97 protein-coding genes and 1 pseudogene (1 of these 98 running past the window's edge) are annotated in these 109,971 nt (G+C 60.3%); 43 read left to right on the forward strand and 55 right to left on the reverse strand.

Translation table 11 applies throughout. The features are described from left to right. The 4 genes from ACTJJ7_RS12950 to ACTJJ7_RS12965 all read right to left on the reverse strand — a co-directional run. Window positions 1-324, reverse strand: the 5' end (the start) of a protein-coding gene (locus tag ACTJJ7_RS12950; protein ID WP_105733464.1) for a branched-chain amino acid ABC transporter permease. Its footprint begins 564 nt before the window's first position; only the first 324 of its 888 coding nucleotides appear in the window; its start codon is at window positions 322-324; its stop codon lies off the left edge, out of view. A 3-nt stretch (window positions 325-327) separates the two neighbouring features. Beyond that, window positions 328-1,038 carry an ABC transporter ATP-binding protein gene (locus ACTJJ7_RS12955; protein ID WP_440967330.1) on the reverse strand — a complete coding sequence of 237 codons (711 nt, stop codon included), beginning with the start codon at window positions 1,036-1,038 and terminating at the stop codon, window positions 328-330. Then, window positions 1,031-1,774, reverse strand: a complete 744-nt coding sequence (locus ACTJJ7_RS12960; protein ID WP_223614942.1) for an ABC transporter ATP-binding protein — start codon at window positions 1,772-1,774, stop codon at window positions 1,031-1,033. Before ACTJJ7_RS12960 ends, ACTJJ7_RS12955 begins: the two co-directional genes overlap by 8 nt. 83 nt (window positions 1,775-1,857) lie before the next feature. Next, complete coding sequence (locus tag ACTJJ7_RS12965) at window positions 1,858-3,063, reverse strand: ABC transporter substrate-binding protein (protein ID WP_105733467.1); 1,206 nt, start codon at window positions 3,061-3,063, stop codon at window positions 1,858-1,860. Window positions 3,064-3,366: 303 nt separating this feature from the next. Here ACTJJ7_RS12965 and ACTJJ7_RS12970 point away from each other — a divergent pair, with 303 nt between their 5' ends. Then, window positions 3,367-4,278, forward strand: a complete 912-nt coding sequence (locus tag ACTJJ7_RS12970) for a LysR family transcriptional regulator (protein ID WP_130271738.1) — start codon at window positions 3,367-3,369, stop codon at window positions 4,276-4,278. Here ACTJJ7_RS12970 and ACTJJ7_RS12975 read toward each other — a convergent pair. The 10 genes from ACTJJ7_RS12975 to speB form a co-directional block, all read right to left on the reverse strand. Further along, complete coding sequence (locus tag ACTJJ7_RS12975) at window positions 4,260-5,384, reverse strand: NAD(P)/FAD-dependent oxidoreductase (protein WP_440967333.1); 1,125 nt, start codon at window positions 5,382-5,384, stop codon at window positions 4,260-4,262. The genes ACTJJ7_RS12970 and ACTJJ7_RS12975 overlap by 19 nt on opposite strands. Beyond that, on the reverse strand, window positions 5,381-6,160 hold the full coding sequence (locus ACTJJ7_RS12980) for a carbon-nitrogen hydrolase family protein (RefSeq protein WP_440967334.1): 780 nt from the start codon (window positions 6,158-6,160) through the stop codon (window positions 5,381-5,383). Before ACTJJ7_RS12980 ends, ACTJJ7_RS12975 begins: the two co-directional genes overlap by 4 nt. After that, window positions 6,157-6,957 carry an ABC transporter permease gene (locus tag ACTJJ7_RS12985; protein WP_440967335.1) on the reverse strand — a complete coding sequence of 267 codons (801 nt, stop codon included), beginning with the start codon at window positions 6,955-6,957 and terminating at the stop codon, window positions 6,157-6,159. The genes ACTJJ7_RS12980 and ACTJJ7_RS12985 overlap by 4 nt, the downstream gene beginning before the upstream one ends. After that, window positions 6,954-7,808, reverse strand: a complete 855-nt coding sequence (locus tag ACTJJ7_RS12990; RefSeq protein WP_440967337.1) for an ABC transporter permease — start codon at window positions 7,806-7,808, stop codon at window positions 6,954-6,956. Before ACTJJ7_RS12990 ends, ACTJJ7_RS12985 begins: the two co-directional genes overlap by 4 nt. After that, entirely contained in the window at window positions 7,805-8,842 is a 1,038-nt protein-coding gene (locus ACTJJ7_RS12995; protein WP_440967338.1) for an ABC transporter ATP-binding protein, read from the reverse strand. Before ACTJJ7_RS12995 ends, ACTJJ7_RS12990 begins: the two co-directional genes overlap by 4 nt. 90 nt (window positions 8,843-8,932) lie before the next feature. Beyond that, window positions 8,933-10,012, reverse strand: coding sequence for an ABC transporter substrate-binding protein (locus tag ACTJJ7_RS13000; RefSeq protein WP_130272112.1), 1,080 nt, complete (start codon window positions 10,010-10,012; stop codon window positions 8,933-8,935). A gap of 78 nt (window positions 10,013-10,090) precedes the next feature. Continuing rightward, window positions 10,091-10,738 (reverse strand): amino acid ABC transporter permease, encoded by a 648-nt coding sequence (locus ACTJJ7_RS13005; RefSeq protein WP_130271726.1) that lies wholly within the window; start codon window positions 10,736-10,738, stop codon window positions 10,091-10,093. Next, a complete protein-coding gene (locus ACTJJ7_RS13010; RefSeq protein ID WP_440967339.1) occupies window positions 10,735-11,403 on the reverse strand; it encodes an amino acid ABC transporter permease in 669 nt (222 codons plus the stop codon). Before ACTJJ7_RS13010 ends, ACTJJ7_RS13005 begins: the two co-directional genes overlap by 4 nt. A 3-nt stretch (window positions 11,404-11,406) precedes the next feature. Continuing rightward, window positions 11,407-12,216: a transporter substrate-binding domain-containing protein gene (locus ACTJJ7_RS13015; RefSeq protein WP_105733474.1), complete on the reverse strand. Its 810-nt coding sequence runs from the start codon at window positions 12,214-12,216 to the stop codon at window positions 11,407-11,409. A gap of 80 nt (window positions 12,217-12,296) precedes the next feature. Further along, window positions 12,297-13,361 (reverse strand): agmatinase, encoded by a 1,065-nt coding sequence (speB, locus tag ACTJJ7_RS13020; protein WP_440967341.1) that lies wholly within the window; start codon window positions 13,359-13,361, stop codon window positions 12,297-12,299. A 223-nt stretch (window positions 13,362-13,584) separates the two neighbouring features. On the opposite strand from speB, the gene ACTJJ7_RS13025 reads away from it, so the two are divergent. Together ACTJJ7_RS13025 and ACTJJ7_RS13030 are read left to right on the forward strand one after the other, a co-directional pair. Continuing rightward, the gene (locus ACTJJ7_RS13025) at window positions 13,585-14,631 is read left to right on the forward strand and encodes a LysR substrate-binding domain-containing protein (RefSeq protein ID WP_105733476.1); all 1,047 of its coding nucleotides are present in this window, start codon (window positions 13,585-13,587) and stop codon (window positions 14,629-14,631) included. 11 nt (window positions 14,632-14,642) lie between these two features. Continuing rightward, a complete protein-coding gene (locus ACTJJ7_RS13030; protein ID WP_440967343.1) occupies window positions 14,643-15,818 on the forward strand; it encodes an aminotransferase in 1,176 nt (391 codons plus the stop codon). 39 nt (window positions 15,819-15,857) lie between these two features. Here ACTJJ7_RS13030 and ggt read toward each other — a convergent pair whose 3' ends face one another. Beyond that, window positions 15,858-17,603, reverse strand: a complete 1,746-nt coding sequence (gene ggt / locus ACTJJ7_RS13035) for a gamma-glutamyltransferase (RefSeq protein WP_130271716.1) — start codon at window positions 17,601-17,603, stop codon at window positions 15,858-15,860. 149 nt (window positions 17,604-17,752) lie between these two features. Here ggt and soxR point away from each other — a divergent pair, with 149 nt between their 5' ends. Then, window positions 17,753-18,223: a redox-sensitive transcriptional activator SoxR gene (gene soxR, locus ACTJJ7_RS13040; protein ID WP_130271714.1), complete on the forward strand. Its 471-nt coding sequence runs from the start codon at window positions 17,753-17,755 to the stop codon at window positions 18,221-18,223. A 58-nt stretch (window positions 18,224-18,281) separates the two neighbouring features. Here soxR and ACTJJ7_RS13045 read toward each other — a convergent pair whose 3' ends face one another. The 6 genes from ACTJJ7_RS13045 to ACTJJ7_RS13070 all read right to left on the reverse strand — a co-directional run bounded on the left by ACTJJ7_RS13045 (window position 18,282) and on the right by ACTJJ7_RS13070 (window position 24,419). Continuing rightward, complete coding sequence (locus ACTJJ7_RS13045; RefSeq protein WP_440967346.1) at window positions 18,282-19,421, reverse strand: Gfo/Idh/MocA family protein; 1,140 nt, start codon at window positions 19,419-19,421, stop codon at window positions 18,282-18,284. Between the two features lie 14 nt (window positions 19,422-19,435). Then, window positions 19,436-20,182 carry a sugar phosphate isomerase/epimerase family protein gene (locus ACTJJ7_RS13050; protein WP_440967347.1) on the reverse strand — a complete coding sequence of 249 codons (747 nt, stop codon included), beginning with the start codon at window positions 20,180-20,182 and terminating at the stop codon, window positions 19,436-19,438. A gap of 21 nt (window positions 20,183-20,203) precedes the next feature. Further along, window positions 20,204-21,301, reverse strand: coding sequence for an ABC transporter ATP-binding protein (locus ACTJJ7_RS13055; protein WP_105733482.1), 1,098 nt, complete (start codon window positions 21,299-21,301; stop codon window positions 20,204-20,206). Window positions 21,302-21,307: 6 nt separating this feature from the next. After that, window positions 21,308-22,204 carry a carbohydrate ABC transporter permease gene (locus ACTJJ7_RS13060; RefSeq protein ID WP_105733869.1) on the reverse strand — a complete coding sequence of 299 codons (897 nt, stop codon included), beginning with the start codon at window positions 22,202-22,204 and terminating at the stop codon, window positions 21,308-21,310. 2 nt (window positions 22,205-22,206) lie between these two features. Then, window positions 22,207-23,100, reverse strand: a complete 894-nt coding sequence (locus ACTJJ7_RS13065) for a carbohydrate ABC transporter permease (protein ID WP_105733483.1) — start codon at window positions 23,098-23,100, stop codon at window positions 22,207-22,209. Between the two features lie 74 nt (window positions 23,101-23,174). Further along, window positions 23,175-24,419, reverse strand: a complete 1,245-nt coding sequence (locus ACTJJ7_RS13070) for an ABC transporter substrate-binding protein (protein ID WP_130271704.1) — start codon at window positions 24,417-24,419, stop codon at window positions 23,175-23,177. 350 nt (window positions 24,420-24,769) lie between these two features. Here ACTJJ7_RS13070 and ACTJJ7_RS13075 point away from each other — a divergent pair, with 350 nt between their 5' ends. Further along, on the forward strand, window positions 24,770-25,816 hold the full coding sequence (locus ACTJJ7_RS13075) for a LacI family transcriptional regulator (protein ID WP_105733485.1): 1,047 nt from the start codon (window positions 24,770-24,772) through the stop codon (window positions 25,814-25,816). Between the two features lie 12 nt (window positions 25,817-25,828). On the opposite strand, the gene ACTJJ7_RS13080 is transcribed toward ACTJJ7_RS13075, so the two are convergent. From ACTJJ7_RS13080 to ACTJJ7_RS13100, 5 genes are read right to left on the reverse strand one after another with little or no spacing between them, the layout of a single operon-like run. After that, window positions 25,829-26,596 carry an SDR family NAD(P)-dependent oxidoreductase gene (locus ACTJJ7_RS13080; protein WP_105733486.1) on the reverse strand — a complete coding sequence of 256 codons (768 nt, stop codon included), beginning with the start codon at window positions 26,594-26,596 and terminating at the stop codon, window positions 25,829-25,831. 35 nt (window positions 26,597-26,631) lie between these two features. Continuing rightward, window positions 26,632-27,474, reverse strand: coding sequence for a PCC domain-containing protein (locus ACTJJ7_RS13085; protein ID WP_440967351.1), 843 nt, complete (start codon window positions 27,472-27,474; stop codon window positions 26,632-26,634). A gap of 7 nt (window positions 27,475-27,481) precedes the next feature. Beyond that, complete coding sequence (locus ACTJJ7_RS13090) at window positions 27,482-28,285, reverse strand: SDR family NAD(P)-dependent oxidoreductase (RefSeq protein WP_440967353.1); 804 nt, start codon at window positions 28,283-28,285, stop codon at window positions 27,482-27,484. Further along, window positions 28,285-30,186 (reverse strand): TRAP transporter large permease, encoded by a 1,902-nt coding sequence (locus ACTJJ7_RS13095; RefSeq protein WP_440967355.1) that lies wholly within the window; start codon window positions 30,184-30,186, stop codon window positions 28,285-28,287. Before ACTJJ7_RS13095 ends, ACTJJ7_RS13090 begins: the two co-directional genes overlap by 1 nt. Before the next feature lie 11 nt (window positions 30,187-30,197). Beyond that, window positions 30,198-31,214 (reverse strand): TRAP transporter substrate-binding protein, encoded by a 1,017-nt coding sequence (locus tag ACTJJ7_RS13100; RefSeq protein WP_440967357.1) that lies wholly within the window; start codon window positions 31,212-31,214, stop codon window positions 30,198-30,200. 235 nt (window positions 31,215-31,449) lie between these two features. Here ACTJJ7_RS13100 and ACTJJ7_RS13105 point away from each other — a divergent pair, with 235 nt between their 5' ends. Beyond that, a complete protein-coding gene (locus tag ACTJJ7_RS13105; protein WP_165401888.1) occupies window positions 31,450-32,307 on the forward strand; it encodes an IclR family transcriptional regulator in 858 nt (285 codons plus the stop codon). Further along, complete coding sequence (locus ACTJJ7_RS13110) at window positions 32,304-33,911, forward strand: acyl-CoA synthetase (protein ID WP_440967358.1); 1,608 nt, start codon at window positions 32,304-32,306, stop codon at window positions 33,909-33,911. The genes ACTJJ7_RS13105 and ACTJJ7_RS13110 overlap by 4 nt, the downstream gene beginning before the upstream one ends. A 2-nt stretch (window positions 33,912-33,913) precedes the next feature. Here ACTJJ7_RS13110 and ACTJJ7_RS13115 read toward each other — a convergent pair whose 3' ends face one another. Together ACTJJ7_RS13115 and ACTJJ7_RS13120 are read right to left on the reverse strand one after the other, a co-directional pair. Next, entirely contained in the window at window positions 33,914-34,534 is a 621-nt protein-coding gene (locus tag ACTJJ7_RS13115; protein WP_440967446.1) for a class GN sortase, read from the reverse strand. Then, the gene (locus ACTJJ7_RS13120) at window positions 34,534-36,756 is read right to left on the reverse strand and encodes a marine proteobacterial sortase target protein (RefSeq protein WP_440967448.1); all 2,223 of its coding nucleotides are present in this window, start codon (window positions 36,754-36,756) and stop codon (window positions 34,534-34,536) included. Before ACTJJ7_RS13120 ends, ACTJJ7_RS13115 begins: the two co-directional genes overlap by 1 nt. Before the next feature lie 220 nt (window positions 36,757-36,976). Here ACTJJ7_RS13120 and ACTJJ7_RS13125 point away from each other — a divergent pair, with 220 nt between their 5' ends. Then, on the forward strand, window positions 36,977-37,756 hold the full coding sequence (locus ACTJJ7_RS13125; RefSeq protein WP_440967360.1) for a helix-turn-helix domain-containing protein: 780 nt from the start codon (window positions 36,977-36,979) through the stop codon (window positions 37,754-37,756). On the opposite strand, the gene ACTJJ7_RS13130 is transcribed toward ACTJJ7_RS13125, so the two are convergent. From ACTJJ7_RS13130 to ACTJJ7_RS13145, 4 genes are all read right to left on the reverse strand, one after another. Further along, window positions 37,753-38,721, reverse strand: a complete 969-nt coding sequence (locus tag ACTJJ7_RS13130; RefSeq protein WP_105733495.1) for an ABC transporter permease — start codon at window positions 38,719-38,721, stop codon at window positions 37,753-37,755. The two genes, ACTJJ7_RS13125 and ACTJJ7_RS13130, sit on opposite strands and share 4 nt — an antisense overlap. Continuing rightward, a complete protein-coding gene (locus tag ACTJJ7_RS13135) occupies window positions 38,718-40,232 on the reverse strand; it encodes a sugar ABC transporter ATP-binding protein (RefSeq protein ID WP_440967363.1) in 1,515 nt (504 codons plus the stop codon). The genes ACTJJ7_RS13130 and ACTJJ7_RS13135 overlap by 4 nt, the downstream gene beginning before the upstream one ends. 92 nt (window positions 40,233-40,324) lie before the next feature. Further along, a complete protein-coding gene (locus ACTJJ7_RS13140) occupies window positions 40,325-41,224 on the reverse strand; it encodes a substrate-binding domain-containing protein (RefSeq protein ID WP_130271686.1) in 900 nt (299 codons plus the stop codon). Between the two features lie 227 nt (window positions 41,225-41,451). Continuing rightward, window positions 41,452-42,612 (reverse strand): FUSC family protein, encoded by a 1,161-nt coding sequence (locus tag ACTJJ7_RS13145; protein WP_440967365.1) that lies wholly within the window; start codon window positions 42,610-42,612, stop codon window positions 41,452-41,454. A 120-nt stretch (window positions 42,613-42,732) separates the two neighbouring features. On the opposite strand from ACTJJ7_RS13145, the gene ACTJJ7_RS13150 reads away from it, so the two are divergent. Beyond that, the gene (locus tag ACTJJ7_RS13150) at window positions 42,733-44,118 is read left to right on the forward strand and encodes an FAD-containing oxidoreductase (protein WP_440967367.1); all 1,386 of its coding nucleotides are present in this window, start codon (window positions 42,733-42,735) and stop codon (window positions 44,116-44,118) included. A gap of 166 nt (window positions 44,119-44,284) precedes the next feature. Further along, window positions 44,285-44,674 (forward strand): nuclear transport factor 2 family protein, encoded by a 390-nt coding sequence (locus tag ACTJJ7_RS13155; protein ID WP_105733499.1) that lies wholly within the window; start codon window positions 44,285-44,287, stop codon window positions 44,672-44,674. A gap of 31 nt (window positions 44,675-44,705) precedes the next feature. On the opposite strand, the gene ACTJJ7_RS13160 is transcribed toward ACTJJ7_RS13155, so the two are convergent. Next, entirely contained in the window at window positions 44,706-45,746 is a 1,041-nt protein-coding gene (locus ACTJJ7_RS13160) for a dipeptidase (protein ID WP_440967370.1), read from the reverse strand. Between ACTJJ7_RS13160 and ACTJJ7_RS13165 the strand changes: the two genes are divergently transcribed. From ACTJJ7_RS13165 to ACTJJ7_RS13200, 8 genes are all read left to right on the forward strand, one after another. Continuing rightward, window positions 45,745-45,972, forward strand: a complete 228-nt coding sequence (locus tag ACTJJ7_RS13165) for a hypothetical protein (RefSeq protein WP_440967372.1) — start codon at window positions 45,745-45,747, stop codon at window positions 45,970-45,972. The genes ACTJJ7_RS13160 and ACTJJ7_RS13165 overlap by 2 nt on opposite strands. A 94-nt stretch (window positions 45,973-46,066) precedes the next feature. Continuing rightward, window positions 46,067-47,665: an ABC transporter substrate-binding protein gene (locus tag ACTJJ7_RS13170; RefSeq protein WP_105733872.1), complete on the forward strand. Its 1,599-nt coding sequence runs from the start codon at window positions 46,067-46,069 to the stop codon at window positions 47,663-47,665. After that, complete coding sequence (locus ACTJJ7_RS13175; protein ID WP_105733501.1) at window positions 47,662-48,675, forward strand: ABC transporter permease; 1,014 nt, start codon at window positions 47,662-47,664, stop codon at window positions 48,673-48,675. Before ACTJJ7_RS13170 ends, ACTJJ7_RS13175 begins: the two co-directional genes overlap by 4 nt. Then, on the forward strand, window positions 48,672-49,574 hold the full coding sequence (locus ACTJJ7_RS13180; protein ID WP_130271678.1) for an ABC transporter permease: 903 nt from the start codon (window positions 48,672-48,674) through the stop codon (window positions 49,572-49,574). The genes ACTJJ7_RS13175 and ACTJJ7_RS13180 overlap by 4 nt, the downstream gene beginning before the upstream one ends. 8 nt (window positions 49,575-49,582) lie before the next feature. Then, a complete protein-coding gene (locus tag ACTJJ7_RS13185) occupies window positions 49,583-50,413 on the forward strand; it encodes an ABC transporter ATP-binding protein (RefSeq protein WP_440967375.1) in 831 nt (276 codons plus the stop codon). Next, window positions 50,410-51,150, forward strand: coding sequence for an ABC transporter ATP-binding protein (locus ACTJJ7_RS13190; RefSeq protein ID WP_130271674.1), 741 nt, complete (start codon window positions 50,410-50,412; stop codon window positions 51,148-51,150). Before ACTJJ7_RS13185 ends, ACTJJ7_RS13190 begins: the two co-directional genes overlap by 4 nt. 11 nt (window positions 51,151-51,161) lie before the next feature. Further along, window positions 51,162-52,676 (forward strand): serine hydrolase domain-containing protein, encoded by a 1,515-nt coding sequence (locus tag ACTJJ7_RS13195; RefSeq protein ID WP_440967377.1) that lies wholly within the window; start codon window positions 51,162-51,164, stop codon window positions 52,674-52,676. A 92-nt stretch (window positions 52,677-52,768) separates the two neighbouring features. After that, window positions 52,769-53,677: a LysR family transcriptional regulator gene (locus ACTJJ7_RS13200; RefSeq protein WP_130271670.1), complete on the forward strand. Its 909-nt coding sequence runs from the start codon at window positions 52,769-52,771 to the stop codon at window positions 53,675-53,677. A 51-nt stretch (window positions 53,678-53,728) separates the two neighbouring features. On the opposite strand, the gene ACTJJ7_RS13205 is transcribed toward ACTJJ7_RS13200, so the two are convergent. The 3 genes from ACTJJ7_RS13205 to ACTJJ7_RS13215 form a co-directional block, all read right to left on the reverse strand. Further along, window positions 53,729-54,598 carry a D-amino-acid transaminase gene (locus ACTJJ7_RS13205; RefSeq protein WP_440967379.1) on the reverse strand — a complete coding sequence of 290 codons (870 nt, stop codon included), beginning with the start codon at window positions 54,596-54,598 and terminating at the stop codon, window positions 53,729-53,731. Between the two features lie 40 nt (window positions 54,599-54,638). Further along, the gene (locus ACTJJ7_RS13210; RefSeq protein WP_440967380.1) at window positions 54,639-55,709 is read right to left on the reverse strand and encodes a DmpA family aminopeptidase; all 1,071 of its coding nucleotides are present in this window, start codon (window positions 55,707-55,709) and stop codon (window positions 54,639-54,641) included. A gap of 116 nt (window positions 55,710-55,825) precedes the next feature. Continuing rightward, window positions 55,826-57,061 carry an MFS transporter gene (locus ACTJJ7_RS13215; protein WP_440967382.1) on the reverse strand — a complete coding sequence of 412 codons (1,236 nt, stop codon included), beginning with the start codon at window positions 57,059-57,061 and terminating at the stop codon, window positions 55,826-55,828. 103 nt (window positions 57,062-57,164) lie between these two features. Here ACTJJ7_RS13215 and ACTJJ7_RS13220 point away from each other — a divergent pair, with 103 nt between their 5' ends. Continuing rightward, the gene (locus ACTJJ7_RS13220; protein WP_440967384.1) at window positions 57,165-58,058 is read left to right on the forward strand and encodes a LysR family transcriptional regulator; all 894 of its coding nucleotides are present in this window, start codon (window positions 57,165-57,167) and stop codon (window positions 58,056-58,058) included. 112 nt (window positions 58,059-58,170) lie between these two features. Here ACTJJ7_RS13220 and ACTJJ7_RS13225 read toward each other — a convergent pair whose 3' ends face one another. The 4 genes from ACTJJ7_RS13225 to ACTJJ7_RS13240 form a co-directional block, all read right to left on the reverse strand. Then, on the reverse strand, window positions 58,171-58,428 hold the full coding sequence (locus ACTJJ7_RS13225; RefSeq protein WP_105733511.1) for a DUF982 domain-containing protein: 258 nt from the start codon (window positions 58,426-58,428) through the stop codon (window positions 58,171-58,173). 104 nt (window positions 58,429-58,532) lie between these two features. Continuing rightward, complete coding sequence (locus tag ACTJJ7_RS13230) at window positions 58,533-59,189, reverse strand: hypothetical protein (protein ID WP_440967386.1); 657 nt, start codon at window positions 59,187-59,189, stop codon at window positions 58,533-58,535. 331 nt (window positions 59,190-59,520) lie between these two features. Continuing rightward, entirely contained in the window at window positions 59,521-60,846 is a 1,326-nt protein-coding gene (locus tag ACTJJ7_RS13235; protein WP_440967388.1) for a diguanylate cyclase, read from the reverse strand. A gap of 46 nt (window positions 60,847-60,892) precedes the next feature. After that, complete coding sequence (locus ACTJJ7_RS13240; RefSeq protein ID WP_440967390.1) at window positions 60,893-61,651, reverse strand: transporter substrate-binding domain-containing protein; 759 nt, start codon at window positions 61,649-61,651, stop codon at window positions 60,893-60,895. A 273-nt stretch (window positions 61,652-61,924) separates the two neighbouring features. Here ACTJJ7_RS13240 and ACTJJ7_RS13245 point away from each other — a divergent pair, with 273 nt between their 5' ends. The 4 genes from ACTJJ7_RS13245 to ACTJJ7_RS13260 all read left to right on the forward strand — a co-directional run bounded on the left by ACTJJ7_RS13245 (window position 61,925) and on the right by ACTJJ7_RS13260 (window position 67,011). Next, complete coding sequence (locus ACTJJ7_RS13245; protein WP_440967392.1) at window positions 61,925-63,970, forward strand: putative bifunctional diguanylate cyclase/phosphodiesterase; 2,046 nt, start codon at window positions 61,925-61,927, stop codon at window positions 63,968-63,970. A 206-nt stretch (window positions 63,971-64,176) separates the two neighbouring features. After that, window positions 64,177-65,193 (forward strand): ABC transporter substrate-binding protein, encoded by a 1,017-nt coding sequence (locus ACTJJ7_RS13250; protein WP_105733517.1) that lies wholly within the window; start codon window positions 64,177-64,179, stop codon window positions 65,191-65,193. A 103-nt stretch (window positions 65,194-65,296) separates the two neighbouring features. After that, window positions 65,297-66,115 (forward strand): ABC transporter ATP-binding protein, encoded by an 819-nt coding sequence (locus tag ACTJJ7_RS13255; RefSeq protein WP_105733518.1) that lies wholly within the window; start codon window positions 65,297-65,299, stop codon window positions 66,113-66,115. A 17-nt stretch (window positions 66,116-66,132) separates the two neighbouring features. Further along, window positions 66,133-67,011 (forward strand): ABC transporter permease, encoded by an 879-nt coding sequence (locus ACTJJ7_RS13260; protein ID WP_440967394.1) that lies wholly within the window; start codon window positions 66,133-66,135, stop codon window positions 67,009-67,011. Window positions 67,012-67,027: 16 nt separating this feature from the next. Here ACTJJ7_RS13260 and ACTJJ7_RS13265 read toward each other — a convergent pair whose 3' ends face one another. Continuing rightward, entirely contained in the window at window positions 67,028-68,470 is a 1,443-nt protein-coding gene (locus tag ACTJJ7_RS13265; protein WP_440967396.1) for a sensor histidine kinase, read from the reverse strand. Next, entirely contained in the window at window positions 68,460-69,128 is a 669-nt protein-coding gene (locus ACTJJ7_RS13270) for a response regulator (protein ID WP_105733521.1), read from the reverse strand. The genes ACTJJ7_RS13265 and ACTJJ7_RS13270 overlap by 11 nt, the downstream gene beginning before the upstream one ends. 236 nt (window positions 69,129-69,364) lie before the next feature. On the opposite strand from ACTJJ7_RS13270, the gene ACTJJ7_RS13275 reads away from it, so the two are divergent. Next, window positions 69,365-70,351: a DUF1402 family protein gene (locus tag ACTJJ7_RS13275; RefSeq protein ID WP_440967398.1), complete on the forward strand. Its 987-nt coding sequence runs from the start codon at window positions 69,365-69,367 to the stop codon at window positions 70,349-70,351. 10 nt (window positions 70,352-70,361) lie between these two features. On the opposite strand, the gene ACTJJ7_RS13280 is transcribed toward ACTJJ7_RS13275, so the two are convergent. After that, window positions 70,362-71,075, reverse strand: coding sequence for a transglutaminase-like cysteine peptidase (locus ACTJJ7_RS13280; protein WP_440967399.1), 714 nt, complete (start codon window positions 71,073-71,075; stop codon window positions 70,362-70,364). 258 nt (window positions 71,076-71,333) lie between these two features. Between ACTJJ7_RS13280 and ACTJJ7_RS13285 the strand changes: the two genes are divergently transcribed. The 4 genes from ACTJJ7_RS13285 (at window position 71,334) to ACTJJ7_RS13300 (ending at window position 76,261) form a co-directional block, all read left to right on the forward strand. After that, the gene (locus ACTJJ7_RS13285; protein WP_105733524.1) at window positions 71,334-71,900 is read left to right on the forward strand and encodes a DUF4337 family protein; all 567 of its coding nucleotides are present in this window, start codon (window positions 71,334-71,336) and stop codon (window positions 71,898-71,900) included. 92 nt (window positions 71,901-71,992) lie between these two features. Further along, on the forward strand, window positions 71,993-72,271 hold the full coding sequence (locus ACTJJ7_RS13290) for a metal/formaldehyde-sensitive transcriptional repressor (RefSeq protein ID WP_440967401.1): 279 nt from the start codon (window positions 71,993-71,995) through the stop codon (window positions 72,269-72,271). Beyond that, window positions 72,268-73,206, forward strand: coding sequence for a CDF family Co(II)/Ni(II) efflux transporter DmeF (dmeF, locus tag ACTJJ7_RS13295; protein ID WP_440967403.1), 939 nt, complete (start codon window positions 72,268-72,270; stop codon window positions 73,204-73,206). Before ACTJJ7_RS13290 ends, dmeF begins: the two co-directional genes overlap by 4 nt. Window positions 73,207-73,474: 268 nt before the next feature. Continuing rightward, complete coding sequence (locus ACTJJ7_RS13300; RefSeq protein WP_440967404.1) at window positions 73,475-76,261, forward strand: autotransporter family protein; 2,787 nt, start codon at window positions 73,475-73,477, stop codon at window positions 76,259-76,261. Window positions 76,262-76,327: 66 nt separating this feature from the next. Here ACTJJ7_RS13300 and cfa read toward each other — a convergent pair whose 3' ends face one another. The 12 genes from cfa to ACTJJ7_RS13360 form a co-directional block, all read right to left on the reverse strand. Continuing rightward, window positions 76,328-77,518, reverse strand: a complete 1,191-nt coding sequence (gene cfa / locus ACTJJ7_RS13305; RefSeq protein ID WP_440967406.1) for a cyclopropane fatty acyl phospholipid synthase — start codon at window positions 77,516-77,518, stop codon at window positions 76,328-76,330. A gap of 123 nt (window positions 77,519-77,641) precedes the next feature. Beyond that, on the reverse strand, window positions 77,642-79,102 hold the full coding sequence (locus ACTJJ7_RS13310; RefSeq protein WP_440967407.1) for a M81 family metallopeptidase: 1,461 nt from the start codon (window positions 79,100-79,102) through the stop codon (window positions 77,642-77,644). A 22-nt stretch (window positions 79,103-79,124) separates the two neighbouring features. Next, complete coding sequence (locus tag ACTJJ7_RS13315; protein ID WP_440967409.1) at window positions 79,125-80,057, reverse strand: CobW family GTP-binding protein; 933 nt, start codon at window positions 80,055-80,057, stop codon at window positions 79,125-79,127. Continuing rightward, entirely contained in the window at window positions 80,054-81,547 is a 1,494-nt protein-coding gene (locus ACTJJ7_RS13320) for an amidohydrolase family protein (protein ID WP_440967410.1), read from the reverse strand. Before ACTJJ7_RS13320 ends, ACTJJ7_RS13315 begins: the two co-directional genes overlap by 4 nt. Then, the gene (locus ACTJJ7_RS13325; protein ID WP_440967412.1) at window positions 81,540-82,361 is read right to left on the reverse strand and encodes an ATP-binding cassette domain-containing protein; all 822 of its coding nucleotides are present in this window, start codon (window positions 82,359-82,361) and stop codon (window positions 81,540-81,542) included. Before ACTJJ7_RS13325 ends, ACTJJ7_RS13320 begins: the two co-directional genes overlap by 8 nt. Next, entirely contained in the window at window positions 82,354-83,187 is an 834-nt protein-coding gene (locus tag ACTJJ7_RS13330; protein ID WP_245421051.1) for an ABC transporter ATP-binding protein, read from the reverse strand. Before ACTJJ7_RS13330 ends, ACTJJ7_RS13325 begins: the two co-directional genes overlap by 8 nt. Then, complete coding sequence (locus tag ACTJJ7_RS13335) at window positions 83,187-84,098, reverse strand: ABC transporter permease (RefSeq protein ID WP_130271642.1); 912 nt, start codon at window positions 84,096-84,098, stop codon at window positions 83,187-83,189. The genes ACTJJ7_RS13330 and ACTJJ7_RS13335 overlap by 1 nt, the downstream gene beginning before the upstream one ends. Further along, window positions 84,091-85,080: an ABC transporter permease gene (locus ACTJJ7_RS13340; protein ID WP_440967415.1), complete on the reverse strand. Its 990-nt coding sequence runs from the start codon at window positions 85,078-85,080 to the stop codon at window positions 84,091-84,093. Before ACTJJ7_RS13340 ends, ACTJJ7_RS13335 begins: the two co-directional genes overlap by 8 nt. Window positions 85,081-85,093: 13 nt before the next feature. Beyond that, window positions 85,094-86,701, reverse strand: coding sequence for an ABC transporter substrate-binding protein (locus ACTJJ7_RS13345; RefSeq protein WP_440967416.1), 1,608 nt, complete (start codon window positions 86,699-86,701; stop codon window positions 85,094-85,096). Window positions 86,702-86,721: 20 nt separating this feature from the next. Beyond that, window positions 86,722-88,278 carry a serine hydrolase domain-containing protein gene (locus ACTJJ7_RS13350; RefSeq protein WP_440967418.1) on the reverse strand — a complete coding sequence of 519 codons (1,557 nt, stop codon included), beginning with the start codon at window positions 88,276-88,278 and terminating at the stop codon, window positions 86,722-86,724. Window positions 88,279-88,674: 396 nt separating this feature from the next. Then, the gene (locus ACTJJ7_RS13355) at window positions 88,675-89,760 is read right to left on the reverse strand and encodes a diguanylate cyclase (protein WP_440967420.1); all 1,086 of its coding nucleotides are present in this window, start codon (window positions 89,758-89,760) and stop codon (window positions 88,675-88,677) included. 173 nt (window positions 89,761-89,933) lie between these two features. Further along, window positions 89,934-91,136, reverse strand: a complete 1,203-nt coding sequence (locus ACTJJ7_RS13360) for a DUF418 domain-containing protein (protein ID WP_440967422.1) — start codon at window positions 91,134-91,136, stop codon at window positions 89,934-89,936. Window positions 91,137-91,473: 337 nt separating this feature from the next. On the opposite strand from ACTJJ7_RS13360, the gene ACTJJ7_RS13365 reads away from it, so the two are divergent. The 15 genes and pseudogenes from ACTJJ7_RS13365 to ACTJJ7_RS13435 all read left to right on the forward strand — a co-directional run bounded on the left by ACTJJ7_RS13365 (window position 91,474) and on the right by ACTJJ7_RS13435 (window position 109,759). After that, a complete protein-coding gene (locus ACTJJ7_RS13365; RefSeq protein WP_105733539.1) occupies window positions 91,474-92,502 on the forward strand; it encodes a substrate-binding domain-containing protein in 1,029 nt (342 codons plus the stop codon). Between the two features lie 69 nt (window positions 92,503-92,571). Further along, window positions 92,572-94,107: a sugar ABC transporter ATP-binding protein gene (locus ACTJJ7_RS13370; RefSeq protein ID WP_440967424.1), complete on the forward strand. Its 1,536-nt coding sequence runs from the start codon at window positions 92,572-92,574 to the stop codon at window positions 94,105-94,107. A gap of 22 nt (window positions 94,108-94,129) precedes the next feature. Further along, the gene (locus tag ACTJJ7_RS13375) at window positions 94,130-95,119 is read left to right on the forward strand and encodes an ABC transporter permease (protein ID WP_440967426.1); all 990 of its coding nucleotides are present in this window, start codon (window positions 94,130-94,132) and stop codon (window positions 95,117-95,119) included. A gap of 2 nt (window positions 95,120-95,121) precedes the next feature. After that, window positions 95,122-96,126 carry a sugar-binding transcriptional regulator gene (locus tag ACTJJ7_RS13380; protein ID WP_105733542.1) on the forward strand — a complete coding sequence of 335 codons (1,005 nt, stop codon included), beginning with the start codon at window positions 95,122-95,124 and terminating at the stop codon, window positions 96,124-96,126. Continuing rightward, window positions 96,123-97,115 (forward strand): aldo/keto reductase, encoded by a 993-nt coding sequence (locus ACTJJ7_RS13385; protein WP_440967428.1) that lies wholly within the window; start codon window positions 96,123-96,125, stop codon window positions 97,113-97,115. Before ACTJJ7_RS13380 ends, ACTJJ7_RS13385 begins: the two co-directional genes overlap by 4 nt. 11 nt (window positions 97,116-97,126) lie before the next feature. Beyond that, window positions 97,127-98,871 (forward strand): annotated as a pseudogene (locus ACTJJ7_RS13390) (glycerol-3-phosphate dehydrogenase/oxidase). Next, window positions 98,844-99,686, forward strand: a complete 843-nt coding sequence (locus tag ACTJJ7_RS13395; RefSeq protein WP_105733545.1) for a class I fructose-bisphosphate aldolase — start codon at window positions 98,844-98,846, stop codon at window positions 99,684-99,686. Before ACTJJ7_RS13390 ends, ACTJJ7_RS13395 begins: the two are co-directional and overlap by 28 nt. 33 nt (window positions 99,687-99,719) lie before the next feature. Beyond that, window positions 99,720-101,249 carry an FGGY-family carbohydrate kinase gene (locus ACTJJ7_RS13400; protein WP_440967430.1) on the forward strand — a complete coding sequence of 510 codons (1,530 nt, stop codon included), beginning with the start codon at window positions 99,720-99,722 and terminating at the stop codon, window positions 101,247-101,249. Continuing rightward, on the forward strand, window positions 101,246-102,874 hold the full coding sequence (locus tag ACTJJ7_RS13405; protein ID WP_440967432.1) for a GMC family oxidoreductase: 1,629 nt from the start codon (window positions 101,246-101,248) through the stop codon (window positions 102,872-102,874). The genes ACTJJ7_RS13400 and ACTJJ7_RS13405 overlap by 4 nt, the downstream gene beginning before the upstream one ends. A gap of 232 nt (window positions 102,875-103,106) precedes the next feature. Further along, window positions 103,107-103,991 (forward strand): AraC family transcriptional regulator, encoded by an 885-nt coding sequence (locus ACTJJ7_RS13410; RefSeq protein WP_105733548.1) that lies wholly within the window; start codon window positions 103,107-103,109, stop codon window positions 103,989-103,991. Window positions 103,992-104,145: 154 nt separating this feature from the next. Further along, window positions 104,146-105,213: an ABC transporter substrate-binding protein gene (locus tag ACTJJ7_RS13415; protein ID WP_440967434.1), complete on the forward strand. Its 1,068-nt coding sequence runs from the start codon at window positions 104,146-104,148 to the stop codon at window positions 105,211-105,213. Window positions 105,214-105,299: 86 nt separating this feature from the next. Continuing rightward, complete coding sequence (locus ACTJJ7_RS13420; RefSeq protein ID WP_105733874.1) at window positions 105,300-106,121, forward strand: ATP-binding cassette domain-containing protein; 822 nt, start codon at window positions 105,300-105,302, stop codon at window positions 106,119-106,121. Next, window positions 106,118-107,368 carry a sugar ABC transporter permease gene (locus ACTJJ7_RS13425; protein ID WP_440967436.1) on the forward strand — a complete coding sequence of 417 codons (1,251 nt, stop codon included), beginning with the start codon at window positions 106,118-106,120 and terminating at the stop codon, window positions 107,366-107,368. Before ACTJJ7_RS13420 ends, ACTJJ7_RS13425 begins: the two co-directional genes overlap by 4 nt. A 25-nt stretch (window positions 107,369-107,393) precedes the next feature. Continuing rightward, window positions 107,394-108,122 carry an SDR family oxidoreductase gene (locus tag ACTJJ7_RS13430; RefSeq protein ID WP_440967438.1) on the forward strand — a complete coding sequence of 243 codons (729 nt, stop codon included), beginning with the start codon at window positions 107,394-107,396 and terminating at the stop codon, window positions 108,120-108,122. A 2-nt stretch (window positions 108,123-108,124) separates the two neighbouring features. Then, on the forward strand, window positions 108,125-109,759 hold the full coding sequence (locus ACTJJ7_RS13435; protein ID WP_440967440.1) for an FGGY-family carbohydrate kinase: 1,635 nt from the start codon (window positions 108,125-108,127) through the stop codon (window positions 109,757-109,759). The last annotated feature ends 212 nt before the right edge of the window (window positions 109,760-109,971 follow it).

The raw sequence follows: 109,971 nt of genomic DNA on the forward strand, positions 1-109,971 counted from the left end.
GAAGGTGAAGAGCAGGCCATAGAGATGATCGAGATTGTAAAGGCGCGAGAGTGCGACGCGTTCGACAATCGCACCGGCGACGCCGACGATGACGGGCGCAAGAATCAAGGCGGGCCAATAGCCGATGCCGAGCTGGGCAAGCAGGAGATAGCCGATAAAGGCACCCAGCATATATTGCGCCCCGTGGGCGAAATTGATCACGCGCAGCAGGCCGAAAATGATGGCCAGGCCAAGGCTGAGCATGGCGTAAAAGGAACCGTTGATGAGGCCGATCAGCAATTGTCCGAGGAAGGCCTGCAGGGGAACGCCGAAAATCATGGTCATGGGTCAGACTCCCAGCGCTTCGTTGAGCATGGACATGCGCTCCGGCAGGTCCCGGACGTGGAAATTGTCGATGATCTTGCCGTGATCCACCACATAGAAGCGGTCGGCGACCTTGCTGGCGAAACGGAAATTCTGCTCGACCAGCAGAATGGTCATGCCGCGCTGCTTCAGCGTCACCAGAACTTCGCCGATGCGCTGGACGATGACCGGGGCAAGCCCTTCGGTCGGCTCGTCAAGCAGCAGCAGTTTGACCCCGGTGCGCAGGATGCGGGCAATGGCCAGCATCTGCTGCTCGCCGCCGGAAAGTTTGGTTCCGGGGCTGTTGCGCCGCTCCTTCAGATTGGGAAAGAGATCGTAAATCTCCGCTATCGACATGCCGCCCCCGGCAACGATGGGTGGCAGGTTGAGATTTTCATCGACGGAGAGTGTCGCGAAGATGCCGCGCTCTTCCGGCACGAAACCGATGCCGGCATGGGCCGTGCGGTGGAGCGGCACGCGCATCATGTCCCTGCCGTCAAAGACGATGCTGCCGGTGCGCTTGCGGATGATACCCATGATGGAGCGCAGGGTCGTGGTCTTGCCAACGCCGTTGCGGCCAAGAAGCGTGACGGTTTCACCCTCATGAATATCGAGATTGACGCCATGCAGCGCGTGGCCTTCGCCGTACCAGGCATGAAGATCGCGCACGGCGAGCAGGGGTTTTGCGTCACTCATGTTCGGTCCCCATATAGGCAACGCGCACCCGTTCATCCTGGCTGACCGTCTGGTAATCGCCGGAGATGAGAATTTCGCCGCGCTGCAGGACGGTAACCTGGTCGCAAAGGTCGGCAACGACCTTCAGATTGTGTTCGACCATCAGGATTGCCCGGTCGCGGGCCACCTCGCGAATGATCTCGGCAACGATATGCACGTCTTCGTGGCCCATGCCCGCCATGGGTTCATCCAGAAGCAGGACCTTGGGATCGAGCGCCAGCGTCGTGGCAATCTCCAGCACGCGCTTGCGGCCATAGGAGAGATCAGCGGCCAGTTTGTTGTGGGCGTCATGCAATCCAACGGCGGTAATCAGTTCCATGGCCCGGTCATTCAGCCGGTTGAGCGCGCTGGTCGGCAGCCAGAATTGCGTCGACAGCCCGGCGGGGCGTTGCAGGGCCACGCGCACATTGTCGAGAACGGTCAGATGCGGAAAAACCGCGGAAATCTGGAACGAGCGAACCAGCCCCATACGGGCGACTTTCGCCGGATCGGTTCTGGTGATGTCCTGATCGAGCAGGGTGATCGTGCCGCTCGATGGCTGAAGAAACTTGGTCAGGAGATTGAAAACCGTGGTTTTTCCCGCGCCGTTGGGGCCGATCAATGCGTGGACTTTGGCGTGATGGATATCCAGATCCACATTATTGACGGCGATGAAGCCGCCAAAATCCCGGCGCAGACCGCGGGCGGAGAGAACCACCCGGGATTCGGCGTTGCCGGCACTGCCGGGGGAGGCATGACCTCCCCCGAATGCCGTACTGCTCAAGGAAGCTGTCATCCGGACTACTTGGCCAGATCGCAGCCGCTTTCGGCTGGCTTCATATAGGCTTCATCGCCCGGAACGGTGGCCAGAACCTTGTAATAGTCCCATGGTTCCTTGCTTTCCGATGGCTTCTTGACTTCCATCAGATAGACATCGCTGATCAGGCGGCCATTGGCACCGACCTTGGCGCCGCGCCCGAAGACGTCATCGACGGGCATTTCATGCATGGCAGCGGCAACTTTTTCGGTATCGTCGGTGCCAGCCTTCTGAATGGCTTTCAGATACTGCAGCACACCGGAATAGGTCGCGGCCTGGATCATGTTGGGCATGCGGCCGGTGCGCTTGAAGAATTTGCGGCCGAATTCGCGGGACTGGTCGTCGCGATCCCAGTAGAAGCTTTCCGTCAGGGTCAGGCCCTGGGCGGCTTCAAGGCCGAGGCCGTGCACTTCCGCCAGGGTGAAGAGCAGGGCCGCCAGACGCTGGCCGCCCGATACGATGCCAAATTCTGCCGCCTGCTTGATGGCATTGGCCGTGTCGAGGCCGGCATTGGCCAGGCCGATCACCTTGGCGCCGGACGACTGCGCCTGCAAGAGGAAGGAGGAATAGTCGGCTGTTGCCAGCGGATGCCGCACGGAGCCGACCACTTTACCGCCCTTCGACGTTACATATTTGGTTGTCTGTTCTTCCAGGGAGTAGCCGAAGGCATAGTCGGCGGTCAGGAAGAACCACGTGTCGCCGCCCTGCTTGACCAGCGCGCCGCCGGTGCCGACGGCGAGAGCGTGGGTGTCATAGGCCCAATGGAAGCCGTAGGGCGAGCATTGTTTGCCGGTCAGTTCGGCCGTGGCCGCGCCGGTGACGAGATCGATCTTCTTCTTTTCCTTGGAGATACCCTGCACGGCAAGCGCGACGGACGACGTGGTCAATTCCATGATCGCATCGACCTGCTCCGTATCATACCACTGGCGGGCGATATTGGAGGCAATGTCCGGCTTGTTCTGATGGTCGGCGGTGATGACCTCGATGGGTGCATCGAGAACCTTGCCGCCAAAATCTTCGGCGGCCATCTTCGCCGCTTCGAACGACCACTTTCCGCCGAAATCCGCATAGACACCCGATTGATCGTTCAGGATGCCGATCTTGACCTTGCCGTCGGAAATGCCTGCGCTTGCGGCAGGCATAACGGTTGCAGCCATGAGGGCAGCGGTTGCAATTGCCAGTAATTTCATTCTGTTCTCCTCCCAAAGAAATGCCGCTCACAGGATCATCGCATGATGGACCGTCGCGGACTTGATCGTCTCGGCTGAAAATGACCCAAAGCCATGACGCAGAGATGTCTGCGCCCAATCGGTTCGGTTTCCTCCTCAATCCGGTCAGCCATTCCTCTCTGCCGGATAATTCTTGCCCCTATGATTGTCCCGTTTCTTGTTGCAGGCAACCACTCGTTGAAAAAACTGTAGCATTGACAAATAAGTACACAAACACCTATTTTCGCACATAATAAGTACAAATATGTACATATGGGGTGCGCCTTGCGGCAATATACGTGGGATGATCTGCAATATTTCCTGGCGGTGGCACGCACCGGCCAGCTGACCACGGCGGCCCGCCGTCTGCGCACCAATCATGTCACGGTCTCCCGGCGGATCGACCGGCTGGAAGAGGCGCTTTCGGCGCGTCTTTTCGAGCGCAATCCGCGCGGATACATCCTGACCGCACTCGGCGAGAAACTGATTGAATCGGCTGAAATCATGGAACGCGAAGCCGAGCGCTTTCAGAATGAAGCTTCCGGCGGAACAGTCTCGCTCAGCGGTGTCGTGCGCCTCAGCATCCTGGAGGGGATAGCCAATTTCTTTCTGGCAAACCGCCTGCCTGTCATGGCGCAGTCCTATCCCAGCCTTTCCGTGGAAATGGTAACGATCCAGCAGATTGTCTCGCTGTCGCGCCGCGAGGCGGATTTGTCGATCACGCTGAATCCGACGCGTACGGGCCCCTATCATCAGGAAAAACTGATGCCCTACCGCTTGTTCATCTACGGGGCGAAAGACTATCTCGCCCGGCATCCGGCGATCCGGCAGCGTTCCGATCTCTCCGGTCACCGGTTCATCGGCTATATCGAGGATATGATTTTCACGCCGGGGCTCGATTATATGCGCGAGATTCTTCCCGGTCTGCGGCCCGCCTATCAAAGCTCAAGCATTTTTGCCCAGTTGAGCGCTGCCCGCTCGGGTTTCGGGCTTTGCATCCTGCCCTATTTCATTGCCTGCAATTATCCGGAGCTGATGCCGGTGCTGCCAAAGGAAATGCACCTCAATCGCGATTACTGGCTGATCTGCCATGAGGATATCGTCAACACGCCGCGCATCCGCGTGCTCAGCGATTTCATCCGCTCGGAGGTTGGCAGCCAGACGGCGATTTTCGGCGGCTATCCCCTGCTCGACTGAAAGCGGGCGGCCGAGAGGCGCGGGGCGATATTTGCCAAAGCATCCGGCAGAGATTGCTGGCGGATGAGCATGGCGGCAAACTGCGATAGCGCTGGAGCGGTCTGAATACCGTATCCCCCCTGTCCGGCCAGCCAGAAGAAGCCGTCGAGTTCCGCATCAAATCCGGCAACGGGCGTGCGGTCGGGCGCAAAAGTCCGCAGACCCGCCCAGCTGCGTTCGACGCGGTTGACTGGCGTAGTCACAGCCTGTTCATAGCGGTAGAGACCTTCGGCGAGGATCATGTCATCCACATAGGCGTCGTGCGGTTCCACCGGGATTTCGTCGCATGGGGAAACAAACAGGCGCCCGCCGTCCGGCTTGAGATACCATGTCTCATTGGCATCATCGAGCACCGGCCAGCTGCGGATGTCGTATCCCTCCGGCGCAGGCAGAACGGCGACCGAGCGGCGCATGGGCGTGAACCCAAGCGGCCTGCCGCCGAAAAGGCCGGTGATGACATCGGCCCAGGCGCCGGAAGCGTTGACGACTGTGGGGGCACGGAATGTCTGGCCGGCTGTCTCGACGAGCCAAAAGCCGTTCACCCGTGTCGCGCCGGTAACCTCGCACGACGTGCGAAGGTCCGCACCAAGGCCTGTCGCCTTGCGCAGCCAGCCCTGATGCAGGGCATTGACGTCGATGTCCTGTGCCTCGGCCTGATAGCAGGCGGCCTTCATATGATCGCGGTTGAGGATCGGTATCATCTTCACGGCCTGGTCGGCGCTGATCTCTTCGACATTGACGCCATTCCGGATCAGATCTTCGCAGTGTGCGACGCCAGTCTCGTCGGCAATGGTGAGGGCGCCACGGGGTGTCAGCAGCGGTTCGGGAAACAGCTTTGTATCGCGCTGCATGAACATGGGCGCGCTGAAATGATTGAGCGCGCGAATGACGTCATTGCCGTAGTTGGGGAGGAATATGGCAACCGAGCGTCCCGTCGAATGGTAGGCTGGCTGGCTCTCCCGTTCGAGTATGATCACCTTGTGTGTATCGGCAAGTTCGGCGGCAAGTCCGACACCGGCAATGCCGGCGCCGATGATGAGAATGTCGGTATCGGTGATGTCGGTCATATCCGCGTGAGGTCTTTCAGATAGGGATTGCCGTCAATGGACGCTGCAAAGGCGTGCCGGTCGATGTCGGCAAAAAACAGCTGTTCATTGGCGTCCGTGCAGGCGGCGATCAGGCTGCCATCCGGCGCGGCTATACGGGACAGGCCCGCAAAGGTAAAGCGCTCATCGCGGCCCGCGTGATTAACATAGGCAACGAATAGCTGGTTTTCGAAAGCCCGTACCTGAATCATGTGCGCGGCGATGAATTCTCCCGACGGACCTGCGGGAAGCGCCGTCGGCACAAGGATCATCTGCGCCCCGGCCTGTGCCAGGCGGCGGACGTTCTCAGGGAACTCGACATCGTAGCAGATCAGCATGCCCAGCTTCAGCCCGGCAAGCTGGACGATACAGCTGGCCGGTTTTGCCGGCGTGAACAACGCCCGCTCATAGTCGCCATAGAGATGCGATTTCCTGTAAATGGCAGGCGGGGTATCACCGCAGACGAGGGCCGCACTGTTGTAGACATGATCGCCGTCGCGTTCGGCAAAACCCGCGACGATGGCTATGGCATTGGCTTTGGATATGGCCCGCAGCTGGTCGATCTGGCTGCCATTGGCCGGCTCCGCCAGGGCTGTGATCGCCTCTCCGGCACCATAACCGGTCAGGGCGAGTTCCGGCGCGACCAATAGGTCAGCACCGGCTTCGGCAGCAGCCTTTGCGGCGTGCCCGATGCGTGCCAGATTGGCATCTGCATCGCCGCAAACGGGCTGCATTTGAAACGCTGCCATCCGCATCATTTGTCATCCGTGGCCATGGCGCCGAGCAGTTTTGGCAGATCGCCGAATTTTGCAACCAGCGAGAAGATTACGGCGGCGGTGGCGACGAAGAGAATGGTCACCGACGCCATGGTCGGCGTATAGCCGTAGCGCAGCGCATTGAAAATCTTGATGGGGAGCGTTTCCAGCGTAAAGCCGACGGTCATGTAGGCAACGATATATTCGTTGAGCGACAAGACGAAAGCGAAGGCGTAGCCGGAAACCAGATAGGGCAGGATCAGCGGCAGGATGACCGTGCGGAAAATGGTGCGGTCACTCGCGCCCATGGTGGCCGCCGCTTCGACGAAGGAGCGGTCGATGGATGAAAACCCGAGCGACAGCGTCACCAGCGGCAGGGTGACGAAGAAGATGGCATGACCGATCACCGCGGTCCACGGCTGGCCATAGAAACCGGTGGTGGCCCAGAATGTCAGCAAGCCGAGCGCGGTGATGACCGGCGGCAGCGTGAAGGGCGCAATGCCGAGAACCTGAAAGATGTTGGCCCAGGGAGCAATGCGCCGCCACAGGAACCATGCAAGCGGCAGCGCAATCAGCACTGCCAATGCCGCCGACGTGGTGGCGAGGATGACCGAGGCAATAAGGGCACTGCGCCATTCCGGGTTGAGGAAGATTTCACCGTACCAGCCCAGCGAAAAACCCTGCGGCGGGAAGGCAAGGGTCTGCTTGGCGTTGACCGACACGCCGGCAACGACGATGAGCGGAAGCGCCAGGAACAGGCCGATGGCAAAGAAGTAGAAGCGTCTGAGGGCGGTGATCATGCCTTTTCTCCCTTGCGCCCGATCAGCAATGTCAGGGCCACCAGACCCAGTGTCACAAGCACCAGGAACACGGCCATCGCCGCCGCAAACGGCATGTTGGACTGGTAGATCGCCTGATCGGTGATGAGAACGGAGAGCGTCCAGTGCTGCGGCCTGCCGAGAATCTGCGGCAGGAGGTAGGAGCCCAGCGCAAAGATGAACACCATGATCAGCGTCGCCATGATCGTGTTGCGCAGCGCCGGCACAAGCACGTTGAAGAAGGCGCGCACCGGCGACGAGCCCAGCGTCCGCGCCGCTTCCATCAGTGTCGGATCAAGCCGGACAAGGGCGGGATAGAGAACCAGCACCGTATAGGGAAGCGCCTGATAGACCATGCCCGTCAGCACCGCGCCGAAGCTCGGTGACAGGGCGACGGCCTGTTTCATCAGGCCGAGCTGGACGAGGATGTTGGTGATCCCGGCCGTGCGGGAAAACAGGGTGGACCAGGCAAAGCCGATGATGACTTCCGACAATGACAAGACGGAGAGCAGGGCCACGAGCCAGATCACCTGCAACCGGCGCGGCAGCTTGGACAGGAGATAGGTGAAAGGCAGAGCAAGGACGACGCAGCAGACGGCAACGGTGACCGCCAGCATCAGCGAGAAGCCGAGAACGCCGCCGAAGAAGACGCTGAGAAAGCGCTCATAGTTGGAGAAGACGAAGGCAGGCGTATAGAAGCCGCCCTGCTGGCGCTGGAAAAAGCTTACGACAATCATGGTGCCGAACGGCACCACGAAAAACACGAGCAGCATGCCCGCGGGGAAAAACAGCGGCCCGTAATCGGCGATGGATTGGGGAGCTTCGCGCTTCATTGCTTCAGCACCACGCAGACATCCGGGGCAAGCACGATGCCGACCTGTTGTCCGGCCGTCACTTCAGGCCGGGCGCGCGGCGTCGAGACAGCGACGATCTGCTTGCCGCCTGCTTCAATGAAAGTCTCTATCGTGCCGCCGAGATCACGCACGAAGGTCACGGTGCCGTTGATGGCGCCATTGCCCGGCGCCGTCAGATGCACATCTTCCGGCCGTACCGAAATCGTTGCTTTCTGCAGGCCTGCAGGCAGGACGAGACCAGGCACGTGGTGCCCGAAGACGGTGGCGGCGCCCGAACTGTCGGCCGTCGTCTCGATGAGATTTGTCGAGCCGATGAAGTCGGCGACAAACGTATCGGCGGGCTTGCGGTAGATTTCGATGGGCGAGGCGGCCTGGCGGATATGGCCGCCATTCATGACCACCACCGTATCGGCCATGGTCATGGCTTCGCGCTGGTCGTGCGTCACCACGATGGTGGTAATGCCAAGCTTCTGCTGCAGCTGCCGCAGTTCCACCTGCATCGCCTCGCGCAGCTTGGCATCGAGCGCCGAGAGCGGCTCGTCCAGCAGGAACAGTTTGGGTGAAAGCGCCAAAGCGCGGGCGATGGCCACGCGCTGGCGCTGGCCGCCCGACAGTTTCGAAACCGGCCGGTCGCCATAGCCGGGCAGATGGATCAGGGCCAGCAGCTCATCAACGCGCTTTTTCTGGTCTTCGCGGCCTTTGCCGCGAATGCGCAGGGGATAGGCGATATTCTCACCCACGCTCAAATGCGGGAACAGGGCCAGTGACTGGAACACCATGCCCAGATTGCGCTTGTGGGTCGGAACCTTGGTGATGTCTTCGCCGTCAAGCAGGATGGTACCGCCGGTTGGATCGTCGAGCCCGGCAATCATCCGCAGGAGCGTGGTCTTACCGCAGCCGGACGGTCCGAGCATGCATACAAACGTGCCGTGCGGCACGGAAAGCTGCACATTCTCCACAGCGGTGAATGTACCAAATTGCTTGGTTACACCGTTCAATACCAGTCCGGACATCGAGCCCTCGTTTCGTTTATCGTCGTTAAAAAGAAACCCGGTTCGCAATAGGCCGGGTTTCACATTCATACAATCCGGCAGCAGACCCTATCAGCCAACGATCAATTCGGTCCACTTCTGGTTGAGGAAGTCGGCTTTACTCGTCAAAAGATCATAGCGCGGCAGGATCGGTTCGATATCCGATGACACGGCGGCGAATTCCTTTTCATTCAGATCGAGCAGCTCGCGCTTGACCGTCGGCGCCGTCCCCACTTTGCGGGACAAGGTCGCCTGGATGGCTGGCTGGCACATGTAATTGATGAATATATGCGCTTCCTCTGCCTTTTTCGACGCCCGTGACAAAGCCCAGCAGCCGGAATCCTGGATGCCGCCTTCCTTCGGGAAGGTGGACCGGACCGGATGGCCTTCGGATGCTGCCAGACCGGTAACATCGTGATAATACTGGCCCATCGGGATTTCGCCGGATTTCAGCGCCTGCTCGAACTGGGCTTCGTCGCGGTACCACAGCCGGACATTCGGCTTCACCTCGGCGAGCTTGTCGAAGACTTTCAGGATACCTTCCTCCGTGTCGAGGGCGTTGGTGCCGCCGAAGAAGGTCTTTGCCGTCACTTCCAGAAGGAACGAGTTGGAAACGAGGGCGAGCAGGCCGAGTTTGTCGGCGTTTGCCGGATCCCAGAACGCCTGCCAGGACGTCGGTGCTTCCTTGTAGACATCGGTGTTGGTCACGAGCGTGATGTACCACGCCACCGCGCCGATGCCGGCAATGCGCCCGTCGGGGTATTTGTTGATGAAGCGGTCGAGCAGGTTCTTCGCGTTCGGCAGCTTTGCTGTGTCAAGCGGCGTCCAGAGTTCCGTCGACTGGCCCTTGATCATGGCGACCTGCGACATCATCGAGATATCGGCGGGAGCAGCACCGGCCTTGGCGGCCTGTTCAAGCTGGACCAGCCAGGCTTCGCCCGTCGGTTCTGCCACGGATTCCACTGCAATGCCGGTTGCCTTGGTGAACTCAGGAAAAATGTTCTTGTCGAACGAATTCTTGAAATAGCCGCCATAGACGCCGATTTTCAGGGACTTGTCCTGCGCGCGCAGCACGGTCGGCATGGCAAGCATTGCGGTACCCAAAGCTCCGGCCGCCAGCACGGTGCGCCGGGTGACGGCTGTTTTGATCATTGTATCCATAGTCCGATCTCCTTCTTGTTGGCCAGTTTCTGGCTGATTCCCACTCTTTTTACCAATACCGCACGCGCCCTAGCGCTGTGCGGTACGCAATTCCAGTTTCTTAGTGTACCGCGTCAGCGGGTAGCACAGAACAAAATAGATCAGTGCCACCAGCCCATAGACCGTGAAAGGTTCGAATGTCGCATTGTTGATCGCATTCGAGGTTCTGACCAGTTCCTCAAACCCGATGATCGAGGTCAGCGCGGTGCTCTTGATCAGCTGCACGAGAAAACCGACCGTCGGTGCCCGGGTTATGGCAAAGGCCTGCGGCAGGATGATCAGCCGCAACTGCGCGATATAATGCAGGCCAAGGCTGCTGCCGGCGTCCCATTGTCCGTTGGGCAGCGATTGCACGCCGCCCCGCCAGATTTCGGCGAGAAAGGCGCTCGCGCAAAGTGTCAGCCCCAGCACCGCGGCCGTCCAGGCTTCGATGCGGAAGCCGAGCAGCGGCAGGCCGAAGAACAGCAGAAACAGCTGCATCAGCAGCGGGGTTCCCTGAAACAGGCCGATATAATATTGCGCGCTGCGCCGCAGCCAGGTCCGTTTCGAGATGCGTGCGAGCAGGATGGCCACACCAACGATGGCACCACCGGCAAACGCGACGATGGAAAGCAATACGGTCCAGCGGGCTGCCAGCAGCAGATTGCGCGCTATGTCCCAGAAGGTGAATTCGATCATGCCATGCCTCCGGCAATCGACCGGCGCCCTGCCGCATAGAGCAGCCTGCGCAGGGCGATACTGAGCCCGAGATAGACCAGCGTGACGACAAAATAGGTTTCGAAAGCACGGAAGGTGCGCGCCTGAAGCATGTCCGCCTCGTAGGTCAGTTCGCGCACGGCGATCTGCGAAACCACGGCGGATTCCAGCATCATGATAACGATCTGGCTGGTCAGGGCAGGGAAGATGATTTTCAACGCCTGAGGCAGCACGATCTTGATAAAGATGATCCTCGGGCGAAGGCCGAGCGCCTTTGCCGCTTCGGTCTGTCCTTTGTGAACGGCGTCCAGCCCGGCACCGACAATCTCCGTGCTGTAGGCAGCCATGTTCAGGGTCATGGCGAGGATCGCTGCCGCGACGGGATCAAGGCGGATGCCGAGGCGCGGCAGCCCGAAAAAGATGAAGAACAGCTGCACCAGAAACGGCGTATTGCGGATGATTTCGACGTATCCGGCAACCAGCTTGCGCAGGATCGCATGGCGACTGCGGCGCCCGATGGCGCCGAAGATGCTGAGCAATGTGCCGGCGACTGAGGTCACGACGATCAGAAAGACCGTCATGGCCGCACCGCTGGCAATCATGCCGAGCGCATCGTTCAACCAGCCGAAATCGAGCGCATAGCCCACAGGTCAATCCTTGAGATTGGCAGGATTGAGCGGTGTCTTCAGCCAGGCCTCGGAACTCTTGTTGAGCGAGCCGTCCGCCAGCATCTTCGCGACGGCATCGTTGACGGCCTGCTTGAGACGGTCCTCTTTCTTGTTCAGGGCGATATGCGAGGGAGACGTCAGAAGCTGGAATTTCTGTTCCGGCGCAAGGGCTTCCTGCCGCGCGAGCACCTGCGCGCCCACATCGTTGCCCACAACCATGAGCTGCGTCTGGCCGGAGATGAAGGCCTGGATGACGGCGTTGTAGTTGTCGAAGCGCTTCACGTCGGCCGAAGCCGGTGCCGCCGCGGTCAGGGATGTGTCTTCCAGCGTGCCGCGATTGACGGCAATGCTCTTTCCGGCGAGATCGTCCTTGTTCTTGATATCAAGCGCCTTCGGCCCGATCACCGCGATATAATAGGGCGCGTAAGGAGCGGCGAAATCGAGGACCTGTTCGCGCTCCTTGCTGTAGCCCACGCTCATCAGCAGATCGACGCGATGTTCCGTGAGGTAGGGGATACGGTTCTGGCCGGTGACGCTGACGGTCTTGAGCTTGACCTTCAATGCGTCGGCAAGAGCCTGGGCTACGTCGATGTCATAACCCTTCAGGGTCATGTCGGCGCTCGCCGATGAAAAGGGCGGAAAGTCGGCGAAGACACCGACATTGAGAACGCCGGCTTTCGTGATGTCGTCGATGGCATCGGCGCGTGCGGCCGTTGCGGTCATGGCGATGGTTGCGCCACCCAAAAGCAGAAGCGCGGCAAAGGATGATTTGAGCGTGGTCTTGAATGTCATGGCAGTCCCCTTCTTGTTCTTATGTGACGGTGCGGAATGCTGTCGCCGCACCGTTTGTCAGGCCGATTTATTGATGTGTGTCAGGCGCGATTTCCTGCAACGAATGGACTGAACACCATCAGGCTCAGGATTTCGAACAACACCTGTGCCCCGGCATGGGCGGTGTTGGTGGTCGCGTCATATTGCGGCGCCACTTCCACCACGTCGCCGCCCACCAGGTTGATGCCCTTGAGACCGCGGATCAGCTCCAGCACTTCGCGGGTGGTCAGGCCGCCCACCTCGGGGGTGCCGGTGCCCGGCGCAAAGCTCGGATCGACGCTGTCGATGTCGAACGACAGATAGGTCGGGCCGTCGCCGACGATCTTGCGCGCCTTCTCGATGATGGCTGGTATGCCAAGGCCGGTGACCTCTTCCGCGTGGATGACGGTCATGCCGGATTCGTAGGAGAACTCCCACAGATATTCCGCCGAGCCGCGAATGCCGATCTGAACCGTGCGGGTTGGATCAAGCACCCCGTCAAGCACGGCATTGCGGAACGGCCCGCCGTGATGGAACTTCGTCTGGTCAAAGGCGCCGCCGGTATCGCAATGGGCGTCGATGTGGATCATGCCGACCGGACGCTTCTTGCCGACGGCCTTGAGAATAGGATGGGTGATCGAATGGTCGCCGCCGACGGCAAGCGGCACCACGCCGGCCTCGACGATCTGGTTGAACCGGCGCTCGATATCGTCATGGCTCTGCTCCAGCCGGTAGCGGCTGGCGAAGGGCACGTCGCCGATATCGGCAACGCGCAGGTCAAAGACAGGCGCACAACCGAGCACATGGTTGTATGGCCCGATGCGTTCGATGGTGCGCACGGCGCGCGGACCGAAGCGCGACCCGGGACGGTTGGTGACGCCAAGGTCCATCGGAACGCCGACAATGGCCACCTGCAGATTGCCGAAATCCGGCGCCGTTGCATCGACCGGCATATAGGGCGCGGTGAGGAACGTTGGAATGCCCGCATAGGGTGCAAGCCGCGTGCCGCTCTTGGAGAAAATCTTGTCCGCAACCTTGCGGAAGGTCGGGTCGAACAGCTCGCCGCCATGGCTTTCGCCATATTTGGCCCGCAGATCGCTCAGCTTCTTCTCATCCCATGATGTCATGACACTATCCCGTTCTCTGAAAGCTCAGGGGAAACGCGGGAGGGATTGCCCATGCGAGGGTTGTCCGATGTGATCCGCTTCTGTCAGTTCCCCTGGGCTTTTCGCCTTTGTTCCCGGCATTATCGATGCAAAGGCGATGGAAAAGCAATTGACATTGTTGTAGGGATTAGTGTGAGAAAATCTCACATGACAAACCTGAATTTGGTGTCTATTGGAGTCTCCCATGACGCTTGGCCGGTTGCCTCCATTGAATCCCCTGCGCGCCTTCGAAGCGACGGCGCGGCATGGTTCCGTGACCGCAGCTGCCCGGGAACTCAATGTGACCCACGGCGCCATCAGCCACCAGATCAAGGCATTGGAAGCAACGCTCGATGTCCGCCTGTTCGAGCGCGGTGCGCAGCGGCTGAAACTGACGGCGCAGGGGGCACTGCTGCTGCCGACCATTTCCAAGGCATTCGAGGATATTGCCACGGCAACTGCCCTGATGAAACGCCCCACGACCAAGGGCGAATTGACGGTGACGTGCGTGCCGGCGCTTCTGTCGCTCTGGCTCATTCCCCGCATGAATCAGTTCACCGAACAATATCCCGATATCCGGCTGACACTCATTGCCACCAATGAGGCGCATCATCTCCAGTCGCCTGATGTGGATGTCTGCGTGCTCTACGGCGATGGCAAATGGTCGGACTGCTGGTCGCGTTTGTGGAGCACACTGAAGCTTTTTCCGGTGGCCAGCCCGACGCTGCTCAACAGCCGCCCGCTGCGCTCGGTCCGCGACCTGCGCAACCATGTTCTCCTGCATGGCGATGACGGACGCGAATGGAATACATGGCTGGCCGCAGCCGACGCCACCGATCTTGCGCGCGGTGCCCAGCATTTCATGAGCGATGCGCGGCTTTCAACGGAGGCTGCGCTTTACGGGCAGGGCGTTTCGCTTGGCGATACAATCACGGCGAGCAACTTGATCGCCAAGGGCGAACTCATCGTTCCCTTCGATCTGACCGTGCCTGCCAATGATGCATTCCACGTGGCCTGCCGCAACGAAGTGCGCAATGCGCCCATCGTCAAGGTTTTCATCGACTGGTTCTTTGCATCGCTGGAAACCGACACCATCACGGAACCGCAGACCTCGGCCCGCAGGATCATCCGGCGGCGCAACGGCAAGATCAGTGCGCCCGAGCGTGTGGCGGCACCACCATCCATTCCCACAACACGAGCCAAAAGGCCGGACCGCACGCAGAAGCGGCGTGCCAAGGCCGATATCCGATAGGACGATCATCCATGACTGCTGCAGTGCTGAACCCGCTTGTCACCCGCCTGTCTCCCCCGCCCATTCCGGCCGTGCAGGCCTGGGGCAGGGCCTATGCGGGCGGGCATGGCCCGTTGATCGATCTGTCGCAGGCCGTTCCCGGCTATCCGCCGCATCCGGACATGCTGCGGTGGCTGGGCGAAGCGGCGTCTTCGGTTGCCTATGCCAATTACGGGCCGATCGAGGGCGAGACGGTGCTGCGCGATGCCTATGGCGCGCATGTGTCGGCGCTTTATGGCGCCGGCATCAGCGGCCGGAACGTCCACATCACATCCGGCTGCAACCAGGCCTTCATCTGCGCGGCCATGGTCGTGGCCGCCGCGGGCGAAACGGTGCTTGTCACCGATCCCTTCTATTTCAACCATGAAACCACGCTGTCGATGCTTGGCATCAGGGCAGGCTTTGTCGCCTGCGGTGCCGAAGATGGTTTTGTGCCGACTGTGCAGGCGGTGGAAGAGGCGCTGGTGCCGGGCGTGCGTGCGCTGGCGCTGGTCACCCCGAACAATCCAACCGGCGCGGTCTATTCACCCGACCGGCTCCGCGCAATTTTCGAGGTTTGCAGGAAGCATGACATCTGGCTCATTCTCGATGAGACCTATCGCGACTTTCTCGCCGATGGCGCGGGCGCACCGCATGGTCTTTTCAATGAAAGCGGCTGGGAAGACAACCTCACCCAGCTCTACAGCTTTTCCAAATCCTTCTGCATTCCGGGCCACCGGCTGGGGGCGGTAACGGCGGGTGAAACCGTTGTCGCGGAAATTGCCAAGATCATGGATAACCTTCAGATCTGCGCACCGCGTGCACCGCAGATTGCCGTAGCGCATGCGCTCCCGGCCTTGAGTGACTGGCGCGCCGCCAACCGGCTGGAAATCGAAACCCGTGCCCAGGCGCTGCGCGAGACCATGGCCGGTCTTGGCGGCTGGAAGCTCGAGGCCATCGGCGCTTACTTCGCGTTTGTCCGCCATCCCTTTCCAAACAAAACCTCGGTCGAAGTGGCCGAGCAATTGGCCAGACAGGCGGGCATACTGGCCATTCCCGGTGAATATTTCGGCGCCGGACACACGCAGTTCCTGCGCTTTGCCTTTGCCAATGCCGATGCGGCGACAATCCGTCAGCTGCGCGGCCGCATGATCGATTTCAGCATCTGACAACAGGGGCTGGCAACAGCGTTGCCAGCCCCTGGCGTTTCAGTAGCCTTTTGCTTCGCCTGAGCTGGCACGGCTGTCGATGGCGCCGTTGTACCGCGCGCCGCCACCCTTTTCGATATCCGAAAGACTGGCGCCGCCGACGAGAATGCCTGCGGCCTGGCCCCAGATCGACCAGTCCTTGTCGATCTGGACCGTGTGGCCCATGTCGCTCAACACTTTGCGCGTATCAGCCGAGAGGGCATAGGGCTCCATGTAGACCTTGTCCGGCAGCCACTGATGGTGGATGCGCGGCGCGTCAATGGCTTCCTGGATGTTCATGCCGTGATCGATGACGTTGAGGATCGCTTCCAGCGTGATGGTGATGATGCGCGAACCGCCGGGGCTGCCGATGACCATGAACGGCTTGCCGTCCTTTGAAATGATCGTCGGGCTCATCGAGGAGAGCGGCGTCTTCTTCGGCGCGATGGCGTTGGCTTCGCCCTGCACCAGCCCGTACAGATTGGGAACGCCGGGCTTGGAGGTGAAGTCATCCATCTCGTTGTTGAGAAGCACGCCGGTTCCGGGTGCAACGACACCAGCACCGAAAGAGCCGTTCAACGTATAGGTGACGGCAACGGCATTGCCTTCATCATCGATGATGGAATAGTGGGTGGTTTCGTGGCTTTCGCCGAGGCCTTTCGGCATCAGTTCTTTCGATACACCGGCCTTGAATGGGCTGATCTTCTCGCGAATTTCCTTGGCATAGGCCTTGTCGAGCAATTTCGACACTGGATTGTCAACGAAATCCGGGTCGCCAAGTGCTGAGTTACGGTCGACATAGGCGTAGCGCATGGCCTCGACCATCGCATGTACGGTTTCGGCGGAGCCGTAGCCGAGATAGGACAGCGGATAACCTTCGAGCACATTGAGGATTTCGCAGATGATCACGCCGCCGGAGCTGGGTGGCGGTGACGACACGATGTCATAGCCACGGTAATTGCATTTCACCGGCTCCAGTTCGCGTACTTTGTATTGTTCGAAATCCTGCTTGGCGAGAATGCCGCCCTTGTCCTGGCTTGCCTTGACGATCGCATCAGCGGTCGCGCCTTTGTAGAATGAGTCCGTGCCTTTGTCAGAAATGCCGGAAAGTGTTGCGGCAAGATCGGTCTGAACAAGCGTCTCGCCAACCGCATAGGGTTTGCCGTCAGGTTTCAGAAAGATGGCTGCAGCAGCCGGATCCTTGGCAAGCCGCTTGTTGCCGGCCTTGAACGAATTGATATCGCCCTGAACCAGCTCGAAACCATCCCGCGCAAGACGGATCGCCGGTCCCAGCAATTCCTCGCGTTTTTTGGTGCCATACTTCTCACGCGCCAGTTCGAATCCTGCAACGCTTCCCGGCACGCCAACCGCCAGATATCCGTCGAGGCTTAGACCTTTGACGATATTGCTCTTGTCATCGAGATACATGGTTTTGGTAGATGCCAGCGGAGCGCGCTCGCGAAAATCGAGAAAGGTCGTCTTACCGTCCTTGAGGCGAATGGTCATGAACCCGCCGCCGCCCACATTGCCGGCCGTGGGATAGACAACGGCGAGGGCGTAACCAACGGCCACGGCGGCATCCACAGCATTGCCGCCATTCTTCAAGACGTCGACGCCGACCTGCGACGCCAGATGCTGGGCTGATACGACCATGCCATGTTCGGCTTTTGCCGGTTCAGGCGATGCTGCAAAGGCTGTGGTGATGGGGATTGTGCTCAAAGCGAGCGAAACGGTGAAAGACACCACCGTTGTGAAACGGGTCTGCATACTCTTCCTCCTGCTGGCAATCATGGAATGGCTAGAGGAGCCTCTCTCGCGCGCCATGTCCAGCTGGAAAAGCAACTTACCCAACAAATTTACAACGCCGGACTGGTTCGCTATAAACCTGAAGTAATATTGAGGTTGAGGTGTGAGTCATGACGATCAAACCGGGTGAGCGGCACAGGCAATTGACCGTGGGCGAAGTGGCGGCGCGCAGCGGCGTGGCGGTCTCGACGCTGCATTTCTACGAAAGCAAGGGCCTTATCCACAGCGAGCGCAACCGCGGCAACCAGCGCCGCTACTCGCGCGAGGTCCTGCGGCGCGTTGCCATCATCAAGGTGGCGCAGCGGACGGGCATACCACTGGCATCGATTGCCGAAGCCCTGTCGACCCTGCCGCAGGAACGGGCACCGACCTCCGCGGACTGGCGGCGATTGTCGGCGGGCTGGAAAGCGGATCTTGATGATCGGATCAACAAACTGATCGGCTTGCGCGATCAGCTGAACTGCTGCATCGGCTGCGGCTGCCTGTCGATGCAGGAATGCCCCTTGCGCAATCCCTGGGATGAACTGTCGGAGCAGGGGCCGGGGCCGCGATTGCTCGATCCATCACCGGCGATCGACTGAATTCCGGGCCAGGCCCCTCTGCCGCACCGGGCAGAGGGGGTGAACAGCCTTGGGAGGCTTATTTCTTCTTCAAAAGGGATTTGGCTTCCTTGATCCCAAGTGCTTCGGGGCGTGTGCAACTGGTCTTGATGTCGATGAATTTCTTTTCCTCGCCGGAGCGCAGGATTGAAACCATGACATCGACGCCGTGCAGCGCGCGGTCGATGGAGCAGCGAATGTCGCGTCCTTCGAGAATCGCTGCGGCCATGTCGGCCAGTCCGGCCGTACGGTAATTGGCCATCATGCCGACGGAATGCTTCTGGTTGGGAATGCCGAAGGGATGCGCCCAGCTCTTCAGCGATTTCGCCTTCTTGCCGGGTTTGGCCAATTTGACATCGCCGCCGAAGAAATTCGGATCGGGCAGGAACAGCGAACCATCGGTGCCGTAAAGCTCCATGTTCGGATGATGGTGCGCCCAGACATCCCAGCTTGCCGACAGGGTGATGGACGCGCCGCTGGCAAATTCAAGCAGAGCCTGAATGGTCGTCGGTGTCGTCACCTCGATGGTTTCGCCCCGGCGCGGTTCGCTGGTAATGGTGCGCGTGGGGGTCGCCATCGAGGTCAGGGCGGCTACCCGCTTCACGGGTCCGATGAGATTGACCAGATTGGCGATGTAGTAGGGGCCGAGGTCGAGGATCGGGCCGCCGCCCGGACGGAAGAAGAAGTCCGGGTTGGGATGCCAGTGTTCCATGCCGTGGCTCATCACGTGCGCGGTTCCCGATGTGATCGTGCCGATCTGGCCGTCATCCACCGCTTTGCGTGCGAGCTGGTGTGCGCCGCCCAGATAGGTGTCCGGCGCACAGCCTGCTTTCAACCCCTTCTTGCTGGCAAGTTTCTGCAACTCAAGGCCGTCCTTGAGCGACAGGGTGAGCGGCTTCTCCGAATAGAGATGTTTGCCAGCCGAAAGAATTTGCTGCGAGACCGTGAAGTGCGCGTCCGGCACGGTCAGGTTGACGACGAGGTCGATGTCATCGCTTGCAAGCAGCTTGTCGATGCTGCGTGCCTCGATGCCGAATTCCTTGGCCCGCGCTTCCGCCGCCTTCTTGTTGAGGTCCGCTACGGCACGGATTTCGATGCCCTTGAACAGGGGTCCCAGTTTCAAATAGGTGGCGGAAATATTGCCGGCGCCGATGATGCCAATACCAAGTGTTTTTGCCATGATGCTGTCTTTCTTCAGAAGGCCTTGACCGTCGCGATGGAGCGGCGGGCAAACCGCTTGTCATCCGACGGGTTGTCGTGTTCCATAACGAAATACCGCACCGGCGTGGCCTTCAGCGCTGAGAAGAGCGCTTTCCAGTCGACCGTGCCGTAACCGACATCGGCCCAGCCGTCTTCATTGGTGTTTTCGCCAGCCGGTGCGATGTCCTTGACGTGAACGGCGCTGATACGGGAGCCGTAATCCCGGATCCACTGGAACGGGTCCGCTCCGCCGCGGATGATCCAGGCGATATCCGCTTCCCAGGAAATGCTTGGAGCCGCATCGAGGATGTGTTTCTGCGGGATCGAGCCATCAGCCAGTGCCTTGAACTCGAAATCATGGTTGTGCCAGCCGAAAATATATCCGGCCTTGCTGTAGGTCGCATGCGCCGCTTCGAGCCGCTTGCCGAAATCGGACCAGCCGGACGCGTCCGACGGGCGCTGCTCGACGGCCAGATGCGGGCAATAGATGGCTTGCATGCCCAGTGTCCCGGCAATATCCAGCACCTTGTTTGGCTCGTTTTCCAGAAGGTCGATGCTGAAATGGCCCGATGTCATGGCAAGGCCATGGGCATCGAGCGCGGCCCGGGTTGCCGCTGCATCCGTATAGACGCCGCCATAGCCTTCCACCTGCGCATAACCATTCTTCTGCAGGATCGGAAGAATTCTGTCGAGCGGCGGAAAGTTGCGGGAACTGTAAAGCTGGTAGGAAAAGTCGATCACGGTCAGTACTCCATAGGTTTGTCAGATGCGGTCTTCAGTCTGGGAGTCAAAAAGCGAGGCGAGGGCTGGATCGAAGGTGAGGTGTACGGTTTCACCATTCTGGTAGCGGCGGCCGGAATCGACGCGCACGGACACGGCTTTGCCGGCGACTTTCAGCCAGACAAGGCTGTCGGCGCCCATGGGCTCGTCGAGATCGACAGTCGCCTTGCAGGAGCGTCCGGCCGGGCCGGGCTGGTCGCTGAGTGCAATGTGTTCGGGGCGCAGGCCGAAAATGACCGGGCGTCCGGCCTGCAGGGGCTCCTGCGCCGCATAGCTTTCCAGGGAGATGTCGAGGTCGGCAATGCGGAAGACAGGTTTGCCATCCTTCTCAGCAATCTCGCCTTTGAGGAAATTCATCGAGGGTGAGCCGATGAAACTGGCGACGAACAGGTTGCGGGGCCGGTTGTAGATGGTGAGCGGCTCGTCCAGCTGCTGGATCAAGCCGCCCTTCATGACGGCGATGCGGTCCGCAAGGGTCAGGGCCTCGATCTGGTCGTGGGTGACGTAGATCATCGTATTGGCGAGCTTCTGGTGCAGGCGCTTGATCTCGACCCGCAGCTCCGAACGCAGCTTGGCATCCAGATTGGACAAAGGCTCGTCGAACAGGAACACATCGACGTCGCGCACCAGGGCACGGCCGATGGCGACACGCTGGCGCTGGCCGCCGGAAAGCGCACCGGGCTTGCGTTGCAGAAGCGGCCCGATCTGCAGAATATCAGCCGCATTGGCGATCCGCTTGTCGATCTCCGCCTTGGGCAGGCCCGCCACGCGCAGGCCGAAGGAAAGGTTTTTCTCGACCGTCATCTGCGGATAGAGCGCGTAGGACTGGAACACCATGCCGATGCCGCGATCTTTCGGCTCCTTCCACGTGACGTTCTTGTCCTTGATGAAAATCTGCCCGTCCGAGATCTCAAGCAAGCCAGCGATGCAATTGAGCAAGGTCGATTTTCCACAGCCAGACGGTCCGAGCAGCACGAGAAACTCGCCATCGGCGACGTCGATGTTGAGGTCCTTGAGCACGCTCACCGAACCGTAGTTGAGTGAGAGATCCTTGATCGAAACGCTGGGGCTTTGCTGCATCGGCGGTCATCCTTTGACGGCGCCAGCGGCAATGCCCCTGACGAAATATTTGCCTGAGAAAAAGTAGACGAGCAGCGGCACCAGACCGGTGAGAATGGTGGCTGCCATGTTGACGTTGTATTCCTTGACGCCCTGCGTCGAGTTGACGATGTTGTTGAGCTGCACCGTCATCGGCACGTTTTTCGTGCCGGCGAAGACGACGCCGAAGAGGAAGTCATTCCAGATGCCGGTAACCTGCAGGATGATTGCCACGACGAAGATCGGCGCGGACATCGGCACCATGATCTGGAAGAAGATGCGCCAGAATCCCGCCCCGTCGACGCGTGCCGCCTTGAAGAGTTCCGGCGGCAGCGAGGCGAAGTAGTTGCGGAACAGCAGGGTCAGGATCGGCATGCCGAAGATGGTATGGATCACGATGACGCCGGTCAGCGTTCCAAAAATGCCGAGGTTGCGGGTGATGATGACAAGCGGATACAGCATCACCTGATAGGGAATGAAGGCGCCGAACAGGAGAATGCTGAAAAACACCTCCGAACCCTTGAAGCGCCAGTTGGCAAGCGCATAGCCGTTTATCGAGGCGATGAGGATCGAAGCAATGACGCTCGGTATGGTGATTTTCACCGAATTCATGAACCCGACCTTCAGGCCTTCGCAGTAGAGGCCGGTACAGGCGCTGTCCCAGGCGGTGCTCCATGACTGGAAGGTGATTTCCACGGGCGGCGAGAAGATATTGCCGAGGCGGATTTCCGGCATGCCTTTCAGCGAGGTAACCATCATCACGTAGAGCGGCAGCAGATAGTAGATCGCCGCCACCAGCAGGACGCCGTAGATCATGATCGTCGATGGTGCGAAGGTCGTCGTCGGACGTTTGCCGCGTGGTTCGGCTGTGGTTTGGCTTGCCATGGTCATTTGCGTTTGCCCTCGCGGAATTCCATCAAGGCCCAGGGAATGAGGACGATGAGAACGGTGGTCAGCATGATGGTGGAGGCGGCAAGGCCCTGTCCGAGGTTGGCGCGCCGGAACATGAATTCGTAGACATATTTGGCCGGGACTTCGCTGGCATTGCCGGGGCCGCCGTCAGTCAGCGCGACGACGAGGTCATAGACACGCACGATACCGGCGGCGATCAGGACAATGGTGGTGATGAAGACCGGGCGCATCATCGGAATGATGATGAAAAGATAGGTCTTCCAGATCGGGATGCCATCGACCCGCGCGGCCTTCCAGATTTCCTCGTCGATGTTGCGCAGGCCCGCCAGCATCAGCGCCATGACAAGGCCGGTGCCGTGCCAGAGGCCGGCAATGACGATGGCGTAGATGGCATAGCGCTGGTCGTTGAGGATCGAGAAGGTGAAGTTTTCAAAGCCGAGGTCCCGCACCACCCGCTGGATGCCATAGGTGGGCGTGAGTATCCATTGCCAGACCAGGCCCGTGACGATGAACGACAGGGCATAGGGATAGAGAAAGATGGTGCGGAAGGTGTTCTCGAAGCGGATTTTCTGGTCCATCAGCGCCGCGAGAATGAAGCCGATGACCGATGAAAAGAACAGGAGGAACACGCCGAAGATCGCAAGGTTGATGGCGGAGATGTTCCAGCGCGGCGTATTGAACAGGCGGGTATACTGGTCGAACCCGACGAATGTCAGCTCCGGCAATGCCCGCGATGCCGTGAAGGAATAAACGACGGTCCATAGCGTGCAACCGATGAAGACCACAAGAACGGTTGCGATCATCGGCAGAGCCGCAACCTTGGCATTCAGGTTCTTGAACAATGTATTTGGACGCGCGGTGGAACTCATGGCGTTCTCCGTCAACTCTTCGCACGGCCGCCCGCCGCTTGCGCGACTGGCGGAAGCGAGGAGGATGGTCGGTTCTACTGGGCTTGCTTGATGATATCGACGAAGCGGGCCTGCGCATCATCGACGGACATGTGGGCGTCGGCGAAGAACTCCTTGGTCAGGTCCTCGATCTGCCCCTTGGTATCGGCCGTCAGATTCTGGTTCAGCGACGGCAGGATATTCTCCGGCTTTTTCAGGATCTCGATGCCTTTTTTCATGCAGGCATTGGCGGCATCCAGATCGACATCGCCGCGCACCGGCAATGATCCCTTGGCGAGATTGAAGGCAACCTGCGTTTCCTTCGAAAGCAGAAGGCTCGCCAGCTTGAGCTGCGCCTTGGTCACTTCGGGATTCTGGTTCTTGGGGAAATAGAAGGCATCCCCGCCCGTATCGAGAATGGCGTTGCCGCCCAGACCCGGCAGGCAGTCATAATCGGTTCCGGCAACCTTTTTCGCCACGCCGAACTCGCCCTGGGCCCAATCGCCCATGACCTGCGCCCCGGCCTTGCCGGTGATGACGAGCGTGGTCGCCTCGTTCCAGGAGCGGCCGACATAGCCGGGATCGACCAGGCCGCGGGCCTGCGCAAATGCTTCCCACACAGCCTTCATTTCCGGGCTGGCGGCGGCCTCGGCATTCTTGTCCTGATAGACCTTCAGGAACAGGTCCTTGCCGCCGAGTGAAGGAAGCATGACGTTGAAAATGCCGTTGACCTGCCAGGCATCGCCGGTGGCAAGCGGGATGATGCCCTTTTCCTTCAGCTTGGGTGCTGCGGCGACAAATTCCTGCCAGTTTGCCGGAACTGGCAGACCCGCATCCTTGAAGGTATTGGGATTGATCCACATCCATTGCCATGAGTGGATGTTGACCGGCACGCAGTAAATCTTCCCATCATATTTACAGGCGTCGAGCAGCTTTGCCGGGCGGATGAAATCGGCCCAGCCTTCTTTGGCGGCAAGATCCGAAAGGTCGGTCATCATTCCGGCCTTGACCAGGTCTTCCGCATCGCGGCCGGTGTTGAGCTGGGTCGCGCCCATCGGGTTACCGCCAAGAATGCGGCTGACGATGATCGGGGTCGCGGTCGAGCCGCTGCCGGCAATCGCGCCATCAACCCATTTGTCACCGCCCTGTTTGTCGAAGGATTCGGCAAGCACCTTGGCCGCAGCTGCCTCGCCGCCCGATGTCCACCAATGGGTGACCTCCAGATCCACGGCGCCGGCAATGCCGGTTGTCCATAACAATGTGGATGCAGCCAATATGGCCAGAGATGTTCGATAACGCATCGTATCCTCCCAAATCTGAAACGTTACAGGTACGGTAATTGAAAATTTTGAATGAGGCAATCATGCGTCTCTGATTTTTTTCGATCATCAATATAATCCACAGGACTCTCCTTCGTGTGCAATAAAAACAATTAGTTACGAGGTTAATGTCAAGAATTCCCGTCTACAGCCTATCGACTTTTATGCAAAGCAGGGCGAGGACCGGTCCGGCGGTTGAGCCCGCGGTGCATTGCAACAACTTGGAAATATGAAAAACCTGAAACGATACAGAAACTGGAGGAAGGTATCTTGAAGAACGCTCTTGGCGGGTCCATACAGGGAGAATAATTCTGTTAACCGGTTGAAATGGCATGAACGACAAGCAGCATCACCCTGACGACGGGGAAAAAGTGGCGGCGCTTGCGGACGGCGAGAGGCCGACGCTGAAAACCATTGCGTTCATGGCAGGGCTCGGGGTGACGACTGTTTCGCGCGCGCTCAAAGATGCGCCGGAGATCGGTCAGGCGACCAAGAACCGCGTGCAGTTGATCGCCAGACAAATCGGCTACCGGCCGAACCGCGCGGGTGTACGCCTGCGGACGGGCAAGACCAACGTCATCAGCCTGGTGCTCAATGCGCAGAGCGAGATCATGGGGCTGACCTCCAATCTCGTCTATGGCATTTCCGAAGTCCTGGCAGAAACACCCTACCATCTCATCGTGACGCCGTACTCACCAGAGAACGATCCAATGCAGCCCATCCGCTACATCATTGAAACGGGATCGGCTGACGGGATCATCATGTCCCAGACCCAGCCGACCGATCCGCGCGTGCGCTACCTGACGGATCATCGTTTTCCCTTTGCCACGCACGGGCGGACGCGAATGGGTATCGAGCATCCGTTCCACGACTTCGACAACGAAGCCTATGCCTATGCGGCGGTGAAAAGCCTGGTTGAACGCGGCCGCCGCCGGATTGCCATGGTTGCCGGGCCTGGCCCCGCTCATACCTATTACTGGCATCTCGATGACGGGTTCAGGCGGGGCCTGCAGGAAAGCGGGGCGGCGCCCGTTATGCTCGACCATTGGAACGGCAGCATTTCGTTGGACGATGTACGCAACCGGACGGAAATGTTCATGCGCCAGCCCAATCCTCCGGATGGCATCATCTGCTGTACCGGCGGTCTCACTGTCGCTGTTGTCGCGGGTATCGAGGCAACGGGCATGAAACTTGGCCGGGACATCGATCTGGTATCGAAGCAGACGACACAGTTCCTGCGATGGTTCCGCCCGGAAATCATTGTGTTCAACGAAGACGTGCGGCATGCCGGGCGCGAGCTTGCCCGGGCGGTGCTGCGGCGCATCGAAGGGACGGACCCGACGCAGTTGCAGAGCCTGAGCTACCCGGAGGCCGAGTAGGCGGGTGGTTTGCTAGCCGATAAGGCCACCGGCGGTGAAGCCGCCGTCTACCGCCAGCGTCTGGCCCGTCACATAGCTTGAACGGTTTTCGTCGAGGAGGAAAGCGATCGTGCTGGCGATTTCCTCTGGCTGGCCGTAGCGCCGCTGCGGCACCGTTCTGCTCCAGCCCTCGCGTATTTCAGGCGTATGCAGGGCGGCGGCCATGGGCGTCTCGACCGGGCCGGGCGCAATGGCATTGACGCGGATGTTGTAGGGTGCAAGTTCGACCGCCATCACCTTGGTCAGGTTGATGATCGCCCCCTTTGATGCGCCGTAGGCCGACCGTCCGATATTGCCGCGCATGCCCGAGATCGAGGCGAGATTGACAATGGCACCGCCGCCGCTTGCCGCCATGATGCGCGCACCGGCCTGTGTGACCAGAAATGTGCCGATGACGTTGATCTCGTAGATTTGCCGGAACATGTCCGCCGTGGTGTCGAAAAACGGCGTATCGCGGCCGATTCCGGCCGAGCAGACAATTCCCCTGATCGAACCGAACTCCGCTTCGGTCCCGGCCATCAATGCTTCAACGGCATGCTCGTCGGTCACGTCAAGCTGCGCAAACCGGATACGGCCGGGATAGGCCTTGCCGAGCTCTGCCTTCACCGTTTCCTTCACGTCGCGATCTGCCACGACGATCTTCCAGCCATCGCTGGCCAGGGCATGGACCGTCGCAAGACCGATCCCCGATGCGCCGCCGGTGACAAGAGCGGTGCGCTCGTCTGTGCCGGATGTCGTCATGATAATGGTCCTCTCTGTTGCGGAAGAAGAGGTCGTCAGGCCTCTTCCAGACACAGTTCAAAGGTGATGCAGACGGGATTGTCGCCGCGCTCAAGATCGCCGCGGGTGATGCCGCCTTTGGTATCGACCATGGTGATCTCTATGCGGGTCCTGCGGGCATCTGCCGAAACAAACCCGCCGGTGATGAAGACTTCCGTTGCAATGTCGTCGACGCGGGTTCCATCGGCATATCGGGCACCGATGAGGCTGCCGACGCCGCCACGCAGATGCGCCCCGGCAAAGCCATGCTTGCGGCAGATTGCTTCCAGCGCACCGGTGATGTCTTCGTTCGGGCGGACACGGGCGATGACTGTTCGCGGGCCGGTGTCTTCGGCCGCAGGTTCGCTGACCGGCACGGGATGGAAAATGGTGAATGCTGTTTCGGTGTCCGGCTCCGACACCATGCGGATGGTCTCGACACCCCAGACCGTGGCGCGGACCGGCCGGCTGACGATTGTCTCATGCGGCAGGATATGACCGGCGCAGCGCCTGCCATCCGGTTCGATCCAGGTGGCGTGGCAATGGATGAACGCTGCGCCATCCCGCTCGCCAAAGGTGACATTGCCCCGCTCCATCAGAGTTTCGCCCGCCGGTGAGAAGATGTCGCTGTACCATGCCGCATGAAGACCATCGGTCGAGAGTGCCGGCATGAGATAGTGGAACGGAGCAAAAGCGCCGCCTTCGATGACAAGCGATGCGGCGCGCAGATTGGCAGCGGCCAGCTGGATGGCAATGGCGTCATTGAGGCTGAGACCCGGCTGGAGCTCAAAGTTGAATCTACGCCCGGTCCCGGCGAAACTCTCGAACCGCTCCGCCGCCGCCGGGCCGGGTTGTTGCAACCGGCGCTCAGGCACCGACCACCGCCGAACAGCTCTGTCCGCCATCGACAGGCAGGCAGACGCCCGTGATGAATTTTGCCTCGTCGGATGCAAGAAAGACGGCGGCATTGGCCACGTCGAACGCGCTGCCCATCTGCCCCAGCGGAACAAGGCGGTTGCGCGCGGCGACCATCTCTTCATTCGAGGCATAGTTGCCGGAAATCTGCTTGTAGATCAGCGGCGTATCGATCATGCCGGGCATGATGCAATTGGCGCGGATGCCGTGCGGCGCGTATTGCAGGGCAAGCGCCACCGTTGCCTGATTGACCGCGCCCTTGGCCGCGTAATAGGCGAAATAGGGATAGCCGGTCCAGCGAATGGCGGCCAGCGATGAAATATTGACGATCGCACCGGATCTGCGCGCCTTCATATGCGGCAGGACGGCCTTGGCGGTGCGGAAAACCGAGCCGACATTGATATCGAGCGACATCCGGAATTTTTCGTCATCGAGGTCTTCCGGTCCGCCCGCTGTGGCGACGCCGACATTGTTGTGCAGGATGTCGATCCGGCCATAGCGCTCGATCGCGGCGTCCACGGCCGCTGTGACGGACGCGGTGCTGGTGACATCCGAGGTAACAGCCATGGCGGAAAGGCCCTCCGCCGCGATAAGTGCTGCCGTTTCCTCGGCGGCTTGCCCCTGCAGGTCGATGCAAATGACAGTGGCGCCTTCGCGGGCATAGGCGGCGGCGGCAGCCTTGCCGTTGCTCCATCCGGGACCGGACGAGCCCGCGCCGAAAACCATGGCGATTTTATCTTTCAGTCGTTCAGTCATCAGAGGAAGCCAATCGAAATCCACGGGACGGCAGCCACAAGAATGATGCCGAGAATAAGGGCGGCGAGATAGCCCCAGATGGGCCGCATGCCCTCGTCGGGATTGACCCGGCCAATGGCGCAGGCGGCGTAATAGCCGACGCCGAAGGGCGGGGCGAAAAGGCCGATACCCATGGAAAGGATCACGACCATGGCGTAGTGCACCTCATGCACGCCGACCTGCCGGGCGATCGGAAACAGCAGCGGGCCAAAAAGCACGATGGCGGGTATGCCCTCGAGCACGCTGCCGAGAATGATGAAGGCGACAATCGAAACGGCAAGGAATGTGATGGGGCCGCCGGGCAGGCCCGTCATGGCGGCGGCGAGTTCGCGCGAGAAACCGGACTGCGTCAATGCCCAGGCCATGCCGGTCGCCGCGCCGATGATCAGCAGGATGGCGCCGGAGAGCGAGGCGGTGTCCACCAGCATGGGTTTCAGCCGTGCCCAGTCGAATTGCCTGTAGATGAAAAGCCCCGCCACGATGGAGTAGACAATGCCGATGGTCGATACTTCCGTTGCCGTCGCCACACCCTCAACGACGGAAGCACGGATGATGAAGGGAAGCGCCAGGGCGGGCAGGGCGATGACAAAAGCCCGACCGATCTGCCGCCCGGTAGCGCGCGTGACATGCGACAGGTCCTCATGGCGGTAGCGGCGCCAGACGACGAAACACAGCATGACGGCCAGGACAACGCCGGGTAAGAGGCCGCCGGTGAACAGGGCGGCGATGGACACGCCGGTGACCGAGCCGATGGTGATGAGCACGAGGCTGGGCGGAATGGTTTCCGTCTGCGCGCCGGTGGCCGAGAGCAGGGCGACCAGATCGCCCGGCTTGGCGCCGCGTGCCTTCATTTCCGGGAACAGCACCGGCGCGACCGCGGCCATGTCGGCGGCCTTGGCGCCCGATATGCCGGAGACCAGGTACATCGCGCCGATCAGCACATAGGACAGGCCGCCGCGCACATGCCCGAGCAGGCTTGCCAGAAACTGCACCATGGCACGCGCCATGCCGGTCATTTCGATGAGCACGCCGAGAAACACGAAGAGCGGCACGGCGAGGAGAATGAGGTGCGACATGCCTTCGTCCATGCGGCCGATGACCACGATCATCGGCACATTCGTCGTCAAAGCGAGATAGCCGAAGGTGGCAAGACCGAAGGAAAAGGCGATGGGAACGCCGCTGAGAACGAGGGCCGCAACGACGCCGACAAAGAAGATCAGCAGATTGATGTTGCCCAGCGGCTTCAAGGAAGGCCCAAGCAGCCACAATACAAGAGAGAGCGCGCCGATGAGGGCAACAGCCATCACGACATGGCGAAGGTTCGATACCTGAAACAGTTTGATGAGCGCCGAGACGATCATCAATCCCGCGCCAACAGGCAATGCCGCCGCGCGCCATGCATTGGTTATCTCCAAGGCCGGCGTGGTGATGTAGGTTTCCTCATGGGCGTAGTCATAGGCGGGATAGACGATGAGCAGGAGAAATGCCATCGCCCCGACAATGGCGATAACGTCGAAAAACGCCCGGCGCTGCGGGTTCATCATGCCGACCAGTGCCGTCATGCGCATGTGCTCGCCGCGCCGGAATGCCACCACCGCACCCAGCATGGCGAGCCACAGGAACAGGATCGATGCCAGTTCATCCGACCAGATCAGCGGCTGATGCACGACATAGCGGGCGATGATGCCCGCAAACAGGATGACCACCTCGGCAACAACGAGGACTGCCACGGGAAACTCGACGAGATGGCCAAGCAGCCGGTCGAGTTTCGATGCGATGGAATGGTCATTGCGGGGCGGGGGAGAAAGAATGCTTTCGCCCTCCGCCGCCACGGCGCCTTCGGTCAGTCTGAGCCCTGCCATCGGGTTCGCCCCTATGCCAGCTGGCCGACGACTTTTTCCAGAAGACCCCAGGCCTCCTCGCCATACTTGCCCTTCCATTCGGAATAGAAGCCTGCCTTGCGCAGGGCATCGCGGAAGGGCACCGGGTCCGGCGTGTTGAATTCAAGGCCCTTGGTTTTCAGATCGGCCTGCAGGGTTTCGGTGAGCTTGGCCACATCGTCGCGTTCGGCAAGACCGGCGGCATTGATGTGCTTGGCAACGACGGTCCTGATATCGTCGGGCAAAGCTTCCCAAGCGCGGCGGTTCGACAGGAACCAGAAGCCGTCCCACATATGGCTGGTCAGCGAACAGTATTTCTGCACTTCATAGAGCTTGGCCGTCGAAATGATGGCGAGCGGGTTTTCCTGCCCCTCGACAACTTTGGTCTGCAGCGAGGAGTATACCTCGTTGAAGTTGATGCTGGCGGGCGATGACTGGAAAGCGGTGAACATGGAGGTCCACAACGGGCTGACGGGAACACGGATCTTGAAGTTCTTCAGATCATCCGGGGCGACGATCGGCTTGGTGCTCGACGTGATGTGGCGGAAGCCGTTGTCCCAGATCTTTTCCATGGCGACCAGATTGGATTTCTCGATCTGCTTGCGCACATGGGCGCCGAGATCGCCATCCATCGCCTTCCAGACGGTGGCGCTGTCAGGGAAGGCAAAGCCGATACCATTGATGGACGCGGCCGGAACGAGGGTCGACAGGATCAGGCCGGAAAGCGTGAAGAACTCCACCGCGCCGGAGCGGAGCTGGCTGAGCGTATCCGTATCGGAGCCAAGCTGGCTCGACGGGAAGATCGACAGCTCGAAGCGTCCGCCGGTCTCCGCCTTGATCTTGTCGGCGGCTTCCTGCGCCCGGATGTTCATCGGGTGGGACACCGGCAGGTTGTTGGCGTACTTATAGGAAAATTCCGCCGCATGCGCCGGACGGCGCATGATGAAGGGGCTGGCAACAAGGGTTACCGCGGTGCCGGCCAGGACCTGGCGGCGTGACAGATTGTTCATGTGATTCCTCCCGAACAGCGTGGCGCATCCCACGGACCTCATTGAACGGATGCAACCTCCATTGCGCCGATTCAAATCACAGGTCCATATTGTAGAATGCATTTCCTCCTTGAATTGGATAAAACCATAAACAAATACTGGCATCTTGCAATAATTTTTATGCCATAGTTCAATAGATCAATAAAATGATCCACAATATGGATCAAAATGCGTGTGGGAGAGCATGGAAGAAAAGATGACGGCACCCGCCAGTCTCAATGGATCGCAAAGTGTCGACAGGGCACTCGGACTTCTCAGTCTTGTCAGCTATTTCGGCGATCAGGGCGGGTCGCTCAGCGAGATCGTCGAGCAGGGCGGCCTCAACAAGCCGACAACACGGCGGCTGCTGCTCGCGCTCATCCGCTCGGGGCTGGTCGAACAGGATGCGCAGACCCGGCGTTATTATCTCGGACAGGAAGCCTATGTGCTGGGAACGCTCGCCACCCGCCGATATGGCCTGTTGCAGATCACGCGCGATAGCCTCAGCATCCTCTCCGCCAAGACGCAGGATACCAGTTTTCTCTCCATCCAGCGCGAGACCTACGCCGTGTGCCTGCACCGGGAAGAGGGCACCTATCCCATCCGCACCCATGCGCTGCAGGCGGGCTACCGGCATCCTCTCGGCGTCGGCGGCGGTTCCCTGGCCATCCTCGCAACGATGCCGGATGACGAGATCGAAATCATCCTGGCCGCCAACGAGGCGGTGCTGCTTGCCGACTACCCCAATCTTCCGCCATGGCAGATCAGGGAGGATATCGCGGCAACGCGGGAACAGGGCTTTGCCCTTAATCCGGGACGTATTCTGGCCAATTCCTGGGGCATCGGCGTTGCGATCCATTTTCCCGATGGAAGGGCGGCCGGGGCGTTGAGCATCGCGGCGATCGACAGCCGCATGCAACCGGCGCGCCAGCAGGAACTGGCGGAACTGATGCGCATCGAGGCGAAAAAGATTGAGGCGCGGCTGGCCCATCTGCAGCCGCTCAACGATCGGCCGAAACGGGCACCGGCGGCTGGCGGGAAATCCAGAGCAAGACCCGAACGGATGAAAGCATGAGCAGCAAGGATGCGGCCGGGATGACAGCCATGTCGAAACGCGTGATGAACCTGTCGAGTTTCCTGGCGCAGACCGCGCGCCGCCTGCCTGAGGAAACGGGTTTCGTCTGGGGTGAGAAAAGCTGGAGCTGGAGCGCGCTGCAGCGGCGTGTCGATGCCATGGCTGCGGCACTCCACAGCGAATTCGGTGTCGTCAAGGGTGACCGCATTCTGATCCAGTCGCAGAACTGCAATCAGATGTTCGAATCCATGTTCGCCTGTTTCCAGCTGGGCGCCGTCTGGGTGCCCGCGAATTTCCGCCAGACGCCGGATGAGGTCGCCTACCTCGCCAAGACGAGCGGAGCCAAGGGCATGATCTGCGGTCACCTCTTTCCCGATCACGCCGCGGCAAGCCGGGACATGAACCCCGATCTTGCTTTCGTCATTGCCATCGGCAAGGCGGATTTCGGCGACGATTATGATGATATCGTCGCCCGCTTTGACGGTGCCAAGGTTGCCACCGCCTCCGTCGATCATGACGATCCCTGCTGGTTCTTCTTTACATCGGGCACGACGGGGCGGCCCAAGGCGGCTGTCCTCACCCATGGCCAGATGGCGTTCGTCATCACCAATCATTTGTGCGATCTGATGCCCGGCACCACGGAAAAAGATGCTTCGCTGGTGGTTGCGCCGCTGTCGCATGGTGCGGGTATTCACCAGCTGACCCAGGTGGCGCGGGGGTCGAAGACAATCCTGCTGCCGACGGAGAAGTTTGACGTTGCCGAGGCGTGGCGGCTGGTCGAGACATGGCGCGTGACCAACATGTTCACGGTGCCGACGATCCTGAAAATGCTGACAGAACACCCGTCCATGCATGAGCGTGACCATTCATCCCTGCGCTATGTGATCTATGCGGGCGCGCCCATGTACCGGAGCGACCAGATCCACGCGCTGAAGACGCTCGGGTCGGTGCTCGTGCAGTATTTCGGCCTTGGCGAGGTAACTGGCAATATCACGGTGCTGCCGCCTGCCTATCATGCGACGCAGGATGGTCCCGATGCACGAATCGGCACCTGCGGTTTTGCGCGGACCGGCATGCAGGTCGCCGTTCAGGACGATTCCGGCCAGGAGGTCAAACCGGGCGAAACCGGCGAGATCTGCGTCATCGGGCCAGCGGTGTTTGCGGGCTATTACGACAACCCCGACGCCAATGCCAAGGCCTTTCGCGATGGCTGGTTCCGGACCGGCGATCTCGGCCACATGGACGAGGCGGGTTTCGTCTATATCACTGGGCGGGCGTCCGACATGTACATCTCCGGCGGTTCCAACGTCTATCCGCGCGAGATCGAGGAAAAGATACTCACCCATCCCGATATCAGCGAAGCGGCGGTGCTGGGCATTCCCGATCCGGTCTGGGGCGAGGTCGGACTGGCGGTCTGTGTTGCCCGCTCCGGCAGCGCGCCGGATGGCGAGGCTGTCATGGCGTGGCTGAACGGCAAGATGGCGCGCTATAAACTGCCCAAGCGTATCATCTTCTGGCCGGACATGCCCAAATCCGCCTATGGCAAGATTGCCAAGAAGCTCATCAGGGAAGAACTGATCAGGCGGGGTGAACTGGACAGCTGAGCTTATTCCAGCATCCGCGCCTTCACCAGATAGCGCATCGGCCCCGGCGTCGCGGCATTGAATGGCCAGCAGGTGGCAAGAACCAGATTCTTGCCGCCTGCATTGGTATCGATGCCGGATTGATCCCAGCGAACGACAGAGGTTTCCGTGACCTGATAGGTGAAAACCTTACCGTCCCGCCGGGTAATGCGGACCGCATCGCCGATCTGCACATCCTTCAGAAAGGCAAAATGCGTGTCGCGGTGTGCGGCGTAGACGGCCGTGCCGTTTTCGCCGGCTTCGGCGCTGCGATTGACATGGCCGGGACCGAAGGCCAGAGCCTGTCCGCTTGCCCCGTGCAGGGCGATGGAGGTTTCGCCAATGCGCGGAAACTCAAGCCGCGCAACCGGCCAGGTATCCGCCCATGACCAGGGCTTCACAGACTGACCGGTTTCGATGCTCCGGGTGAAGGCGCGGTCGAGAAGCACCTGCGCCACCATGGCTTTTGCGTGAATCCACAGGCCTTGGCTGAGCAGTATCAGGCCAACCAGAGCCATCATAGCCATCCCTGCCCGGAGGGCAGGGCGGAAAACCGCCCTGCCTTTCCACTCGGAGATGCCGTGCCGTGTGTTGATCGCGCGCATCATGCGTTCCCCCTTGTCTTGCGCGTGATGAAGAACAGCCCGGCGCTGGCGAGGAGCAGCATCAAACCGGCGATCATGCGCAGTTCCGCGTCGGTCGCCGTCTGCGGCAGGGGCAGTTCATCGGCTGGAGCCTGCTGAATAACCGGCTTCTTGCCTGCCGCCAGCTTTGCCAGCTGGATGTCCGAGCCGTTGTCGAGGCCGGCCTTGCGCGATGCCTGTTCACCGAACACCTTGTCGAAATCCCAGCCTGCCGGGAGATTGAGCGAGACGTCGGCGCGGGTCAGCGGCTTGTCCTGCGCCCGTGACGGGGTCTTGTCGACGGCAACCAGACTGGTCAGGCGTGAGACGAGACTGTTTTCAAGGGCGAGTTTCAGGATGCGCTTGTCGGCTTCGTCACGGCTGATCTTGCCAAGGGTGCTTTCGACTTCCGCATCGGAAATCTTGCGGCGGGCCCAGAGCTTTGACAGGCCTTCGCCTTCCGCGGCCTTGGCAACCGGCAGTGTAACCTCCCATGGCTGCGTGCCGATCATGCCCTTGATTGTCAGGGTGCCGGAGAGCGAACCGAGCCTGGCGGCAATGACGAGCGGCTCGCCGCGATAGAGATCAGGCAGGATGGCGGGTGTCACATCGGCATTGCCGGCCGAGAAGGTGGCGCTGAGGTTGGTAATGACAGGGCTTTCAAGCTTGGCAAAGAGCGAGCGCATCCGCTCATCCACCTGATCGGTCGAGCCGATGGAAGTGAAGGTGCCACGGCCAAGTTCAGCGGCGCGGTTCATCAGATAGTTGTTGGGAGCCGAGCCGATGCCGACCATGAAGACTCGTGACCGACCAAGCCTGGCGGCAATGGTATCGAGCAATTGCTGTTCGTTGCCGATGGCACCATCGGTCAGGAACACGACCTGGCGGACAAAGGACTGATCATTGGGGCGCCGGTCGTTAAGGGCTGCTTCCAGCGGTGCAAGCATTTCCGTGCCGCCGGATGCTTCGAGATCGCCAACAAACTCGCGGGCGGTGGATAGGTTTTCGCGGTCGGCGGCAACAGTGTCCTGGAACAGTGCGGTCATGGTGTCGTCAAAGCGGATGACGTTGAACCGGTCGGCGGGCTTGAGACGGCTCAAGGCATAGTCAAGGCTGGCCTTGGCCTGATTCATCGAGGTGCCGCCCATCGAACCGGAATTGTCGATGACAAAGACGATTTCGCGCGGGCGCTGTTCCTGCTTCTGTTGGGCAACCGGCGGCGTGACATAGGCGAGCGCATAGTCATGCTTGCCGACCGTTTCGCGGAACAGGCCGACAGCGGGTGCCTTGGCATTTTGCGGCTTCCACGTCAGTTCAAAGTCACGGTCGGCGTGGTTGTCGCCTGCCAGCGCGATGACCTGCGTCTGGGCATCGATGGTTTCGGTGTTGACGGCATGGTGATGGCTCTTCACCTCGCCCAGGGCAAATCCAGCCTGCAGGCGGACCTTGATGCTGACCGGGTTGACCGGAGCATTGACGCGCGGATCAAGCACGGGCGGTGTGATCTTGCTGCGATCGGCAACCGGATCAGCCGTAGTGCCCCAGCCGGATCCATCGGCCGCAAGGTCTGCGGTCTGCGTGATCGGTGCGGGATTGTAGCGCGGAGCGACAACCAGCGGTACGCGCAGGGAGAATTCGTCGCCGGACAGGCGCACAGGCTCCTGGTAATCGATCTGGACAACAACCTGCTCGTGCGGGCCGATATTGGCGACGGAATTGGTGAAAAGGTTCGGCCGCTGCTGCTCGATCAGGCTGGCTTTCCGGCCGGATGCCTTCGCTGTTTCATAGATGGCCTTGGCTTCCTTCTTTTCCTTGATATCACCGACGATGACGCGCTTGCCGACAACCATTTTCAGCGCATGCACTGCACTGTCTTCCGGCAGCGGATAGGCATAGACCGCCTCGACCCAGCCATTGGACGGGTTGGTGAATATCTGGGTGATGCGGGCGCGTGCCGTCGGGCCACTGACGACGATGTCGACATCCGTGGCGACGCGCGGCGCTTCGACGTAGTGGCCGGCTTCCGCGCTTTTCAGCAGAAGCGTGCCGGATTTGACGTCATCAAGGGTGACAAGCGGCGATTGGGCAGTTTCGGCATGCGCCGTTACCAGGCTGAAAAAGAATATCGCGAGCGCAATAAATGGCAGACCAACGATGTTGATCAACCAGAGTGCCTGGCAGGTACGGCGCAGCCAATGGGGCATGGCTTGGGGAGATTGCTGGGTATGGAAGGTTGCGGTTTTCATCGGGAAAGCTCCTGTTGGTGCTCCCATCGGGAAGCTTTCCCCATTTCATACATGGGCCTTTTTGCCGCCAGCGTAAGCTTCGGGAATGTTCCGCACGCGCCCGTCGCAACATGTCTTGCTCCCGACGGCCTTGTGTGGATATGTGAAGGAATGTACGTGATTTGACGGGAGCGGGGATATGGCCGGGGACATCGACAGTCAGTTATCGGAGCGGCAGAACCAGGCCGTCGCCACGAAGATCCGTGAGGAAATGGCGCGGCGGCGGGTTTCGCGGCAGTATCTGGCCGACCAGGCGAAGATCAGCCTGTCCACCCTGGAAAAGGCGCTTTCCGGCCACCGGCCGTTCACACTGGCAACCACGATCCGGCTTGAAGAGGCGCTAGGCATGCGCCTGCGCGCCGCTGATCTGCATGATAGCCCGGTTGCGGCAAACAATGGACATGCCAGTGAGGAATTCGGCGCCTATTCCCGTGCGGCCGTGGGATGGATCGAGGGGAGGTACCTGACGTTGCGGCCGTCCTTTGGCGATCCGAAGGCGATCTTTGCCTATTGCACCGAGATCGGCTGGAACGATGCCGCGTCCAATCTGCGGTTCATCGAAAAGGAACGGCTCGATGCGGCCTTTACCCAGCAGGGGACGGTAGCGATCCCGAATCTTTCCGGGCACATCTACCTTGCCACGAACACGTCGGGCCAGCATCGCCTTGTCATCGTGTCCCGCCCGTCCATTACGGGTGAAATGTACGGCATCCTGACCACGCTGCAGGCCGGGCGCGGCGCGCAATTGACACCCGTTGCGGCGCCCATAGTGCTGATACCGATGGCATCCATGCCGGGCGCGCAGTTCGGGCGCATTGCGCCCGATCACGACAGCTACGCGTCTTATCTCGCCTATCTCAAACGCACGGTGGAGGAGCCGTTCGCCGTGTTCCTCCCCGGGCCTGCCGTCTCCGCTTAGGTCCGCATCGACTTGCTGCGCACGTCGAGCCAGACGGCGAAGAGAATGACGATGCCCTTGAAAATGAGCTGGTAGAAATAGGGCACGGCCAGCATATTCATGCCATTGTTGATGACGCCGATGATGAGCGCACCGAGAATGGTGCCGACCATGGTGCCGACGCCGCCGGCAAGGCTGGTGCCGCCAAGTACGACCGCGGCAATCGCGTCGAGTTCATAGCCCATGCCGGCATTGGTCTGGGCCGAGGAAAGGCGCGAGGACAGGAGGATGCCGCTGATGGCTGCCATGACGCCTGAGATCATGAAGATGATGATCTTCAGCCGGTCGACGCGGATGCCCGAATAGATCGCCGCCTCGCGATTGCCGCCGGCCAGATAGGCGCGGCGGCCGAAGATCGTGCGGGAGAGAACGATGTGGTTGATGGCAAAAAGCGCGATGACGATCCAGATGATGATGGGAAGGCCAAGCCAGCTTTCGCTGCCGATGGCCAGCCATGTCTCATTCTCGATGGAGGCGGGGGCGCCGTTGGTCGGCAGGCTGACAGCACCGCGATAGATGCCCATGGTCGCAACCGTGACGATGAAGGACGGCAGCATGAGTTTTGCCGACAGGACGCCGTTGAGCCCGCCCATGATGGCGCCCGCCGCCAGCGTGATCAGCACGGTCGGCGCAAAGCCAAAACCCATGGAGAAAGCCTGCGCGGCAACCATGCCTGCCACAGCGATGATCGAGCCGACGGAAAGATCAATGTCGCCGAGCAGGATCACGTAGGTCATGCCATAGGCGGCCACTGCAATCACCGCCACTTGCTGCATGATGTTCATAAAATTGTTGAAGGCGAGAAACCGCGGGCTGATCGAAGAGAAGACCAGGCACAGGATGATCAGCGAGATGACGATGCCACCATATTGCCGGATGAGGGGGGAAGCCAGAAGCGCCTGCTTCGTCTCGGTCGAATTGGTCATTGGTGTATTCCTGCTGCATAGGTCATAACGGTTTCGGGGCTGAGGCCCTGCGCATCCAGCGTTTTTGCCACGCGTTTGTCGTGCATGATGACGAGCCGGTCGCTGAGGCCAAGCACTTCGGGCAACTCCGACGATACCATCAGGATCGCGGTCCCGGCGGCGGCAAGCTCGCGGATGATGCGGTAGATCTCGAATTTCGCACCGACATCGACGCCGCGTGTCGGTTCATCAAGAATAAGTATCTTGGGCTGCGTCTGCAGCCATTTGGCAATGACGATCTTTTGCTGGTTGCCGCCGCTGAGCGAACCGGCAGGCGTTTCGATCGACGCGGTCTTGATGGCAAGGCGCAGGACTTCCGTCTTGGCTGCCGCCCGTTCGCGGGCCGGGCGGGTAAAGCCGAACTGTCCGGCCAGCTGGCCCAGCGCGACCATGTTGATGTTGCGCTCGACGCTGTGCTGCAGCACCAGCCCTTCTTCCTTGCGGTTTTCCGTCACGAACGCAATGCCGTGACGGATCGCGTCGGCCGGGGAGCGCAGATGCACGGGATTGCCGTTGAGGCGGATCGTCCCAACCGGTTGCCCGAAACCGAACAAAGCCTTCATCACATCGGAACGTCCGGAGCCGATCAGGCCGAAGAGACCGACGACTTCGCCCGGCCGCACGTCCAGCGAGACTTTTTCAAATTTCCCGGTTTCCGAGAGGTTTTCAACCGCAAGCACGGGAGAGACGGCTGATGAGGGACGCTCGACAAGACGTGGCGGGTAAATGTCCTTCATCTCCCGCCCGACCATCAGGGCAATCAGGCCTTCGATGCTCGTGTTCTGCTTCTCCGTCGTGGCGACAAAGGAACCATCGCGGATCACCGTGATATCATCGGAAATCCGCATGATTTCCTCCATGCGGTGCGAGATATAGATGATGGCCGTTCCCTTGGCCTTCAGGCGTTCGATGATGGTGAAGAGAATTTCGGCTTCGCTGTCGGACAGTGAGGATGTCGGCTCGTCCAGGATAACAACGTCGGCGGGACGGCTGAGCCCCTTGGCAATTTCCACCAGCTGGCGCTGGGCGATGGACAGATCGCCAACCTTGGTGCGCACATTGACGGGCAGGCCGAGGTCCTCAACGATCCGCGCCGCCTGTGCGTTGAGATCGCGCTCCTTGATGAAGCCGAACCGGTTGGGTTCATGCGTCGCCAGAATGTTTTCGGCGACCGACAGATTGCGGCAGAGGCTGAGTTCCTGAAACACGATGCTCAAACCCAGCGCCTTTGCTTCGATAGGGTTTTTCGGCGCATAGGGCTCGCCGCGCAGCGTGATCGACCCCGATGTCGGCTGGAACAGTCCGACGAGAATTTTCATGAGCGTGGATTTGCCGGCACCGTTCTCGCCCAGCAGCGTATGCACACGCCCAGGCCGCACGGAAAGGTTCATGCGCTTGAGCGCCGTCACGGGACCGAAGGTCTTGGCGATGTCCTTGATTTCAAGCACAGGTGCGTTGGATGAAACGGCCATGAATGACAATCCTTACCGCAGGTCTTCCTGAACTGCCACCCGCGAGGCGGTCCTGCGCGGGCGGCACTGTTGATTGTTGACGTTGGCGGGGGTTACTTTTCTTCGCCTGCCTTGGTCACAACGCCCGGGACGATCGGCTGCTTGGCTTCAACGGTCTCGCCCTTGATGACCTTGCCGGCGGTCGCCACCGCCACCTTGCCCATCTGGTCGGGATATTGCGCGATCACGCCGACCATGACCGGATCGTTCTTGACCGCATTGCGGGCTTCTTCCATGCCGTCGAAGCCGATGACCTTGACCTGGTCCTGAAGCTTTGCCGACTTGACGGCCGAGGCAGCAGCAAGCGCCGCATCGTCACCGAAGCCGAAGATGCCGACGACATCGGGGTTAGCCTGCAGGATGTTCTGGGCGGCGGCAAGCGCCTCGGGCCGGGTGATGCCGGTCTGGATGGAGACGATCTTGATATCGGGATGCGAAGCAATCGCCTTTTTGAAGCCTTCGACGCGATCAACCACGGACTGCACCGTCGGATAGTCGATGACGGCAACGTTGCCCTTGTCGCCGATCTGCTTGGCCATCAGCTCGCCGGCCTTGACGCCGCCGGTATAGTTGTCGGTGCCGACATGCGAGGTAACTTCAACGCCCTTGGCTGGAACGTCGACGGTGATCACCTTGATACCGGCCTTCTGTGCCTTGGCGATGGCGGATTTCACGCCCGTGCTGTCCACAGGCGAAATGATGATGACGCTGACGCCCTTGGTGATGAAATCTTCCACATCGGCGAGCTGCTTGTTCAGGTCCTGATTGGCAATCGCGATTTCAAGCGGCAGGTTTTCCGCCTTGGCTTCCGCGGTCATTGCCGAAGCGAGCGAGATATAGAACGGATGCTGCTGGGTGAGCAGCGAAGCGCCGATACCTTCGGCAAAGGCGCCGGTGGCCATCAGTGCGGCGGCGCCAGCAAGAAGCAGTTTGGTAAGATGGGTACGGATCATTGTTCCCTCCAGAACAGTTGTTTTCTCGAAAGCCGGGCAGATGGGCATTGGCGATACACAACCGGATACTGCATGGCTGTTCTGCCGTGCTTCGTCCGTTGGCGATGGCCGATGCTCCTCCCACCTTTGTCCGCCGCATGGATGTTCAATTTATATTGCTGTGTCAATATAAAAATTTGCGCGCGTAAAGTTTATTGCAGAAAGATGGTCCGCATTCGCCACTGCATTTATTCGTTTGATGATGGCTGCTTGATGTCAGGCCCATCATTTCGCGGGGTGTGATCGCGCAAGAGATAATGGGACGCAAGGAGCACCGGCTCCAGGATGACCACGCCGAACAGGATGCCCGCAAGCCGGTCGATGCCGGGTTCCAGCGCGGCGCTGGTATAGGTGTCGGGCACGAGAACGACAAGAAAGGCGAGGACGAACTGCGTTCCGATATAGCTGATGGAGGAGTTGCTGTTTTCGATATGCCGCCCGATGAGGACCCCGATGCACACGCCAAGCGTCATGAGGACAGGCGAATGGTGGCTGCCGAGCAGGATGATCGTGGCGATGAGGCCGCCGACGCTGCAGCCGACAAAACGCAACACCAGCCGCGATGTGATCGGGTTCAGCACGCTTGTCGCCAGGCTGCTCACCGGAATCATCATCACGGCCATGATGGTAATGCTCGACTGGCTGAGGGAGGTGATGCCCGTCCACAGCCATATCCATGGGATCAGCCCCAGAGCGACTGCAGCCTGCAGCGCATGCTTTGCGGCGCCCCGGTGCCAGACCACCGAGTGCCTTATCGCAGTCTGGGCCGGTGTTTCCCGGGATTGCCGCGGCAGCCGGCGTCTTATGGTAAAGGTTGATACCGCGCTGACGAGAATGCAGGCGAGGGTGCCCGCAAGGATTTCAACAAGGCGCGACTGGGCAAATGGCAGCACCGATTCCGATGGATGTTTCATGCCGTCGATCAGCACCATGCAGAATGTCAGCCCGGTGAACAGCCAGGCATAGCTGCGTTTTCCGACGAGGGCGAAGTAAAGGGTGACGCCGCCGATAATGACGAGCGACAGGCTGAGAAGGAACGGCGTGCCGATGACAAGCGGGGCCAGGGCCAGAGCGGCACCCGCACCCGCCGATGTGCCGATGATGCGCAGAATGCCGCGGGTGAGGCTTTCCGATACATGCGAGCGCATCACCATATAGCCGCTGAATGCCGCCCAACCGACGTTTTTCGCTCCAAGGATGTGTGCGAAGATGATGGCGAGGAGCACGGATATGACGCACTCGAATTCATCGACCATCCGCGGTCCGGGCCTTGCCAACGACCGGAGTTCCCGCAGGCTTGCGGTTGCAAAAACAGTAAGGCTGGCTGTGGCTTGCCGCAGATAGTTCATTGTTTGCTTCTACCGGTCTTGCGGCCAGCTGTCGATGTTTCGATTCCCCAAGCAAGACGCGGCTTCCGAACCAATGCCCCTCTTGTTACTCTTGCCCACCCTTAACGCTGGAGCATTGCCATGGGCCACGCATTCGACGCGATCATCATTGGGGCGGGGCAAGCGGGTCCATCGCTCGCCGGCCGTTTGACGGCGGCTGGTATGAGCGTGCTGATCGTCGAGCGCAAACTGTTTGGCGGCACCTGCGTCAACACCGGCTGCATGCCGACGAAGACGATGGTTGCCAGCGCCTACGCGGCGCACCTTGCCCGGCGCGGGGCTGACTACGGTGTTGTGATAGAACAACCCGTTCGCGTCGACATGAAGCGGGTGCGGCAGAGGGCCGACACTGTCTCGTTCAATGCCCGCACGGGCGTCGAGACATGGCTGCGCGGCATGCGCAATTGCACGGTTGTCGAGGGACATGCCCGGTTTGCCGGCGCGCATACGCTTGCTGTCGACGGTGTGCTCTTTCAGGCGCCGCGCATTTTCATCAATGTGGGCGGGCGCGCCAATATTCCGGATATGCCGGGTATTCGCGATGTCGATTATCTCACCAATACGACAATGATGCAGCTCGACACCTTGCCCCGGCATCTGGTGGTCATTGGCGGCAGCTATATCGGCCTCGAATTTGCGCAGATGTACCGGCGCTTCGGGGCGCAGGTTACCGTCGTCGAGAAGGGGCCCCGGCTGGTTGGACGCGAAGACGCCGATGTATCCGAAGCGATAAGGACCATTTTGGAGAATGAAGGCATTGCCTGCCGTCTCGATGCCAATTGCATCGCGTTCAAGCGGCATGCCGATGGCACGGAAGTTCATCTCGATTGCGATTCCGGTGCGCGCAATGTGGCCGGCTCGCATGTGCTGCTGGCGATTGGCCGCCGCCCCAATACCGACGATCTCGGTCTGGACAAGGCAGGCATTGAGACGGACGAGCGTGGCTACATCAAGGTCGATGACTTCCTGGCGACAACTGCCGAAGGGGTCTGGGCGCTTGGGGACTGCAACGGGCAGGGCGCATTCACCCACACGGCCTATAATGATTATGAAATCGTGGCGGCGAACCTCCTGGATGGCGAGAGCCGCAAGGTCAGCGATCGCGTTCCGGCCTATGCGCTCTATATCGATCCGCCGCTCGGACGGGCCGGAATGAGCGAAACCCAGGCCAGGGCAACCGGCCGCCCCATTCTGGTGTCGAAGCGGCCGATGAGCCGGGTCGGCCGGGCTGTCGAGAAGGATGAAACGCAGGGCTTCATGAAGATCGTTGCCGATGCGCAGACACAGCAGATTCTGGGCGCGGCGATTCTCGGCACCAGCGGTGATGAGGCGATCCACGGGATAATCGATGCGATGAGCGCCGGGGTGGGTTACCCCGCGCTCAAATGGGCGGTGCCTGTCCACCCCACCGTTTCCGAACTGATCCCGACGGTTCTCGGGGATTTGGCGGCTCCGGTGCCGACATGACCGGCCCCGCGTCAAAGTGGAGCGACGGCGCAACTTGTTCCGGAGAAAATTAGAGGTTATTGCCTTGTTCAGATATGACGGATAGCCTTTATGCGTGTTTGCGGTCGATATCCACGCCCTCCAGTGGTTTCGTCCGATACGGAATACAAGGGGAGGAGATGATGTGATGACCACTGCACTCAATACAGCCGATGAAGCCGCCATTCAGCAGTGCGAAGAGCGCTTGAGGACTGCGATGCTGAACAGCGACGTTGAAGCGCTGGATGCCCTGCTGGCCAACGACCTCATTTTCATCGATCATCAGGGGCGCCGGATCGAAAAGGCGCAGGACCTTGAAGCGCATCGCAGCGGTGTCCTCGCGCTCGAACAGATCGACGTCCTCGACAGCATCATCCGGCCGCTTGGCAACGCAGTGCTGGTTTCATTGCGGGTCCGGTTTACCGGAACTTATTACGGCGAAAAATTTTCTGAAAAACTGGCCTTTACCCGTGTCTGGAGCCGCACGGCGGATGACTGGGCCGTTACCCTGGCCCATTGCTCCAGAATCACCATGTAGGCAAAAGCGTGAACTGACCGTGAAACCCCGGTCAGTTCGTCCATGTGCGCTCAAGAATGCTTATCCAGTTGCCGTGGCAGATCTTGTTGAGCGCGTCACCGTCATAACCCGCCTGGCGCAGGGCATCGACCAGCAATTGCAGGTCGCCGGCATCGCGCATAACGGCTGGAATGGTTGTGCCATCGAAGTCAGATCCAAGCGCAACATGATCGATCCCGATGCGGTTGACGATGTAATCGACGTGCCGCACCAGCTCGCTCAATGCCGTGTCGGGATTTTTCACGCCGTCCTGGCGCAGGAACAGGACGCCGAAATTCAGGCCGACCAGCCCGCCTGTATCGCGGATCGCATCGAGCTGGCGGTCCGTCAGATTGCGGCTGTGCGTGCACAGCGCATGCGCATTGGAATGCGAGGCCACGAGCGGCGCGTCTGATATGGCCGCAATATCCCAGAAGCCCTTTTCATTCATGTGGGACAGATCAACCATGATCCGCAGTTCATTGCAGGTGCGGATCAGCTGTTTGCCATGGTCGGTCAGGCCCGGCCCGATATCCGGGGAGCTGGGGAAGCGGAAGGGTACGCCATGGGCAAAGATATTGGTGCGGCTCCACACCGGTCCGAGCGTGCGCAACCCCGCCTGATGCAGGACGTAGAGCGCATCGAGGTCGGGGCCGATGGCTTCCGCGCCTTCGATATGGAGCACGGAGGCAAATGCCCCGTCTTTCATCGCGTTGCGTATATCATCTGCGGTCCGGCAAATACGCAGCCGGTCCTCCGCCTGACGTTCGATCCGTGTCAGAAGCGCGGCCATGGCCAGGGTGGTATTGAGCGCGCTTTCCATATCCGGCGTGTTGTAATCGCCGTTGGCATTCTTCTGCGGCGATGGCGTCGGAACGTAAATCGCGCACAGTCCTCCTGCCAGCCCGCCCTTTTTGGCGCGCGGCAGGTCGATATGACCCACATTTTCCCCCTCGATGAAGCGCTTCTCCGGCGACGGCTCGCGCGACATCCAGAGGCGGAGCAGGACATCGTTGTGCCCGTCGAAAACCGGGACGATTGAATGGCTGGTCATGGGTCAGGAAACCTTGGTGCGTTTTGCGGTGGCGGGAGCGAGTCCCGAAGCTGTCACCAGCTTTGGCGTGAATACCGGCAAATGGCAAATGCGTTTTCGGTCGTTCCTCATGCGCGCAACGCATCGTACATATGCACTTGCCGCATGCACGGTGTGCATAGGTACTGCCAAAATCGGCATTGGCCGCCCGTTCAAACGGCATGATAGAGCCTGCTTAAAAAAATGACACGCAAGAAATTTGGGCGGCGAGCCAGTCAGACGATGTCTGCGGCGGGGCGGCGTCCGGGAACAAAAGAACCATGAGCAAAGGGGCACGCACCATGATCTCAAGACGCAATCTGTTGATTGGCGGCGCAGCGATACCGTTTCTATCCTATGTCAATCTGACCCAGGCATTTGCCGATACGCCGAAGGACATTCTTGTTGTCGCGCAGCAGATCGACAACATGACCAGCCTCGATCCGCATGAAAGCTTTGAGGCGGTCGGCAGCGAGATTGCCGGCAATATCTATCACAAGCTGGTGCATCCCAATCTTGAGAATGCCGATCAGGTCGATGGCGGCCTGGCCGAATCATGGGAAGCCGATGCCGACGGCAAAGTGTTCACGTTCAAGATGCGCGCGGGTGCAAAGTTTGCCAGCGGCGCGCCGGTGACAGCCGAAGACGCGGCATTTTCCCTGCAGCGCGCCGTCAAGATGAACAAGGGACCTGCGTTCATCATTACGCAGTTCGGCTTTACCGCCGAGAATGTCGAGCAGCAGATCAAGGCTGTTGACGACAAGACTTTGAAGATCACGCTTGAAAAGCCGGTTTCCCTGTCCTTCCTGCTCTATTGCCTGTCGGCCAATGTCGGCAGCATCGTCGAGAAGAAGGTGGTTCTGGAAAATGTGGCGGGTGACGATTTCGGCAATGGCTGGCTGCAAAAGAACAGTGCCGGTTCCGGCGAATGGGTGCTCATGGCCTGGAAGCCCAGCGAAAGCGTCACGCTCAAGGTGAACCCCGAGGGTGCCTATAAAGGCAACATCAAGCGCATCATCCTGCGCCACGTGGTTGATCCGTCCTCCCAGCTGTTGATGCTGCAGAAGGGCGACGCCGATATCGCGCGCAACCTGACGACCGAGCAGCTGCGCACGCTTCAGGGCGACGAGAACTACACGCTTGTGCAGAAGGGCGTGGCTTCGCTGGTTCTCATCTCGCTCAACCAGAAGAACCCGAATCTGGCCAAGCCGCAGGTCTGGCAGGCGGTCAAATGGGCGATCGACTACAAGGGCATCCAGCAGAACATCGTGCCGCTCACCCATAAAATCCATCAGAGCTTCCTGCCCGAGGGCTTTCCCGGTGCCGTGAACGACACGCCTTTCCAGAAGGATGTCGAGAAGGCCAAGGCACTCATGGCCGAGGCAGGCCTTGCCGGCGGTTTCGATATCGTCATGGACCATTATTCGGCCCAGCCTTATCCGGATATCGCGCAGGCGCTTCAGGCGAACCTTGCCGAAATCGGCATCCGCGTTCAGCTGCAGGCGGCCGAGAACCGCCAGGTTCTGACGAAAATGCGCGCCCGTGAACATCAGATGGCGCTGTCCGCCTGGGGTTCGGACTATTTTGACCCGCATGCTAATGCCGATGTGTTCAACATCAATCTCGACAATTCGGACAATGCAAAAACCAAGCCGTTCCTCTGGCGCTCGTCCTGGCAGGATGCGGAAATGACCAAAAAGGCCGAGGAAGCCCGCGACGAGAAGGATCCTCAGAAGCGCATCCAGCTCTACGAAGCCTTGCAGAAGGCGCATATGGAGCACAGCCCCTTTGCCCTGATGCTGCAGACAAAAACCACCGCTGCCTGCCGCAAGGCCGTTTCGGGCATGCGCCTTGGCACATTGTCTGACTCCCACTCCTATGCAGGGATCGCAAAGGCTTGAACGCGCGGATAAAAAATCTGTCCAGCCTTCTCGGCAGTGTCTTCCTGACACTGCTCGGGCTGACGGTGATCACCTTCATGATCGGCCGCGTCATGCCGGTCGATCCCGTGATTGCTGCCGTTGGCGACAATGCGCCTGAGGCCGTCATCGCCCGGGCGCGGATCGAAATGGGACTGGATCAGCCGGTTGTGATCCAGTTTCTCCACTATCTCGCACAGATCGTTCAGGGTGATCTCGGCAAATCCATCCTGACCCGCAATCCCGTCGCGACCGATATCGCGCGGTATTTCCCAGCCACGCTGGAACTGGCAACAGCGGCGCTCATTCTTGCCGCCGTGATCGGTATTCCGCTGGGCGTATGGGCTGCTGTCCGGCAGGGAAGCTATGTCGACCAGACCATCCGCGTCGTCTGCCTCGCCGGCCATTCCGTTCCGGTTTTCGTGCTGGCGATGATTTCGCTGCTGGTGTTTTACGCCGTACTCGGCATTGCGCCGGGGCCGGGGCGTCAGGACATCATTTTTCAGGATATGGTGCCGCACGTCACCGGCATCCTGACAATCGACTCCATCATTGCCGGGGATTGGGATGCGCTTTATGACGCGCTCATCCACATGATCCAGCCCGTCTGTATCCTCGCTTACTTCAGCATGGCCTACATCACGCGCATGACCCGCGCCTTCATGCTGGATGCGCTCAAGGGCGAGTTCGTCATTACCGCGCGCGCCAAGGGGCTTTCTGCCGCCGCTGTTGTCTGGAAACATGCCTTTCCAACCGTCGCGGTCCAGCTCGTCACGGTTCTCGCGCTCACCTATGCGGGCTTGCTGGAAGGGGCTGTGGTCACGGAAACCGTGTTCAGCTGGCCGGGTCTTGGGCAATATTTGACCATCTCGCTGATGAATGCGGACATGAACCCGGTTGTGGGTGCAACGCTGCTGATCGGCCTGATCTATGTCGTCCTCAACCTGCTCGCCGATATCTTATACAAACTCTTGGATCCACGCGTCCGATGATACAGACATCTTTTCGTAACTGGGCGCTGGATGAAACCCCCGCCTCGCGCTCGCAAGCCAATTGGGGACGCCGGTACCGCATCTGGCTGAGCCTGAAGTCCAATCCTCTGGCGATGATCGGCCTTGGCATCATCCTGCTGTTCGCCCTTTTGTCACTGCTTGCGCCCTTGATCGCGCCTTATGATCCGAGCCTGCAGAACCTCGGCAACAGGCTGGCGCGTCCCTCCGCAGTCCATTGGTTTGGAACGGACGAACTGGGGCGGGATATTCTGTCGCGCATCCTGTTTGGCGGCCGCGTCACGTTGGGAATGGTCGTATCGGTGGTTGCCGTCGTTGCGCCTATCGGCCTCGCCGTCGGCTGTGTTGCCGGATATATGGGCGGCGTGGTCGATTCGGCTCTCATGCGGATCACCGACGTGTTTCTGGCATTTCCGCGTCTTATTCTTGCGCTCGCCTTCGTTGCTGCACTGAAGCCGGGCGTGGAGAGTGCGATCCTTGCCATCGCCCTGACCGCCTGGCCGCCCTATGCCCGGCTGGCCCGCGCCGAAACCATGACGATCCGCAACACCGATTATGTCGCCGCGTACCGCCTGACCGGCGCCTCGCGCTGGCGTATCATGTTGCGCCATATCGCGCCGCTGTGCGTGCCGAGCCTGATCGTGCGCACCACGCTCGATATGAGTTCGATCATCATCACTGCGGCCAGTCTCGGTTTTCTCGGCATGGGCGCGCAGGCGCCGTCTCCGGAATGGGGCGCGATGATTGCCACGGCCAAACGCTTCATCTTCGAACAGTGGTGGGTTGCGACAATCCCGGGAATGGCGATCTTCATGGTATCGCTCGCCTTCAACTTCCTGGGTGATGGCCTGCGCGACGTCCTCGACCCGAAGCAGAATTAGGAAACAGGATGCTGGTCGATATCAAGAACCTTCGTATTGCCTTTGAAACGCGGACAAGCCGGTTCGAGGCCGTGCGCGGCGTATCCATGCAGCTGGGTACCGAAAAACTCGGCATCGTCGGCGAAAGCGGATCGGGCAAGTCCCTGACGGCGCGCGCCCTGATGAAGCTTCTGCCGGGCAATGCCAAGATTGAAGCGGATAAGCTTTCATTCGATGGCATCGATATTCTCGGCGCGTCGGAGCGCGGGATGCGCCAGATCCGCGGAAAGCGCGCCGGATTCATTCTGCAGGACCCGAAATATTCGCTCAACCCGGTGAAGACCATCGGCAGCCAGATTGCCGAATCATGGCGCACCTACAAGAAGGGCAGCCGGAAACAGGCGGCGGAAGCCGCCATTGAATTGTTGGATCAGGTCATGATCCGCAATCCGCGCAAGGTGGCGGGTGCCTACCCCAACGAGATTTCGGGCGGCATGGGACAGCGCGTCATGATCGCCATGATGCTGGCGCCCGATCCGGAATTGCTGATCGCCGATGAACCGACCAGCGCACTCGATGCGACGGTGCAGGCGGAAATCCTGCGTCTCATCGACGATCTCGTATCGCGCCGGGGCATGGGCCTCATCCTGATCAGCCATGACCTGCCGCTGGTCTCGCATTTCTGCGACAGGGTTGCCGTCATGTATTCCGGCCGGGTTGTGGAAGAGCTCAAGGCGTCGGAACTTGCCAAGGCACAGCATCCCTACACGAAGGGCCTGCTGAACTGCATGCCGTCGCTGATGCACCCCAAGGAAAGACTTCCCGTTCTCACTCGCGATGCAGCGTGGCTCAACCCATGATCAAGGTCGATCAACTCAGAATCTCATTCGGCACGCATGAAGTTGTCCGCGGCGTTTCCTTTGATGTTGCCAAGGGCGGCAGCTTCGGCATCGTTGGGGAAAGCGGATCGGGCAAATCCACGGTTTTGCGCGCGATGGCCGGCCTCAATGAAGACTGGAGCGGGCGCATCGCCTTCGACGGCATGGATGCGCCGCTGAAACGTCCGCCGGCCTTTTTCCGTCAGGTGCAGATGGTGTTTCAGGATCCTTTCGGTTCGCTTCACCCGCGCCAGACCATCGACCGGATTCTCAGCGAACTCCTGCTGGTGCACAAACTGCCGGACGTTGAAAAACGCATCAAGCAGGCACTTTCGGACGTTGCCTTGCCGCAGACCGTGCGTTTTCGCTATCCGCACCAGCTTTCCGGCGGCCAGCGCCAGCGTGTTGCCATTGCCCGTGCGCTGATTGCCGAACCGCAGGTCCTTCTTTTGGATGAGCCGACCAGCGCGCTTGACGTGTCGGTGCAGGCCGAAATTCTCAACCTTTTGGCCGATCTCAGGCAGGCGCGGAATTTGACCTATGTCCTCGTCAGCCACAATCTGGCGGTTATTGCACATCTGTGTCCGCAGCTTGGCGTCATGCTGAACGGCGAGATGGTCGAGCAATTGAGCGCCGACGATCTGCGGGCGGGACGCACGAAACACGCGCATACGTCGGCACTTCGCACGTTGAGCATCGATCTCGAAGAACCGGCATAGTGGAGGACCGGATGTCTGTCAGTTTGAATTGGGTGGCCGCTGCGGCCTATGCCGAAACCTGTGCCGGTCAATGGCCTGCCAGCGAGCCGGGCGGTGCCATCATCGGTTTCGATAGGCAAGGCATCCGCTTCGCCTATGCCGGAGGATTGGAAAGCCTCGCGACAGGCATGGCGTTTTCACCGGACAGCGTGGTGCGCTACGCCTCGGTGACCAAGCATGTGTTTTCGGCCATGGTGCTGCAAAACGCTGATCTTGTCGGGCTGGATGATCGTCTCGGTGATCACCTTCCGGAGCTGCAGCCGCCGCTTGCCGATGTGACTGTCGGCCGTGCTCTCGACATGAGCGGCGGACTGCCGGACGTGCGCGAATGCCTGACGCTTCTCGGACTGTCCGTTTATACGGAAACGCAGAAACAGCCGCTCCTGGATTTTCTCAGCTCATTGACGCGGCTGAACTTCGATGCCGGCACGGACGTTTCGTACTCCAATAGCGGCTATCGTCTGGTCGAGGCGGCTCTTGAACGCAAGGGAAAGACCTTCGACGCTTTTGTCCAGAATGAGATTGCCGGTCCGCTCGGTATCTTCCTCAAGGCACCGGAGGTATGGAACGATCCGGTTTCCGGTCTGGTGCCGGGCTACTTCAAGGACGGTGAAATGTGGCAGCTCAGCGCTGCGGGACTGCATATCTCCGCTTCCGGCAGCCTGACGGGGAGCGGCAACAGCCTTGCCGTGTGGCTGCAGCATTTGCTTGCGGGCGGCGATCGCCATGCGGGTCTGCTCGCGGCACTCGCCGCCACCCGCTGCATGGCCGATGGCCGCCCATCCGATTACGGGCTTGGACTGCGCTGGTCGGAACTGGCAGGGCGCCGTTTCGTCGGCCATGGCGGATCGCACCCCGGTTACAAATCCTATTTTCTTCTCGATGCGGAAGCGGGAACCGGGTTTGTCGTCGTTTCCAATCGCGACGATACCAATGGCTACAAGATTGCCCTCACCGCGATGGGCGCCCTCACGGGACTGCCGCTGCCGCAGACGAACTGCACCATCCCCGATGGTCTCTACGTCACGGAAACCGGCCCGTACTGGATTGAAATGGCCGGCGGCATTGCCACTTATCTCGACGCCGAGGACACGCTCTACGATGAAGGCGATGGCTGGTTCTCATCGCGATCCGCTTCCTCGCCGATGCGGCTGCGCTGGACGGGCAGCGCTCTGGAAGGCGAGGCGGGTTATGTCGAGCGGCGGTTTTTGCCGGTAAAGCCGGAGCAGGCATCCGCAGATCTCAACGGCCATTGGGTCGCCGCTCAGTATGGGGCGCGGTTCGATATATCCGATGGCATGGTGAGCATGGGGATCGGCCCGACGCGCCATGCCATGCCTTTGGTTCCCCTTGGCAATGGCCGTTTCCTCTTCACCCTTACCGATGGGCCCTGGCGCAAGCGCATCTGCCTGCATGATCTTACCGGCGGAAAAGTCGAACTGGTCCTCAGCCGCAGCCGCATGATGGAATATGCGCTGGCCCGCTGATTTTGATTTGAAATCCGCACCGCTTTCCGTAATACGGGAAGGCGCCCGCCAACCGCGGGTGCCTTTTTGTTTTTTAAGCAGGAACCGTCCCATTGGAAATCAAGTGGCTCGAAGACTTTCTCGCGCTGGCGAATACGCTGAATTTTTCGAAAGCTGCCGATGAGAGACATGTCACGCAGTCCGCTTTCAGCCGGCGCATCAAGCAGTTGGAAGCCTGGCTCGGAACGACCCTCATTGACCGGGCGACCTATCCGTCCCGCCTGACCGACGCGGGAGACAAGTTTGTGCCCGTCGCGCAGGAGGCGTTGAAGACGCTTCATCAGGCCCGGCGCAAGTTCAAGGTGGATGAGGGCATCGATGCGCACACGATCACCTTCACGGCGCTGCACACCCTGTCATTCACCCTTTTCCCGGAATGGCTGAAGGCGCTGAACACCAAGACGGGACCGGTGTTTTCCCGGCTGCGCCCGGACTCCGGCATCATGGAGCAGAACGCCAATTCCCTGGTGGACGGTGAATGCGATTTTCTGTTGACCTATGCCCACGCGTCGGTGCCGTTGCTGCTCGATCCCCTGGAGTTCGAGTATCAGCTGCTCGGTTCGGAAAATATCATTCCGGTGTCGGTGCCTGGTGCCGATGGAGAACCGTTGCATGCGCTGGGCGGCGAGGGGAAACCGGTCGCCTATATCAGCTATGAAAAGGCGTCGTTCTTCGGCCAGCTGATGGCCGACCTCTTTGCCAGACGGCAGCCGGACTACACGCTCGTGCATGAGGGCAGCATGGCCGTCGGACTGACGGGCATGGCGCTTGCCGGCTGGGGTGTCGCCTGGGCACCGGAGAGCCTGACGCGTGCCGATCTCGCGCAGGGCGCACTGGTCCGTGCAGCCGATCCAAGCTGGGATATCAACGTTGATATCCGGCTTTACCGTTCCCGGCAAAACCGGCGGCCCGTGGTGCGCCGCGTGTGGCAAGCCATTGCTGAAATGACTTCGCCGCATTGAGGCGGTCGGGTCTGCCGCATCCTGTCAGGATAGGCAGACCCGCGGCGATGGTCAGACTGCGGTCTTGCGCGCGTGCTCGATATAGAGTTCGCGCAGGCGCTGCATGACGGGGCCGGGCGTGCCATTGCCGACGGGCTGGCCGTCGATCGTCGTGACCGCCAGCGCGAAATTGGATGCGCTGCTCATGCCGGCTTCCGTGGCGCTGAGCGCCTCGGCGAGACTGAATGGCCGCTCGTCGATACGCATGCCGGTCTCCTGCGCCAGTTGCAGGAGAGCGAGGCGGGTGCATCCGGGCAGCGTCTTGCTGCTGTTGCCGCGGGTGACGATCGAGCCTTCCGGTGTCACGATATAGGCCGTCGAGGATGCTCCTTCGGTGACCAGTCCGTCTTCGATCATCCAGGCTTCCTGGCAGCCCGCTTCCTTGGCAATGCGCTTGGCCAGGACTTGCGGCAACAGGCAGGTGCTCTTGATATCCCGGCGCGCCCAGCGCATGTCGTCGACGGATTTGATGGCGAGCCCCGTGTTCACCGCCGGCAAATCGATCAGCTTCTTGACCTGGGTGAACATGATGAGGGTCGGTTCGAGATCATCGGAAAACAGGAAGTCGCGTTCCTCGGCGCCGCGCGTCATCTGCAGATAGATCAATCCCTCAACCAGCGCATTCCGCTCGATCAGCGTTTTCTGTATCTGCTCGATCTCATCGGGCGTGACCGGCATCCGGATGCCGATTTCGTTCGTCGACCGTTGCAGCCGCGTGGTGTGGGGCCTGCTATCGACCAGCTTGCCGTCAAGAACGGCGGTGACTTCATAGATCCCATCGCCGAAAAGAAAGCCGCGGTCGAAAATGGAAATGCGTGCTTCCGCAACGGGAACGAACGCGCCGTTGACGTAAGCGATGCGGCTGTCGGCCGAGTGTTTCATGGGAACTCCTTGGTGTGAAAAGGGGGATGGGCCGGAGAATTCACCGCCGGGCGAGGCGTTTCAGTGTTTCGAGCGAGACGGCTTCGACCCGGTTGGGGCTTGATGTGCCGGCGTTGAAACCTTCAGTGGTTTGCGCCACGCACAGCGAATTGAGGATGCTTTCTTCCGTTGCTTCGATGGCTGCCTCGAACAGCGGCGACACAAGTTCATTTGGCAGATCCGGTATTGCCGTGACCTTCTTGCGCTGGTTTTTCGTGCGGCGAACCTCCGCCGCGGTGGAAAAGGCCAGGGCATAGTCGCCGGAACCATTGCTCAGCGCTGCACCGGTTCGGGCGAGGCCGCCAAAAGCACGCGTGGCCAGACGCTTCAGATTGCGGTCCGACAGAGGCGCGTCGGTAGCAACGACAATGACGATGGAGCCGTCCCGGTCTTCACTTGCGGAGCTGGCATAGGGCGTGCCGTCAATGCGCAGATGTCCGCCGTAATTGGACTGGACGAGAACGCCGACGGTATAGTCCTTGCCGCCTGTCCTGACGCATCTGGAACTTGTGCCGATGCCGCCCTTCAGGCCGAAAGCCACCGTTCCCGTGCCCGCGCCGACGCTGCCTTCCGCCACGGGGCCGCCGGTCGCCGCTGCAAGTGCCTCGCCCATCTCTTCGATGCTGGGGCGCGCGCTGCGGATGTCATTGAGACGGGAATCATTGGTTTCGCCGACCACGGCGTTGATGGAGACCAGCTGGCCATTGTCCGGCTGCGACAGGGTCCAGCGGTTGATGGCTTCGATGGCCCTGCCGGTTGCCAATGTGTTTGTCAGAAGAACCGGTGTTTCCATCTCGCCCAGTTCTTCGATCTGGGTCGAACCGGCAAATTTTCCGTACCCGTTGAGCACGGCTATCGCCGCCGGTACCTTGTCCTGAAACAGGTTGCCGCCATGCGGCAGGACCGCGGTGGCACCGGTGCGGATGGTTGCGCCTTCGACAATCGTTGCATGCCCCACACGCACGCCAGCCACGTCGGTGATTGCATTGAGCGGACCGGGCGGATAGTGGCCGGGGGCGATGCCGATATCGCGCGCTCTCGCTCGTTGTGTATTGCCGTTGGCCTGTGTCATGCCATGCGCTCCCTTGTGCAGTTTTCATAGCGTTCTTCCGCATGGGATGGCATCGCAAATGTGGAATAGTTCTATGTCGAATGCGCAATAGGCACGGTACGGGCCGGTATTTTGGCCTATGGTCTTCCGGTTCGGACGTGGCTGATGTCCAGGATCAAGGCGCAGATGCCGAGGACAGCACCGATCGCGCAGATGAGACCCCAGCCGCCCGAAATCCACGCGATGCCGGCAAGTGCCGATCCCATCGCGCCGCCGATGAAGAACTGGCCGACGAAAAGACCGTTCAACCGGCTGCCTGCCTCGGGCCGCAGCAGGTTGATTTCCCGCCGCCCAAGCGTCTGGTCGCCGGTCACCCCCACATCCAATAGGACGGCGCTGAGGCCGAGCAGCGTGAGCAAGGTGAGGGGTGACGCCATATCGGAACAGCCAGCTATGGCAGCCAGGCCGAATGCCAGAACGATGAGGATGTGGCAGGCGAGCGTCGCCATCACCGTCCAGCCGCGGTCGCCCATCCGGCCAAAGATCGGGGTCACCACGGCACCTCCGGCACCGGCGAGAGCAAAGAGTGCAATGCCGGCTTGCCCAAGAGCAAAGGGAGGCAATGCCAGCCGCAGCGCAATTGCCGTCCAGAACAGGCTGAATACCGCCATGGCAAGACTGGCGGACAGTGCGCGGCGGCGCAAGACGGGCTCCTCGCGCAAGAGGCTCCAGAGCGATCCGATCAATTGCGGATAGGTCTGTTGCGATTGCGGTTTGCGCGTGGGAAGGCGATAGGCGAGCACGCTCCCCAGGATGAACATGGCCAAGGCGCTCGACCAGTAGAAGGTACGCCAGCCAAGCACATCGGCGAGGGCGCTCGCTATCGGTCTCGATAGCAGGATGCCGATCATCAACCCGCTCATGACGTCGCCGATCGCCTTCCCCCTGTGGTCCGGCGATACCATGGCTGCGGCCACCGGAACCAGTATCTGGATCGCCGAACAGGCCGCGCCGAGCACAAGCAGCGCGATAATCAGGGAAACCGCGCCGGGCGCAAGCGCAGTGCAGACGGCGGCCGCAACGGCGATGGCGAGCATCCGCAGAACCAGCCGGCGATTTTCCAGCATGTCGGCGAGGGGGACGAGCAGGAAGAGCCCGGCTGAATAGCCGATGAGCGTTGCCGTTGAAATGAAACCATTCATCGACGGCGTCAAATGCAATTCGGACCCGATGATGCCGACCAGTGTTTGCGACGCAAACAGGTTGGTGACGATGACACCGACCGCGGAGCCGAAGAGGATGGTGAGGGAGGCAGGCAGGGACGATTCTGCGCTGTCTGGCGCGCAGTGCGCAGCTTGGATCGGGTGGGACATTCCAGCTCCATGAATGGGTGTCGATGGTGTTCGACCAGACTTTATGGACCGTTCCCGTTATGATACAATTGAATACAAAGTATAATGATTATGCGAGATTCGTATGAACATCCCAGATATTCAGGCCTTTGTTGCGGTGGTTGAAACGGGCTCCATCGTTGCCGCCTCGACACGGCTGAACCTGACGCAGCCTGCCGTCACACGGCGGGTGCAGAACCTGGAAAGTGCCGTCGGCAAGACACTGCTTGACCGGCACTCCAAGCCGCTTAAGCCCACAACGGCCGGGCGATCCGCCTATGAACACGGCCGGCGGGTCCTGCATTCCATCGAGAACATGAAAGCCGAGGTTTCACCAGAAGGCGAGTTGTCGGGGGAGTTTCGCCTTGGCGTCATGCCCTATCTGTCCAATGCGGCGCTCAGCCTGCCGATTGACCGGCTTCGCGCGGAGTTTCCGCGGCTGTCACTGAAGGTCGGTTCGGGCTGGTCGCCGCGTCTGATCGAACAGGTGCAGCGCAATGAGATCGACGCTGCCGCCATCTGTCTGGCTGAAGGCATCAAGCCGCCGGACGATCTTGTCAGCCAGAGTTTCGGTTTGCAGAATGTGCTTCTCGTGGCGGCACCCAGCCTGGGTATCCGGTCTCCGGCGACATTGCTCGATCTGTCCCGCCATCCCTGGGTCATGAATGAAAGCGGCTGCGGTTATCGCACCTTCATGCGGGAAACTTTTGATGCTGCCCGCCTGCCATTCGATATAGCGGTGGAAACCATTAGTTCCGATTTGCGCCTGTCACTGGTGGCACGCGGAATGGGCATTGGCATCATCACGCCGTCGGCGCTGATTGAAAGCCAGTGGCGCGATGCCGTTGCGGTCGTCGAGACCGTCGACTTCCACCCCAAGGTGGAAGTCTGGCTGCTGCATCGCCCGCCCGCTGGACGGCTGGCGGACCCGATCGCACGATTTGGTCAAGCACTGTCTGAAGCACTTAATCCAGTTTAGCGGTTCGAAGGAAAATATGCAGCTGCAAGAATAACTTGCAGCTGATACCTCACTCAATCTCTGTCACCGCCGCGTGGGTAGCTCACGGGCATACAGGCCGGGGTGAGACGGTTTAATGCTGAGGTTTGACCTCGAGGAAAATGCCGGCCTCGCGTGCGGCATCAACAAAGGCACGCCGGGCCTTGTGGGCGGGTTTCCACCCGTCAAGGGCGTCCATACAGGATTGGAGTGCCTTCCGGTATTTGGGGCCGTGATTGCGCGGCCAGTGGATTTTGAGACATTCTACGGCCTCCCATGTGCTGTAGATCATCCTCTGTCCCGCAATTCCCAATCGTACTGCAACGGGGACAGAAAAACGTTTTTCACTCATCTTTTCCTCTTTTCCATCGCATGATTCCAACGCATCAATGATCTCAGGATTTTGGGGCAGCAATGAGTCATGGCCGCCACAACCGGCTTTACGCCACGCGTGTGTCAGAGCGATGTGGGGACATCGCCGTGATCCACGCGGCGCGAAAATTCCGTCTCCAGGCCCTGGGCAAGCCGTGCCGCCTGACCGATCCAGTCTTCCCGTTCGATGCGTCCGGGAAAGGCGAGATAGCTGCCGACCCACTCCGCATTCTGATGGGTCCACGCCGCGATCTGACTGAATGTCCAGATGCCGAGCTCGTTGAGTTTGATCTCGTTGGTGTGGCCGACGCCCGCTATCCGTTTCAGATTGTCGGGGGTTGCAACCCTGTCGATTGACGGCGGGCGCTGTCCGGGATGACCATCGCTGGCGACAATTGTTGCGGCGGGAACGGCGGCGGTTGGTGCAACCGCCGGGGCAACAACGGCTTGCTGCTGTTGGATGGCCGGTTCGGCGGCGCGCAGGCTTGCCAGCCAGCTGCCGGCGAAATAACCGACGATGTAACTGCCGGCAAGCAGCAGAGCCGCTTCCAGATACTGCCCGGCAAGGCCCGGCAGCCATTTCAGCACCGCGACCACGAGGCCAATGATGAAGAGCAGACAAAGCAGCTTCAACCAGCCTGGCCAGGAAGCCGAGCGCCGGAAGGTCATGAAGCCGACCGCAACGCCCAGAACAAGCGCAATCAGCATCCAGGGCCAGTACGTCGAAATCAGATAGGTCATTGCCGTTCTCTCCTATGTAACAGAGAATTCGATCGGGCGATCAAGCGCCTTGCCTATATCAGTATCATTCGATGCAGTCGGATAGGGGGAACCGAGGCCGACAGCAGTCAGCTGCTCGGGTGATAGGACGGTATTCGCCAGGCAAGTGGTGCTGGACTTTATCACTTTGACGGCCGACTCATCGCATTGTTCTCCGATGAATAAAACCTTAAGTTGCAGTGACAACCTATACGTTTCCGCGCCGTCTTTCTAGTGACGCAATTTGTCCGGATTCTGCCCGATTGGTCCATAAATCGCCAGAACAGTGCTCGCTGGCCGTCCGGTTACCCGCTCAAGCGACGATGGGCACGGCAATGTCATGTCCGGCAGTTGCCTTGACATTGTTTCGGCCGCTGTGTTTTGCCCGGTACAGCGCCTTGTCGGCATTTTCCAGAATCTGGTCCGAACTGTTGAAAACACCGCTCCGCATCGACGCGACGCCAAGGCTGGCGGTCATTCTTATGATCTCATTCTGCGGGGCATCGATGCGCAGGCCGCTGATCGACGTCCGGATGGCTTCTGCCACGAAGAACGCTTCCTCCAGGCTGCAGGCGGGCAGAACAAGGGCAAATTCTTCTCCGCCATACCGCGCGATATGACATGTCCGGTCCGAACAGACGCTGCTGAGGACGCCAGCGGCGGCTTTGAGGCACGCATCGCCCGCCTGATGGCCGTAACGGTCGTTGATGGACTTGAAGTGATCGAGGTCGACCATGACGATGGCCAGATCGTCCCCCCGCTCGACGGATGTATTGAACGCCTCCGCCAGCTTGCGCTCAAAACTGCGCCGGTTGGCGAGCCGGGTCAGGCCATCCTCTTCGGACAGCGTGTGCAGAATGGTGTTGGTTTTCAACAGATCGCGCGACACCCGGCCATAGGCCTGGATGGCATCGAAAATGGTCGAAAGCTCCCGGAACAGGGGATGGCGGAATTTGACGTCGCCCGCTTCCTGCCGGTCAATGGAACCAAGATAGTTGATGGCGGTATGAATGGGGGCAATGATGTGGCGGGCCACAACGAACAGCGCGCCGATGGCAATTGCCACGGGGAGTATCAGGATGACGATCCACGCCAGCTGGATCATTCTGGCGGTTTTCTGAATATCGCCCGACATCGCATAGGCGAGCGCCGCGGCGTCGGTCGTCAGGTCCTGCGTCAGGCTGTCGGTCAGATGCATGGCCGACTGATAGGCCTCGAGCGCCTGCTTATCCAGCTGTGCGGCGGAAATCCCTTCTGTCTTCGTTTGGGCCAATGTCTCGCTTCGCCGGATCTGTTCCCGCTTGGCTATGATGCGCTTTACCTGTTCGGCCACCTCCAGCACCTTGTCGGCCAGTTGCGCATTGTTATCCAGGGTGAAGCTTCTGGCGAGGACATGGGTCTGCAGTTGCACCTGCCGTTCAAGCTCGCGGTCCCTGGCGAGATAGGCTGACCGGACAAGGGATGCCAGCCGTTCGATCTTCAGGGCATTGCGGTTCTGGGCCAGGACGAGCGGCAGCTGGTTTTCCTGCGCGTAATCGGCGTTGCTTTCGATCCTTTGCAGCAGGAAGAATGAATAGCCGGCCGCGGCCACGGCATAGACGAGGACAAGCGCAATCAGGAGCTGACCCGCTGCCCGCATCGAAATTTGCATTCCCTGAAAAGGATGACGCATGTCGGGTAATGGCCTAATAGATGCTGAAGGGAAAGTAGTTGTTGTTGATCCGGTCATAGGTTCCGTTGAGCCGGATCTGGCTCAACGCCTCGTTGACCCGCCGGATGAGCTCTGTATTGCCCTTCGAGGCCGTCACGTGTGACGTGCTGCGCAGGAGATCGCTGGTGAGCGGATCGCCGACATAGTCGAACCTGGAATTTTCGGGCGACTGCAGAAAGGCAAGCAGTTCTATCGAGTCCGCCAGCATCAGCTCGACATTGCCGGAAGTCAGCAGTTTCTGAGCGGAGGGCTGATCCTTAGCCAGAATGATCGTGCTTTCGGGGTAGACTTTCTTGAGATACTCAGCCTGCATCGTATCCTTGCCCGCGCCGATTTTAATGCCCTTCAAGGCAGCGGGGGAAATGTCGTGAAATTTCTGCGGATCGCCGGCAAAGGCCGAATGGGAACGGTAATAGGGCGTGGAAAATTCCATGCGCTTCGCGCGTTCATCCGTCAGCGACATGCTGGCAACCACCAGATCGTATTCGTGCTGTTCAAGCCGCGTGATGATCTCCACCCACGGCACCGTGACCAATGAACAGTCTGCGTCCATCTCCTTGCAGAGGGCATGGGCGATTTCGACATCGAAACCGGTCAGCTTGCCGGAGGCATCGATGAAATTGAAGGGAGGGTAGGCGCCCTCGGTCGCTATTCTCAGTGTCTGCTTTTCCGCCGAAGCCATGCCGCCGAGCGAAATCAAAGCTGCAATTGCAAGAGCCAATACCGATTTCATCTTCTGTGCCCCAAATAGCATTTTGAACCATTTGGTTGCCTCGAAATGAATAAAGTGTAACCGGCGCCCCGCGATGTCGCGACATGATTTATTTTGATTGAACGGCTCAAGTTCAAATTTAGAAAACCGGGCTGGGCGAGGGGGCTGCGGGTCGCCAATTGCGAGAGCTGGAAATCAACCCAATAATAACCTGATCCGTTAATTCAACATCAAGTCTTTGACCGTAGTGGATGACCCTGGGAGGACGCAACAGGGACAGAGAGAACCGTAATCATGATGTTGGTGATGGCGTGTATCGGCGGAAAGCACAACATTTGGCTTGTTCTCCTTGCGGCGTTCGTTTGCGTGTCGGGTTCCTGGGCGATCTTTCGCCTGTTCCAGCGGGCGGCGAATACAACGGGTCCGGAAAAGATCGGATGGCACTTCCTGACGGCAACAGCGGCAGGATCGGCAATCTGGTGTACGCACTTCATTGCCATGCTGGCCTACGATCCGGGAGCGCCCGTCGCCTTCGATGCTGTCCTGACCATTGTTTCGCTCCTGGTCGCAATCGGCGGGGCGCTGGTAAGCTTCGTCATGGCCACGAGCGGATCGAGCCGGTTGACGCCCATTACAGGCGGTTCGTTGTTGGGCGTGTCCATCGCAGCCATGCATTACACCGGCATGTTCGCCTATCGTGTCCAGGGTATCGTCGACTGGGACATGACCTATCTGGTGGCCTCAATCGTTCTTTCGGTCGTCTTTTCAGCAGTTTCAATGCACCTTGCCGTCAACGGCAAATTCAACAGGCGATTGGCCGCTGCGTCCGGCGTGCTGGCGCTTGCCATTGTCAGCCTCCATTTTACCGGCATGACGGCGTTCAAAATCACCCCCCTGTCGACGGCGGGTGCGTTCACCGATCACGCGGCCCTGCAGGCGATGGCCCTGGCGATTGCGCTGGTGGGCATGATCGTCGTGGGTACGGGGCTCGTCAGCTACCTCATCGATGACCGCACACGGGCGGATTCGTATCAGCGGCTGCGCCAGATGGCGATGAACGACAGCCTGACGGGCCTTCCCAACCGGGCCAGCTTCAATGACCGTCTCGACCGTGAAATCCGCGCCGCCGGCAATACCGGAAACCGGATTGCGCTGGTCTGCATCGACCTCGACCGCTTCAAGGAAATCAATGATGTGCGGGGGCATAGTTCCGGCGATGAGGTTCTGCGCACGCTGGCGTTGCGCATGAGCGATCTCTTGCGCGACGGGGAATTTGTCGCCCGGCTGGGCGGGGATGAATTTGCCGCCATTCATCACGCACACAGCGCAGAAGCGCTGAACGGGTTTCTCGCACGCATTGAAACCGCGATGTTCAAGCCCATCCGCATCGGTGATTTTGAGGTGACGCCCGGCGCGAGCATCGGCGTTGCGCTCTATCCCGATGATGCCGATACCAAGGAAATGCTGATCAACAATGCCGACCTTGCCATGTATCGCGCCAAGGCCGACCGGACCAAGGCTGTCTGCTTCTACGAACAGGGAATGGATGAAACGGTCCGGGCCCGCCGGACATTGGCCGGAGAGCTGCGTGAGGCGCTCGACAACAACGAGCTCGACCTGCATTATCAGGTGCAGACCGCTGTTTCGACCGGCGAGGTTCGCGGCTACGAGGTTCTGCTGCGCTGGAAGCATCCCAAGCACGGCTTCATTCCGCCGTCCGAATTCATCCCGCTCGCGGAGGAAACCGGGCTGATCCTGCAACTGGGCGAATGGGTCCTGCGCACGGCCTGTGCCGCGGCCACATCCTGGACGCCCGCCTACAAGATTGCGGTGAATCTGTCGCCCGTTCAGCTTTCGCATGCGGACCTGCCGAAACTGATCCATGAAATTCTGCTGGAAACCCAGCTGCCTGCCAGCCGCCTCGAGCTCGAACTGACGGAATCGACCATCATCGCCGATAAGGTCCGCACCCTGCATATCCTGCGCCAGATCAAGCAACTGGGTGTCACCATCGCCCTCGATGATTTCGGAACCGGATATTCGTCGCTCGAAACCCTGCGGTCGTTTCCCTTCGATACGATCAAGCTGGACCGTTCCTTCATGAGCGAAGTCGAGACGAGCCCGCAGGCAAAAGCCATCATCCGTGCGGTTCTCGCGCTGGGTAAAAGCCTCAGCATACCCGTTCTGGCCGAGGGCATTGAAACGCAGAGCCAGCTGTCGCTTCTGGACGCGGAGGGATGCGATGCGGCGCAAGGCTTCTATCTGGGCAGGCCCGCTCCGCTGGACCAGATCATGATCAGCGGCCAGATCAGCAGGATTGAAGCTGGTATTGCAGCGTAGATGCCCTGCCGCAACCAGCCACCATTCTTGCGTTGTCGGCCTGGAATTTCGCCCCATGCCGGGGAGCATCGCAGAACAGAAAACGGCTTTTCGCGGCTGAAAGCTAACTGAAAGGTTGCGTCGTCTATAGTACCCCTGCATCCATAAGAACACACCCACGGTGTGACAAGAATTGAGGGTGCGGGAAACAAATCGAGGACGGAACAATGGCACTTTCACGCTCTTTTTTTCACACGGCTTCTTTTGCTGTTCTGATGGCCGCCAGCACATTGGGTGCCGGATCCGCCGCTCATGCCGATGACAAGATCACCATCATGGTGGGCGGCTATGAAAAGCACATCTATTTGCCTGCAAAGCTTGCCGAAGCGCTCGGCTATTTCAAGGACGAAGGCCTGGATGTTGAACTGCTCAACGAACCGGCCGGTGTCGATGCCGAAAACCAGCTGCTGGCAGGCGCCGTCCAGGGCGTTGTCGGTTTCTATGATCACTGCATCGACCTGCAGGCCAAGGGCAAGCTCGTCGAATCGATCGTTCAGTTCAGTCAGGCGCCGGGCGAAGTCGAACTGGTTTCGACCAAACACCCCGAGATCAAGTCGGCAGCTGACTTCAAGGGCATGAGCCTCGGCGTTACCGGGCTTGGTTCCTCCACCAATTTCCTCACGCAGTATCTGGCGTTCAAGAGCGGCTTGCAGCCCGGAGAATTTACATCCGTGCCTGTCGGTGCCGGTGCAACCTTCATCGCCGCCATGCAGCAGGACAAGATCCAGGCAGGCATGACAACGGAGCCGACAATCTCGCGCATGCTCAAGACCAAGGAAGCAAGCGTCCTGATCGACATGCGCTCGGTTGAAAGCACGCGGGCCGCGCTCGGCGGAACCTATCCTGCCGCGTCGCTCTATATGGAAACATCATGGGTCGATGCACACAAGGAAACGACGCAGAAGCTTGCCAATGCTTTCGTCAAGACCTTGAAATACATCAACACCCACAGTGCGGATGACATTGCCGACAAGATGCCGAAGGATTTCTACGTCGGCGACAAGGAAGGTTATGTAAAGGCGCTTGCCGATGGCAAGGCCATGTTTACCGCCGATGGCATCATGCCTGCGGATGGCCCGCAAACCGTGCTCAACGTTCTGTCGAGTTTCTCCAAGAACGTCAAAGGCAAGCAGATCGATCTTTCCAAGACCTTCACGTCTGAATTTGTGAAAGCTGCCAAATAACCTTTCCGAGCCTATCGCTTCCGGCCGCCAGCGGCTGGAAGCGATCCTTTGGTATCGGGCATTGCGTGCACGCCCGTTATTCAGCACGCCCCAGGTATTTGCCATGAAAGAGAATGCATCCCAGACCCCTGCCATTGAACTGATCAATGTCAGCCGCCGCTTTGTTTCACCAACCGGCAAGTCGCTGACCGCCTTGCGCGATTTCAACATGGTGGTCGAACCCGGCGAGTTCGTCGCCGTTGTCGGGCCGACCGGCTGCGGCAAGTCGACAACGCTCAATCTTGTCACCGGACTTGCCCGGCCAAGCGCCGGCGAAGTGCGCCTGATGGGCGGCCCGGTCAATGGTATCGATCCGAGGGTCGGCTTCGTCTTCCAGACAGACGCCCTGTTCCCATGGCGCAATGTCATCGACAATGTCATGGCTGGTCCGCTCTTCCGGGGAAAATCCCATGCGGAAGCCACCCGCAGCGCCAGGGACTGGCTCGCCCGCGTCGGGTTGTCCCGCTTCGAGCAGCATTATCCGCACCAGCTTTCGGGCGGCATGCGCAAGCGTGTGTCCCTGGCCCAGACCTTCATCAATGAACCCGAAATTCTGTTGATGGACGAGCCGTTCTCGGCATTGGACGTGCAGACCCGCACCGTGATGCATGAAGAACTGTTGCGCCTGTGGGCGGAACGCAAGGCATCGGTCATCTTTGTGACGCACGACCTTGAAGAGGCTGTCGCCCTTGCTGACAAGGTCTATGTGCTGACCGCCGGACCTGCAACGGTGAAATCCGTCTATCCCATCAATCTCCCGCGTCCGCGCGTGGTTGCTGACATTCGCTACGAGCCCCGTTTCATCGAATATTGCCGCACGATCTGGGAAGATCTGCGCGACGAAGTGGAAATGAGCTATCGCCGCGCCAGTCAGGCAGCCTGAACCGGAGGAATATCAGCATGACCGATACCCCATTGGAAAACATGGCTCCGATCTTCCGCGCCGGAACCTCGGACGCAGAAATAGAGGCTGCCGCTCTCAAGGCAATGCAACGCCGCAAACACGCTGTCTTGTTCTGGCGGCTGGTCATTCTGGTCGGTATTCTCGGCGCCTGGGAACTTGCAGCCAACAGGCTTTGGATCGATCCGTTTTTCTATTCCAGCCCAAGCGGCATTGTCATGCGCCTGTATGAATGGATCACGGAAGGCACCGCTGAAGGGTCGCTCTGGTTCAATCTGTGGGTGACCATGGAAGAAGCGCTGATCGGCTTTTTTGCGGGCTCCATCGCCGGCGTTCTGGTTGGCATCGGTCTTGGCCGCAACCAGTTTCTCTCCGACATTTTCTCGGTTTATATCAAGGCGATCAACTCGATCCCGCGTGTTGTTCTTGCCCCCATCTTCATCATGATCATGGGGCTGGGACTGGCATCCAAAGTGGCGCTGGCCTTCATCATGGTGTTCTTCGTGGTGTTTGCCAACGCGTTCCAGGGCGTTCGCGAAGCCGACCGCAACATGATTGCCAATGCCCGTATTCTCGGGGCATCCAACTGGCAGGTGACGCGCACGGTGATCGTGCCATCGGCGATGAGCTGGATTTTCGCCAGCCTTCACGTCAGTTTCGGTTTTGCCATCATTGGTGCCATCGTCGGTGAATTTGTCGGTGCACGCTTTGGCATCGGCCAGTTGATCTCGATTGCCAAGGGCACATTCGATGCAGCCGGCATGTACGCCGCCATCATTCTGGTGATGCTTGTCACGCTGCTGGCGGAAATGATCATGACCATGATCGAAACCCGGCTGGCAAAGTGGCGCCCGCAGCAGCACACCGACATGCAGTAATTCGGCATGCCAAGGATCAAGACAGGACCGGCTCGCTCCGGTCCTGTTTTACTGTTGGCAGCTTGATGTCCACGGTCAATCCCCCGCTCGGGGATGTGCCCAAATTCACCGTGCCATCGGCGCCGTCGATGACTTCCTTGACAATGGCAAGGCCGAGCCCGCTGCCCTCGGGCTGCACGTCCATGACGCGGTAAAACCGCTCGAAAACCTTCGCTCTTTCATCATCAGGTATACCCGGCCCGTTGTCTTCGACGCGAAGGTGCACCCATTCGTCACCCTTGGAAACGGCAACCGTGACGGTGCCGCCGACCGGCGTGTAGCGCAGGGCATTGTCGATGAGATTGACGATCATCTCGGACAGCATCGGGCCATCGCCCTCGACGAAAGCCGGTTCGCTTGCCTCGAAGCCAAGATCGATCTGGCGGCGCAAGGCGGTTTCGGCATAGGTGTCGAGGACCTGCCGTGTTGCTGCGGTCATATCAACCCTGTCGCGCCGCGGCCTGCGGCTGCCCGGTTCGGCGCGTGACAATGTCAGCAGCTGGCTGGCAAGGCGTGCGAGCTGTTTCGTGCTCGACCGGAGAGCCTGCAAGGCTTCGTTGCGGCGCTCATTGTCCTGCTCCCGCGCGGCGAAGCTTGCCTGGGTTGCGACCAGGGTGAGGGGCGTGCGCAACTGGTGTGCCGCGTTGGAGACGAACCGCCTCTGTGCCGCCATCTGGCTTTGTACGCGCTCCATATAATCGTTGAGGGCGTGGACCAGGGGACGCAATTCGGTCTGCACGGTTTCGGGCGAAAACGGATCAAGCCGCTCCCGTCCCTGTTCGCGCACCGCATCGCGCAGGCGCAAGACCGGGGTGAGCCCGCGCTGCAGCCCGACAATGGCGACAAAACCGGCCACGAGAACCAGAAGCACCTGTTTGGTGAAATCCGACAGCCAGAGCCTTTGCCGCATTGCCCGTTCGCCATTCAGCGTCACCGCGACCGACACGGACACTTCTGCATCGCGCGCCAGGCCGATGACCGGGTGGTTCAGTGTCAGCACGCGCACTGGAGCGCCTCTGAACACCGCATCCTCGCCCACCTGTTCCTTCTTGGGTTCGGGCAGGTTGTCGAAGCCGGAGACAAGGGTTCCCCATGCCGTCAGCACCCGGTAAAAAACCTGGTCACCGTGGCCGATATCGAACATCTCCAGCGCAGCGGGTGGAATATCCACGGCAACCGTGCCGTTGGCGTCTACCGTCACCGCTTCGGCGATCACCCGGGCTGACGCCAGCAGCAGCTGATCGCTGATCAGATCGGCCGTGGCCTCGGCCGATTGAAAGCTGATGACGAGATTGACGCAGATCACGCCGATCAGCGGAAGAACGATCCACAGCAGAAGCTGGACCCGCAGGCTCTCGCTGAGCCGTTTCCACAAACGGCGGGATTTCGGCTGGGCTCGGGTCTTGCCGTCATTCGCCATGGCGCAAAAGATAACCCATGCCGCGCAATGTTGCGATTTTCACCGAACTGCCTTCCAGCTTCTTGCGTACCCTGTGAACATAAATCTCTATGGCATTTGCATCGGCCAAATCGTTGAAACCGAAGACACTTTCGCACAGAACGGTTTTGCTGACCGTTGTCCCCGCCTTGAAGATCAGGTGCTCCAGCACCGCATGCTCGCGCGGTGTCAGCGACATGAGCTTGCCGGACAGAAAAAACTGCCGCGTCCTGCCGTCGAACAGCAATTCACCCAGCTCGATCTCGGGATTGGCCCGGTTGTGTCCGCGCCGGAGCTGGGCCCGGATACGCGCTTCCAGTTCGGCGATCTCGAAGGGTTTGGCCAGATAGTCGTCGGCGCCTTCATCAAGCCCCGCAACCCGCCCGCCAAGGCTTGCATTTGCGGTCAGTATGATGACCGGAACGGTGCTGCCGCTCTTGCGCAGGCGCCGCAGCACGGTCATTCCGTCCATTTTGGGCAGGGACAGATCGAGAATGACAAGGGCATAGTCGGCAACCCTGAGCGCATGGTCGGCATCCTCGCCATTATAGACCGTATCGACGGCATAATGGGCCTGCCGCAGTGCTTTATCGAGCCAGGATGCCAAATCACGATTGTCTTCAACGAGGAGTATGCGCATGCGCGTAGGATATACTACGGCCGCAGAAATTTACCAATGCGCGTGGATTTTTTGCGGGCGAACAGGATTCCTGTATCTCGCCAGCACGGGGATTCATGATAAGAGCGCCAGGTGTGGAAAAGAGCCGCAGGTACAGACCCAATCTTTACCACAATCATACCTGCGTGACATTCCTGCCTGTACAATTCGAGCGCATGCTTCCCCTATGCTTTCGGTCAAGAATGGAGACGTACTTTATGAGCTTTCCCGCGGTATCTCGCTTGGCCGCAATGCTGGTCATTGGCATTGGCATCGGTGGTTTTCTCGGGCAAACGGCCGACGCTGCCAATGAGGTGCTGGTGCCGCCGGGCAACCGTTCCGGGACGCAGCCGCCAATTCCCAAGACATCGGCGGACCGGGCGAAGGCGTTCAACACAACCTATGACGAAAAATACAAGCAGATCATTGCGCTGCTGACGCGCGAGACAAAGCTGGTTGCCCAGATCAAGGAAGCAGCCCGCGCCTATCATATCGATCCCATTCACATCGTCGGCGCGCTGGTTGGGGAGCATACCTACAATGTGAGTGCCGTCGGCAAGGTACAGACCTATTATGTGAAGGCGCTGGCCTATGCCAATGCGGACTTCTCCTTCCGCTACAAGGGCGTCACGATCCAGGCTTTTGTCAAAAGGCCCGAATTTGCCGCGTGCGCCGCGCTGACGGCAAGCGCCGAGCTGTGGAATTGCCGTGATCAGGTCTGGGACGACCGGTTTCGCGGCAAGACTGTCGATGACGTGGCCTATGAACCCATTTCGCTTCAGCGGGCATTCTTCCAGCCGTTCTACGGCGGTCAGACCTTTGGCCTTGGCCAGATAAGCCCGCTGGCGGCCCTGGAGGTGACGGACCTTGTCTCGCAGGTCAGCAAGCTTCCAAAGCTTTCCCCCGATCAGCCTCAGGCGGTTTATCGCGATGTCATGGATCCCGACCGCAGCGTCGTCTACATCGCGGCAATCGTGCGCGATGCCATCGACGCCTATGCGGCGCAGGGTTTCGACATTTCGAAGAATCCCGGCATCACGGCGACCCTGTACAATGTCGGGCAGCCACGGCGCCGGGCCGCCGAGTTGCGGCAGGCAATCGCAAGCGGCAGCAACCGCAAATATCCGGTCGAAAACTATTATGGCTGGCTGATCAATGAAAAGCTCGATGACCTCGAAGGCATTCTTCAATCGAACGGGCAATGACCGGTAGAAATCAGTTTCTTGCCTGAAGGCTTGCGGTGGAGGCTCTCGATGCGTCTCCACGCAGGTTGATGGAAACCCAGATATTCGGGTTTTGCTGCGACTGCCGCTTGAGGAAATTATAGCCGGTGGCGTCCCATGGCCTGACTTCTTCAGCAAGATTGTCGAGGACGAAGTCACCGCGGTCGGTCTTTACCGTCAGGATGGTGTGACCTTCGTCGTTCAAATCGCGCACGATGGTCATGAGCAGCGCCTGCCGCGGAAATCCGGCGTCAAGCAGAAGCTTGCGCTTGTACAGTGCATAGATCTTGCAGTCGCCTTTGCCGTCAACCGGGTAATCCCAGTGATCCATCATCGTGCCCCAATGCTCAAGATTGCTCATGGGTTCGATGGAGGCGTTCACTTGCCGGTTGATGTGTTCAAGATAAGTCCATGTTTGCGCTGTGAGTTTGACCTCGGCTGCCGGCAGGGGCGAGACATTGCATTCCTCGGGGCGGCGGCCGCAAAAATCCACCCAGCCATAGGGAACGCTCGTCTTGCCGCCGGTGGCTGCAGCGCTTGCCGGCGATGGCTTTGTGCTGCCGGGGATCGCGCCGAACAGGGCTGCACGGCGCTCGAAGGAAATGGACCGGGCCGTGGCCGAGGTGGATGGGTTCGAAGAACCCGCATGCGTCAGCGATGAAAGGCCCAGAAACACACAGATCGCAACGCTCAACACACGCAACATTGCCGCTACCCCAACACATTCTTAACAAGGAGTTAACGCCAGAATACCTGCCTCAATCAATCAAATGTTAAACAAATGGTTAACAGCGCCAGGCATGTCATGCTTCCGGGTTTCTCCGCTCGTATCGATCGGCAATGCGGTGTAGGTTCTGGCGGTGTGGATTGCTGGACAAGGGTGATGGATGCATGGGGGTGCATTCATCACAATTCGACCAAATTGCGAGCGATCCCATAGCATCAGGAGAATGGGAGAATCTCGATGGAAGAAATCGCGTCTGAAGCCTATGAACATACCGAACATGCCGAGCATGCCCTGCACAGCGAGAATGCCTTTCTTGCCATCGTTGCGGTAACCATTGCGGTTCTCGCGGTTGTTGCGGCCGGTGTCGGGAGCCTGGAGACAATCGAGAGCGGTGGGGCGACGGCGGCCAAGACCCAGGCCGTGCTTTTCCAGAACAAGGCCACCGACAACTGGAATTTTTTCCAGGCCAAGAGCCTCAAGAAGAACATGTACGATATTGCCGCGGCGCAGGGCGGGCCGAAAGCCGCTGACTTCGCGTCCCAGTCGCAGCGCAATGAGGTGGAAAGCCAGGAGATCCAGAAAACCGCGCGGGACTTCGAGGTCAAATCGGAGGATGCCTTGCAGGAGGGCCTCGTTCATGAAGGGCGCCACCATCACCTGACCATTGCCGCGACGTTCCTGCATATAGCGATCGCGGTTGCAACCATTGCCATTATCACCGGTGGCCGCCGCTGGCCCTGGTACGCATCCATTCTTCTCGGGGTTATCGGAACAATCATTGCCGGGGCGACCTACGCGATCTGAGTTGCTTTCGCTGGTTTGATTGCCCGTGTCTGAAACCACGGAGGCAACAATTCGGTTGCATTTCTGCATAATATAGGGTAGGGGGCTATACTATGTCACATACGACCAAAGAGAAAGCCAAACTCCTCGCCCGCATCCGCCGCCTGAAGGGGCAGATGGAGGCGGTGGAGCGCGCGCTGGAGGCGGAAGTTGCCTGCGGCGACATCCTCAATCTCGTCGCATCCGTGCGTGGCGCGGTAAACGGGCTGGTTGTCGAGCTTATCGAAGACCATATTCGCATGCATGTGGTTGATCCGGACATGGATCCGGATGCGGGGCGGGCCCAGGGTGCCGCGGAACTCATCGATGTCGTAAGGACGTATCTCAAATGACCCATCAGCACAGCGCACAGCCGCAGGCCGGCGCACACGACCATATGTTCCTTGGCCAAAACCATGCGCGCAACGAACGGCGCACATGGATGGTTATCGCCCTGACCACGGTCATGATGGTTGCTGAAATTGCCGCCGGAACCATATATGGTTCGATGGCGCTGGTGGCGGATGGCTGGCATATGTCGACCCATGCGGCGGCAATGCTGATAGCAGCGCTGGCCTATCTCTATGCGCGAAAGCACGCCCGCAATCCGCGCTTCACCTTCGGAACCGGAAAGTTCGGTGATCTCGCCGCTTTTGCCAGCGCCGTGGTTCTCGCCCTGATTGCTCTGCTGATTGCCTGGGAAAGCTTTGTCAGGCTGGCCAATCCCGTGCCGATCAACTTTCCCCAGGCCATATCGATTGCTGCCGTTGGTCTTGCGGTCAACCTGCTGTCCGCCTGGCTCCTGCGCGATGATCATGCGCATCATGGCGACCATCATCACGACCATGCTCATGCTCACGCGCACGACAATAATCTGCAGGCGGCCTATATTCACGTGCTTGCTGACGCGCTGACCTCGGTGCTTGCCATCGGCGCTCTTGTAACAGCAAGTCTTTATGGGTGGGTTTGGCTCGACCCGGCCATTGGCATCGTCGGTGCGCTGGTCATTGCCAATTGGTCGTTCGCGCTGATCCGGCGCGCCGGTGGCGTATTGCTGGATTATGTCCCGTCAAGCGAGGATCTGCCGGAGGAAATCCGTTCGGCCATCGAGCGGGAGGGCGATGTCATCACGGATCTGCACGTCTGGCAGCTTGGGCCCGGCCACCACGGCGCCATTGTTTCGCTGGTGAGCGATCATCCGAAAGCGCCATCGTCCTATCGCGCCAAGCTTTCCCATATCCACGATCTGTCGCATGTGACCGTCGAGGTTGAGCACAAGGCAGCCTAAAGACTGCAACAGAGTGTATTTCCGAGAGCGATATTAACCATTTTTCCTCGTCTGCCGGTAGTTGAATGGCCGCATGGCAGAAGCTATTGGTATTTATTCCACGCATTTCGAAGGTAGTAGTGTTTCGTTGTGTTATTTTTGCCACGCAGTGTTCATTCCATGTGGATCGAGCAAAGAAATACTCTGAACTGACTAGCCTCATTTCAACAAAATATGCATTTTGATCTGCCTTGGTGCGTCTTCGCACCGGAATGCTGGGGGAGCAACCATGCGTATTTCCGTGTTACACACGCGACTTCTATCTCTGTTTGCAACATCGGCACTCATCTCCATCGCAAGCTCATCGGCCGGTTGGGCCGCCTGCAGCAGCCTTGCGCCGGCATCGGGTCAAACGGTCACCTGCGATACCTCCGCACCCAATCCCGCGACGGCAGGCGTTCATGCGGTGGCGGGAAGCTCCGGCGTCTCGGTCAATGTCGGCAGCGGTGCCCAGTTGAATATCGTGCGCAGTCCCGCCGAGAATTCGGGTGTCAGCGTCATCGATGGCAGCACGGTGGTGAACAATGGCGCGATATCGCTGACGGGATCGGGCAGCTCGGGACTTAATCGCGGCGCAGGTCTGGTCGGCACCGGAAGCAACAACAGCCTGACCAACAACGGTTCGATCAGCACGACCAACCAATATAATGACGGCATGGCGGCAGACGGCTCCGGCAACACGCTCATAAACAATGGCACGATCACCACGACCGGACCCAACGCCTACGGCATGACGGCCAGTTGGGGGCAGAGCGGCGGCGGATCGCCGAACAATACCCTGATCAACAACGGAACGGTCACAACCAATGGAAGCAATGCACGCGCGGCCTCCATTCTCGGGCAAAACGGAACAGTCATCAACACAGGCACGCTGGCCACAACCGGCAACAGTGCGCCAACGGTCTACATGCAGGGCACCAATGCCCGTCTGACCAACAGCGGCGTGATTCACGCGCAAGGTGGAGCGGCATCCGGTAGCTTGCCTTCGGATGGTGTGTTTTCGAACACGCTGGGTCCAAGTTTCAATGCGACGATCGAGAATTTGGCTGGCGGTCAGATCATCAGTGACCAGGGCCCCGCGATCCGCACGCTCAATGGCCCGACCAGGATTACAAATGCCGGATTGCTGAATGGCGGCAATGGTTTTGCCCTGAGCGGCGGCAACGGCAATATCGACTTCACGCTGCAGACCGGTTCAAAGATCATCGGAACCGCCAATGGCGGCGGCGGCAGCAATCAACTGACCCTTCAGGGTTCGGGGCTGATCGACAACGCCTTCACCAATTTCCAGACGATGTACATGACGGGTACAGACTGGACCTGGGCAGGCACCGGAGATTTTCACGACAGTTTTATCCAGACCGGCAGCTTCACCCTGCAAAAGGACCTGACGGGCAATGTCACCGTGTCATCGGGTGCAAAACTCCTCGCCGGGGGTGGCTTCAATCCATCGATCACGCCCTATTCCGGCGGACCGGCCATCACCGTCACCAATGCGGGTGTCATCGATCTGACCAATGGTTCGGGTGCTGCCGGCGACAGGCTGACGGTCGTCGGCAATTATGCCGGCAACAATGGTTCGCTGCTCCTGAACACTGTTCTTGGCGATGACTCCGCCGCATCCGACAAGCTCGTTCTATCCGGAGGAACGGCGACCGGCACAACCGGTATTGCCGTGACCAACGTCGGAGGGACCGGCGCTGCGACGGTGATTGACGGGATCAAGGTGGTCGACGCCGTGAACGGTGCGACAACGTCAGCCAGCGCCTTTCATCTGAACGGCCGTGCGGCGGCCGGCGCTTACGAGTATTTTCTGTTCAAGGGCGGCGTCAGCGCCAACACGGCGCAGAATTGGTATCTGCGCTCGGAATATGTCACCCCGACGCCGACGCCGGACAATCCAACGCCGGTCGGACCGATCATTGCACCGACCGATCCAACCACACCAAACGTTGTGCAGCCACCTGTATCTACCGGAGGAGGAGTACAACCGCCGGAACCGGGGGCAACGCCGGTCACACCGGTCGTTGAGGAGCGCGGCGGGGTGTCCGTGAGTGTCGTGCCGCTGCTTCGTCCGGAAGTCGCGACCTATTCCGCGCTGCCGCCGGCTGCGCGGCTGGCGACACTGGCAACGCTCGGCACATTCCATGAGCGTCGCGGCGAGCAGAGCGTTCTCACGCCGGGCAGTGAACTGTCGGCTGCCTGGGGGCGCGTTTTCGGCCAGAGCACGGAACAGGGATGGGCAGGGACGGCGTCGCCCTCAATCGACGGATCAATATGGGGTGTCCAAACTGGTATCGATATCCTGCGCCGGCAGAGTGAAGGCGGCCATCGGGATATAGCGGGTATCTTCTTCGGCTATGCCGGCATGAATTCCGATGTCAAAGGCCAGGCTTTTGGCTGGAATAATTTGAGCACGGGCAAGATCAAGGTCGATGCCACGAGTGTTGGCGGGTACTGGACGCATATCGGGCCATCCGGCTGGTATCTGGACGGCGTTGTGATGGGAACCTGGTATGGCGGCAATGCACGCTCTGTGAGCGGCGCCGGCATCGATTATGACGGCAGCGGCATTACCGTGTCGCTGGAAGGCGGCTATCCCTTCGCACTGACCGACAATTGGCTGCTTGAGCCGCAGGCGCAGCTCATCTGGCAGCGCGCCTGGTTCGACAATCAGCAGGATGCGTTTTCCGGTGTTGCGTTCGATAACAACGATGCCGTCACAGGCCGCTTCGGTGCAAGGCTGCAAGGCAATTACCAGACCGCGCATGGATTGTTCCAGCCTTATCTGAAGGCCAATCTGTGGCACAACTTCAAGGCCACCGATACGGTGCTCTTCGGCAACGATCCGATCACGACCCAGGCGGAAAGCACATCGCTGGAATTGGGCGGCGGCATCGTCCACAACTTTAGCAAGAATGTGAGCGCCTTCGTCACCGCCGACTACACGTTTGATGTCAGCGGCGAGAGGAAGCGAGCCTTTGAAGGGAATGTCGGCCTGACCGTGAAGTGGTAGCCGTCAGGTTGCTCTGCGCAGGATGACGTAGCCGGGCGGCTGATCTGCAGCGCGGTCCTGCCTCATTCAGGAGTGCCGCCGGTATCCTCCGGCAACACCCTGGGGTGAAAGGACCGTCTGCCAAAGCTGGATTTGGCGCGCGCGGAAGCACCCGGCCATGCACAGCAGATAGTAACGCCACATGCGGTAGAAGCGCTCGCCATATTTGGATGCGAATTGCGGCCATGCGGCTTCGAACCGCGCATGCCACGCCAGCAGTGTCTTGTCGTAATCGGCGCCAAAATTATGCACGTCCTCGATGACGAAGCGGCCATCCACGCTGGTTGAAATTTCTGCCAGGGACGGCAGTTCACCATTGGGGAAGATATACCGGTCGAACCATGGATCGATCATGTTCCGGGTGCGCTTTCGCCCGATCGTGTGCAGCAGGAACAATCCGTCATCCGACAGACTGCGCCTGCAGGCGTCAAAGAAGGCGGTGTAGTTCTTGTGCCCGACATGCTCAAACATGCCGATCGAGGAAATCCGGTCGAATTTCTCAAGTCCCTCGACGTTGAAGGAACGGTAGTCTGCGAGGCGGAACTCGACGGGCAGGCCTTTCAATGTCCGTTGTGCAAACTCCGCCTGCTCCTTGGAAATGGTCAGACCGACGCAGGAGACGCCATAATTTTCGGCGGCAAACTGCATCAGGCTGCCCCAGCCACAGCCGACATCCAGAAGACGCATGCCCGGTTGAAGGCCGAGCTTGCGGCAAACGAGATCGAGCTTTGCACTCTGGGCATCGTCGAGATTGCCGGCGTCTTTCCAGTAACCGCAGGAATAGGTCATGCGGCGGTCAAGCATTGCGGAAAACAGGTCATTGCCGACATCGTAGTGCTCTTTGCCCACCTGCCAGGAGCGCCTGCTGTTCTGCAGGTTGAGCAAGCGTGCGCGCAGCGTCTGCAACACGTCCTTGGCCGTCACATGTTCGGTCAGATTGGCGCGGAATATGCGGTCGAAGAACTGATCCAGCGCTGCACATTCCCACCAGCCATCCATGTAGCTTTCGCCGAGGCCCAGACTGCCTTGCGCCAGAATGCGGGTCGGGGCTCTCGGATCCTTGATCTGGATGTCCCAGGGCGCATCGCCATTGACGCGGATACCGGCACGGCCAAGGAGATTACTCAATGTACCGAGTGCTGAAGACTTTCTGCCGCCAGCCGGTGCCGGTTGTGGTTTGGCTTCTTTCTTCGATGCGTCGTCAAAATCCACGTCCATGGTTGCTCCAGCGCTGGTGCTTCAAGTGTGCCGTTTGGATCGAAAACTGATTTGGCCATATGAGCAGAAAGGACGACGCAATGTCAAAACTTGTTCAGGCGGGCAGCCGCGCTCCGCAACCGGTTAAGCGGAACCAGCATTTCTGATCGGCCATTTCGGCAGCTGGATGCAGGTATAGGGCAAGGTGCTCAGATCCGTAGTGACGGTTCCTTCCGCCGCTGCATAGATCACCGCGCTGGCGATGGGTTCGAACGCATCGCGGAAATGCTGGGTCGACTTGACCACGACGATTCGTTTTTTTGCCAGGTCGCAGCCTATATTGGTGAAAAGATCGGGGTGGATTGCCTGCGCCCGCACCGTGGTCAGGAGAACCTCGACACCGCCGCAATCGACCAGGGCGCAATCACCCATCTGATAGGGTGTTCCGCCGAGGCTGCTGGTCATCAGATTGCGTTTCAGCCCGATGACGCGGCACGTGGCATCCACGGGGTTGCCGGACCCTGGTCCGACCTTGCCGCCAATGCGCAGGGGCAGCACCGCGCCGTGTCCGGCGGCAAAGGCAAACTGCACGGCGACCGGATCCCAGACGGGACCTATCACGGCGTTGCCGGTCCTGCGGTCAACCATGCGGCGGAGGAAAAAGGTGGAATCGCTGGCTGCGCCGCCGCCGGCATTATCAGCGACGTCCGCGATCACGACGGTACCACCCGGCGCTGCCAGCGCCAGATCGAGCGCTTCATCGATATCGGGCATGGGCGGGACGAAGGATTCACGCATCGCATAGAGTTTGCCGGCCAGATCCCGCGCCAGGTTTCGTGCGGCATCCGGGTCATTGTCGGTATAAACCACCACGCGGGTTCCCATGTCAGGAACATCGGCCCAGGGAAAGCCTTGTGCAATCGATACGGACAGCACCTTGTCCTGCTTTTCCAGGGCTCGCACATGTTTTGTCAGCGACAGTCCCGGTTCCGTGGTCGTGCGGATGAGTGACACCATGCCGGTGTCGGCAAGGGCTGGCGTTGGCCTGATCTCTCCCTTGGCGATCCTGGCGCAGAGATCGACCAGTTCGACCGCGCATTCATAGATGTCGGTGTGTGGATATTCCTTGAACGTGAGGAGAACATCGACATTTTCGATCATCGCCGATGTCATATGGCAGTGAGGATCGAGCTCCACGCCGACAACCGTATCGGGTCCAACCAGGGCGCGGACGCGCGCGAGAATATCGCCTTCGCAGTCGTCATAGCCTTCGGCCACCATGGCACCGTGCAAGAGCAGGCACACCATGTCCACCGGCATGGCGGCACGCAGGTCGTCCAGAAGCTCGTCCCGCAGCTTTTCATAGACATGGCGGATGGTGCGGCCGCCCGGCTGCGCAAAGGCTGTCACGCCTTCGAACAACGCCCAGCCTTCCCGGCGCCCGCGCTCGCGCAGTGCCCACAGGGGCCCGCTGCACAGGGTCATGTGATCGGGATGTTTGCCGGCGGGATAATATTCGCCCTTTTCGACAAAGGCGGCCAGATCCGTCGGGATTGGAGAAAATGTATTGGTTTCCGTGGCCAGTACCGCACTGAATACGCGCATGACGTTTTTCCTCCCGGTTGGGTTAAAATGGTGGCTTGGACATGTCCGCAAGACAGCCGCGAACGGTGGCCGGATCAAAGATGGCGGCTTCGCCAATGAGAACCAGGCGGCAACCCGGCTGGCTTTGCGACAGCCGGGTGAGCGAGGCGCGGCGGCCGACCATCTGCAGAAGAAAACTGTTTCCCGGCTTTTCGACAAAATTCACGATGCCCTTGGCGCGGATCAGCATCGGCGACAGTGCCTGGATGACCGCCTGAAAGGCGCCGGCATGGATGGCTTCCTCCGATTGCCACTCGACCGCGGCGAAGCGCGACGCGTCGACGGGCATGCCATCGCCGTGCGAGCCTGCCGGAGCGAACAGCGGCCGGTTGGTGACGAATAGTGCGTCGATCGGCATCGTCTCCTCGCCGGTATCAAAAATCATCGCCTTGTTCTGAGCACCGAGATTTGCCCGCAAACCGGATATTTCGCCCGGGGCGAGGCCCGCGGTCTTGGCAAGCGCGATGAAGTCCGCAGCCGCAACCTGTGCACGCCAGAGGTCATCCTGCCTGCGCTGGGGATTGCTGGCGACTTCGTCGGCGTCAACAACCGCAACGACCGCATCCAGCCGCACGGCATCGCGCAGGATCGGGTCCATCAGCGCTTCGGTGATGCCGCGCGGATCGGCAACGCCGCTGGCCTCGATCAGGATATGGTCGGGACGGACCGGCCGGGAAAGGACAAGCTTGAGCGTGCGCAGCAGATCGCCTTGCAGCGTGCAGCAGATGCACCCGTTCTGCAGGCCCACAACGCTGTCGGCACTCCCGGCAATGAGGTCGGCATCGATGTTGATGGCGCCGAAATCATTGACGATGGCGCTGATGCGGCGGTTCTGTGCCTGCGCCAGCAAGGTGTTGATGAGCGTTGTCTTGCCGGCACCGAGAAAGCCGGTGACAACCAGGACCGGGATGCTCACCGGTCACCCCGCCGGATGGCGCGGCCGGGTGCTGCATTCAGATCGAGGATACCGTTCGAAATAACCGGCTGGCCATTGACCAGAACATGGCGCATGCCATCCGAGGGGAGGTTCATTCGGGCGAATGTCGCCCTGTCTGCAACCTGTTCCAGATCGAATATCACGATGTCGGCATCGCAGCCTGCCTGCAACCGGCCTTTGCGCCGGAACAGCGGCGCGCAGGGCTCGACAATCCGCGCGGGGATGAGCGAGCATTTGGCGATGGCCTCACCGAGAGGCAGCATCTGGCGCTCGTGCACCCATTGCCGCAGGAAGCGGGTGAAGGTGCCGGAAGAGCGGGGATGCGAGGTCTTGTCGTCACCGAGCGGCCATTCATCGCCTTCATAGAGCCCGCCGTCCGGCTGTGTCCACGGCATGGCGTCCGAGGCAATGGCGCCTCCGGGATAGAGCACGGAAATATCCAGAAGCGCGCGGTCGGCAGCATTGTCTTCGGTGTCGAGGAAATGCCACAGCACAAGCGCCGACGGATCCGCCTCCCGCGATGCCAGCAGGTCGTCGATGTCGCGCAGGCGGCGATGGGTCGTCACCAGTTCGATGGCGTCGTAGCCCGTGCCGGTGCGTTGCGAAAAGGCCGGATCGGCAAAGAATCCGGCGCTGACAATCGTCGAACCGGTGCCGTAGGGATAGGCCTCGGTGGTGATCTTCAGTCCCTGCGCCTGGGCTTTGGCGATGAGTTTTGCCGCGCGGTCGACGTCCTGGAGGCTGGTCGAGTTCAGGTGGCAGATGTGCATGTGGGCGCCGGTGGCCGCGGCGAGGCCGATCAGGTTGACATAGGCCTCGATCGAACTTTTGGGATCGATGTTCGACATCTGCGCGATGTGCGTATAGGTCGGCGTATCGGTTTCGGCGGCAAGATCGCAGATCAGGCTCATCTCCTTTGCGCCTGCGCCGGGCGCGTAGCCGTTGGGGATGCCGATCCCCAGGCCGCCTTCCTCGATTCCCTGCCGGGTGAGGGCGACGATCCTGTTCGCTTCCGCCTCGTTTGCCGCCTGAACCGACCATCGCGGATCGTCCGCACCACGCCCCATGACGGTCAGGGACGCCTCGCCATCCTGCAGTTCGAGGCCGATCATCACGGCCTTGCGCGCAAAAATCCACGCGGATGCGGTGCCATAGTTGAGTACGCGGCGCACCTGCGCCTGCCGCTTGTACCAGGCGCCGACCGGCAGGGCGCCAACCTCCAGTTCCAGCGCGGTGGTCACCCCGTCAAAGGCCTGCATCCGGTCGGCGGGTACCGACTGGCCGTGGGCGTGAATGTCGATGAAGCCGGGTGCAACAACAAGGCCTGTGGCATCGATGACCTGCCGCGCTGCGCCCAGATCATGCCCCACGGCAACGATGCGGTCGCCGGCAATGGCCACGTCCGCAACCGTATCAAATCCGGTTTCCGGATCGATCACGCGGCCGCCGCGGATCAGGATATCAAGCATGCATGGCTCCTTCTGCCGCCCGGCGCTTTTTGCCGGGAACCGCCTCGATCAGGCGGCGGGTGTAGCTGGATTGCGGGTTGCGGAAAATCTGTCCGGTCGGTCCGACTTCTTCCAATATGCCATGGTTGAGAACACCGACGCGCTGGCAGAGATGATCGACGACCGAGAGGTCGTGCGAGATGAACAGCATCGCCAAACCCTGCTCGGTACAGATCGAGCGCAGCAGCTGCAGGATTTGCGCCTGGCTTGAGACATCAAGCGCCGATACGGGCTCGTCGGCAATCAGCAGCTTGGGCTTTGACGCCAGCGCCCTTGCTATGGCGATGCGCTGACGCTGCCCGCCGGAAAACTGGTGCGGAAAGCGATTGATCCAGCCGGAATGCAGGCCGACCTGTTCCATCAGCTCGGCAGCGCGGCGGGTCAGGGCTGATCCCGTCAGGTCCGTATAGGATTTGAGCGGTTCGGCCAAAAGGTCACGCACGCGCCATCGCGGGTCAAGCGATGCATAGGGGCTTTGAAAGATCATCTGCACATCGCGCCGCTTTTCCCGCAATGCCTTTCCCCTGAGCGCCAGCCAATCCGTTCCATCGAATGTCACCGACCCGGCACTGGGCTGGGACAGCCGTGCGATGATGCGGCCGATGGTTGATTTGCCCGAGCCGCTTTCGCCAACGAGACCAAAGGCTTCGCCGCGGCTGATCTGGAAGTTGACATTGTTGACGGCAATGAGTTGCCTTGGCTTGGCGAAGAACCCTGCCGACAGGGCGAAGCTGCGGATGAGACCTTTGACTTCGAGGAGAATATCGTCAGCCATGGGGTGCTCCTGTGTTCATGTGCCCCGAGCCGAAGCCCGGCCGGGCCTTCAGGAGGATTTGCGTGTAGGCGTGTTGCGGGTTCATCAGCACGTCATCCACCGGGCCTGCCTCGACAACAACGCCGTCCTTCATGACCACGACATCCCGGCAGACATCACTGACCACGTCGAGATCATGGCTGACAAGGATCAGCGCCGTTCCCTGTTCGCGGCAGAGAGTCTGCATAAGCTCGAGAATCTGTGCCTGCACGGTCACGTCGAGCGCGGTGGTCGGTTCATCCGCGATCAGGAGGCTGGGCTTCAACGCAATGGCCGCGGCGATCACCACCCGCTGGCGCATGCCGCCGGAGAGCTGGTGCGGATAGCTGTCGATCCGGCGCCCGGCATCCTTGATGCCGACCCGTTCCAGCAGTTCCAGGCAGGCCGCGCGAATGGCGCGCCGCGACATTTCCGGCCGATGCCAGCGGAAAACCTCGCCGATCTGATCGCCGATGCGCATGACCGGGTTGAGGGTTGCCATGGCGTCCTGAAACACCATGGCGATGCGGTCGCCGCGCAGTTGCCGCCACGCGCTGCGCGAAAGCGTCAGCATATCGCGTCCCTCGAAGGTGATGGTGCCGCCGAGAACCGCCTTGGAGGCATCGGTCAGGCCCATCAGGGCGAAGCCGACCGATGATTTGCCTGACCCGCTTTCACCGACGACGCCAAGGACAGAACCGGCACTGATGGAAAAGCTGACGCCATCGACGGCGCGGATAAGCCCGGTGCGGCTGGGATAGTCGACCGTCAGATTGCCGACGGACAGAAGGGGAGATGCCGCCACCATCACATCCTCTCCAGTCGCGGGTCGAAATAATCGCGCAGGAAATCACCGAAGAGGTTGATGCCGACGGAGGAAATCAGCACCGCAATTCCCGGCGCGATGACGATCCATGGCTGGTCGTAGAGAAAGTCGCGTCCTTCCGCGATCATCACGCCCCAGGAGGCTGTGGGCGGTTGAACGCCGAGGCCCAGGAACGAGAGCGACGCCTCGGAAATGATCACCAGCGCTATGTCGAGCGTGGCCATGACCAGCACCGCCGGCAGCACATTGGGCAGGACATGGGTTGCAATGATGCGCAGCTGCGAAACGCCCATGGTGATGGCCGCATCGACATAATCGAGCTTGCGGATGCGCATGGTTTCGCTGCGCACGATGCGGGCAAAGTTGATCCAGAGCGCAAAGGACAGGGCCATGACCAGGGTTGCGAATCCCGGCCCGAGAACCGCCATGAAGATCAGCGCCAAAAGGAGAAACGGGAAGGCGAGCTGAAAATCGACGGCCCGCATGATCAATGTATCGATCCACCCGCCGAAATAGCCGGCCAATGCGCCCAGCGCCGAGCCGATGACCAGCGCGATCGAGACCACGATCAAGGCCACCTGCACCGAAATCTGCGCGCCCATGATCGTGCGGCTGAAGATATCGCGGCCCATATTGTCGCCGCCAAGCAGGTTGCGGGTGCTGCCTCCCGCCTGCCAGGCTGTCGGGGCGTATCGCCATTCGATCACCTGCTGGGCGTGGTCATAGGGCACGATCTGCCGCGCGAAGAGTGCACAGGCGACAACCAGCATGATCAGGAACAGGCCTGTCAGTCCCTTGGCGCTGCGCCCGAGGCTGGAGAGGAAGCTGCGTTCCTGCTTGGCGGCGGGTTCGGTACCCTGCGTGCCGATGGGAATGGTTGCGATGTCAGTCATCACGCACCCTTGGATCGATGAAGCGATAGAGAATGTCGACGGTCAGGTTCAGGACGATGAACAGGACGGCCGAGACGAGAACGACGGCCTGGATGATCGGATAGTCGCGCACATGGATGGAATCGACCGCAAGCCGCCCGATGCCGGGCCATGCGAACACGGTCTCGATCACCACCGTTCCGGACAACAGCGCACCCATCTGCAGCCCGGCCAGGGTGACCACCGGAAGCAAGGCGTTGCGCAAGGCATGGCGCAGCACGATCCGCAGGCGCGGGACGCCCTTCGCTGTGGCGAAGGTGATGAAATCCTGTTGCAGGACTTCCAGCATCGCCGAGCGGATCACCCGGGCATTGACGGCAATGAGCACGAAGGAGAGCGAGATGGCAGGCAGGATGAAATAGCGGAACGCGTTCCAGAAAACCGAGAATTTTCCCTCAACAACGGCCTTTCCCACGGCCAGAAGCGCCGAACCCCGATAGCCGGATGCCGGAAGCCAGCGCAGTTCGATGGAAAACCAGAGGATCATCAGCACCGCCAGGAGGAATCCCGGTGTCGATACGCCGAGCACCGCAATGAACGTGCCGGTGTAGTCAAGCCAGCTGCCGCGTTTGAGTGCCGTGGCAATGCCAAGCGGAATGGCGAAGATGAACGCCAGCACAAGTGCCCAGAAGGCAAGTTCGGCGGTGGCCGGCAGCCGCTCCGCAATCAGCCTGGTCACCGGCACGCCCTGGCGGATGGATGTGCCCATGTCACCCTGCACGGCATGGCCGAGATAGCTGGCAAACTGCTCGGGAATGGAGCGCGTGAGCCCCATCCGTTCGCGCAGGCGATCCATGTCAGCAACGCTCATGCCCGGATTTCCCGCCGCGATCACGTCCACCGGATCACCGGGAACCAGCTTCACCAGCGACGAAACGACGAGGACGACACCCAGAATGATGACACATGCGTAGAAGAACCGTGAAACGAGCAGCTTCAGCATCGATCCGCGCCGTTCATTCACTGATACCGAGCAGATCGGGACGCAACTCTCCGGCGGTGTTCATGCGTGCATCGACGACATCTTTCGAAACCACGGCAAAGTTGAGCGGCTCGAACAGCGGTTTCCAATAGGCTTCCGTGACGACGAAAGCCTGGATCTTGTCCAGGATATCCTGGCGGGCTGCGGTATCCGCCGTTACGCGCTGCCGGGCGATCATGGCGTCAAGGTCCGCATTCTCGTGGAATGCCCGGTTGAGCGAGCCCTTGCTGTGCAGGAAGGGGTAAACCACGTCAGCCTCGCCATAGGCATATGTGCTGATCACCATGTCCTGTTCGCCCTTGGAGGTCACGGCGGACCATTGGGCGATGGGCATGGTCTCAATGGCGACGTCGACACCGATATCACGCAACTGTGCCTGAACAACTTCGGCGGTGCGCCGGATGATGGGATTATCGGATGTGACCAGCTTGACCTTCAGACCAGGCGCAATCCCCGCCTCGGCGAGAAGCGCCTTGCCTTTCGCAGGATCGTAGGCATAGCCCAGCTCGGCAGTCTTGGGCGAATATCCCACAATGGAACTGGCGATGGGCGATGTCGCGGCCACGGCCAATCCGTCAAGGGCAAAGGCGATCAGCCGCTTCTGGTCGATGGCATGGCAGAAGGCGCGGCGGACAACGGGATTGTTGAACGGGGGCCGCTTCTGGTTGAACACCAGCGCGCGCATCAGCTGCGCCGGCCGTTCTATGAGCGTGGCATCGGGATTGTTGCGCAGGCGCCTGATGCCATCCAGCGGGACGGAGTTGCCGGTATAGATGGCGTTGATTTCGCCGGTTTCAAAAGCGGCCATGCGTGTCGCGTCTTCCGGATAATGGAAGAACTCGACCGCATCGATGCGGGCAGGGGCTGCGATGGGCGCATAATCATCATTGCGCTCCAGCCGCATGCCGCGATCGGTCGACCAGGAAACGAGGCGGAACGGTCCTGCTCCGACGGGGCGACGGCCATACTGGTCTCCGTCCGCTTCCACGGCCTTGCGGGAAATGGGGGCGGCATATCCAATCGTGAGCCCTTCCCAGACCGGAATGAACGGTTCGGTAAAATGATAGGCGACCTGCAGGGGATCGATCACTTCGGCCCGTTCAAGCGGACCGAGGACAAACACGCTTGACGAGGCGGTCTTGGGGTCGAGGTGGCGGGCAACCGTCCACGCCACGGCCTCGGCATCACAGGGCGAGCCGTCATGAAATTTCACGCCGGGTTTCAGCTTGAAGGTGAGGGTCCTGTTTTCATTGCTGAACTGCCAGCTTTCGGCAAAGGCGGGGATCACTTCGCCCTCAAAACCGCGCCGCGCCAGCGGCTCGTAGATCAGGTCCATGGTCGTCGAGGAGACCGACAGCGTCGTCTTGTGCGGATCGAGCGTATCGGGCTCCTCCGCGCGGCCGACCCGCAACGTTCCGCCGGTTTGCGCCGCCCCGGCATTGCTGCCGGGCAGCCCGAGACCGGCGGTCATGCCAAGCGCTGCAGCGCCTGTCAGGAAGGTCCGTCGTGAAAGCACGCTGCGCCGCAGATAATCCCGCGTCAGCAAGTCGAATTCCTGGGGAGACATTTTCCGTAGGGACATGGGTAGCCTCGCTGATGGGATCAGATTTTTGTAAAAGCCAGTTTCCTGATGCGATCGGAATTGAACTCAAATCCCGATCCGGTCACGGTCAGTGTCGCCGTCCACGGCAGGCCCGGACGCATATCGGCGCCGGGCTGCAGCAGGAACCACAGGTCCTTGTCGGCCGCGACAAGGGGGGCGTTCAATGCGCCGAGGTCGGAGCGCATGCGGAATTCGCCCGTGCTGTCATCGCCGGTGATCTCCACGTCGAAACCCTGCGTGCTGTTGCGGTACTTTCCTGCAAGCGGCCTTGCCGCCCTGGCTGCCGGTTGCATGGGGGCGAAAACACGCGGCATGCCGCAGAATGTGCCGTCGATCTTGCCGTCCGTGCGCGGTACAAGCACCAGATCGGTGATACCCCGTTCGGGCTTGGGCCCATGGGCTGCGCCGAAGTCAAAGGTGCCGCCGCCGCCGGCATTGAGGAATGTTGCAACACCATTGGTGTCGACGATTTCGAAGACATCGGATCCGCCTTCCTGCCGGTAGCGTCCCGGCGCAAAGGTGACGGGTTTTGGCGTTTCGTTGCCGAAATAGATGTCGGCAATTCTGCGCGCAACGCTGAATGGCGCGATCTGGTCGTGGTTGGCGATGATCACGATGCCGAGGCCGTCATCGACGAAGCGGGTCGATTCCGATTTGCCGCCGGCAACCGTTCCGCCATGCCCCACCACCCGGCGGCCGCGATAAACGTCGGAAACAAGGCCGAGGCCGTAGGCGCCGGTTGCGCCGTTGTCGAATGTCCATCGGGTGGACATGCGCTCATACATGGCGGGTGTGCCGACTTTCGGCGCAAACAGGTTCTGCTGCCACACCACCATGTCGTCAAGTGTCGAAATCATGCCGCCTTCGCCGCCCAGATCAAGGCCCCAGCCGAGATTGGCAAAGCCATCCGGGCGCAGGGTGTAGTGCGCGGCCAGCCGTTTCATCGCGGCGTTGTCACGGATCAAGAGCGAGGTGTCATCCATGCCCAGCGGCCCGGTGATCCGCCTGCGCAGGGACTCATTGAACGAGGTGCCGTCGAGTTCCTCGACAATCTCCGAAAGCATGAAGAAACCGGCATTGGAATAGAGCATGGCGCTGCCGGGTTTGAAATTCAGCGCGTCCTGACGGGCGATCACGTCGCGCCCGGTCTGACGGGTGGAGGGCGCAAAGATCGACAGGCCGCCAAAGATCATGCTCTCGAGATGATCGCGGTATCCGCTGGTATTGGCACACAGATGGGCGAGGGTAACCGGATGTTCGAGCACCGGAACATAGGGCAGATATTTCTGCACCGCGTCGGCGAGGTTCAGTTTCCCCTCGGCCTCCAGCATGAGGATCATCAGCACGGTGAACTGTTTGGTCTGAGATCCAATACGCAGGATGGTCTTGCGGTTCATGGCGACGTCATCATTGATATTGGCCAGGCCATAGGCATTGGCGAACACCTCCTGGCCGTGCTCCGTCACCGCGACGACGGCACCTGGCGAACCGGGTTTTTGAAAATCCTGAAACAGCGCATCTATCCGCTTGGCGAAATCCGCCGGCATCTTGCTCATACAGGTCACTCCCTACCTTATGATTGTTTGCGCAAGCGCGGGCGAAGACCGCGCTCGATGATGGCAAGAGGGAATATCGAAAGGCTCCGGCGCACCGCCATGGATGGCGCACCGGGCAGGTGTCAGATGGTGGAAGTCCGACAAAATGTGGAGCCCATCAGAAGACGCGATCGCGCTGCTGATGTTCTGCTTGTCCTTGTGTTCCCTTTTTATATGGGGTGAGGCTAGAAAGTTCGTTTCAAGGTGTCAAGTTATTTTCTTATACACTAAAAAAATTGCCTATATGCTAATTTCATCTTTGCCGCCGCGGCGCCGACAGCATGGGTCAGAGGGCGGAATTGCCCTCAATGCATGGGTGTCTCGGGATTGGGAGAGGCGAACCGCGATCCGCTATTTTCAGGCGACTTCGACCCGGTTGCGTCCGCTGGTTTTGGCGCGATAGAGCGCCTTGTCGGCGGCTTTCAGCAACGCTTCCATGCTGGTGTGCTGTCCGTTGAGGCTGGCGACGCCGGCGCTGACCGTGACGCTGACGCTCTCAAGCTCCGTGGAAAAACTTGCAAGCTCGATTTCGCTGCGCACCCGCTCGGCGAGTTGATTGGCAACGTTTTGCGGCGTGTTCGTCAGCAGCAGGACGATTTCCTCGCCGCCATAGCGGACAACGACGTCGGTGATGCGGACATTCCTGCGGATGATGGCCGCGACATCCGCCAGCACCATATCGCCGGTGTCATGGCCCCAGCGGTCATTGATGGCCTTGAAATGGTCGATGTCGATCATGACCAGCGAGCAGTGGGCCGCCTTGGATTTGTTGTCGTTCATGGCCCGAAGCGCTGCGCGGTCAAAAGCGCGGCGGTTCTGCAGCTTGGTCAGCGGGTCCACCCAGGCTTCATGCTCCAGGGCCCGCATGATCCGCAGGCGGGATTTTTCCCGTTCGAGAAAATCCGAAAGAATGACGACATTGGCGATGTTGGCAACGACGACGGCAACGAGCGGAAAGCCGATGATCGTGGCAATGATGTCGTGCGGCAGCAGGCTGATGGAGACGAGCGATAGCGATGCGAGGAGGCCGGTCACAACAGAACGTGTCAATCCGATGGGAAGCTTGCGCACGGGGATAAGCGCAACCCCGAATCCTATGGTGCAAATGAGGACAATCGAAATCAGTCCCGGTACCACCCCGACGCCGCCAAGCCAGATCCGGTATGCTGCCATGAGCAGCGCGGCAACGATTGTGCCGACCGGGCCGCCATAGGGATAGGCAATGGCAAGCAGCGCCGTCCGCCCGTCAAAGATGACGCCCGGCGCGATGACAACCGGGTCGTTCATGGACAAGATGCCGCCGAGCGCCAGCAGGACACCGACGGCTGCGCCCTTTTTCCACCCCTTCGAAAAGGTGCGGATGACGATGGAATAGCTGAGAATGACAAGCGCCGTCAGGCCAAGAATACGAACAACACCCGTCAATAATATGCTGTAGTCCATGTGGCCCTCTTGGCGTTTCCGTATCAAACCTGGCCGCGGTCAATGACAGGCATATCAGATCAGCGAAGACAGAATGTGGCAAGCGCCAGCCTGTCACATTTTGTCACTGTCTTCACTTGCCGTGTATAGGTTGAGAAAAGGTCAATTCGGCGTGCCATGGATGAAACGTTTCATCAGGGATGCTGTTGTCTCCAGCGCGGACGGGCGGCTATCGTGACAAAGCGGAGAAGCCATTCCAGCGGGCCGTACTGGAAGCGGCTCATCCACCAGCTGCTCAATATGAGCTGCACGCCGAATATGCCGAGTGCGATGAAGATGCCGGTCATCGGCGCGGTCATTCCGATCAGGCCGAAGCCATAAGCGTAGAACAGCGTGGCACAGATTGCCGACTGCAGCAGGTAATTGGACAGCGCCATGCGGCCGGCGGGCGCCAACAGGCCGGATAGCGATTTACCGTTCACGCTCTGAAACAGAAACATGGCTCCCGCAATATATGCCCCTGTCAGGAACGGGGCTGTGAGAATGCCGACGGCAAGCCCGGCCATGTCCCAGATGGAGCCGATCAGGTAGACGGAGCACCAGCCATAGAAGATCGCACCGGGAAGACCAATGGCAATGCCGCCCGCCAACAGGCGCCGGAAGAGCCATTTATAGTCATCAAAACGCAGAAAGACTTGGCGTTTTCCCGCGGCGAGACCGAGGAGGAACATCGCCAGAGCGCAGGGTGCCTGAATCAATCCGATCACCATCCAGATGGTCGACAGCTCCTCGATATGCTGCCCGATCACCGTGGCGGGCGAGCTTCGATAGGCCAGCGCGACGGCGTCGGCATTGGCCCTGATCGCATCGGGATTGCCGGATGGCGGCTCCGATGCAGCCAGAAGCGCCATGATTATCCAAAGCAAGGCAGTGCCGATGACGAGCCACTTGGCCAGTTTGAGTATGCGCGCCTCATCCTGGTTGCGGAGCATCAGGAGCACCACGCCCAGCACCGCATAGGTTGTCAGGATATCGCCATGGAAAAGCAGCACGGCATGGACAATGCCGATGATCCACAGACCCGCCTGCCGGCGCAGCAGACGCGGCAGGAAGGATTTGCCCGCCTTTTCCGCCGACTGCATTTGCAATGTAAAGCTGTACCCGAACAAGAAGGAAAACAGCAGGTAGAACTTCGTTTCGAAGAGGCAGGCGATCAGAAAGCGCGCACCCTGATCGACGGGACTGCTGAAGACGGGATCCGGGATTTCCGCGCCGTAAAATGCCGAGGAAAATGCCATGATATTGACGAGGAGAATACCCAGGAGAGCGAAGCCCCGCAGAGCGTCAACGTTGACAATGCGGTCCTGGGTCAGGCTTGAAACACTCAATCTGGTCACACCTTCTGAAAGCGGGGATTTCTGGTCAGGAACACCGCAGGTCTTTGGCCGGCATCGGCATTCCATCGTTGGTCCGGCCGATTAGACATGCCTGGATTGCGATAGAATTACGCTGGGGGCGATTGCGGGAAATGGCGTTTCGCCAGAACGTCCCAGGGAAAATGCCGATGGATATGAATTATAATTCACGCAATGAATTATATTGACAGCCGTTGCGGCATAGGCTTAGTTAATCCTGCCAGCACTCGAGGAGGATTGCTGGTCTTCATAAGGAACAGCGGCCGCCATTCAAGGCGCCACACACCAATGGGAGGGGCTTCGGCCTCGAGGAGGACACTTGCGCACTTTTCTGGGCACGACCGCCATGGCGGTCCTTGCGACCACACTCTTTGCATCTTCGGCAAGCGCGGAAACGGAAAATCCGTTTCGCTGCAAGCCCGGTGAAAAATACGTCATGAACGTCATGGTTTCGGGCGTTGAATACTGGTTCCCCGTCTATGAAATGTTCAAGCAGGCGGGCAAGCAGCTGGGCTGCGAGACGGCCTATACGGGCACGCCTGAATATGACGTCAACAAACAGATCGCGAGTTTCGATCAGGCGCTCGCCCAGAATCCCGCCGGCATTCTGGTGCATCCGATGAATTCCGATCCTTTCATCGAACCGATCAACCGGGCGGTCGATCAGGGCACTGCCGTCGTCACCTTCGCTGCGGACTCGCCGCTGTCCAAACGGATTTCATTCATTACCTCGGATAACAAGCGTGAAGGTATCTATGCTGCGGACGCCATCGCCACGAAGCTGGGCGGCAAGGGCGAATATGCCGTTCTGGAAAATCCGGGCCAGGACAATCATGATCGCCGCGTCACGGCCTTCATCGACCGGATGAAGGAAAAGTGGCCGGATATGAAGCTGGTCGGCAGGGCGGCATCGAACCAGGACCCGACAAAGGCGTATCAGGGCCTGATGAGCATCGCCCAGGCCAATCCCAATCTGGCAGCCGTCTTCATGCCGGAAGCCAACTCGGCCATTGGCGCCGCACAGGCCAACAAGGAAAGCGGCGGCAAGATTCTTGTCATGTGCGCCGACGTCAATGCCAATATTCTCGACATGATCAAGGCCGGTCAGGTCTTCGGCTCGATCAATCCCAATCAGGGCATGCAGGGCTATATGGGTTTCATGCTCCTCTGGTTCGCCAAGCATCCGGAACTGATCGATCCGATGAACGATGCCAAGCGTGCGGGTACCAACCCGATGAGCATCCCGTTCGTCGACAATGGCCTGTCCATTGTAACAGCCGACAATGCGGATGACTTCTTTTGGGACAAGTACCTCAAGCGCCGCGGCACCAAGGGGATCGACGAGTAGTCGTCGCAGATGGCTATCCGGGCCTGCAAGGTCCGGATAGCCTTGGCGAACGGGAGGGAGGAAGGCGCGATGGCATCGGAACCGGTCTTGAGTATCCGCGGTATCACCAAGCATTTCGGGGCCGTAAAGGCATTGACGGGGGTCGACTTCACCCTGGCGCGCGGCGAAGTCCATGCGCTTTGCGGTGAGAACGGTGCCGGAAAATCCACGCTGATGAACATTCTTGCCGGCGTCCTCCAACCCGATGCTGGCGACATCCTGCTGGATGGCAAACCGCAGAAGATTGGCTCGCCTTCGGTTGCGCAGTCACTGGGCATCGGACTGGTGCATCAGGAGATTGCGCTCTGCCCCGATGCCAGCGTAGCCGAGAACATTTTCATGGCGGCCACCAGCCGCCGCCGGTCATTTCTGATGAATTACCGCAAGCTGGAACGCGATGCGCAGGCGGTCATGGACCGGCTGGCACCCATTGACGTCCGGCAGAGGGTCGGCGACCTGGCGATTTCCAGCCAGCAGCTGGTGGAGATTGCCAAGGCGCTCACGCTCGACTGCCGGGTGCTGATTTTCGATGAACCGACCGCTGCGCTGACGGAAGCGGAAACGCGGATACTTTTCGGCATTATCCGGGAACTAAAGGCGCACGGCATTTCCATTATCTATATCAGCCACCGGATGGCGGAGATTTTCAGCCTGTGCGATCGCGTCACCGTGCTGCGCGATGGCCGTTATGTCTCCACCGAGGATATTGCCGATGTCACCCCTGATGACGTGGTGCGGCGCATGGTCGGGCGTGAAATCACGCAGCTCTATCCTTCGAAGCAGACGGATGCCGAGCGCTCGGACGCGGTGATATTGTCGGTCCGCAATTTGGGCGACAAGGAGCGGTTTTCCAATGTATCGTTTGATCTGGCGCGAGGGGAAATCCTTGGGATTGGCGGGCTTATCGGGTCCGGACGCACCGAAATCGCCGAGGGCATTTGCGGCTTGCGTGCAGCCATCGACGGTGAGGTTTCCCTGCACGGCAAGCCGCAGGCCATTCGAACCTATGCCGATGCGGTCAAGGGCGGCATTGTCTATCTCTCTGAAGACCGCAAGGGTTCGGGCGTTTTCCTGGACCTGTCGATTGCGCAGAACATTTCGGTTCTTAACCTGAAGGCAGTCACCGGTCATCTCGGCTTGATCGATGCCAAGGCCGAAGGCCAGCTCGCCAGCGACTTTGCGCGCAGGCTTGGCGTGCGCATGAACCACGTCAACGTGCCGGTGTCGTCGCTCAGCGGCGGCAACCAGCAGAAGGTGGCCATCGCCAAGCAGCTGGCGGTCCAGCCGCAAGTTATTCTGATGGACGAGCCGACGCGCGGCATCGATGTCGGCGCGAAATCGGAAATCCACCAGCTTCTGCGCGAACTTGCCCGGTCGGGGATCGGCATCATTGTTATTTCCTCCGAGCTTCCGGAGCTTCTGGGCCTGTGCGACCGGGTGCTTGTCATCCGCGAAGGTACGGTGGCCGGTGAACTCGACGGCGGCGAAATGAGCGAAGAAGCCATTATCCGGCTCGCATCCGGATTGAGACACACAACGGCGCGTGCACCAGAACATGCAGCCTGAAGAGCGATTGGGAGATAGGCGAATGGCGGTCGATACAGCGATGGCGAAAACGGCGCGGGTTTCATCCTGGAAGAAATTGGGTTCGATGCGCGAAGCCGGCCTGATCGCCATCATTCTCGCGCTCTGCATCGCGATGAGTTTCGTCTCGCCGCACTTTCTGACGCTTGGCAACTTTCGCGCCATGCTGATGAGCTTTTCGGTGGAAGGCATTGTTGTCGTGGGGATGACGATCCTCCTGATCGTCGGCGGCATCGATCTCGCCGTCGGTTCGGTTGTCTGCTTCGCCATGGTGCTTTCCGGCACGCTGTTCCTGGCCGGGCTCGACCCGTGGACGGCCTCGCTCATCGGCATTCTGGCCAGCGGGCTGATCGGCTGTGTCATGGGGTTCTTCGTCACGGTGGTGGGGCTCAACCACTTCATCACCTCGCTGGCCGGCATGGTGATTGTGCGCGGCCTGTGCCTGATCATCACCAAGGGAACGCCGCTTTCGCTTTTCACCCTGCCGCCCGCATTCAAGGCGGTCGGGCAGGGCTCGTTTCACGGGGTGCCCTACGTCATCCTCATCTTCTTCGCGGTGGTCATGCTGTTCGACTTCCTGCTGCGGCGCGCCACCGCTTTGCGCAAGGTTTTCTATACCGGCAGCAATGAAAAGGCGGCGCTTTACTCCGGCATCCGCACGAAGCAGGTGAAGTTCTGGGTAACCGTTCTCTGCTCGACGCTGGCGGGGTTCGCCGGGGTGATCTACATGTCGCGCTTTGGCGCGGCGACGCCGACCTTCGGCGTCGGCATGGAGCTTAACATCATTGCAGCTGCGGTTATCGGCGGTGCGTCGCTCAATGGCGGCTCCGGCACGATCCTCGGCGCCATCCTTGGCATAGCGCTGCTGTCGCTCGTCACCAGCTCGCTGGTGCTGCTCGATGTCTCCGTCTACTGGCAGGACATGATAAAGGGGTGCATTCTTCTGACCGCCGTCTCCATCGACCATTTCCTGCACAAGCGGAAGGCCTCCTGACCATGGCGATTATCAAACTCAATCCGAAACACGCGGCTCCGCGCGAGGAAATCGTCATCGCGCGGCAGATGCACCAGGCGCTGGTCCTGCACTTTCTCGAGGGACTGACCCAGGCGCAGATTGCCGATCAGCTCGGGATTTCGCAGCCGACGGTCAACCGCCTCATCAAGCGCGGCCGCCAGCTTGGCCTCGTCGAGATCAAGATCAAATCGCCGGTCGAGCCGCTGGTCGATATGGAGGAACAGCTGCTGGCGCTGGGCGGCATCAGCCGCGCCATTGTCGTGCCGACGGTGTCCGACAACCCGCAGACGGCGCTTCAGGCGGTCGGCGAGGCCGCGGCGCGATTGCTGATCGAAGAGATCACCGATGGCGATACGATCTGCATTACCGGCGGCAAGGGTGTCAGCGCCGTGGTTGCCGGCCTGCAGGCGCCGCGCCGTTTCGATGTCGAGGTGATCCCGGCTACCGGTTGCGTCCAGGGCAAGCACTATACCGATGTCAATCATGTCTCGACCCTGATGGCCGACAGGCTCGGCGGGCGCGCCTACCAGATTCATGCGCCGCTGTTTGCCGACAGCCCTTCCGAACGCGCCATGCTGATCAACATGCGCTCGGTCGCGGATGTCTTCAAACGGGCACGCGAGGCGAAAATCGCCGTGGTGGGTATCGGCTCGATCCTCACCGATGACTCGAGTTATTACGACCTGCATCCGTCATCGAGCACGGACCTCGACGCGATCGAGCGTTCCGGTGCGCGCTGCGAACTGCTGGCCCATCTGCTCGATGATCGCGGACAGGTCTGCGATTACAGTCTGAACGGCTCGCTGGTCTCGCTGACGCTGCAGGAGTTTGCCTCTATTCCGACCAAGATCGGTGTCGCCAGCGGACCGAACAAAGCGCGGCCGATCCTGAGCATCATGCGCGGCAATCATCTGGACACGCTGGTGACGGACGAAGCGACGGGGCAGCGCATTCTGGACATCGCCGCTGAAGGAGGACAGGCATGAGCAACGAGCAATTGACGCGGGCAATCGGCAAATCCGGCGTGCAGGCGTCGGCCGTGGGGCTGGGGACCTGGGCCATCGGCGGCTGGATGTGGGGCGGCACCGACGAGCAGGAATCGATTGCCGCCATTCAGGCATCGCTGGACGCCGGTGTCAGTCTCATCGACACGGCGCCCGCCTACGGGCTTGGGCGGTCGGAGGAAATCGTCGGCAAGGCCCTCAAGGGACGCCGGGACAAGGCGGTCATCGCCACGAAATGCGGCCTCGTCTGGCACACAACCAAAGGCACGCATTTTTTTGATCAGGATGGCAAGCCGGTGCATCGCTATCTCGGACGCGATGCCATTGTTCACGAGGTCGAGGAAAGCCTGCGGCGTCTGGGCACCGACTACATCGATCTCTACATCACCCACTGGCAGGACCCGACCACGCCGATTGAGGAAACGGTGCGGGCCATGGAGGATTTGCGCCGGGCCGGCAAGATCCGCGCCATCGGTGCGAGCAATGTCAATCTCACTGAACTCAATGCCTATATCGCCACCGGCGCGCTGGATGCGATCCAGGAACGGTTCAGCATGATCGACCGGGAGCTTGAGGCCGAATTGCTGCCGGTAACGCGCAAAAATAACGTTTCATTGCTGAGTTATTCGTCGCTGGCGCTGGGTCTTCTGTCCGGGACCGTTGATCCCGGGCGTGTCTTCTCCGGCGATGACCAGCGCAAGGACAATCCGCGCTTTTCCCAAGGCAACCGTCTGAAGGCAAGGCAGTTTGCCGATGCCATTCGGCCCGTTGCGGACAAACACACAGCCAGCATCGCCCAGATCGTCATTGCGTGGACGCTGGCGCAGCCGGGCATCACCTTTGCGCTGTGCGGGGCGCGCAACCCCGATCAGGCGCTCGACAATGCGAGGGCGGGAACGATCCGGCTCGGCGCAGACGACCTCTCGGCCATTGACGCGGCCATCGCAGTGCAACTGGCAGACATGAGGTAACAGGCTGCATCATGAACCGTGAAGAGATATTTGACGGACTTCGCCGGAGTCCGAAGGTGGACGTGTGCGTCGTCGGCGGTGGCATCAACGGCATCAGCGTGTTCCGCGAGCTGGCGCTGCAGGGCGTCAATGTGCTGCTGGTCGAGAAGCATGACTACTGTTCCGGTGCCAGCGCTGCCCTGTCGCGCATGGTGCATGGCGGTCTGCGCTATCTTGAAAACGGTGAATTCAGCCTGGTGCGGGAGTCGCTGGCCGAACGCGACCGCCTGTTGAAAAACGCGCCGCACCTTGTTGCGCCGCTGCCCACCACCGTCCCGGTCTTCGATATTTTCTCCGGTCTTGCCAACGGCATCGTGCGGTTTCTGGGGTTGAGCCGCAGGCCAAGCCGGCGCGGCGCGGTTGCGGTCAAGGCGGGCTTGAGCATTTATGACTTCCTGACCCGCAAGCGGGCTCTGATGCCGCGTCACCGCTTTCGCGGGCGTCATGCGACACTGGCCAAATGGCCGGCGCTCAATCCTGCCGTCAAAAGTTCCGCGACCTATCACGACGCCTGGGTCAAGCATCCCGAACGCATCGGGATGGAGGTGCTGAGGGATGGCCTGGCAGCGGGCGATCATGCGCGCGCCCTGAATTACGCCGAACTGCAGCGGTCTGCCGACGGCTTCACCGTCCACGATCACCTCACCGGCGCGGCAATGCCGGTCGAGCCCGCCTTCATCATCAATGCGACAGGCGGATGGATCGATATCGCCAATGCCGAACTGTTTTCGCAGGAACAGCGGCCGGCGCCGCTGATGGGTGGCACGAAAGGGTCGCATCTCATCATCGACAATGCGGACCTTGCCGGAGCCCTTGCCGGCCACATGATCTATTACGAGAACGAGGACGGGCGCATCTGCATCCTCTTTCCCTATCTCGGCAAGGTTCTGGTCGGTTCGACCGATATCCGCGTTGACGATCCCGGAAGCGTTCAATGCGAGCCGGATGAACGGGACTACATCCTACAGTCGCTGGCCTTTGTCCTGCCCGGCATCCGCATCCGGCCGGAAGACATTGTCTTCCAGTTCTCAGGGGTGCGTCCCCTCCCGGCCAGCAAGGATGATTTTACCGGCCGCATCCCGCGCGATCACTACTGCACGATCATCGAACCTTCCGATGGCGAGCCGCCGGTGCTGTGCATGATCGGCGGTAAATGGACGACGTTCCGCTCCTTCGGTGAGCTTGCCGCCGACATGACGCTGGAACGCCTGCAGCGAACGCGGCAGGTCTCGACCGCAAGCCGACCGATCGGCGGCGGACGGGCATTCCCCGCCGATGCCAGGGAGTGGATTTCCCGCATCCGCGCTGAAACAGGCGTTTCGCCGCAACGTCTCTCCGCGCTCTTTGACCGCTATGGCACCGATGCCGGGGGGATGGCGCAATTTATCGCGGCAGGCCCGGACAAAACCATGCCGCATCCAGATTATTCGGTTCGCGAGATGTTGTTTCTCGTCCGCAATGAAGCGGTCGAACATCTTGATGACCTGCTGTTGCGGCGCACCACCCTCGCCATCAGCGGCCAGCTATCCCTCGATCTCACGCAAGCTGCACTCGAAGTGCTCGCGCGGGAAAAAGGCTGGTCGCCCGCACGCCGGAAAGCAGAACTTGACCGCTTTCTCACCCTTCTCGCCGGGCGCCATGGCGTCGGCTTCGACACACTCACCGCACGCAATGAACAAGGAGTACGATATGCGCAACAATCTTAAGGTCCGGATGAACCGCCTGTTCGGCGCGGGACGCTGCCTCGACGTGGCGATTGATCACGGCGTGTGCAATGAGCCATCCTTCCTGAACGGTCTTGAGGACATGGGAGGTGTTGTCCGTGCGCTGGTGGCGGCAGGCCCGGATGCCATCCAGATGAATTACGGCCAGGCCGACCTTTTGCAGGATGTCGCCGGCAAGGACAAGCCGGCGCTGGTCATGCGTATCGACATGGGCAATCCGTACAATGCCATCCGCCATCGCGATATGTGGGCGGTGCTGCAGAACGAGGCCGAGCCGCTGATCGGCGCAATCCAGATGGATGCGGCCTGTGTCGTCGTCAATCTTTTCATGTTGCCCGACGAGCCGGACCTGTTCCGCCAGTGCGTGCAGAATATCGCGCGGGTCCGCGCCGATTGCGACAAATACGGCATGCCCCTGATGATCGAGCCGCTCGTCATGCAGCCCGTTACGGAACGCGGCGGCTATATGGTGGATGGCGATGCCGGCAAGATCGTCACGCTCACCCGTCTTGCCCGTGAAATGGGCGCTGATATCATCAAGGCGGACCCGACGACGGCGGCGGAGGATTTTCATCGCGTGGTGGAGGCGGCGCGGTGTCCTGTGCTTGTGCGGGGCGGCGGCAAGGAGGACCTGCGCATCGTCTTCGAGAAATCGGCGGCCCTGATGCGGCAGGGGGCCGTGGGCATGGTCTATGGCCGGAACATCTATCAGCACGCCAATCCCAGCGCAGTGGTGCGCGGGCTGATGGCCATTATCCATGACAATGCCAGCGGCGAGGATGCCTACGCGCTCTACCAGCAGGGCTGAGAATGAAAACAAGAACCTGAGGAGGGGTTCCGTATGGGAGAGTATCTTTTGGGTCTTGATGCTGGCAACACCATCATCAAGGCCATCATCTTCGACCGGCAAGGCAATGAGATTGCGGCGGCTGCCGAGGAGGGGCATAGCAGCATGCCGCATCCGGGGCACGTCGAGCGCGGGCTGGACGAGCTTTGGAGCAATGCGCGCCGGGTCATTCAACGCTGTATCGCTGACGCCGGAATAGGCCCGGAGCAGATTGCCGCCATCGGCTGCGCCGGGCATGGCAACGGCCTTTATACCCTTGACCGTCAGGGCAATCCGCTGCTGGCGATCCAGTCCCTGGACACGCGCGCAGCCGACCTGGTGGAAGAATGGCAGGCAGAAGGCGTCGGCGACCGCACCTATCCGATCGGCCTGCAGCGGCCCTGGCCATCGCAGACCCCGACGCTGCTGGCCTGGATCAAACGCCATCGGCCGGAAACATTCGCGCGGATCGGTACGGTGTTCCTGTGCAAGGATTTCATCGTCAACCGCCTGACCGGCAAGCGCGTGAGCGAGGTGTCCGACATGGCGGGTTGCGGGCTGCTCGACGTCGCCCGGCGGCGGTATGACCGCGCATTGATGGCCGCTTTCGGGCTTGACGATTGCATGGACCTGCTGCCGCCGCTCATTGAAAGTGCCGACATCGCCGGAACGGTCACGCAGACCGCCGCCGACCAGACCGGACTTGCCGTTGGCACACCAGTCATTGGCGGGCTTTTCGACGTGATTGCCTCGGCAATCGGCTCCGGTGTCACCCGCACGGGCGCTGCCTCGATCATCGCCGGTACCTGGAGCATCAATCAGGTCGTCGTTGACGCGCCCCGCCTCAAAAAACCGTTCTTCATGTCGTCGACCTTCGATCGCGAGCGTTACATGGCGATCGAATCGAGTGCGACGTCGGCTGCGAACCTTGAATGGCTGGTGCGCGAGTTCTTCCACGGCGAACAGCCAGATGGAGGCTCGCCATTCGATCGCTGCTGCGAACTGGCGGCGGCGGTGGAACCGGCAGCAGACGATCCGATCTACCACCCGTTCCTCTATGGCGCGCAGCAGGACGGCAATGCCCGGGCAGGTTTTTATGGCGTCGCGGGCTGGCATACGAAAGGCCACCTGATCCGGGCTTTGCTCGAAGGCGTGGTTTTTGGCCATCGCCAGCACATCGAAACATTGCGGGACGCAGGCGCGAATTTCGACGAGGCGGTGCTGTCCGGCGGCGGTTCGCGCAGCCTGATCTGGCCGCAGATTTTTGCCGATGTCCTCGGGGTTCCGGTGACAGTAGCGCGCTCGAGCCAGACAGGGGCGCTTGGCGCGGCGATTGCCGCGGGTACAGCGGCCGGCATTTTCCCTGATTTCGATGCCGGTGCCGCAGCCATGGTCGTGATGGAACGGTCCTACCGGCCGGATGCCGCAAGGGCCGGCCATTATGCCAGGCGCTATCAGCTTTACCGCGACATTGCCGATGCCATGGCACCGGTCTGGAAGCGGATGGCGGCACGCGACACCGTGATGGCGGAGGCCGCCGCGTGAGCCGCTCCGTCAATGCATCGCCCGTGGATGAAGGCGTCTACGATTTCATCATTGTGGGCGCAGGATCGGCCGGCTGCGTCCTGGCCAACCGCCTGTCAGCCAACCCGAAAAACTGCGTCCTCCTGCTCGAGGCGGGCGGCAGCGACCGCTACCACTGGATTCATGTGCCCATCGGTTATCTCTATTGCATGGGCAATCCGCGCACCGACTGGATGATGAAAACCGCGGCGGAGGCGGGGCTGAACGGCCGCTCGCTTCCCTATCCGCGCGGAAAGGTGCTGGGTGGCTGCTCCTCCATCAATGGCATGATCTACATGCGGGGACAGGCCGCCGACTATGACGGCTGGCGCCAGGCCGGGAATACCGGCTGGGGCTGGGACGATGTCCTGCCCTATTTCCTCAAATCCGAAGACAATTATCGCGGCCATTCCGCCCTGCATGGGGCAGGGGGCGAATGGCGCGTGGAACGGCAACGCCTGTCCTGGCCCATCCTCGATGCGTTTCGCGATGCGGCCGAAGAGCTTGGCATTGGCAAGACCGATGACTTCAATGCCGGTGATAATGAGGGCTCCGGCTATTTCGAGGTCAATCAGCGCGGCGGCGTTCGCTGGAACACCACCAAGGCGTTTCTGCGTCCTGTCTTGAAGCGGTCCAATCTCCGGGTGCTGACCGGCGCGGAGGTGCAAGGGTTGGAGTTTGACGGCAAGCGCGCAACAGCCATCCGCTTTGACCGCAATGGCCAGCCCTGCAAGGCTGCGGCGGCTGGCGAAATCATCCTGTCGGCGGGCGCGATCAATTCGCCGAAAATCCTTGAGCTGTCGGGTATTGGAGACCCTCATCTCCTGAAGCAGGCGGGCATTGAAACGTTTCATGAACTGCGCGGTGTCGGCAATAACCTGCAGGATCATCTGCAGATCCGCACGGTTTTCCGCATCGAAGGGGCGAAAACCCTGAACCAGCTCTACCACAACCTCTTCGCGCGCGCCGGGATGGGACTGGAATACGCCTTCCGCCGGTCAGGACCACTGTCGATGGCGCCAAGTCAGCTCGGTATCTTTGCCAAAAGCGATCCTGCATTGCTGACCCCGGATCTTGAATATCACGTCCAGCCGCTCAGCACGGACAGGCTCGGCGAACCGCTGCACCGCTATCCCGCCGTGACCGTGTCCGTCTGCAATCTGCGCCCGGAAAGCCGTGGCAGCGTCCATGTCACCGGAGCGGATGCCAGCCGGCAACCGGAGATCCGGCCAAACTACCTGTCAACGCCAGGTGACCGGCTGCTTGCGGCCAGGTCGATCCGCCATGCCCGCCGCCTCATGGCGACGCAAACCTTGAAAAAGTATCGTCCGTCGGAAATGCTTCCCGGACCGCAGTATCAGAGCGACGATGAATTGATCCAGCGCGCCGGGGATATCGCGACCACGATTTTTCATCCCGTCGGAACCTGCAAGATGGGCAGCGGCGACCAGTCCGTTGTCGATGATGCCCTGCGGGTGCACGGTGTTGCGGGTCTGCGTGTCGTCGATGCGTCCATCATGCCGAGCATCGTCTCCGGCAATACCAATTCGCCTGTCATCATGATTGCGGAAAAAGCCGCCGATCTCATTCTTCGCGGCGTGGAATAGCCGCTGTCGCAACGCGCGGACCACAGTCGTCTGAGGACGCGGCATGGCCCGGGGCAGTGAGAATTAATCTGTTCAGGGGCAAATAATGCAAAAAAAGTATCAGTCTTGTGTTGGTGGCGTAGTAGCGACCGGGAACATCCGCGCCTATGATATCCGGATAAAGAGACGATGGCCTCTGGGAGGAGGTTGCCGAAGCTGGATCGACACCGGCTGAATACGGGAGGAGCGCCGAATGAATCCGGATCTGGAAGTCGTTGCCGTCGGCATCGCCGAGTCGTTCAAGGCCTGGGAACACGGCTATCCCTATCGCACTGTCCGCTGGCATTTTCATCCGGAATACGAGATCCATCATGTCGTTGCCACGACCGGCCAGTATTTCGTCGGCGATTTCATTGGTGATTTCGAGCCTGGCAATCTCGTGCTGACAGGGCCGAACCTGCCGCATAACTGGGTGAGTGATGTGCCGCCGGGCACGAGTTTGCCGTTGCGTTGCCGGGTTTTGCAATTCTCCGAGTCGTTCTTTTCGAGCGCAAACGAGGCATTTCCCGAGCTGTCCGCGTGCAAGGAGATGCTGGAGATGAGCCGCCGGGGCGCGTTGTTCTCCCCCCGGACAGCGGAATTGGTCGGCCCCTTGCTGGGAGAGCTTGTCGATGCCAGAGGCATTGACCGCATTCAGCTGTTCATGGGTATTCTCAAGCATATGAGCAGCGCGGCCGGGACCCGGGAACTGGCAAGCGCGCGCTATCATCCCGATCCCTCCGGATTCATGTCCAGCGGGATGAACAAGGTTCTCGCCTATATCAATGCCAACCTGACCGAACGTTTCGTTGAGGGGGATCTTGCCGATCTGATCGGCCAGAATCCGAGTTCGTTTTCCCGCAGTTTCCGGCGCCACACCGGGATGGCGCTTGTACAATATGTCAACCGGTTGCGGATCAATTTTGCCTGCCACCTGCTGATGAGCAAACCCGACATGTCGATCACCGATATCTGTTTTACGACAGGGTTCAATAATATCTCGAATTTCAATCGTCGCTTTCTGGAACAGAAGGGTATGGCACCCACAAGATTCCGAACATTATTGTCCAAAAATATAAGAGCGTCAGAAGCCGCCTGAACGGGAAGGACCAGGACACAAATATTTGCAGCAAGGCACAACGAACCATGTCCGTGGTTCGAACGACCTTCCTTGTCCTTCAAACAGCATATCCCGGCGTTCGACGGGCGCGGGATTCACCGAAACCATCATCATTTGGAAGGGAGATATTCCAGTGACATCATTTGCATCGACCAAGACCGGCGCCGCGGCGCTCGCACTTTGCCTTCTTAGCGGACCATCCGCATTCGCACAGTCCGCCGCGGTAACGGATGCGACCATTGCATTCCTGATGCCGGATCAGGCATCCACACGCTACGAGCAGCACGACTATCCGGGATTTGCAGCCGAGATGAAAAAGCTCTGCCCCGGCTGCAAGGTGATTTACCAGAATGCCGATGCCGATGTGTCCCGCCAGCAGCAGCAGTTCAACGCGGTCATCGCGCAGGGCGCCAAGGCTATCGTGCTGGACCCGGTCGACTCGACGGCAGCGGCATCGCTGGTGAAGCTGGCGCAAAGCCAGGGTGTCAAGGTCATCGCCTATGACCGGCCGATCCCATCCACTCCGGCTGATTTTTATGTCTCCTTCAACAATGAAGGGATCGGCAAGGCGATCGCGGATTCACTGGTGCAACACCTGAAGGCGTCGAATGTACCGGCAGGCGAGGGCGGCGTCCTGCAGATCAATGGCTCGCCGACGGATGCCGCAGCTGGGCTCATCAAGAAGGGCATTCATGCGGGGCTCGACCACAGCGGCTATCCGATCCTTGCCGAATATGACACGCCGGAATGGGCGCCGCCGAAGGCACAGCAATGGGCCAGCGGCCAGATCACCCGTTTCGGCAGCAAGATCCTGGGTGTTGTCGCTGCCAATGACGGCACGGGCGGCGGCGCCATTGCCGCCTTCAAGGCGGCGGGTGTCGACCCGCTTCCGCCCATTACCGGCAATGACGCGACGATCGCGGCGTTGCAGCTGATCATCGCGGGCGACCAGTACAACACCATCTCGAAGCCGAGCGAGATCGTCGCGGCAGCGGCTGCCAAGGTCGCCGTCCAGCTGCTGTCAGGCGAGACCCCGAAGGCCGAAATGACCCTGTACGATACGCCGTCCCAGCTGTTCACGCCGGCGGTCGTCACGGCGGAGACTCTGAAGGCTGAGATCATCGACAAGAAGATCATCAAGGCGGAAGAGCTTTGCACCGGCCGCTATGCGCAGGGCTGCAGGAAGCTCGGCATCAATTGACGAATGCGCGGATGACGCCGTCCGGTCGCACGCGGCCGGAGGCTCATCGTTTCACCCCGCCCCGGTATACCGAAAGGCAGATGGCAATGACTGATATTTCCGATGAAACGTTTCCTTCAGGCGAGCCTGTGCTCAGCCTGCGTGGTGTATCCAAGAATTTTGGCGCCGTGTCGGCACTGACGGACATTGATCTGGACGTGCATGCGGGCGAAGTCGTGGCCCTTGTTGGCGACAACGGTGCCGGTAAATCAACCCTGGTGAAAATCCTGGCTGGCGTGCACCAGCCGACCTCCGGCACGATCACTTTCAGCGGCGAGGCCGTGACGCTGGCCAATCCGAGCACCGCGCTCAATCTGGGCATAGCAACCGTGTTTCAGGATCTCGCGCTCTGCGAGAATCTGGACGTCGTCGCCAATATCTTCCTGGGCCGCGAACTCAGCCCGCTCAAACTCGACGAAACGGCAATGGAAGTGCGTGCCTGGACGCTTTTGAACGAACTTGCCGCGCGCATTCCAAGCGTGCGCATTCCGATTGCATCCCTGTCGGGCGGACAGCGCCAGACCGTTGCCATCGCACGTTCGCTTCTGCTCGAGCCCAAGCTCATCCTGCTGGACGAGCCAACGGCAGCGCTTGGCGTGGCCCAGACGGCGGAGGTGCTCAACCTGATCGAACGGGTCCGCGATCGCGGCCTCGGCGTGGTGATGATCAGCCATAACATGGAAGACGTGCGCGCCGTCGCCGACCGCATCGTCGTCCTCAGGCTCGGGCGCAACAACGGCATATTCTATCCCGACGCGTCGAACCACGAACTGGTCGGGGCCATCACGGGCGCGGCAGACAATTCGGTGTCGCGCCGGGCGCGCCGGCTGCAGGTACCGGTCAACAGCAATCAGGAGGGACACCCATGACCAAGGACGGCAAGCAAGCCGCCATGTTGCTGGATCGCAGCGATGTGCGGGTAAAACATGAAACCGGCGTGAGCGACGCCGTCCGCGCCTTTTTCGACCGCGTGAAATCCGGCGATCTCGGATCGCTGCCGGTCGTGGCCGGCCTGATCATCATCTGGACTGTCTTCGCCAGCCTCAATCCCATCTTCCTGTCGAGCAACAATCTCGTCAACCTGCTGTTCGATGCCTCGACGGTCGGGGTGATATCCCTGGGGATCGTCTGTGTTCTCATGGTCGGGGAGATCGACCTTTCCGTGGGTTCGATCAGCGGGTTCGCCTCGGCGCTGGTGGGAACGCTCTGGGTCAACCAGGGCTGGCCGATTGCTCTTGCAATCGTCGCAGCGGTTGCCGTCGGCGGGCTGTTCGGCTGTCTCTACGCCTTGCTGTTCAACCGCCTGGGAATGCCGAGCTTCATCTCGACGCTTGCCGGGTTGCTGGCCGTGCTGGGAATGCAGCTCTATGTGCTTGGAGCGACAGGCTCGATCAATCTGCCCTATGGTTCGGCAATCGTCGATTTCGGCCAGCTGCTGGTCATGCCGCGTCCCGTTTCGTACACGCTGGCGGTCATTCCGGGGATCGTTCTGCTGGTTTCCGGCCTGCGCACCATCACGCACCGGCGCGCGGCACAGCTGTCCGCGCCGTCGGTCGGCGGCATTGTTTTCCGCGCGGTGGTCATGACAACGGCTCTGGAACTGGTTGTGTTCTATCTCAATCAGGGCCGCGGCATTCCCTGGATGTTCGGTCTGTTCGTGGGTCTGGTTGTGGCCATGAGCTATGCACTGACCCGAACCCGCTGGGGACGGTCCATGACCGCTGTCGGCGGCAATCGGGAAGCCGCCCGCCGTGCCGGTATCAATGTGCGGTTCATCTATATGAGCGCCTTCGTGCTGTGCTCGATGTTTGCCGCGTTCGGCGGCGTGCTTTCGGCCGCCCGCCTTGCCTCGGCAAGCCAGCAGGCCGGCACTGGCGATGTCAATCTCAACGCCATCGCGGCAGCTGTCATCGGCGGAACAAGCCTCTTCGGCGGCCGGGGCAGTGCTTATTCGGCACTGCTTGGCATCATCGTCATCCAGTCGATCGCCAATGGGCTGACCCTGCTCGATCTGTCGTCATCGCTTCGCTACATGATCACGGGTGCCGTTCTCGCCATCGCCGTCATCGTGGATTCACTCGCCCGCCGATCAAGAGTGTCGCATGGGCGCGCCTGACACAAACTCCAAAATGAGGAATGATATGAAACAGGATTTGTCCGGAAAGGTTGCGGCGATCACCGGCGCCGCATCGGGAATCGGCCTTGAATGTGCCAGAACACTGCTGCGGGAGGGCGTCAGCGTCGCCCTCATCGACAGGGCCGAAGATGCCCTGAAAAGCGTGTGCTCCGAACTGGGACCGCAGGCTTTCCCCCTGGTTGCCGACCTGACCAACCCCGCCAGTGTCGCGACGATGATGCCGAAAATTCTCGAGCGCTTCGGCAGGCTCGATATATTCCACGCCAATGCCGGTTCCTATATCGGCGGAGAGGTGGCGGATGGCGATCCCGATGCCTGGGACCGGATGCTGAACCTCAACATCAACGCGGCATTCCGCTCGGTTCAGGCGGTGCTGCCCCACATGGTGGAGAGGAAGACCGGCGATATCATCATGACCAGTTCCATAGCGGGTCTGGTTCCGGTGGTGTGGGAGCCGATCTACACGGCGTCCAAACACGCGGTGCAGGCATTCGTTCATACAGTCAGGCGGCAGGTGATAAAGCACGGCATTCGTGTGGGTGCGGTCGCGCCGGGCCCGGTTGTTACGGCACTGATCAGCGACTGGCCGCAGGAGAAGCTGGATGACGCCATCGCGTCAGGCGGATTGATGGAGGCGAACGAGGTGGCGGAAGCCGTATTGTTCATGTTGTCGAGGCCCCGTAACGTCACGATCCGCGATATCGTTATCCTTCCACACAGCACGGACCTCTAGGCATGACACAGTATTTTCTCGGGATCGATGTTGGCACCGGCAGCGCGCGTGCCGGTATCTTCGACGGCAATGGCAGCCTTGTGGCATCCGCCAAGCGGCCGATTTCGATCTGGCACGAAGCGGGCGGCATCGTCGAGCAGTCGAGCGAGCAAATCTGGCAGGCCGTGTGCGGCAGCACACGGGAGGCCGTCGCATCGGCAAGGATTTCGGCTTCGGCAATCGCCGGGATCGGCTTTGACGCAACCTGCTCGCTGGTTGTGGTCGGCCTTGACGGAGCACCGCTTGCGGTTGGTCCCTCCGCTGATCCGGCCCGCAACATCATCGTGTGGATGGATCACCGTGCATCCGGCGAAGCGGCTGAAATCAATGCGGGCAAGCATGAGGTGCTGCGCTATGTAGGTGGCCGGATTTCGCCGGAGATGGAAACGCCAAAGCTTCTGTGGCTGAAGCGCAACCTGCCGGAGCAGTTTGCCGCCGCCGGTCATTTCTTCGATCTGGCCGACTATCTGACATGGCGCGCGACAGGCTCCCTCAGCCGTTCGGTCTGCACGGTGACCTGCAAATGGACCTATCTTGCGCATGAGAAGCGCTGGGATGCGCGGTATTTTCAGGATATCGGGCTTGGGGAACTGGCTGCGGAAGGCTTTTCCCGCATCGGCACCGATATCGTCGATCCCGGTACGCCTCTGGCCGGGGGGCTGACGCAACGGGCCGCGGCCGATCTCGGGCTGATGCCGGGCACGGCGGTCGGCGCCGCCCTGATCGATGCCCATGCCGGCGGTGTCGGAACGCTTGGTGCAGCCGATGCCGCGGGGCATTCCGATGCACGAAACCGCATCGCCTACATCTTCGGAACTTCGGCCTGTTCCATGGCATCGAGCGACCGTCCCGTTTTTGTCGACGGGGTCTGGGGACCGTATTATTCCGCGATGATTCCGGGCCTCTGGTTGACCGAAGGCGGCCAGTCGGCAGCGGGCGCAGCAATCGATCATCTCGTCACCATGCACCCGGCCCATGCGGAGGCCAGCGCCAGGGCCAAAGCCGAGAACCTGTCCCTGGTTGCCTGGCTCGACCGTTACGCCACCGCGCTTTGCCCGGATCTGCCGCATGCGGCGGAGCTGGCAAAATCGGTGCACGTGGTTCCGGAATTCCTCGGCAACCGCTCGCCGCATGCCGATCCCGATGCACGGGCTGTCATTGCCGGTCTTGGGCTGGAAACGGATATTGCGGATCTGGTTTCGCTCTACATTGCCGGTCTGTGCGGCATCGGCTATGGCCTCCGGCAGTTGCTGGACAGGCTGGGGCAGGACGGTATCCGGCTCGACATGATCGTCGCCAGCGGCGGTGCCGCGCAGAGCGATCTTGTGCGGCAGCTTCTGGCGGACACCGCCAACCTGCCGGTCGCCATTGCCGATACGCCGGAGCCGGTATTGCTGGGGGCAGCCATGCTCGGAGCGGCAGCGGCGGGTTACCACCCATCCCTGGCGGAGGCGATGAAGGGGATGTCGCGCCTTTCCAGACTATTCCAGCCCGCAACCGGTGCTGTCGAAACCCTGCACCGGCATCGCTACAAGGCGTTTGAACTGTTGCAGTCGGCCGCATTGCAGGTTCGCCTGCTCGCGCGCGCCGGCCCCTGAGAGGCAGGAGCGTTTTGCCGGGCAGGGCATGGTGGCGGGAAGAGCCGCAATAGTGCTTGCCGGGTGTGTCGACGCGCGTTATATTTCCTTTTGGTTTCGTATTTGTTTCGCGGTGGTGCTGTATTGGCAGGCACAGGCGATGGTTGCGGACAGGGAGATGAGCGGTGGCACAGGACGGGATCTACGACATTTTCGTGATTGGCGGCGGCATC

This window comes from Phyllobacterium sp. 22229 (assembly GCF_052056495.1).
GTDB lineage: Bacteria > Pseudomonadota > Alphaproteobacteria > Rhizobiales > Rhizobiaceae > Phyllobacterium > Phyllobacterium myrsinacearum.

Bases quoted from the DNA above. Each gene is read 5' to 3' on its own strand.
- ACTJJ7_RS12955 (WP_440967330.1), bottom strand. From the start codon at position 1,038: ATGAGTGACGCAAAACCCCTGCTCGCCGTGCGCGATCTTCATGCCTGG.
- ACTJJ7_RS12965 (WP_105733467.1), bottom strand. From the start codon at position 3,063: ATGAAATTACTGGCAATTGCAACCGCTGCCCTCATGGCTGCAACCGTT.
- ACTJJ7_RS12975 (WP_440967333.1), bottom strand. From the start codon at position 5,384: ATGACCGACATCACCGATACCGACATTCTCATCATCGGCGCCGGCATT.
- ACTJJ7_RS12980 (WP_440967334.1), bottom strand. From the start codon at position 6,160: ATGATGCGGATGGCAGCGTTTCAAATGCAGCCCGTTTGCGGCGATGCA.
- ACTJJ7_RS12985 (WP_440967335.1), bottom strand. From the start codon at position 6,957: ATGATCACCGCCCTCAGACGCTTCTACTTCTTTGCCATCGGCCTGTTC.
- ACTJJ7_RS12990 (WP_440967337.1), bottom strand. From the start codon at position 7,808: ATGAAGCGCGAAGCTCCCCAATCCATCGCCGATTACGGGCCGCTGTTT.
- ACTJJ7_RS12995 (WP_440967338.1), bottom strand. From the start codon at position 8,842: ATGTCCGGACTGGTATTGAACGGTGTAACCAAGCAATTTGGTACATTC.
- ACTJJ7_RS13000 (WP_130272112.1), bottom strand. From the start codon at position 10,012: ATGATCAAAACAGCCGTCACCCGGCGCACCGTGCTGGCGGCCGGAGCT.
- ACTJJ7_RS13005 (WP_130271726.1), bottom strand. From the start codon at position 10,738: ATGATCGAATTCACCTTCTGGGACATAGCGCGCAATCTGCTGCTGGCA.
- ACTJJ7_RS13015 (WP_105733474.1), bottom strand. From the start codon at position 12,216: ATGACATTCAAGACCACGCTCAAATCATCCTTTGCCGCGCTTCTGCTT.
- speB (WP_440967341.1), bottom strand. From the start codon at position 13,361: ATGACATCATGGGATGAGAAGAAGCTGAGCGATCTGCGGGCCAAATAT.
- ACTJJ7_RS13025 (WP_105733476.1), top strand. From the start codon at position 13,585: ATGACGCTTGGCCGGTTGCCTCCATTGAATCCCCTGCGCGCCTTCGAA.
- ACTJJ7_RS13030 (WP_440967343.1), top strand. From the start codon at position 14,643: ATGACTGCTGCAGTGCTGAACCCGCTTGTCACCCGCCTGTCTCCCCCG.
- ggt (WP_130271716.1), bottom strand. From the start codon at position 17,603: ATGCAGACCCGTTTCACAACGGTGGTGTCTTTCACCGTTTCGCTCGCT.
- soxR (WP_130271714.1), top strand. From the start codon at position 17,753: ATGACGATCAAACCGGGTGAGCGGCACAGGCAATTGACCGTGGGCGAA.
- ACTJJ7_RS13045 (WP_440967346.1), bottom strand. From the start codon at position 19,421: ATGGCAAAAACACTTGGTATTGGCATCATCGGCGCCGGCAATATTTCC.
- ACTJJ7_RS13055 (WP_105733482.1), bottom strand. From the start codon at position 21,301: ATGCAGCAAAGCCCCAGCGTTTCGATCAAGGATCTCTCACTCAACTAC.
- ACTJJ7_RS13060 (WP_105733869.1), bottom strand. From the start codon at position 22,204: ATGGCAAGCCAAACCACAGCCGAACCACGCGGCAAACGTCCGACGACG.
- ACTJJ7_RS13065 (WP_105733483.1), bottom strand. From the start codon at position 23,100: ATGAGTTCCACCGCGCGTCCAAATACATTGTTCAAGAACCTGAATGCC.
- ACTJJ7_RS13070 (WP_130271704.1), bottom strand. From the start codon at position 24,419: ATGCGTTATCGAACATCTCTGGCCATATTGGCTGCATCCACATTGTTA.
- ACTJJ7_RS13075 (WP_105733485.1), top strand. From the start codon at position 24,770: ATGAACGACAAGCAGCATCACCCTGACGACGGGGAAAAAGTGGCGGCG.
- ACTJJ7_RS13080 (WP_105733486.1), bottom strand. From the start codon at position 26,596: ATGACGACATCCGGCACAGACGAGCGCACCGCTCTTGTCACCGGCGGC.
- ACTJJ7_RS13090 (WP_440967353.1), bottom strand. From the start codon at position 28,285: ATGACTGAACGACTGAAAGATAAAATCGCCATGGTTTTCGGCGCGGGC.
- ACTJJ7_RS13095 (WP_440967355.1), bottom strand. From the start codon at position 30,186: ATGGCAGGGCTCAGACTGACCGAAGGCGCCGTGGCGGCGGAGGGCGAA.
- ACTJJ7_RS13100 (WP_440967357.1), bottom strand. From the start codon at position 31,214: ATGAACAATCTGTCACGCCGCCAGGTCCTGGCCGGCACCGCGGTAACC.
- ACTJJ7_RS13105 (WP_165401888.1), top strand. From the start codon at position 31,450: ATGACGGCACCCGCCAGTCTCAATGGATCGCAAAGTGTCGACAGGGCA.
- ACTJJ7_RS13110 (WP_440967358.1), top strand. From the start codon at position 32,304: ATGAGCAGCAAGGATGCGGCCGGGATGACAGCCATGTCGAAACGCGTG.
- ACTJJ7_RS13115 (WP_440967446.1), bottom strand. From the start codon at position 34,534: ATGCGCGCGATCAACACACGGCACGGCATCTCCGAGTGGAAAGGCAGG.
- ACTJJ7_RS13120 (WP_440967448.1), bottom strand. From the start codon at position 36,756: ATGCCCCATTGGCTGCGCCGTACCTGCCAGGCACTCTGGTTGATCAAC.
- ACTJJ7_RS13125 (WP_440967360.1), top strand. From the start codon at position 36,977: ATGGCCGGGGACATCGACAGTCAGTTATCGGAGCGGCAGAACCAGGCC.
- ACTJJ7_RS13130 (WP_105733495.1), bottom strand. From the start codon at position 38,721: ATGACCAATTCGACCGAGACGAAGCAGGCGCTTCTGGCTTCCCCCCTC.
- ACTJJ7_RS13135 (WP_440967363.1), bottom strand. From the start codon at position 40,232: ATGGCCGTTTCATCCAACGCACCTGTGCTTGAAATCAAGGACATCGCC.
- ACTJJ7_RS13140 (WP_130271686.1), bottom strand. From the start codon at position 41,224: ATGATCCGTACCCATCTTACCAAACTGCTTCTTGCTGGCGCCGCCGCA.
- ACTJJ7_RS13145 (WP_440967365.1), bottom strand. From the start codon at position 42,612: ATGAACTATCTGCGGCAAGCCACAGCCAGCCTTACTGTTTTTGCAACC.
- ACTJJ7_RS13150 (WP_440967367.1), top strand. From the start codon at position 42,733: ATGGGCCACGCATTCGACGCGATCATCATTGGGGCGGGGCAAGCGGGT.
- ACTJJ7_RS13155 (WP_105733499.1), top strand. From the start codon at position 44,285: ATGACCACTGCACTCAATACAGCCGATGAAGCCGCCATTCAGCAGTGC.
- ACTJJ7_RS13165 (WP_440967372.1), top strand. From the start codon at position 45,745: ATGGGTCAGGAAACCTTGGTGCGTTTTGCGGTGGCGGGAGCGAGTCCC.
- ACTJJ7_RS13160 (WP_440967370.1), bottom strand. From the start codon at position 45,746: ATGACCAGCCATTCAATCGTCCCGGTTTTCGACGGGCACAACGATGTC.
- ACTJJ7_RS13170 (WP_105733872.1), top strand. From the start codon at position 46,067: ATGATCTCAAGACGCAATCTGTTGATTGGCGGCGCAGCGATACCGTTT.
- ACTJJ7_RS13180 (WP_130271678.1), top strand. From the start codon at position 48,672: ATGATACAGACATCTTTTCGTAACTGGGCGCTGGATGAAACCCCCGCC.
- ACTJJ7_RS13185 (WP_440967375.1), top strand. From the start codon at position 49,583: ATGCTGGTCGATATCAAGAACCTTCGTATTGCCTTTGAAACGCGGACA.
- ACTJJ7_RS13190 (WP_130271674.1), top strand. From the start codon at position 50,410: ATGATCAAGGTCGATCAACTCAGAATCTCATTCGGCACGCATGAAGTT.
- ACTJJ7_RS13195 (WP_440967377.1), top strand. From the start codon at position 51,162: ATGTCTGTCAGTTTGAATTGGGTGGCCGCTGCGGCCTATGCCGAAACC.
- ACTJJ7_RS13205 (WP_440967379.1), bottom strand. From the start codon at position 54,598: ATGAAACACTCGGCCGACAGCCGCATCGCTTACGTCAACGGCGCGTTC.
- ACTJJ7_RS13210 (WP_440967380.1), bottom strand. From the start codon at position 55,709: ATGACACAGGCCAACGGCAATACACAACGAGCGAGAGCGCGCGATATC.
- ACTJJ7_RS13215 (WP_440967382.1), bottom strand. From the start codon at position 57,061: ATGTCCCACCCGATCCAAGCTGCGCACTGCGCGCCAGACAGCGCAGAA.
- ACTJJ7_RS13220 (WP_440967384.1), top strand. From the start codon at position 57,165: ATGAACATCCCAGATATTCAGGCCTTTGTTGCGGTGGTTGAAACGGGC.
- ACTJJ7_RS13225 (WP_105733511.1), bottom strand. From the start codon at position 58,428: ATGAGTGAAAAACGTTTTTCTGTCCCCGTTGCAGTACGATTGGGAATT.
- ACTJJ7_RS13230 (WP_440967386.1), bottom strand. From the start codon at position 59,189: ATGACCTATCTGATTTCGACGTACTGGCCCTGGATGCTGATTGCGCTT.
- ACTJJ7_RS13235 (WP_440967388.1), bottom strand. From the start codon at position 60,846: ATGCGGGCAGCGGGTCAGCTCCTGATTGCGCTTGTCCTCGTCTATGCC.
- ACTJJ7_RS13240 (WP_440967390.1), bottom strand. From the start codon at position 61,651: ATGAAATCGGTATTGGCTCTTGCAATTGCAGCTTTGATTTCGCTCGGC.
- ACTJJ7_RS13245 (WP_440967392.1), top strand. From the start codon at position 61,925: ATGATGTTGGTGATGGCGTGTATCGGCGGAAAGCACAACATTTGGCTT.
- ACTJJ7_RS13250 (WP_105733517.1), top strand. From the start codon at position 64,177: ATGGCACTTTCACGCTCTTTTTTTCACACGGCTTCTTTTGCTGTTCTG.
- ACTJJ7_RS13255 (WP_105733518.1), top strand. From the start codon at position 65,297: ATGAAAGAGAATGCATCCCAGACCCCTGCCATTGAACTGATCAATGTC.
- ACTJJ7_RS13260 (WP_440967394.1), top strand. From the start codon at position 66,133: ATGACCGATACCCCATTGGAAAACATGGCTCCGATCTTCCGCGCCGGA.
- ACTJJ7_RS13265 (WP_440967396.1), bottom strand. From the start codon at position 68,470: ATGGCGAATGACGGCAAGACCCGAGCCCAGCCGAAATCCCGCCGTTTG.
- ACTJJ7_RS13270 (WP_105733521.1), bottom strand. From the start codon at position 69,128: ATGCGCATACTCCTCGTTGAAGACAATCGTGATTTGGCATCCTGGCTC.
- ACTJJ7_RS13275 (WP_440967398.1), top strand. From the start codon at position 69,365: ATGAGCTTTCCCGCGGTATCTCGCTTGGCCGCAATGCTGGTCATTGGC.
- ACTJJ7_RS13280 (WP_440967399.1), bottom strand. From the start codon at position 71,075: ATGTTGCGTGTGTTGAGCGTTGCGATCTGTGTGTTTCTGGGCCTTTCA.
- ACTJJ7_RS13285 (WP_105733524.1), top strand. From the start codon at position 71,334: ATGGAAGAAATCGCGTCTGAAGCCTATGAACATACCGAACATGCCGAG.
- ACTJJ7_RS13290 (WP_440967401.1), top strand. From the start codon at position 71,993: ATGTCACATACGACCAAAGAGAAAGCCAAACTCCTCGCCCGCATCCGC.
- dmeF (WP_440967403.1), top strand. From the start codon at position 72,268: ATGACCCATCAGCACAGCGCACAGCCGCAGGCCGGCGCACACGACCAT.
- ACTJJ7_RS13300 (WP_440967404.1), top strand. From the start codon at position 73,475: ATGCGTATTTCCGTGTTACACACGCGACTTCTATCTCTGTTTGCAACA.
- cfa (WP_440967406.1), bottom strand. From the start codon at position 77,518: ATGGACGTGGATTTTGACGACGCATCGAAGAAAGAAGCCAAACCACAA.
- ACTJJ7_RS13310 (WP_440967407.1), bottom strand. From the start codon at position 79,102: ATGCGCGTATTCAGTGCGGTACTGGCCACGGAAACCAATACATTTTCT.
- ACTJJ7_RS13320 (WP_440967410.1), bottom strand. From the start codon at position 81,547: ATGCTTGATATCCTGATCCGCGGCGGCCGCGTGATCGATCCGGAAACC.
- ACTJJ7_RS13325 (WP_440967412.1), bottom strand. From the start codon at position 82,361: ATGGCTGACGATATTCTCCTCGAAGTCAAAGGTCTCATCCGCAGCTTC.
- ACTJJ7_RS13330 (WP_245421051.1), bottom strand. From the start codon at position 83,187: ATGGTGGCGGCATCTCCCCTTCTGTCCGTCGGCAATCTGACGGTCGAC.
- ACTJJ7_RS13335 (WP_130271642.1), bottom strand. From the start codon at position 84,098: ATGACTGACATCGCAACCATTCCCATCGGCACGCAGGGTACCGAACCC.
- ACTJJ7_RS13340 (WP_440967415.1), bottom strand. From the start codon at position 85,080: ATGCTGAAGCTGCTCGTTTCACGGTTCTTCTACGCATGTGTCATCATT.
- ACTJJ7_RS13345 (WP_440967416.1), bottom strand. From the start codon at position 86,701: ATGTCCCTACGGAAAATGTCTCCCCAGGAATTCGACTTGCTGACGCGG.
- ACTJJ7_RS13350 (WP_440967418.1), bottom strand. From the start codon at position 88,278: ATGAGCAAGATGCCGGCGGATTTCGCCAAGCGGATAGATGCGCTGTTT.
- ACTJJ7_RS13355 (WP_440967420.1), bottom strand. From the start codon at position 89,760: ATGGACTACAGCATATTATTGACGGGTGTTGTTCGTATTCTTGGCCTG.
- ACTJJ7_RS13370 (WP_440967424.1), top strand. From the start codon at position 92,572: ATGGCATCGGAACCGGTCTTGAGTATCCGCGGTATCACCAAGCATTTC.
- ACTJJ7_RS13375 (WP_440967426.1), top strand. From the start codon at position 94,130: ATGGCGGTCGATACAGCGATGGCGAAAACGGCGCGGGTTTCATCCTGG.
- ACTJJ7_RS13380 (WP_105733542.1), top strand. From the start codon at position 95,122: ATGGCGATTATCAAACTCAATCCGAAACACGCGGCTCCGCGCGAGGAA.
- ACTJJ7_RS13385 (WP_440967428.1), top strand. From the start codon at position 96,123: ATGAGCAACGAGCAATTGACGCGGGCAATCGGCAAATCCGGCGTGCAG.
- ACTJJ7_RS13395 (WP_105733545.1), top strand. From the start codon at position 98,844: ATGCGCAACAATCTTAAGGTCCGGATGAACCGCCTGTTCGGCGCGGGA.
- ACTJJ7_RS13400 (WP_440967430.1), top strand. From the start codon at position 99,720: ATGGGAGAGTATCTTTTGGGTCTTGATGCTGGCAACACCATCATCAAG.
- ACTJJ7_RS13410 (WP_105733548.1), top strand. From the start codon at position 103,107: ATGAATCCGGATCTGGAAGTCGTTGCCGTCGGCATCGCCGAGTCGTTC.
- ACTJJ7_RS13420 (WP_105733874.1), top strand. From the start codon at position 105,300: ATGACTGATATTTCCGATGAAACGTTTCCTTCAGGCGAGCCTGTGCTC.
- ACTJJ7_RS13425 (WP_440967436.1), top strand. From the start codon at position 106,118: ATGACCAAGGACGGCAAGCAAGCCGCCATGTTGCTGGATCGCAGCGAT.
- ACTJJ7_RS13430 (WP_440967438.1), top strand. From the start codon at position 107,394: ATGAAACAGGATTTGTCCGGAAAGGTTGCGGCGATCACCGGCGCCGCA.
- ACTJJ7_RS13435 (WP_440967440.1), top strand. From the start codon at position 108,125: ATGACACAGTATTTTCTCGGGATCGATGTTGGCACCGGCAGCGCGCGT.